85 protein-coding genes, 1 tRNA gene and 2 pseudogenes are annotated in these 92366 nt (G+C 75.6%); 49 read left to right on the forward strand and 39 right to left on the reverse strand.

Features of this window, described 5'->3' with window-relative positions; all coding sequences use genetic code 11:
• From ACIGG8_RS31625 to ACIGG8_RS31635, 3 genes are all read left to right on the forward strand, one after another.
• The coding region (locus ACIGG8_RS31625; protein ID WP_396552120.1) for a hypothetical protein at positions 1-993 on the forward strand (993 nt) is incomplete at its 5' end.
• Complete coding sequence (locus tag ACIGG8_RS31630; protein WP_396552121.1) at positions 977-1267, forward strand: hypothetical protein; 291 nt, start codon at positions 977-979, stop codon at positions 1265-1267. The genes ACIGG8_RS31625 and ACIGG8_RS31630, both read left to right, overlap by 17 nt.
• A gap of 126 nt (positions 1268-1393) precedes the next feature.
• Positions 1394-1642, forward strand: coding sequence for a hypothetical protein (locus tag ACIGG8_RS31635; protein ID WP_396552122.1), 249 nt, complete (start codon positions 1394-1396; stop codon positions 1640-1642).
• A gap of 64 nt (positions 1643-1706) precedes the next feature.
• On the opposite strand, the gene ACIGG8_RS31640 is transcribed toward ACIGG8_RS31635, so the two are convergent.
• Both ACIGG8_RS31640 and ACIGG8_RS31645 read right to left on the reverse strand, forming a co-directional pair.
• Positions 1707-2429: a hypothetical protein gene (locus ACIGG8_RS31640; protein WP_396552123.1), complete on the reverse strand. Its 723-nt coding sequence runs from the start codon at positions 2427-2429 to the stop codon at positions 1707-1709.
• Between the two features lie 131 nt (positions 2430-2560).
• On the reverse strand, positions 2561-3952 hold the full coding sequence (locus ACIGG8_RS31645) for a uracil-xanthine permease family protein (RefSeq protein WP_396552124.1): 1392 nt from the start codon (positions 3950-3952) through the stop codon (positions 2561-2563).
• A 297-nt stretch (positions 3953-4249) separates the two neighbouring features.
• Between ACIGG8_RS31645 and ACIGG8_RS31650 the strand changes: the two genes are divergently transcribed.
• The gene (locus tag ACIGG8_RS31650) at positions 4250-7195 is read left to right on the forward strand and encodes a BTAD domain-containing putative transcriptional regulator (protein WP_396552125.1); all 2946 of its coding nucleotides are present in this window, start codon (positions 4250-4252) and stop codon (positions 7193-7195) included.
• A gap of 40 nt (positions 7196-7235) precedes the next feature.
• On the opposite strand, the gene ACIGG8_RS31655 is transcribed toward ACIGG8_RS31650, so the two are convergent.
• From ACIGG8_RS31655 to ACIGG8_RS31665, 3 genes are all read right to left on the reverse strand, one after another.
• Entirely contained in the window at positions 7236-7793 is a 558-nt protein-coding gene (locus tag ACIGG8_RS31655) for a TetR/AcrR family transcriptional regulator (RefSeq protein ID WP_396552126.1), read from the reverse strand.
• A 106-nt stretch (positions 7794-7899) separates the two neighbouring features.
• Positions 7900-9294: an amidase gene (locus ACIGG8_RS31660; protein ID WP_396552127.1), complete on the reverse strand. Its 1395-nt coding sequence runs from the start codon at positions 9292-9294 to the stop codon at positions 7900-7902.
• The gene (locus tag ACIGG8_RS31665) at positions 9294-9503 is read right to left on the reverse strand and encodes a hypothetical protein (protein ID WP_350519530.1); all 210 of its coding nucleotides are present in this window, start codon (positions 9501-9503) and stop codon (positions 9294-9296) included. The genes ACIGG8_RS31660 and ACIGG8_RS31665 overlap by 1 nt, the downstream gene beginning before the upstream one ends.
• A 132-nt stretch (positions 9504-9635) precedes the next feature.
• Between ACIGG8_RS31665 and ACIGG8_RS31670 the strand changes: the two genes are divergently transcribed.
• The 7 genes from ACIGG8_RS31670 to ACIGG8_RS31700 all read left to right on the forward strand — a co-directional run bounded on the left by ACIGG8_RS31670 (position 9636) and on the right by ACIGG8_RS31700 (position 15075).
• On the forward strand, positions 9636-10559 hold the full coding sequence (locus ACIGG8_RS31670) for an MBL fold metallo-hydrolase (RefSeq protein WP_396552128.1): 924 nt from the start codon (positions 9636-9638) through the stop codon (positions 10557-10559).
• Positions 10560-10715: 156 nt separating this feature from the next.
• Positions 10716-11201, forward strand: coding sequence for a hypothetical protein (locus ACIGG8_RS31675; RefSeq protein ID WP_396552129.1), 486 nt, complete (start codon positions 10716-10718; stop codon positions 11199-11201).
• On the forward strand, positions 11198-11497 hold the full coding sequence (locus tag ACIGG8_RS31680; RefSeq protein WP_396552130.1) for a hypothetical protein: 300 nt from the start codon (positions 11198-11200) through the stop codon (positions 11495-11497). Before ACIGG8_RS31675 ends, ACIGG8_RS31680 begins: the two co-directional genes overlap by 4 nt.
• 181 nt (positions 11498-11678) lie before the next feature.
• Positions 11679-12581 carry a SigB/SigF/SigG family RNA polymerase sigma factor gene (locus ACIGG8_RS31685; RefSeq protein ID WP_396552131.1) on the forward strand — a complete coding sequence of 301 codons (903 nt, stop codon included), beginning with the start codon at positions 11679-11681 and terminating at the stop codon, positions 12579-12581.
• A 110-nt stretch (positions 12582-12691) separates the two neighbouring features.
• Positions 12692-13087 carry an STAS domain-containing protein gene (locus ACIGG8_RS31690; protein WP_396552132.1) on the forward strand — a complete coding sequence of 132 codons (396 nt, stop codon included), beginning with the start codon at positions 12692-12694 and terminating at the stop codon, positions 13085-13087.
• A 147-nt stretch (positions 13088-13234) separates the two neighbouring features.
• Entirely contained in the window at positions 13235-13699 is a 465-nt protein-coding gene (locus tag ACIGG8_RS31695) for an ATP-binding protein (RefSeq protein ID WP_396552133.1), read from the forward strand.
• Between the two features lie 248 nt (positions 13700-13947).
• Positions 13948-15075 (forward strand): mechanosensitive ion channel family protein, encoded by a 1128-nt coding sequence (locus ACIGG8_RS31700; RefSeq protein ID WP_396552134.1) that lies wholly within the window; start codon positions 13948-13950, stop codon positions 15073-15075.
• A gap of 39 nt (positions 15076-15114) precedes the next feature.
• On the opposite strand, the gene ACIGG8_RS31705 is transcribed toward ACIGG8_RS31700, so the two are convergent.
• Positions 15115-15897, reverse strand: coding sequence for a hypothetical protein (locus tag ACIGG8_RS31705; protein ID WP_396552135.1), 783 nt, complete (start codon positions 15895-15897; stop codon positions 15115-15117).
• 103 nt (positions 15898-16000) lie between these two features.
• The gene (locus ACIGG8_RS31710; protein ID WP_396552136.1) at positions 16001-16732 is read right to left on the reverse strand and encodes a TetR/AcrR family transcriptional regulator; all 732 of its coding nucleotides are present in this window, start codon (positions 16730-16732) and stop codon (positions 16001-16003) included.
• 131 nt (positions 16733-16863) lie between these two features.
• On the opposite strand from ACIGG8_RS31710, the gene ACIGG8_RS31715 reads away from it, so the two are divergent.
• Both ACIGG8_RS31715 and ACIGG8_RS31720 read left to right on the forward strand, forming a co-directional pair.
• A complete protein-coding gene (locus ACIGG8_RS31715) occupies positions 16864-19083 on the forward strand; it encodes an MMPL family transporter (protein ID WP_396552137.1) in 2220 nt (739 codons plus the stop codon).
• A gap of 110 nt (positions 19084-19193) precedes the next feature.
• Entirely contained in the window at positions 19194-20006 is an 813-nt protein-coding gene (locus ACIGG8_RS31720) for a hypothetical protein (protein WP_396552138.1), read from the forward strand.
• A 68-nt stretch (positions 20007-20074) separates the two neighbouring features.
• Here the strand turns inward: ACIGG8_RS31720 and ACIGG8_RS31725 are convergent, their stop codons facing one another.
• On the reverse strand, positions 20075-20740 hold the full coding sequence (locus ACIGG8_RS31725; RefSeq protein ID WP_396552139.1) for a hypothetical protein: 666 nt from the start codon (positions 20738-20740) through the stop codon (positions 20075-20077).
• A gap of 109 nt (positions 20741-20849) precedes the next feature.
• Here ACIGG8_RS31725 and ACIGG8_RS31730 point away from each other — a divergent pair, with 109 nt between their 5' ends.
• On the forward strand, positions 20850-22205 hold the full coding sequence (locus tag ACIGG8_RS31730) for a M14 family zinc carboxypeptidase (RefSeq protein ID WP_396552140.1): 1356 nt from the start codon (positions 20850-20852) through the stop codon (positions 22203-22205).
• Between the two features lie 25 nt (positions 22206-22230).
• On the opposite strand, the gene ACIGG8_RS31735 is transcribed toward ACIGG8_RS31730, so the two are convergent.
• The 5 genes from ACIGG8_RS31735 to ACIGG8_RS31755 all read right to left on the reverse strand — a co-directional run bounded on the left by ACIGG8_RS31735 (position 22231) and on the right by ACIGG8_RS31755 (position 29163).
• Positions 22231-24462, reverse strand: a complete 2232-nt coding sequence (locus ACIGG8_RS31735; protein WP_396552141.1) for an MMPL family transporter — start codon at positions 24460-24462, stop codon at positions 22231-22233.
• A 155-nt stretch (positions 24463-24617) separates the two neighbouring features.
• Positions 24618-26624, reverse strand: coding sequence for an NHL repeat-containing protein (locus ACIGG8_RS31740; protein ID WP_396552142.1), 2007 nt, complete (start codon positions 26622-26624; stop codon positions 24618-24620).
• A 160-nt stretch (positions 26625-26784) separates the two neighbouring features.
• Positions 26785-27207 carry a heme-binding protein gene (locus ACIGG8_RS31745; RefSeq protein WP_396552143.1) on the reverse strand — a complete coding sequence of 141 codons (423 nt, stop codon included), beginning with the start codon at positions 27205-27207 and terminating at the stop codon, positions 26785-26787.
• A 50-nt stretch (positions 27208-27257) separates the two neighbouring features.
• Positions 27258-28454, reverse strand: coding sequence for an MFS transporter (locus tag ACIGG8_RS31750; RefSeq protein ID WP_396552144.1), 1197 nt, complete (start codon positions 28452-28454; stop codon positions 27258-27260).
• Positions 28455-28695: 241 nt separating this feature from the next.
• Complete coding sequence (locus ACIGG8_RS31755; protein ID WP_396552145.1) at positions 28696-29163, reverse strand: MarR family winged helix-turn-helix transcriptional regulator; 468 nt, start codon at positions 29161-29163, stop codon at positions 28696-28698.
• A 308-nt stretch (positions 29164-29471) separates the two neighbouring features.
• Here ACIGG8_RS31755 and ACIGG8_RS31760 point away from each other — a divergent pair, with 308 nt between their 5' ends.
• The 5 genes from ACIGG8_RS31760 (at position 29472) to ACIGG8_RS31780 (ending at position 35670) form a co-directional block, all read left to right on the forward strand.
• Positions 29472-30569, forward strand: a complete 1098-nt coding sequence (locus ACIGG8_RS31760; protein WP_396552146.1) for a chemotaxis protein — start codon at positions 29472-29474, stop codon at positions 30567-30569.
• 327 nt (positions 30570-30896) lie between these two features.
• Positions 30897-32234 carry an NAD(P)/FAD-dependent oxidoreductase gene (locus ACIGG8_RS31765; RefSeq protein WP_396552147.1) on the forward strand — a complete coding sequence of 446 codons (1338 nt, stop codon included), beginning with the start codon at positions 30897-30899 and terminating at the stop codon, positions 32232-32234.
• A gap of 124 nt (positions 32235-32358) precedes the next feature.
• The gene (gene sigK, locus ACIGG8_RS31770) at positions 32359-33129 is read left to right on the forward strand and encodes an ECF RNA polymerase sigma factor SigK (protein WP_396552148.1); all 771 of its coding nucleotides are present in this window, start codon (positions 32359-32361) and stop codon (positions 33127-33129) included.
• A complete protein-coding gene (locus ACIGG8_RS31775) occupies positions 33126-34124 on the forward strand; it encodes a MerR family transcriptional regulator (protein ID WP_396552149.1) in 999 nt (332 codons plus the stop codon). Before sigK ends, ACIGG8_RS31775 begins: the two co-directional genes overlap by 4 nt.
• A gap of 52 nt (positions 34125-34176) precedes the next feature.
• Positions 34177-35670 (forward strand): SDR family oxidoreductase, encoded by a 1494-nt coding sequence (locus ACIGG8_RS31780; protein WP_396552150.1) that lies wholly within the window; start codon positions 34177-34179, stop codon positions 35668-35670.
• A 45-nt stretch (positions 35671-35715) separates the two neighbouring features.
• On the opposite strand, the gene ACIGG8_RS31785 is transcribed toward ACIGG8_RS31780, so the two are convergent.
• Positions 35716-36045, reverse strand: a complete 330-nt coding sequence (locus tag ACIGG8_RS31785; RefSeq protein ID WP_396552151.1) for a hypothetical protein — start codon at positions 36043-36045, stop codon at positions 35716-35718.
• 503 nt (positions 36046-36548) lie between these two features.
• Here ACIGG8_RS31785 and ACIGG8_RS31790 point away from each other — a divergent pair.
• The 5 genes from ACIGG8_RS31790 to ACIGG8_RS31810 all read left to right on the forward strand — a co-directional run bounded on the left by ACIGG8_RS31790 (position 36549) and on the right by ACIGG8_RS31810 (position 40691).
• Positions 36549-37379 (forward strand): GNAT family N-acetyltransferase, encoded by an 831-nt coding sequence (locus ACIGG8_RS31790; RefSeq protein WP_396552152.1) that lies wholly within the window; start codon positions 36549-36551, stop codon positions 37377-37379.
• Positions 37380-37410: 31 nt separating this feature from the next.
• Positions 37411-37635: a translation initiation factor IF-1 gene (gene infA, locus ACIGG8_RS31795; RefSeq protein ID WP_350519557.1), complete on the forward strand. Its 225-nt coding sequence runs from the start codon at positions 37411-37413 to the stop codon at positions 37633-37635.
• A gap of 207 nt (positions 37636-37842) precedes the next feature.
• Complete coding sequence (locus ACIGG8_RS31800) at positions 37843-38922, forward strand: alpha/beta fold hydrolase (protein ID WP_396552153.1); 1080 nt, start codon at positions 37843-37845, stop codon at positions 38920-38922.
• A 147-nt stretch (positions 38923-39069) separates the two neighbouring features.
• Entirely contained in the window at positions 39070-40068 is a 999-nt protein-coding gene (locus ACIGG8_RS31805; RefSeq protein WP_396552154.1) for a DUF4232 domain-containing protein, read from the forward strand.
• Between the two features lie 287 nt (positions 40069-40355).
• Positions 40356-40691, forward strand: a complete 336-nt coding sequence (locus ACIGG8_RS31810) for a hypothetical protein (protein WP_396552155.1) — start codon at positions 40356-40358, stop codon at positions 40689-40691.
• 255 nt (positions 40692-40946) lie between these two features.
• On the opposite strand, the gene ACIGG8_RS31815 is transcribed toward ACIGG8_RS31810, so the two are convergent.
• Positions 40947-41945: an AraC family transcriptional regulator gene (locus ACIGG8_RS31815; RefSeq protein WP_396552194.1), complete on the reverse strand. Its 999-nt coding sequence runs from the start codon at positions 41943-41945 to the stop codon at positions 40947-40949.
• Positions 41946-42230: 285 nt separating this feature from the next.
• On the opposite strand from ACIGG8_RS31815, the gene ACIGG8_RS31820 reads away from it, so the two are divergent.
• Positions 42231-42299: transfer RNA gene (locus ACIGG8_RS31820), tRNA-Glu, on the forward strand.
• 62 nt (positions 42300-42361) lie between these two features.
• Here the strand turns inward: ACIGG8_RS31820 and ACIGG8_RS31825 are convergent.
• The 3 genes from ACIGG8_RS31825 to ACIGG8_RS31835 all read right to left on the reverse strand — a co-directional run bounded on the left by ACIGG8_RS31825 (position 42362) and on the right by ACIGG8_RS31835 (position 45399).
• Positions 42362-43363 (reverse strand): tyrosinase family protein, encoded by a 1002-nt coding sequence (locus ACIGG8_RS31825; protein ID WP_396552156.1) that lies wholly within the window; start codon positions 43361-43363, stop codon positions 42362-42364.
• Between the two features lies 1 nt (position 43364).
• Positions 43365-43709: a hypothetical protein gene (locus ACIGG8_RS31830; protein ID WP_396552157.1), complete on the reverse strand. Its 345-nt coding sequence runs from the start codon at positions 43707-43709 to the stop codon at positions 43365-43367.
• Positions 43710-43995: 286 nt separating this feature from the next.
• On the reverse strand, positions 43996-45399 hold the full coding sequence (locus ACIGG8_RS31835) for a PLP-dependent aminotransferase family protein (RefSeq protein ID WP_396552158.1): 1404 nt from the start codon (positions 45397-45399) through the stop codon (positions 43996-43998).
• On the opposite strand from ACIGG8_RS31835, the gene ACIGG8_RS31840 reads away from it, so the two are divergent.
• Together ACIGG8_RS31840 and ACIGG8_RS31845 are read left to right on the forward strand one after the other, a co-directional pair.
• Entirely contained in the window at positions 45398-46675 is a 1278-nt protein-coding gene (locus tag ACIGG8_RS31840) for an aminotransferase class V-fold PLP-dependent enzyme (protein ID WP_396552159.1), read from the forward strand. The genes ACIGG8_RS31835 and ACIGG8_RS31840 overlap by 2 nt on opposite strands.
• Before the next feature lie 60 nt (positions 46676-46735).
• Positions 46736-48049 (forward strand): MFS transporter, encoded by a 1314-nt coding sequence (locus ACIGG8_RS31845; RefSeq protein ID WP_396552160.1) that lies wholly within the window; start codon positions 46736-46738, stop codon positions 48047-48049.
• 67 nt (positions 48050-48116) lie between these two features.
• Here the strand turns inward: ACIGG8_RS31845 and ACIGG8_RS31850 are convergent, their stop codons facing one another.
• The gene (locus tag ACIGG8_RS31850) at positions 48117-48818 is read right to left on the reverse strand and encodes a hypothetical protein (RefSeq protein ID WP_396552161.1); all 702 of its coding nucleotides are present in this window, start codon (positions 48816-48818) and stop codon (positions 48117-48119) included.
• A gap of 230 nt (positions 48819-49048) precedes the next feature.
• A complete protein-coding gene (locus ACIGG8_RS31855; RefSeq protein WP_396552162.1) occupies positions 49049-49813 on the reverse strand; it encodes a GntR family transcriptional regulator in 765 nt (254 codons plus the stop codon).
• A 193-nt stretch (positions 49814-50006) separates the two neighbouring features.
• Here ACIGG8_RS31855 and ACIGG8_RS31860 point away from each other — a divergent pair, with 193 nt between their 5' ends.
• Positions 50007-50732 carry an alkaline phosphatase family protein gene (locus ACIGG8_RS31860; protein WP_396552163.1) on the forward strand — a complete coding sequence of 242 codons (726 nt, stop codon included), beginning with the start codon at positions 50007-50009 and terminating at the stop codon, positions 50730-50732.
• A 312-nt stretch (positions 50733-51044) separates the two neighbouring features.
• Entirely contained in the window at positions 51045-51557 is a 513-nt protein-coding gene (locus ACIGG8_RS31865) for a hypothetical protein (RefSeq protein WP_396552164.1), read from the forward strand.
• 46 nt (positions 51558-51603) lie between these two features.
• Here the strand turns inward: ACIGG8_RS31865 and ACIGG8_RS31870 are convergent, their stop codons facing one another.
• The 5 genes from ACIGG8_RS31870 to ACIGG8_RS31890 all read right to left on the reverse strand — a co-directional run bounded on the left by ACIGG8_RS31870 (position 51604) and on the right by ACIGG8_RS31890 (position 57727).
• Positions 51604-52245, reverse strand: coding sequence for a DUF3592 domain-containing protein (locus ACIGG8_RS31870; protein ID WP_396552165.1), 642 nt, complete (start codon positions 52243-52245; stop codon positions 51604-51606).
• A 149-nt stretch (positions 52246-52394) separates the two neighbouring features.
• Positions 52395-54476 (reverse strand): NAD-dependent DNA ligase LigA, encoded by a 2082-nt coding sequence (gene ligA, locus ACIGG8_RS31875; RefSeq protein WP_396552195.1) that lies wholly within the window; start codon positions 54474-54476, stop codon positions 52395-52397.
• A gap of 114 nt (positions 54477-54590) precedes the next feature.
• The gene (locus ACIGG8_RS31880; protein ID WP_396552166.1) at positions 54591-54791 is read right to left on the reverse strand and encodes a hypothetical protein; all 201 of its coding nucleotides are present in this window, start codon (positions 54789-54791) and stop codon (positions 54591-54593) included.
• Positions 54792-54967: 176 nt separating this feature from the next.
• Entirely contained in the window at positions 54968-55786 is an 819-nt protein-coding gene (locus ACIGG8_RS31885) for a methyltransferase domain-containing protein (RefSeq protein ID WP_396552167.1), read from the reverse strand.
• 324 nt (positions 55787-56110) lie between these two features.
• Positions 56111-57727, reverse strand: a complete 1617-nt coding sequence (locus ACIGG8_RS31890) for an FAD-dependent monooxygenase (protein WP_396552168.1) — start codon at positions 57725-57727, stop codon at positions 56111-56113.
• Between the two features lie 384 nt (positions 57728-58111).
• On the opposite strand from ACIGG8_RS31890, the gene ACIGG8_RS31895 reads away from it, so the two are divergent.
• The 3 genes and pseudogenes from ACIGG8_RS31895 to ACIGG8_RS31905 all read left to right on the forward strand — a co-directional run bounded on the left by ACIGG8_RS31895 (position 58112) and on the right by ACIGG8_RS31905 (position 60034).
• Complete coding sequence (locus ACIGG8_RS31895; RefSeq protein WP_350519572.1) at positions 58112-59143, forward strand: glycosyltransferase family 2 protein; 1032 nt, start codon at positions 58112-58114, stop codon at positions 59141-59143.
• A gap of 253 nt (positions 59144-59396) precedes the next feature.
• Positions 59397-59660 (forward strand): annotated as a pseudogene (locus tag ACIGG8_RS31900) (LLM class flavin-dependent oxidoreductase); the annotation flags it as partial.
• Positions 59588-60034 carry a hypothetical protein gene (locus tag ACIGG8_RS31905; RefSeq protein ID WP_396552197.1) on the forward strand — a complete coding sequence of 149 codons (447 nt, stop codon included), beginning with the start codon at positions 59588-59590 and terminating at the stop codon, positions 60032-60034. The pseudogene ACIGG8_RS31900 and the gene ACIGG8_RS31905, both read left to right, overlap by 73 nt.
• Positions 60035-60136: 102 nt before the next feature.
• On the opposite strand, the gene ACIGG8_RS31910 is transcribed toward ACIGG8_RS31905, so the two are convergent.
• Positions 60137-60409 (reverse strand): hypothetical protein, encoded by a 273-nt coding sequence (locus tag ACIGG8_RS31910; protein ID WP_396552198.1) that lies wholly within the window; start codon positions 60407-60409, stop codon positions 60137-60139.
• Positions 60410-60513: 104 nt separating this feature from the next.
• Here ACIGG8_RS31910 and ACIGG8_RS31915 point away from each other — a divergent pair, with 104 nt between their 5' ends.
• Positions 60514-61248 (forward strand): hypothetical protein, encoded by a 735-nt coding sequence (locus ACIGG8_RS31915; protein WP_396552169.1) that lies wholly within the window; start codon positions 60514-60516, stop codon positions 61246-61248.
• A 245-nt stretch (positions 61249-61493) separates the two neighbouring features.
• On the forward strand, positions 61494-62201 hold the full coding sequence (locus ACIGG8_RS31920; protein WP_396552170.1) for a hypothetical protein: 708 nt from the start codon (positions 61494-61496) through the stop codon (positions 62199-62201).
• Positions 62202-62251: 50 nt separating this feature from the next.
• Here the strand turns inward: ACIGG8_RS31920 and ACIGG8_RS31925 are convergent, their stop codons facing one another.
• Complete coding sequence (locus ACIGG8_RS31925) at positions 62252-63025, reverse strand: SDR family NAD(P)-dependent oxidoreductase (protein ID WP_396552171.1); 774 nt, start codon at positions 63023-63025, stop codon at positions 62252-62254.
• A gap of 519 nt (positions 63026-63544) precedes the next feature.
• Here ACIGG8_RS31925 and ACIGG8_RS31930 point away from each other — a divergent pair.
• Positions 63545-64378, forward strand: coding sequence for a hypothetical protein (locus ACIGG8_RS31930; RefSeq protein ID WP_396552172.1), 834 nt, complete (start codon positions 63545-63547; stop codon positions 64376-64378).
• 70 nt (positions 64379-64448) lie between these two features.
• Here the strand turns inward: ACIGG8_RS31930 and ACIGG8_RS31935 are convergent, their stop codons facing one another.
• Together ACIGG8_RS31935 and ACIGG8_RS31940 are read right to left on the reverse strand one after the other, a co-directional pair.
• A complete protein-coding gene (locus tag ACIGG8_RS31935; protein ID WP_396552173.1) occupies positions 64449-65147 on the reverse strand; it encodes a response regulator in 699 nt (232 codons plus the stop codon).
• The gene (locus ACIGG8_RS31940) at positions 65144-66448 is read right to left on the reverse strand and encodes a sensor histidine kinase (protein WP_396552174.1); all 1305 of its coding nucleotides are present in this window, start codon (positions 66446-66448) and stop codon (positions 65144-65146) included. Before ACIGG8_RS31940 ends, ACIGG8_RS31935 begins: the two co-directional genes overlap by 4 nt.
• A 387-nt stretch (positions 66449-66835) precedes the next feature.
• Between ACIGG8_RS31940 and ACIGG8_RS31945 the strand changes: the two genes are divergently transcribed.
• The gene (locus tag ACIGG8_RS31945; RefSeq protein WP_396552175.1) at positions 66836-69028 is read left to right on the forward strand and encodes an MMPL family transporter; all 2193 of its coding nucleotides are present in this window, start codon (positions 66836-66838) and stop codon (positions 69026-69028) included.
• Positions 69029-69162: 134 nt separating this feature from the next.
• Here ACIGG8_RS31945 and ACIGG8_RS31950 read toward each other — a convergent pair whose 3' ends face one another.
• Together ACIGG8_RS31950 and ACIGG8_RS31955 are read right to left on the reverse strand one after the other, a co-directional pair.
• Entirely contained in the window at positions 69163-69624 is a 462-nt protein-coding gene (locus ACIGG8_RS31950; protein WP_396552196.1) for a pyridoxamine 5'-phosphate oxidase family protein, read from the reverse strand.
• Positions 69625-69639: 15 nt separating this feature from the next.
• Positions 69640-69966 (reverse strand): annotated as a pseudogene (locus ACIGG8_RS31955) (VOC family protein); the annotation flags it as partial.
• Positions 69967-70109: 143 nt separating this feature from the next.
• Here ACIGG8_RS31955 and ACIGG8_RS31960 point away from each other — a divergent pair.
• On the forward strand, positions 70110-73100 hold the full coding sequence (locus ACIGG8_RS31960) for an ATP-binding protein (protein WP_396552176.1): 2991 nt from the start codon (positions 70110-70112) through the stop codon (positions 73098-73100).
• 47 nt (positions 73101-73147) lie between these two features.
• Here ACIGG8_RS31960 and ACIGG8_RS31965 read toward each other — a convergent pair whose 3' ends face one another.
• Positions 73148-73600, reverse strand: coding sequence for an iron chaperone (locus ACIGG8_RS31965; RefSeq protein WP_396552177.1), 453 nt, complete (start codon positions 73598-73600; stop codon positions 73148-73150).
• 215 nt (positions 73601-73815) lie between these two features.
• On the opposite strand from ACIGG8_RS31965, the gene ACIGG8_RS31970 reads away from it, so the two are divergent.
• Positions 73816-74226, forward strand: a complete 411-nt coding sequence (locus ACIGG8_RS31970) for a PPOX class F420-dependent oxidoreductase (protein ID WP_396552178.1) — start codon at positions 73816-73818, stop codon at positions 74224-74226.
• 51 nt (positions 74227-74277) lie between these two features.
• Here the strand turns inward: ACIGG8_RS31970 and ACIGG8_RS31975 are convergent, their stop codons facing one another.
• Positions 74278-75294 carry an AraC family transcriptional regulator gene (locus ACIGG8_RS31975; RefSeq protein ID WP_396552179.1) on the reverse strand — a complete coding sequence of 339 codons (1017 nt, stop codon included), beginning with the start codon at positions 75292-75294 and terminating at the stop codon, positions 74278-74280.
• 205 nt (positions 75295-75499) lie between these two features.
• Between ACIGG8_RS31975 and ACIGG8_RS31980 the strand changes: the two genes are divergently transcribed.
• Entirely contained in the window at positions 75500-76426 is a 927-nt protein-coding gene (locus ACIGG8_RS31980) for an MBL fold metallo-hydrolase (protein ID WP_396552180.1), read from the forward strand.
• A gap of 138 nt (positions 76427-76564) precedes the next feature.
• On the opposite strand, the gene ACIGG8_RS31985 is transcribed toward ACIGG8_RS31980, so the two are convergent.
• Positions 76565-78118, reverse strand: coding sequence for an RICIN domain-containing protein (locus ACIGG8_RS31985; RefSeq protein WP_396552181.1), 1554 nt, complete (start codon positions 78116-78118; stop codon positions 76565-76567).
• 486 nt (positions 78119-78604) lie between these two features.
• On the opposite strand from ACIGG8_RS31985, the gene ACIGG8_RS31990 reads away from it, so the two are divergent.
• Complete coding sequence (locus ACIGG8_RS31990; RefSeq protein WP_396552182.1) at positions 78605-79204, forward strand: TetR/AcrR family transcriptional regulator; 600 nt, start codon at positions 78605-78607, stop codon at positions 79202-79204.
• 66 nt (positions 79205-79270) lie between these two features.
• Positions 79271-80005, forward strand: coding sequence for a VC0807 family protein (locus tag ACIGG8_RS31995; RefSeq protein ID WP_396552183.1), 735 nt, complete (start codon positions 79271-79273; stop codon positions 80003-80005).
• A gap of 251 nt (positions 80006-80256) precedes the next feature.
• Here ACIGG8_RS31995 and ACIGG8_RS32000 read toward each other — a convergent pair whose 3' ends face one another.
• The gene (locus ACIGG8_RS32000; protein ID WP_396552184.1) at positions 80257-80526 is read right to left on the reverse strand and encodes a hypothetical protein; all 270 of its coding nucleotides are present in this window, start codon (positions 80524-80526) and stop codon (positions 80257-80259) included.
• Positions 80527-81091: 565 nt separating this feature from the next.
• On the opposite strand from ACIGG8_RS32000, the gene ACIGG8_RS32005 reads away from it, so the two are divergent.
• Both ACIGG8_RS32005 and ACIGG8_RS32010 read left to right on the forward strand, forming a co-directional pair.
• Complete coding sequence (locus ACIGG8_RS32005) at positions 81092-81904, forward strand: ABC transporter ATP-binding protein (protein ID WP_396552185.1); 813 nt, start codon at positions 81092-81094, stop codon at positions 81902-81904.
• A complete protein-coding gene (locus ACIGG8_RS32010; protein WP_396552186.1) occupies positions 81898-84399 on the forward strand; it encodes an FtsX-like permease family protein in 2502 nt (833 codons plus the stop codon). Before ACIGG8_RS32005 ends, ACIGG8_RS32010 begins: the two co-directional genes overlap by 7 nt.
• Positions 84400-84433: 34 nt before the next feature.
• On the opposite strand, the gene ACIGG8_RS32015 is transcribed toward ACIGG8_RS32010, so the two are convergent.
• Together ACIGG8_RS32015 and ACIGG8_RS32020 are read right to left on the reverse strand one after the other, a co-directional pair.
• Positions 84434-84646 (reverse strand): cold-shock protein, encoded by a 213-nt coding sequence (locus ACIGG8_RS32015; protein WP_350519589.1) that lies wholly within the window; start codon positions 84644-84646, stop codon positions 84434-84436.
• Positions 84647-84786: 140 nt separating this feature from the next.
• Positions 84787-85440 (reverse strand): GPP34 family phosphoprotein, encoded by a 654-nt coding sequence (locus tag ACIGG8_RS32020; RefSeq protein WP_396552187.1) that lies wholly within the window; start codon positions 85438-85440, stop codon positions 84787-84789.
• A 152-nt stretch (positions 85441-85592) separates the two neighbouring features.
• Between ACIGG8_RS32020 and ACIGG8_RS32025 the strand changes: the two genes are divergently transcribed.
• Complete coding sequence (locus ACIGG8_RS32025; protein WP_396552188.1) at positions 85593-86804, forward strand: DUF4157 domain-containing protein; 1212 nt, start codon at positions 85593-85595, stop codon at positions 86802-86804.
• A 92-nt stretch (positions 86805-86896) separates the two neighbouring features.
• Here the strand turns inward: ACIGG8_RS32025 and ACIGG8_RS32030 are convergent, their stop codons facing one another.
• Positions 86897-87316: a MarR family transcriptional regulator gene (locus tag ACIGG8_RS32030; RefSeq protein ID WP_350519591.1), complete on the reverse strand. Its 420-nt coding sequence runs from the start codon at positions 87314-87316 to the stop codon at positions 86897-86899.
• A gap of 113 nt (positions 87317-87429) precedes the next feature.
• Here ACIGG8_RS32030 and ACIGG8_RS32035 point away from each other — a divergent pair, with 113 nt between their 5' ends.
• On the forward strand, positions 87430-88254 hold the full coding sequence (locus ACIGG8_RS32035) for an SDR family oxidoreductase (RefSeq protein ID WP_396552189.1): 825 nt from the start codon (positions 87430-87432) through the stop codon (positions 88252-88254).
• Between the two features lie 118 nt (positions 88255-88372).
• Here the strand turns inward: ACIGG8_RS32035 and ACIGG8_RS32040 are convergent, their stop codons facing one another.
• Positions 88373-88747 (reverse strand): hypothetical protein, encoded by a 375-nt coding sequence (locus tag ACIGG8_RS32040; protein ID WP_396552190.1) that lies wholly within the window; start codon positions 88745-88747, stop codon positions 88373-88375.
• 660 nt (positions 88748-89407) lie between these two features.
• On the opposite strand from ACIGG8_RS32040, the gene ACIGG8_RS32045 reads away from it, so the two are divergent.
• The 4 genes from ACIGG8_RS32045 (at position 89408) to ACIGG8_RS32060 (ending at position 91995) form a co-directional block, all read left to right on the forward strand.
• Positions 89408-89782, forward strand: coding sequence for a transglycosylase SLT domain-containing protein (locus ACIGG8_RS32045; RefSeq protein WP_350519594.1), 375 nt, complete (start codon positions 89408-89410; stop codon positions 89780-89782).
• Positions 89783-90154: 372 nt separating this feature from the next.
• Complete coding sequence (locus tag ACIGG8_RS32050) at positions 90155-90757, forward strand: hypothetical protein (RefSeq protein ID WP_396552191.1); 603 nt, start codon at positions 90155-90157, stop codon at positions 90755-90757.
• A gap of 608 nt (positions 90758-91365) precedes the next feature.
• Positions 91366-91701, forward strand: coding sequence for a hypothetical protein (locus ACIGG8_RS32055; protein WP_396552192.1), 336 nt, complete (start codon positions 91366-91368; stop codon positions 91699-91701).
• 21 nt (positions 91702-91722) lie between these two features.
• A complete protein-coding gene (locus ACIGG8_RS32060) occupies positions 91723-91995 on the forward strand; it encodes a hypothetical protein (RefSeq protein WP_396552193.1) in 273 nt (90 codons plus the stop codon).
• Positions 91996-92366 lie beyond the last annotated feature (371 nt).

A 92366-nucleotide genomic window follows, 5' to 3' on the forward strand; every position in this document is an offset into this window, starting at 1 on the left:
GGTGCCGTGTTCGGTGCGGTCGAGGCGATCGCCGTGGACGTCGCCGTGGCTCAGCCGATCCGGGTGGAGTTCTTCGGTGACGGCGGCTACAGCCTCACCGAGGCCGCCGACTCGGCCGAGACCGGCGGCATCATGGGTGCGGCCGGCGGCGGCCTCGGCGCCGGCGGCCGCGTCGTCGTCAACGCCGCCGAGCGCGCCGAGAGCGCGTCGGTCGTCCTCGCCGGCCTGGCCAAGGCCGCCAACGCCGCCGACACCGTCCCCGGGCGCATGATCACCGGCGCCGGCCTCAGCATCGGCTACGACGCCGAGTTCAAGACCGGGCCCGTCATGCCCCTCGACGTCGTCGTCGGCGCCGCCGGCGGCGCGGCAGGACCGCGCGGACGTCCCGGCGAGAACGTTCCACGCGGCCCGAGGCATGCCAAGCCAGTCGAGCTGCCGATGCCCGGCAAGGTGCCGCTTGAGTACATCGAGGATCACCCGAGCATCGACAAGGTGGAAACGGAGCTGGCACGCGTGCCGGGCCCTATCTTCGACAAGGTCTGGGAGCATCTGAAAGAGGTGCCGGGCGGCGGGGTCAGCATCGGCCCCAGGCCCATCACGCAGCTTCCGGGCGGCTATCATCTCGCCGGCGTGAACCCGGTCGGAGGCACGTCGCCGGCAGAATACATACCTGGTATGTACGTACCCGGCCAGCGTAGACTCCTGGTCAATTCAACTGCCGAGACACCCACTAGTGTTGCGGTCCATGAGTTCGGGCACGCGGTCGATGAGGCCTACGGCAATTTGAGTCGCCAGCCGGAGTGGCTGCATGTGCGACAGCAGGCCCTGGACCGGATCGGCAACAATCCACATTTGGATGAGTACCGTCGCCAGTCGCACGAGTACTTCGCCGAGGCGTTCAATCACTGGACTGCAGGGACGCTGGACCAATTCACTTACGGCGACCGCGTGGCGGCGCAGATTCTGGAGGGTTACTTTGAGCGAGCATTCTGAGCAATCTGAGAGCTACCACGTCACCGGGCACCCGAGGCTCGACGCCGATGGCGTCACGATCTGGCAGCAGTACGGCGGAAAGGCTCCGGAGGGTTTCTTCTACGACGGGTGGCACAAGTTCGTGCCGGGGGATCCGCGCTACGACGAGCTGCTTCCGGTGGCACGGCAGTATCCGCTGGTCGTCGCGGAGAGCAAGGCCCCGGTACACCCCGAGACCTTGGCCAAGCTGAAGGAGATGCGGCGCAAGACACGCGAGCGGGACGCCGGGCAGTAGCGGAGCCTCCGTGGGACCGGTTTGTTCGCAGGTAATGCCGCGCAAGCCGCGGGGCGGCGCAGATTCCGGAGGGTTACTTTGAGCGAGCATTCTGATTCCGAGACCTATCACGTCACCGGGAACCCGATGCTTGATGCCGATGGCGTCACGATCTGGCAGCGGTACGGCGGAAAGGCGCCGGAGGGGTTCTTCTACGACGGGTGGCACAAGTTCGTTCCGGGGGATCCTCGTTACGACGAACTGCTCCCGGCGGCACGGCAGCTGCCGCTGGTTGTCGCAGAGAGCACGGCCCCGGTCTACCCCGAGACCATGGCCATGCTGGAGGAGATGCAGCGCCGGACGCGGGAGTGGAAAGCGGAGCACGAGCAGGCCTGACATGCCGCAGGCCCGGGCCGCTCCCACATGCGGTCCGGGCCTGCGGACGTTTCCGCGCCCCCCTTTACGAGCCGGCGGTGGCGGCTTCCAGCGTGGTCGCCATCACCGGGCTGGTGAAGGTGTTCGTGGCGTCGCCCGTGGACTCGTGGTACGAGCCCCACTTGAGGTAGTTGCGGTTGCCGTCCCAGGTGGTGCCCTTGAAGGTGCCCGAGCCGGTGGTGAAGGTCTGCTTCTTGCCGTCGAACCAGAAGTCGATCGTTCCGTCGGTGCGGCCCAGGCGGATCTTCAGCGCGTAGGAATGCCACTGGCCGTTGGCCGTCGGGGCGGTCCACAGTGTGTGCGAGACGTGGTCGGTGTCCCACTCCTGCAGCCGGATGCGGCCGTTGGTCGCGTCGATCTCGATCGGGTGGTTGGCCGTGTCCGTGCTGGGGTCGCACTTCAGCTGGAAGACGTACCGGCTGTTGGCGTCCTTGATGTCCACCTTGGACGACCAGCCCAGGTAGAAGGTGTCACCCTTCTTCAGGTCGGGGCTCAGCGTCTCGCAGCGCTCCTGCCCGGCGGCCTGGTAGGCCCGCCACACCTTGCCCTTGGCGGCGTCGTTCACGACCTTGAAGTTGCCCGAGGCGCACTGCACGGCGGCGAAGGAGGACGCCCCCTTGCCGGTGTTCGGGGTCCACAGGACCTGCCCCGCCGCGCTGCTGGGGGTCACCGAGGCCCAGGAGAGTGCGAGCACGGCGGCTGCCACGCTCCCGTAGGCGAGCTTGCGGCGGTCGGTCAGGTCGGACATGCCTCTCCCGGGGGTCGGACGGTCGGCGTGGGCGTACGCAGCGATTCGACCATCCGTCGGGCCCGCGGACCAGGCGGAAACACGGGCGGAAGTAACCCCGGGGCCACTTCCGCCCGTGTCCTCGCGAGCCGTCAGCTGCCGCCCTCGGCGGCCTGCTCGTCGTACGAGGAGGTGCCCTCGTCCAGCAGCGGCTCCTGCGTCTTGAGGTGGGCGGGGGCGAGCGCCCGCAGCGCGTGGTAGCCGGTGATGACCACCAGGGTGCCGAGGGCGATGCCGCTGAGGCTGAAGGTGTCGGTGAACTTCAGCGTCACGTTGCCGATGCCGATGATGATGCCCGCCGCGGCCGGCACCAGGTTGAGCGGATTGCGCAGGTCCACCCCGGACTTGGTCCAGATCTGTGCGCCGAGCAGGCCGATCATGCCGTACAGGATGACGGTGATGCCGCCCAGTACTCCGCCGGGGATCGCGGCGACGACGGCGCCGAACTTCGGGCAGATGCCGAACAGCAGGGCGAAGCCGGCCGCCGCCCAGTACGCGGCGGTGGAGTAGACCCGGGTCGCGGCCATCACGCCGATGTTCTCCGAGTACGTGGTGTTGGGCGGGCCGCCGACGGCGGTGGAGAGCATGGAGGCCACGCCGTCCGCCGAGATCGCGGTGCCCAGCTTGTCGTCCAGGTTCGCGCCCGTCATCTCGCCGACGGCCTTGACGTGTCCGGCGTTCTCCGCGACCAGCGCGATCACCACGGGCAGCGCGACCAGGATCGCGGACCACTGGAAGGACGGGCCGTGCAGGGTGGGCAGGCCGACCCAGTCGGCGTTGCCGACGCCCGACAGGTCCAGCCGCCAGTGGTCGGTCAGGTGGCCGCTCGCGTCCACCGAGTGGATCTTCCCGAAGACCCGGTCGAACAGCCAGGAGATCCCGTACCCGAAGACCAGCCCCAGGAAGATCGCCACCCGCGACCAGAAGCCGCGCAGGCCCACCACGGCCAGCCCGGTGAAGAACATCACCAGCAGGGCCGTCCACTGGTCCTGCGGCCAGTACGTCGAGGCCGTCACCGGGGCCAGGTTGAAGCCGATCAGCATGACGACCGCGCCGGTGACGATCGGCGGCATCGCCGCGTGGATGATCCGCGCCCCGAACCGCTGGACCGCCAGGCCCACCAGGAACAGCACCGCGGCCACGACGAACACCGCGCCGGTCACCGTCGCGCTGGTGCCGCCCTGCGCCCGGATCACCGCGGCGACGCCCACGAAGGACAGCGAGCAGCCCAGGTAGCTGGGCACCCGGCCGCGGGTGGCCAGCAGGAAGATCACGGTCGCCACGCCCGACATCATGATCGCGAGGTTCGGGTCGAGCCCCATCAGGACGGGCGCCACGAAGCTGGCCCCGAACATCGCCACCACGTGCTGGGCGCCCAGTCCTGCGGTACGGGGCCAGGAGAGCCGTTCGTCGGGGCGGACCACCGCCCCCGGTGCGGGCGTGCGCCCGTCACCGTGCAGCTTCCAGCGCACGCCGAGATCCATGATGAGGTATCGCTTTCTCTGTACTTCCGGGTAATGTTCCGCACCATTCTGGTGGCCGCCGGGTGTTCCGCCGAATCGCCGCGTCCCGTCCGTGCGTTCCAGGGGCCCGGCATCATGCCTGGTCAGAGCCTGCCCGGGCGTTCCGGCGTCCCGGACCGCCCGGGACCGCTGGCGGCCGGGACGGATCACCGCGCACGCTTCGGTCATCCGGCGGGCGGCGTCCCGCCGCCCGGGCGGCTCCCGTGATCGACATGCCGTCCGTCGTCATATGCTTGTCACATGAATGAGGGGCGGGTCTTGGATTTCCGACTGCTGGGCTCGGTGGCCGCGGTGGCCCCGGACGGTCGGGAGCTGCCGACCGGGTCCGCCAAGCGCCGCAGCCTGCTGGCCATGCTGCTGCTGAACCCCGGCGCGCCGGTCACCGTCGACCGCCTCACCGAGACCCTCTGGGACGAGGAACCGCCCCGGCACTCACGCACCGTCATCCACAACCACATATCGGGCCTGCGCGCCCTGCTCGCCGCGCACGGCGCGCCCGACGGCGGCGTCGAACTGGTCACCGACGGCGGCGCCTACCAGCTGCGGGTGCCCGAACTCGCGGTGGACACCGCCCGCTTCGAACACCTCCTGCGCTCCGCCCGGTCGACCCCCGACACCGCCGACACGATCGCCGCGCTCCAGGAAGCACTGGCGCTGTGGCGCGGCCCCGCACTCGCCGGCACCGCCCCCAGCGTCCCGCTGCAGTGCGCCGCGCACGCCCTGGAGGAACTGCGCCTCGCCGCCGTCGAGGAACTGGCCCGCGCCCACGGCCGGCTCGGCGACCACGGCGCGGCGGCCGGCGTGCTGTCCACCGAGGCCACCATGAACCCGCTGCGCGAACCGCTGGTCACCGCGCTCGTCCTGGCGCTCGGCCGGGCCGGACGGCGCTCGGAGGCGCTCGACTGGTTCCACCGCACCCGCCGGGCCCTGGCCGAGGAACTGGGCATCGACCCCGGCCCCGAACTCGTCGAGGCCTACGACTCCCTGCTGCGCACCGACGCCGCCGCCCTGCGGCCCGGCCGGGTCCCGCCGCCGCGGGTGCCCACCGTCGGCGGCCCGTCCTGCGCCGACACCCCGGCGCCCGTACGGGGCACCGCCGCACCCGCCCTGGAGCCCGTACGCGGCACCGCCGCCCCCGCACCCACCCCTGCCCCGGCCACCCCGGCCACTCCCGCCCCGGCCGCCCCGGTCGCGCCGCCCGTCCCCGTCCCCGCCGCCGCCGGGCCGGCCCCCGCGCCCCGCCCGCCGCGCGCCACGCCCTGGCCCTTCCCCCGCCGCCCGCGCGGCTTCTCCGGCCGGGAGGACGAACTGGCCGCGCTCGACCGGGCCACCGCCGGCCCCGGCGCGATCGCCGTCGTCACCGGCGGCGCCGGCGTCGGCAAGACCACCCTCGCCCTGTACTGGGCCCACCGCCGCCAAGGCGACTTCCCCGACGGCCGGCTGTTCGTCGACCTGTGCGGCCACAGCCCGCTGCCCGAACGCTCCACCCCCGCCGTCCTGCGCGAACTGCTGCTCGGCCTCGGCCTGCCCGCCGAGCAGATGCCCGCGACCCCCGAAGCCCTGGCCGCCCGCTACCGCGAACTGACCGCCGAGCGCAGGATGCTCATCGTCCTGGACAACGCCCGCCGCTCCGACCAGGTCCGCCCGCTGCTGCCCGACGGCGACGGCTGCATCACCCTGGTCACCAGCCGCGACCGGCTCGGCGGCCTGGTCGCCTCCGACGCCGCCCGCCCCGTCCCGCTCGCCGAACTGTCACCGCCACAGGCCGTCACCCTGCTCGCCGCCACCCTCGGCGCCGACCTGGTCGCCGCCGAACCCGAAGCCGCCGCCCGCCTGGCCGGCCTGTGCGACGGCCTGCCGCTCGCCCTACGCCTGGCCGCCGCCCGCGTCGCCACCGGCCCGGCCCGCGACCTGGCCGGCCTCGCCGACGAACTGGCCGACGAACAGGGCCGGCTGGGCATCCTCGACGTCGAGGACACCAGCGTCGCCGCCGCCCTCGCCCTCACCGTCCAGCACCTGCCCGGCTCCGCCCGCCGGATGTTCCACCGCCTCGGCACCCACACCGGCACCACCCTCGACAGCCGCACCGCCGCCGCCCTCGCCGACTGCAGCCCCGCCGAGGCCTCCGGCGCCCTCGGCCGGCTCGCCACCGCCCACCTCCTCGTCGAGATCGGCCGCGACGCCTACGCCCTCCACGACCTCGTCCGCCTCTACGCCCGCAGCCTGCCCGGCGACGTCGACGACGAGGTGCTGCCGCGCCTGCTCGACCACCTGCTGAACACCCTGGTCGCCGCCTGCGACGCCGCCGAACCGGGCAGCGAACCCTGCTGCACCCTGCCGCCCGGCACCCGGCGCCCCGCCGACGTCCGCCCCTTCCCGGACCGTGCGAGCGCGCTCGCCTGGTACGCCGCCGAGCGCGACACCCTGCGCGGCGCGGTCGAGGCGGCGGTCGCGGCCGGACTGCACGACCGGGCCTGGCGCCTGGTCCTGCTGCAGTGGCCGCTGATCGTGTGGCAGGTCCGGGACGGCTGGGTGCCGCTGCTCGAACACGGCCTGGCCGCCGCCGAGGCCGACGACGACCCGGCCGCCCAGTCCCGCGCCCGCGCCCTGCTCGGCTGGGTCCTGCTGGAGGAGGGCCGCCACGAGCAGGCCCTCGTCCACCTGGAACGCGCCCCCGACCTCGCCGCCCGGGCCGGTGACGGCACCGCCCAGGCCGTCGCCCTGATGAACCTGGCCGTCGCCCTCGGCCGCTACGGTCCCAACGCGCGGGTCCGCGGCCTGCTGGTGCGCGCCCTCTCGCTGTCCGAGCGGGCCGGGCGCGCGGACCTGGTCGCCCTCGCCCGCCAGCACCTCGCCCAGGAGTGCCTGAGCGCCGGCGCCCCCGAGGACGCCGCCCACCACGCCTCCCGCGGCCTGGCCGTCGCCGAACCGCCCTTCCCCGCCGCCCGCCGCGTCCTGCTGCAGACCCTCTACGGCCGCGCCCTCGCCGCCACCGGCCACCCGGAGGAAGCCGCCCTCCACCTCGAAGCCGCCGTCCGCGCCGCCCGCGCCCACCAGTACGGCGAGGGCGAGGCGGGCGCCCTGGCGGCCCTGCGGGCCCTCCCGGCCACGGCGGCCCCCGGGGCAGCGGCAGCGGCCACGCCGGCGCGGGCCACGGCCACGGCGACGGCGACGGCCGGGGTGTACGGCCGGGGGCCCTGCTGACCCCGGCCGGGCGCGGTACGCGTCCCCGGCCGGCGGCGGGTCAGGCGTCGAGGAGGACGGTGACCAGCCGGCCGGCGTACGCGGCGTCGAGCCCGGCCGGGCGGAAGAGGATCCGGTACATCAACGGGGCGACGACGCGGTCCATCGCCTCCTCGACCCCGGGCGGCTGCTCCCCGCGTTCGCGGGCGCGGGCGAACAGGGTGTCGAGCTGGTCGGCGGCGTAGGCCGAGCACCGGCCGGCGTTGCCGCCGTCCGGGTCGCCGAGCAGGGCGTCGCGCACGTAGGCGCGGCCCGCGGGGGAGGCCATCTCGTCGAGGAACTGCTCGGCCCAGGCCGTCAGGTCGCGCCGCAGGTCGCCGTGGTCCGCCGGCGCGGTGTCGGGCCGCAGGCGCTCCACCGCGACGTCCGACAGCAGCTCCTGCAGGTCGCCCCAGCGGCGGTAGACCGTCGAGGGGGTGACCCCGGCCCGCTGGGCGACCATCGGCACCGTCAGCCCGTCCCGGCCCGCCTCCGCCAGCAGCTCGCGCACGGCGGTGTGCACCGCCGCCTGGACCCGGGCGCTGCGCCCGCCGGGGCGCACCATCTGCCTGCCACTCATGGGGCCATCTTAAAGCGCAGCCGTTGCGTTTAGCCCGGTCCGGCGCCACCCCCGGCCGCCCGGCTCTCCCCGCCCGGTCCGGTTCCCGCGGCCCCGCCCGGGCCCGTCAGCCGGCGGCCGGGGCGAGGGTGCGGACCGGGCGGGTGCGCTCGTGGGCCTGGGCGACCCGCAGCAGGGTGCGTTCGCCCAGGGGGCGGGCGAGCAGCTGCATGCCGATCGGCAGCCCGGCCGGGTCGTGGCCGACGGGCAGGGACAGGGCGGGTGCGCCGGTGATGTTGGCGGGGGCGGACAGCCGGACGTAAGCGTCGGGGACGCTCTCGGTGGTGCCGTCGGGCCACTCGACGCTCTCCTGGCCGGCCGGCACGGCGGTCATCGGGACGGCCGGGGCGGCGATCACGTCGACCTGCTCCCACAGCCGCGCCCACTCCTGCCGCATGAGGGTCCGGGCGCGCTGGGCGCGCAGGTGGTCCGTGGCGCTCATCAGCGCCCCGGCTTCCAGCAGGACGCGGACGTCCTCCCCGTAGCGTTCGGGCGCCGAGCGCAGGGCGGCTTCGTGGTAGGCGGTCGCCTCGGGGACCATCAGGCCCCAGTGGGTGGCCCGGATGTAGCGGGTGAGCGGGATGTCGACCGGGACGAGCGTGGCGCCGAGCTCCGCCAGGTGTCGGAGGGCCCGGCGGACGGCGCTCTCCACCGGTTCGGTGACGCGGTCGAAGTAGTAGGTGCGCGGCACGCCGACGCGAAGGCCGGTCAGGTCGTCGTCCGGGTGGGGCCGGTGGTCGGGGGCGGGGACGTCGAGCGAGGCGGGGTCGCGCGGGTCGTGGCCGGCCAGGGCGGCCAGCACGAGGGCGGCGTCCTCGGCGGTGCGGGTGAGCGGTCCGACGTGGTCCAGCGACCAGGACAGCGGGGTGACGCCGTGGCGGGGGATCAGCCCGTAGGTGGGCTTGAGGCCGACGACGCCGTTGAGCGCGGCGGGCACCCGGATCGACCCGCCGGTGTCGGTGCCCAGGGTGAAGGGTGCCGCGCCCGCGGCCACGGCGGCCGCCGAGCCGCCGCTGGAGCCGCCGGCGATCCGCTCGCGGTCCCAGGCGTTGCGGGTCCGCGGGGTGACCAGGCCGTACGCGAACTCGTGGGTGTGGGTCTTGCCGACGAGGACGGCGCCGGCCGCCGCGAGCCGGGCGGTCACGGTGGCGTCGGCGTCCGCGCGGTGGCCCTCGCGGACCAGGGAGCCGGCCCCGGTGGCCAGTCCCGCGACGTCGATCAGGTCCTTGAGGGCGACCGGGACGCCGTGCAGCGGCCCGCGCGGCCCGCTGCGGGCGATCTCCCGTTCCGCCTCGCGCGCCCCCTCGCGCGCCCGTTCGGCGGTGACCTCGGCGTAGGCGCCGAGGCCGGGCTCGACGTGCTCGATGCGGTCGAGGACCGACTCCACCAGGTCGACGGGGGACAGGCGCCGGGCGCCGATCTCCCGCGCGGCGGCGGCCAGTGACAGCTCGTACGGCTGCATCACGCCACCTCCGTGCCGTGGTCGGGCACCGCGCGGTAGGCGGCGGCCGGCGGGGTGTCCGCGAGGTCCAGCTCCCGCAGGACGGCGACCACCGAGCGGATGTGCTCGGCGGTGGCCGCGACCGCGGCGTGCCGGTCGGCGGGCAGCGGGACGCCGGCGCGGGCGGCCTGGCGGGCCGCCTCCGGCGGGGTGAGGTCGTCGGTGGGCATGGGTCCTCCCCTTCCAAAAGCTAACGGTTTGCTTTAGGTGACTGTAGGTTCTACCGTCTTCCTAACGCAAACGCGTTGCGTTTAGATCGGTCCGGCACCCGCCGACCGCCGCCCGCACCGAAGGAGCAGCCCATGTCCGCCCCCGCCGCCACCCCCGCTCCCGCATCCGCATCCGCATCCGCCCCGACCTGGACCGTCGGCGACATCACCGTCCACCGCATCGACGAGATCGCCCTGCCCCGCGAGACCGGCCCCTGGCTCCTGCCCGACGCCACCCCCGAGCTGGTGACCGGTCAGGACTGGCTGCACCCCCACTTCGCCGACCCGGACGGCACGCTGCGCCTGGCCAGCCACACCTTCGCGTTCACCGTGGGCGGCCTGCGCGTCCTCGTCGACACCGGCATCGGCAACGGCAAGCAGCGCGCCAACCCCGCCTGGCACGACCTGGACACCGACTACGAGCAGCGCCTGGCCGCCGCCGGCTTCCCCGCCGACGCCGTCGACCTGGTGATCCTCACCCACCTGCACGCCGACCACGTCGGCTGGAACACCCGCAGCGTGGACGGCCGCTGGGTCCCCACCTTCCCCGGCGCCCGCTACCTCACCTCCCGCACCGAGCGGGAGTTCTGGGCCGGATACCCGATGGAGGACGCGCGCCGGCAGATGTTCGAGGACTCCGTCCTCCCGGTCGAGCAGGCCGGCCTGCTCGACGTCCTCGACGTCCCCGCCGAGGGCCTCGCCGTCGCCCCCGGCCTGCGCCTGCTGCCCACCCCCGGCCACACCCCGGGCCACGTCGCCGTCGAACTGACCAGCGGCGGCCGCACCGCGCTGATCACCGGCGACTGCGTCCACCACCCCGTCCAGCTCGCCCACCCCGGCGTCGGCGCCTGCGTCGACATCGACCCCGAGCGCTCCCGGGCCACCCGCCACGACCTGCTCGCCTCGCTCGCCGACACCGGGACCCTCCTGCTGGGCACCCACTTCGCCCCGCCCACCGCCGGCCGCGTCCGCACCCACGGCGACGCCTACCGCCTGGAGCCCGTCCCCGCGGCCTGAGCCGTGAGCCGCACGGTCGCCGGACCGGTCCCGCGCGGCCGGTAGAACGCCCCGCCGCAAGGGAAGTGACGTCGCATCAGTGACGGCGGGGCGCCACCGTGCCCGAACGGTTCGCCCCCGCCGTCTCGCCCGCCCCGCCCGACCGAGGGAGCCGCGATGACCGTGCCGCCGCCGCCGGACCGACCGAGCGAACTGCTGGAGCTCTACAAGCTCGCCGTGGAGATGGCCGACCGCGTCTCGGCCCGCCGGGGCACCGCGAACACCTTCTTCCTGTCCGTGCAGACCGCCCTGGTCACCCTGATCGGATTCGGCATACCCCGGCTCTCCGAGTCCCCGTGGTGGGTGCCGACGGCCGTGGCGCTGGCCGGCATCACCCTCTCCGTCGCCTGGTGGATGCAGCTGCGCAGCTACCGGGACCTCAACGCCGCCAAGTTCAAGGTCATCAACGCCCTGGAGGACGAACTCGCGGCGCGGATCTACACCGACGAGTGGGACACCCTCAGGAACGCCTCCCGCCGCGGCCGTTGGCACAAGCAGTACACCGAACTCGGCACCACCGAGCGGGCCGTGCCGGTCGTCTTCGCGGCGGCCCACCTGATCCTCCTCACCGGCACCCTGGTCAGCGGCACACTGTCCCCATGAGCCACCTCGACCCGATCGCCGACCTGATCCGCGACTGCCTGCCCACGGAGGCGAGACCTCCCGCGGGCTCCGACGACCTGTTCCGCATCTACGCCGTCCTGCTCCAGGCCAAGGGCGAAGCGGTCACCGACGAGGACGTCCACAACGCCTGGACCGCCTGGACCCAGGCCACCGACGACACCCACCGGGCCCTGGTGCCCTTCGACGAACTCGACGCCTCCACCCGCGCCCTCGACACCCCGTACACGCTGGCCATCCGCACCGCCGCCCGCAAGCTCCACCACCCCACGGCCTGACGGCGTCCGGGAGCGCGGCAGGTACGTACCAGTGGGTACGGCGCCGGGGCGGGCGGTTCGCCGACCACCCGCCCGCCTCGCGGACGGGTTTCACGAAACCTCCACCCCGGGAGGCCGCATCGATCGGCGGGCACCGGGTATCCGGGGCGTTCGACCGTGCCGACACGAGGAAGGGAATCCGATGGTCACGCCCACTGGTGAACTGCCCGTTTCCGCCGATCCGTCGACGGGCGCCCCGTCGTCCCGTCCGGCCGTGCCCGACGCGGCGCCACGGGACCTGCTGCCGCCGCAACTCGCCGCGGTCGACGACCCGCGGCAGATCGCCCCGGCCGACGCGCGGGAGCTCACCCGGGTGCTGCTGCGCCGCCTCGCCGCCCTGGAGGAGGGGACGCGCGAGTACTCCTACGTCCGCGCCACCCTGGTGGAGATGAACCTGTCCCTGGTGCGGTTCGCGATCCGCCGCTTCCACACGCACCGCGAGCCCCAGGAGGACCTGCTGCAGGTCGGCGCGGTCGGTCTGATCAAGGCCATCGACCGCTTCGACCCCGGCCTGGGCGTCGAGTTCACCACCTTCGCCGTGCCGACCGTCCTCGGCGAGATCCGCCGCCACTTCCGCGACACCACCTGGGCCGTCCACGTCCCGCGCCGCCTCCAGGAACTGCGGATCACCCTGGCCCGGGCCCAGGAGGACCTGGCGCAGGAGCTGGACCGCGCACCCACCGTGGCCGAACTCGCCGACCGCCTGGGACTCTCCCCGGAGGAGGTGATCGAGGGCATGACCGCCGCCAACGCGCACACCGCGGGCTCCCTGGACACCGGCACGGACGACGACGACCGCCCCGGCCCCCTGGGCGAGCGCCTCGGCGAGGACGACCGGGACCTCGCCCTCGTCGAGGACCTGGTGGCGCTCAAACCGCTGGTCGCCGCGCTGCCCGAGCGCGAACGCCGCATCCTCTCGATGCGCTTCTGCGAGGACCTGACGCAGTCCCAGATCGGCGAACGCCTCGGGCTGTCCCAGATGCACGTCTCCCGGCTTCTGAGCCGCACCCTGCGACGCCTGCGCGAGGGCCTGGAGGACTCCTGACCGTGCGCCGCGGGGAAACCGCCCGGAGCGGGGCCGGTTCACGCCCCCCTGCTTGGCCGACGGGCGCGACCTCCCTAAGGTCGGAGGGCACGGACATGGAGGGGACGACGATGATGCCATCCGACGACGACCGGCGGGACACCGTCCTGGCGGCCGCCGCGCCCCGGACGGAGCCCGCGGTGCGGACCCGCCCCGGCGCCGGCGGCGCGCTGGTGTGCGCACTGGAGGGCGACCTCGACATCGAGACGCTCGCGCCGGCCGCCGACGCGCTCACCGCCCTGGTCGCACAACGCCCCCGGGCGCTGGTGATCGACCTCGCGCAGGTGGGCTTCTGCGACTCCTCCGGCCTGAACCTGCTGCTCAAGACCCGCCTCGCGGCGGGGGAGGAGGGGGTGGCCCTGCACCTGGCCGCGGTGTCCCCCACCGTCATGCGGGTGCTCGAACTGACCGGCGCCCAGGCGGTGTTCTCCCTGCACCCGTCGGTCGAGGCGGCCCTGACGGCCTGAGCCCGGCAGGCCCGGGTCCCCCTGCGGCCGGTCCCGCGCGGGCCGCGCCGTTCGGACCCGACCCGGGCCCGGGCCGGTGCATAATCCCGAAAGCGCCGGGAAACCGACCAAGCGACAACCGCCGTCGATCCGAAGGGGTGCCCTCACATGACGATGAGCCGGGGAACCCTGGACGGTGATCCCCACCGGACCGGGCCCGCGCTGCCCCCCGGCGGCCAGCGCCGGCGGCTGACCCTGGCCGGGCTCCCCAAACCGGTCGCCCACGCCAGGACGTTCACCCTGAGCGCCCTCGGCGACTGGTACGCGGGCCCGGACGGGGACGTCGCCGCGGACGTGGCCCTGCTGGTGGCCGAACTCGTGGCCAACGCCATGCTGCACGGCGACGGCCCGCTGGAACTGGTCCTGGACGCCGCCGCGGACCGGTTGCGGGTCGAGGTCAGCGACCGCAGCCCGGCCATGCCCGCCCCGCGCCTGCCGCACCAGCCGGCCCTGCCCGGCGGCCACGGCCTGGTCATCGTGCAGCGCATCGCCGACCGCTGGGGCGCCGAACCGCACAGTCAGGGCAAGGCGATCTGGGCCGAGTTCGACGCCGCCCGCCTGACCGGCGCCTGACCGGCGCCTGACCGGCACCTGACCGGACCCACCACCTTCGCCCGGCCGCCCCGCCGCGCCACCTCCGCCCCGCCGTCCTGCTGTCGCCCGCCGTCGCCCTGCCGCGCCCGGCCGGGCGGAACGGGAGGAATGCCCGCGTCCCGCCGGGACAGACGAGCAGGCGACACCGAGGCCGGGCGGCGCAGCCCGGCCGGTACCGGGGATGTGCCGCCCGGCGGGAGAGCCCGGGCAGGAGGGAAGAACGGACGATGTGGTGGAGTCTGGTACGCCTGGTCCTCGCGGGCGCCGCGGCGCTCCTCGTCGCGTACGGCCTGGACCGGATCGCGCAGTTCGCGGTGCGGCGGCTGGCCGCCCGCGGGAGCACCACCGGAGTGCCGCGGCTGGTGCGCCGGTGCCGGATGCCGATCCTGGCGCTGACGGCGTGCCTGCTCCTGCTCGGCGCCCTCCCGTGGGTCGCCGCGCCGCCCGCCGCCCGCGAAGGGCTGCGCCACCTGGCGGTGATCCTGGCCATCGCCGCAGGCGGCTGGCTGTGCGCCCGGGTGGTGGCGCTGCTCGCGGACGGCGCCCTCCGGCTCGCGGTGCACCGGCGCGACCCGGTGTGGGCCGGCCGCGCCCGCACCCAGGCCGACCTGCTCGGCCGGATCGGCCAGGCGATCGTCGCCCTGGTGACGCTGGGCGCGGTCCTGATGACCTTCCCGGCGGTGCGCGGCATCGGCACGAGCCTGCTCGCCTCGGCCGGCCTGGTCGGCGTGGTGGCCGGTGTGGCGGCCCAGAGCACGCTGGCCAACGTCTTCGCCGGGGTGCAGATGGCCTTCGGCGACCTGGCCCGGATCGGGGACGTGGTCGTGGTGGCGGGCGAGTGGGGGACGGTGGAGGAGATCACCCTGACGGCGGTGGTGATCGAGACCTGGGACCAGCGGCGGCTGGTGATGCCGATGTCGTACTTCGTCGGCCGCCCCTTCGAGAACTGGTCCCGCCGCTCCAGCCGGATCACCGGCACCGCGCTGCTCCACCTCGACCACCACGCCCCGGTCGCCCTGCTGCGGGAGGAGTTCGACGCGTTCCTGGCGAAGAACGAGCTGTGGGACGGCGAGGGCAGCGCCCTGCAGGTGGTCGACACCACCCCCACCACCATCGTGGTCAGGGTGCTCGCCACGGCGGCGAACGGTGCCGACGCCTTCGAGCTGCGCTGCGAGCTGCGCGAGCACCTGGTCGGCTTCCTGCGCGACCACCACCCGTACGCCCTGCCCCGTCTGCCCGTGGCGCAGGCGCCGGGCCGGTACCCGCAGGTCCCGGACCCCCGGGCCGCCGACGAGATGCCCCGCCCGCCCCAGGACCGGCCCCGCCCTCCGCAGGGCCCGCCGTCCCGGCCGTGACCGTCGGCGCCCCCGGCGGTTCCCCTCGGCGCGCCGCCCTCAGCGGCCCTGGACCGCGCGGGCGTCGCCGGTCAGCGCGTAGCGGCGGCAGGCCAGCAGCTCCTCGCAGGTGCTGCCGATCTCCTTGCCGAGCAGGTGCAGCACGCCCTCGGCGTCGCGGTCCGGGACGTAGCCCGGCGCGACCCGCAGGGCGAGCAGGCCCAGCTCCCGGAAGCCGCCCAGCAGCCGCTGCTGCGCGCCCAGGCCGCGGGCGACGACGGTGCGCCAGGCCTCGACGTCGTGGCCGTCGGGGCTCTGGACGGCCTGGAGGTCGACGGGCGGGACGTCCGGGCGGTCGCGCAGTTCGGTGACGGCGTCGGCGACGGCGGCGCCGACCAGGGCGGGCTCCGCCGGTGCGTCGCCGGCCTCGGCGCGCACCCGGGCCAGCCGCTCGGCGATCAGGTCGGAGAGCTCGGCCAGCCGGCCGCGCAGGTCGACGACCGCCTGGACGGACAGCACCGGCCAGGAGTCCCAGGTGTGCGCGAGCGAGGGCCCGGCCTCGCGCTCGACGGTCGCCTCGATCGCCTCGGCCACCGCCGCGAGGTCCAGCAGCCGGTAGGCCGTCGGCCGGGACAGGCCGAGCTCGGCCATCGCGTAGGCGCCCCAGGAGGGGAAGCCGAGCGCCGTCCAGACCCGGCCGCCGTGCGCGGCGTGCACCCGGTCGGTCAGCACCAGGGCGGCGGTGCGCGCATCCGCCACCGCCGCCCGCAGCTCCTCGGTCAGCCGCCGTGCCTCGGCCGCGCCGACCACGCGGTCCGGTCCGCTGCCTCGTCGTGTGCCCATGTGTCTTCTTGTGCCCGCTCCCGCAAGGGGTGAACCAGGGCGCAGTGGGACGAATCGCCCGCCCGGCCCCGCCGGTCGCCGCCCGCGACCGGCGGGGCCGCGGTCATCCGGCCGCGCCCGTGCTCTCGTCCGTGCTCTCGTCCGGGCCGGCCCCGGCCCCGGCCCCTGCCCCTGCCCCTGCCCCTGCCGCTGCCGCTGCCGCGGCGGCGGCAGCGGCCCCGGCGTCGGCGCCGGTGCCGGCGAGGAGGGTGTGCACGGTCGCGGCCATGGTGTGCCGTGCCTGTCCGACGTCCAGGCCGCAGCCGCGCCAGTGGTGCCAGGTGCTCCATGTGGTCACCGCGTCCAGGCCGTTGAGCAGGTCCGTGCGGGCGGGCTCGGGCAGCGGGTCGAGTTCCGCGGCGAAGACCTGGGTGAGCCGCAGGCGCGCGAAGTCCAGCATCTGCCGGACGGCCTCCTGGACCCTCGGGGAGGGGTTCTCCAGGCGCATGATGGCGAGCCTGGCCGGGGTGACGCCCTCCAGGATGCGCGCGCGCTGTTCGGTGAGCGCCGCCACGCGCACCTCGCGCGGCCCTTCGGTGGGCAACGGCCTGATCTGGGCCGCGAGTTGTTCCAGGCGCCGGTTGACGGCCACTTCGGCCAGCTCGGCCATGTCCGCGAAGTGGTGGAAGACCAGCCGGCGCGAGACGCCCGCCCGCTCGGCCACCTTGTCGGCGGGGAAGTGCGCCTGGTTCTCGTCGAGCAGCGACAGCACCGCGTCGGCGATCTTCTCGCGGGTCTGCCGTCCGCGTTCCGTGCGCCCGTCGGGGACGGGCGCGGCGGCCTCGGTCCGTTTCACGTGGGCCCCTCGACCTCTCGTTGACATTCTTGCACCGCGAGTGCAAGTGTACGCGTTGCACGCTGAGTGCAATAAGTTTGGCGGGGGCCCCCACGTGCCGCCCGCCGCACGAGAAGGGCCGTCCGCCGCCGATGTTCACCACTGTGGGGCGCTGGTGCGCCCGCAGGCCCAAGCGCGTCCTCGCGGCCTGGCTGCTGCTCGCCGCCGCCGCCCTCACCGCCCTCGCCACCTTCGGGCGCGTCACCAGCGAGGCCGTCTCCATCCCCGGCAGCGACAGCCAGGCCGCGAAGGACATCGCCGACCGCGCGTTCCCCGCCCCGGCCTCCGGCAAGCAGCCCGTCCTGCTGCACACCCCCGACGGCGCCGACCCGCTCACCGCCCCCGCCGCCACCGCCGCCGTCCGCAGCGCGTCCGCGGCCATCGCGTCCGTGCCGCACGTCGTCGCCGTCACCACGCCCTACGACCCGGCCGGCGCCGGCGCCGTCAGCGCCGACGGCCACACCGCCTACCTCTCGATCGAACTCGACGTCTCCGGACGGGACGTGACGCCCGCGACGACCGACGCCGTGCTCGCCGCGGCCGCCCCGGCCACCGCCGCCGGCATCGAGGTCACCCCGGGCGGCTACCTGGCCGCCGCCGTCGACAAGGGCAGCACCGGGCGCAGCGAGGCCATCGGCCTCGGCACCGCCCTGGTGATCCTCGCCCTCACCCTCGGCAGCCTCGTCGCCGCCGCCCTGCCGCTGCTCGCCGGCGTGGTCGGCCTCGCCATCGCCCTGCCCGTCCTCGGCCTGGCCGGCCACCTGATGGACGTGCCCGAGGCCGGCGAGACCATCGCCGCCATGATCGGCCTGGGCGTCGGCATCGACTACACCCTCTTCGGCCTCACCCGCTTCCGGGAACTGCGCGCCGCCGGGGTCGGCGTCGAGGACGCCGCCGTGCGCACCACCGCCGGCTCCGGCAAGTCCGTCGCCTTCGCCGGCAGCGCCGTCGTCGCCGCGCTCGCCGGACTGGCCCTGGGCGGCCTGCCGCTGCTGTACGCCCTGGCGCTCGCCCCCGCGATCGCCGTGCTGACGGCGCTGGGCGTGAACCTCACCCTCCTGCCCGCGACCCTCGTCCTGCTCGGCGCCCGCCTGACCCCCCGGCCCGCCGCCCCCGCCCCCGCCGGGCGCCCGCGCGGCTGGGGGAGGATCGCCGCCCTGGTCGCGGCCAGGCCCTGGCCCCTGCTGCTGGCCGGACTGGCCCTGCTGGGCACCCTCGCCGCCCCGGCCGCCGGCCTCCACCTCGGCCAGCTCGACGCGGGCAGCAAGGCCGCCGGGAGCATGAGCCGCACCGCCTACGACCGGATGGCCGCGGCCTTCGGCCCGGGCGCCAACGGCACGCTCCAGGTCGTCGACGTGCTGCCCGCCCCGGCCACCGGGGGAGCCGCCGACCCGCGCGCCGCGGCCGTGACCGCCGCGCTGCGCACGGCCGAGGGCGTCGCCGCCGTCAGTCCGCCCGCGCTCGCCGCCGACGGCCGCACCGTCCGCTGGCAGGTCACCCCGACCACCGCCCCCTCCGACCCCGCCACCGCCGCGCTCGTGCGCCGGCTGCGCGCGGACGTGCTGCCCGCCGCCACCGCCGGCAGCGGCCAGGTGGCGCACGTCGGCGGCGCGCCCGCCGCCCAGGCGGACCTCAACGCGCGGATCGCGCAGCGCATGCCGCTGGTCGTCGGCTTCGTCCTGACCGTCGCGGGCCTGCTCCTGCTGCTGGCCTTCCGCGCGCCGGTCGTCGCGGTGAAGGCCGCGGTGATGAACCTGGTCTCCGTCGCCGCCGCCTACGGCGTGCTCACCGCGGTCTTCCAGCACGGCCACGGCGCCCGGCTGATCGGCCTGGACGGCGCCGTGCCGATCCCCGGCTACGTGCCCCTGCTGATGTTCGCCGTGCTGTTCGGCCTGTCGATGGACTACGAGGTGTTCCTGCTCAGCGCCGTGCGGGAGGGCTACCTGCGGGAGCGGGACAACCGCCGCGCCGTGGTGGCCGGCCTCACCGCCACCGGACGGATCATCAGCTCGGCCGCCCTGATCATGGTCGCGGTCTTCCTCAGCTACCTGCTCTCCGACGACCCGGTCGTCAAGATGTTCGGCATCGGCCTGGCGACCGCCGTCGCCCTGGACGCCACCGTGGTGCGCGGCCTGCTGGTCCCTTCCACCATGGTCCTGCTCGGCGACGGGAACTGGTGGCTGCCCCGGTTCCTCGACCGCCTGCTGCCGCACATCGACATCGAGGGCGACGGCCACCGGGAGCACCCCGCCGCCGCGTCGGAGGCCGCCGCCGCGTCGGAGGCCCCGCCGGCTGCGGCCGACGCCCGGTGAGCGCCCCGCGGCCTTCCCGTACCCGGACCCAGACCCGTACCCGGACCCGCGTCCGTACCCGAACCCGAACCCGTACCCGTACCCGATCCACCCGCCAGGAGCAGTTCCCGATGCACCCGCACCCGCGCCGCCCGTCCGCGCGCACCGCCCTCCCGCTGACCGCCCTCTCGCTGACCGCCCTCGCCCTGGGCGCCGGAGCCGTCGTCGTCGCGGCGCCCGCCGCCCACGCCGCCCCCGACTGCGGGCGGGCGCCGGTCCAGTACTCCGTCGACGGCGGCGCCCACTGGACGGCCGGCGCGACCATGCCCGCCGAGTCCGCCACCGTCCAGGTCCGGCTGGCCGGCGTGCCGGCCGCCGGCTGCGACTACCACGTCTCCCTGGGCTCCTACGAGACCCAGGGGCCGACCTGGGCCACCTCGGGCCGGCAGGCCTTCCTCGGTTGGGCGACCGTCACGCTCACCCGCGAGCACTACCGCGACACCCTCGACGTCACCGGCCACCTGCCGCACTGCTACGGCGAGTTGGCCCTCTACACGGTCGGCGAGAAGTACGACGGCAGCGACAGCGACCACCCGCTGCCGCACTACCCGGACGAGCCGTTCTCCGGCCTGGCCGTCGCCACCTGGAACGGCGGCACGGCCTGCACACCCGAGCCCACCGCCGGCCCGGCGACCCCGACGGCCCCCGCCCCCACCACTGCCGCCCCGACCACTGCCGGGCCGACGACTGCCGCCCCGACGAGTGCGGCCCCCGCCCCCGTACCGTCCCCGACCGGGCCGGCCACGCCGTCCCGGACCCCGACGCCCGCTCCGACGCTGGCCGCCACCGGTCCGGACGACGGCCTGCTGACCGCCGCCGCGGTGGCCGCCGCGCTCCTGGTCGCGGCCGGAGGCGCGGCCGCCTACGCCGCCCGTCGCCGCTGACGCAGCCGCTGACGGCCCGGCAGCCGCGCCGCCGGGGGCCGCCGTACGGGTGGCCCCCGCCCGCCGGCTCAGCGGGCGTCGAGCGCAGCGTCGACGGGCTGCCCCGCGGCGGCCTGCTCGACCCGCCGGGCGAGCATCGTCGCCAGCGCCTGGAGCCGGGCCGTGTCCGCCGAGTCCTGCACCATGACGCCCGAGAAGGTGGTGCCCACCCGCATCAGGACGACGTTCCGCGGGCGGCCGCCGGACGCGGCGGTGTAGGCGACGCTCTCGTTGCCGACGGCCGGCACCGAGAGCTTGGTGGCGCCCTTGTCGGCCTTCTTCTCGAACTCGCCCGCGGTGGTCGCCAGGTACGCGCTCGCCTCGGTGGCCGAGCCGAAGGTGATGACCTTGAAGGCGGCCTTGGCGCTGCCGGACTCGAACTCCACGGTGCCGTCGATCTTGCAGCCCCGGCACTCCTCGTCGGTGCCGTCCTCGGTGGAGACGTCGGGCCGGTGGCCCTTCCAGCCGGGCAGCGCCGCGGAGTCCGGCAGGGCGCGCTTGACCGTGTCCTTGTCGGCGAGCACGGTCTTGAAGTCCGCCCACTTCTGCGCACCGGGGGCCAGCTGGTCCGAGAGCGGGCCGGAACCGCAGGCGGTCAGCGCACCCCCCAGCACGACCGATGCGATGCCGATGCCCAACCCCCGTGCGGTGGCGCCGATGTGCGCGGCCATGCCGAACTCCCCGTTCCCAGTCATCAAGATCATCGGATGGTATGTCAGATCACGGGGGGTGTCACAAACTCCCGCTCCGCCCCCGTCCGTCGTACTCTCCGAGCCCGGGGGAGACGACCACAGGGGGAACCGCATGCTCACCGACACGACGACCGGCGCGGGCAGGGCCGTACTGATCCACGACCGCTGCCCCACACTCGCCGAACTCACCGACACCGCGCGGCAGTTGACCGACCGCCGGCCCGACCTGTGCCGGCTGCGCACCGTCGGCGCCTCCCGCGCCGGCCGCCCGCTCACCCTGCTCTCCGTCGGCCGCGCCGAGCGCCCCGGCCGCCCCGAGCGCAACGTCCTGGTCGTCGCCGGCGCCCACGCCGACGAGTTCGCCGGCCGCGCGAGCATCGTCGAACTCGCCCACCGGGTCCTCGCCCGCCCCGCCCTGCGCACCGCCGCGACCTGGAACTTCCTGCTCTGCCTCGACCCCGACGGCGCCCACCTCGCCCGCGGCGCCCTCACCGCCCGCACCCTGCCCGAGTACTTCGCCGGCTACTACCGCCCCGCCGCCGAGGAACAGCCCGAATGGGCCCCGGCGATCGGCGCGCGCCTCCCGGAGAGCCGCACCCTGCTCGACCTGATCGACGAACTGCGCCCCACCCTCCAGTTCACCCTGCACAGCATGGACGTCGGCGGCACCTTCCTCCAGGCCACCTGCGACCCGACCGTCCTCGCCGCCCCGTTCGCCACCTCCGCCGCCGCCCTCGGCATCCCGGTCGAGACCGGCACCTACGACACCTTCTGGCTGCGCGAGTCCGGCCCCGGCGTCTACCTGATGGAACCCCACCACATCGACCGCCAGGAGAGCAGCACCGGCATGCTCGCCCCCCACCCCGCCCGCCGCCCCGACGACACCGGCGGCGTCCGGGCCTCCACCTGGTTCGCCCCGCAGCGCCACGGCGGCCAGACCGTCATCGTCGAGGTGCCCGCCTGGACCAGCGACCGCCTCGGCGACACCCGCCCGGCCGACGACGCCCCCGAACGCCTGACCGCCAGCGCCGACCGGCTGCGCACCCGCACCGCCCTGCTCGCCGACCTGCTCACCGCCGCCCTGCCCCACCTGCCCGACCAGGACACCGCCCTGCTCCGGGCCGCCCGCACCCCGCTGGCCGCCTCCCGGCAGCTGGCCGACGAATGGGACCCCCGGGCCCTGGGCCGGCGCCTGCTGCGCCCGGGGCTCATGACCCGCGCGAAACTCGCCGGCATCGACCTGTGGGCGCACCGCATCCCGGTGCGCGCCGCCGCCCTGCTGCGCCGCGCCGTCGAGCCCGCCGGAGCCCGCGCCGCCTGCGACACCGCCCGCCTCGACGCCCTCCTGCAGGACTGGTGCGCCCGCTACCAGCGGCGCTTCCGCCCGGCCTGGCTGCCGGTGGCCCGCCAGGCCGAGCACCAGGCCAACATCGTCCAGGCCGCCGTGGAGCTGCGCCACCCGGCCTGACCGGCCGGTCGTCGGGCAACGGGTGTCAGGCCTGCTCGCCCTCGCCCTCGGTGTCGATGTGCGGCAGGATCCGGTCCAGCCAGCGCGGCGTCCACCAGGCCGCCGCGCCCAGCAGGGTCATCACCGCCGGGACGAGCAGCAGCCGCACGATCGTCGCGTCCACCAGCACGCTCACCGACAGGCCCAGCCCCATCATCTTGATCACGATGTTGTCGCTGACGATGAACGCGGCGAAGACGCTGACCATGATCAGCGCGGCGCAGGTGATCACCCGGGCGGTGATCTCCAGGGCGTGGGCGACGGAGTCCTGGGCGCGCCCGGTGCGCAGCCAGGCCTCGTGCACCCGGGAGAGCAGGAAGATCTCGTAGTCCATGCTCAGCCCGAAGACGATCGCGAACATCATCATCGGCACGTAGCTCTCGATCGGGACCTTCCCCGCCACCCCGAGCGCCGGCCCGCCCCAGCCCCACTGGAAGACCGCCACCACCACGCCGTACGAGGCCGCGATCGACAGCAGGTTGAGCACCGCGGCCTTGAGGGCGACCAGCGGGCCGCGGAAGACCGCCAGGATGACCAGGAAGGCCAGGGCGACCACGACCACGATGATCAGCGCCAGCCGGCTCGCGACGATGTCCAGGAAGTCGACCTGGGCCGCGGTGTTGCCGGTGACGTAGGTCTTCGCGCCGGTGCCGGCCACCGCGTCGGGCAGCACGGTGTCCGACAGCCGGTTGACCAGGTCGGTGGTGGCCCGGTCCTGCGGCGCGGTCGCCGGGATGACGGTGTCGAACAGCACCGCGCCGTCCGGGCTGGTCTGCAGCGGGGTGCTGCTGGCGGCGCCGGGCACGCCGGTGAGGGCCTGCTGCACCGCGGACAGCACGGCCGGCCGGGCCTGGGCGGGCACGGCGCTCTGGTCGACGACCACGGTCAGCGGGCCGTTCGAGCCGGGGCCGAAGGCGGCGGACATCAGGTCGTAGGCGCGCCGGTCGGTGAAGTCGGTGGAGTCGGCGCCGTCGTCGATGTGGCCGAGCTGGATGGAGAACAGCGGGATCGACAGCACCGCCAGCACCACCACCCCGGCCGTCAGGAAGCGCCAGGGGTGCGCCTCCACCCGCCGGGCGTAGCGGTGCCAGGTCCCGCCCTCCGCGCCCTCGGCGCCGCCGGCCTCGGCGATCGGGCGGCGCACGCAGAAGCGGTCCATCCGGGGCCCGATCAGCCCCATCAGCGCCGGCAGCAGGGTGAGCGCGCCGAGCACCGCCGACACCACGGTGACGGCCGCCGCGGCGCCGAGCTTGGCGATGAAGGAGATGCCCGACACCGACAGCCCGGACAGCGCGATGATCACCGTGCAGCCGGAGACCAGCACCGCGCGTCCGCTGGTGGCCACCGCCTGCCCGGCGGAGGCCACCGGGTCCACGCCGTCCATCAGGTTCTGCCGGTGACGGGTCAGCAGGAACAGTGCGTAGTCGATGCCCACCCCGATGCCGATCATCGTCGCCAGGGTGGGCGCGACCGTCGCGAAGGTGGACAGCGCCGCGATCAGGCCCAGCACCCCCAGGCCGACCACCGCCGCGAACAGCGCCGTGACCAGCGGCAGCCCGGCCGCGATGAGGCTGCCGAACCCCACCAGCAGCACCACGATCGCCACCGCGAAGCCGATCGCCTCACTGGCGCGGTCGTCCGGCGCCGGCCGGGCCAGCTCGCCCAGCGGCCCGCCGTACTCCACCTGCACCCCGGCCTGGCGCAGCGGCGCCACCGCCGCGTCCACCCCGTCCAGGTAGTCGGTGCCCAGCAGGGCGGGCGTGGTGTCGAAGCGGACGGTGATGTAGCCGGTCTGCCCGTCGGCGGACAGCGGCCCGTTCGGCGGCGCGGGCTGGCCCGGGGGCGGCAGCGGGCTCTGCGCCGAGATGACGTGCGGCAGCTGCTGGAGCGAGGAGACGGCCTGGGAGATCTGCGGCTGGAAGCCGGTCAGCGGCGCGGCGTCGTGCAGCACCACCTGGGAGCTGGTGCCCGCGGCGGCCGGCTCGTGCGCCTGGAGGACGTCGCGGCCCTGCTGGGCCTGGGTGCCGGGCAGGGAGAAGTCGTCGGAGTAGGAGCCGCCGATGGTCTTGTTGGCGGCCTGGACGCCGGCCAGGGCGACGATCCACAGCACGATGACGATCAGTGAGTGGCGTGCGCACCACTCGCCCAGGCGGCGCAGTGCCGCGCGCTTGGTCGGGCTCGCGGCGGCCTGGGGGGCTTGGCGGGCGGACGGCGGCATGGACGGCTCCCGGGTCGGCTGCGCGCTGGTGCGCCGGATCGGCGCAGTGTTCCCGGTGGGCCGTCCGGGTCACCGGTACCGGCGGGTAGTCGCCCCGACGGCCCCGGCCGTCGGTGGGGCGGACGGCCGGGGCGGGGGTGGTCAGGGCGGTGCGGTCAGGGCCGGGCGGGTCCGCCGAGCAGGGGTGTGCGCACGGGGGCGGCGGCGCCGATCAGGACGACGAGTTCGTGGCCGCCGGGGTTGGTCCGGACGGGCACGGTGCGCCAGTTGTTGGCCAGCCAGACGTTGCCGGAGGGGTCGATCTGCAGGCCGGTGTTGCGCTCCAGGCCGTCGCTCGGGTAGCCGGTGTCGGGCGGGGAGATCGGCTGGCCGGTGCGGTGGCCGGGCGGGCAGGCGGCGAGGTTGGTGCCGCACAGCCGGGCGACGCGGTGGCCGCCGAAGTTGGCGACCCAGACGGTGTCGTCCCCGTCGACGGCGACGCCCCAGGGCAGGAACAGGCCGCCGTCGGTGAAGGGTTCGGGGGCCGGGGTGCCGTCGGGCCCGATCAGGGTGACGGAGGCGCCGGGGCGCGGGCCGGTGTCGCCGCCGGTGGCGGCGGTGGCGAGGTCGTCGGCGGTGGTGTCCGCGCAGGGCACCGGCAGGATGCCGCTGTTGCTGACCCAGGTGTAGCCCTTGCTGTCGGTGGCGACGGCGAGCGGGCGGCGCAGGCCGCCGCCGGTGACGGTCCGCTCCACGGTGCCGTCGGGGGCCAGGACCTGGACGCTGTCGTTGCCGTTGCCGCTGACCCACAGCCGTCCGGAGGGGTCGACGGCGGCGCCGAAGGGCTTGCTGAGGGCGGGGGTGGGCACCTCCCGGGCGCGGGTGGCGTCGCCGTCGGGGATCCGGGTCACGCTGTCGCCGCCGCAGTTGGCGACCCAGACGGTGCCGGCGCGGTCGGCGGCCATGCCCTGGGGCTGGGCGATGCCGCCGGCGCGCCAGCCCCGGCGGGGGGAGAGCGGGATGCCGTCGGGGGCGAACTGCGAGACGCTGCGTTCGAGTTCGGTCGGGTCGACGGTGCAGCCGTGGCCCTGGAAGCCGAAGTTGCCGATCCAGGCGCTGCCCCGGGCGTCGACGGTGATGCCGAAGCCCGCGCCGTACAGGCCGCCGCCGCGGTAGGGCGCGCCGGGGGCGTCGTGGCCGGTGGGGGTGAACTTGAGCACGGTGCGGCCGCCGCAGACCGGGACGGTGGGGTCGGCGTCGTACTCGTAGTTGTTGGTGACCCAGGCGTTGCCGTCGGCGTCGAAGGCGAGGTTGCCGGGGCCGTCGAGTTCGTGGCCGTTGCCGTCGTAGCGCAGGGCGACGGTCCAGGCGTCGGGGGCGGCGGGCAGGGCGGGCCGGTAGGTGGGGGTGGTGGCGGCGAGGGCGAAGAGGTCGGCGGCGTTGTGGCCGGGGTCGTGGGCGATGTCGACGGCGGCGCGCAGGGTGTCGTGCGGCCGGTCGTGGCCGGGGCGGCGGGCGAGGTCGAACAGCTGGTCGCAGGCGCCGCCGGTGACGCAGGCGGCGAGCAGGTCGGCCAGGGTGTTGAACTCGGCCATGGTGGAGGTGAGGGCGCCGTTGGGCGGGGTGGCGAGCGGGGCGGCGATGTCGCCGGTGGCGGTGTCGGCCAGGTTGTGGGCGACGGCGGCGGCGTTCTGCAGGCCGGGGTGGGGGCCGGAGACGCCGTCCGGGCCGGTGAAGCGGGCCAGGGCGTAGGCCACGGCGACGGTGGTGCGCTCGTTGACGACGAGTTCGGGCGGGGCGTCGGCCCCGCTGAGCACGGCGGCGAGGGTCACGGGCCCGTCCGGCGGCGTCCCGTTCGGCGCGGTGCGGTCCCGGGGGCGGCCGAGGTCGGCGAGCACGTAGAGCACGGCGCGCGGGTCGTGCGGGCGGCGGTAGTCGAGGGTGAAGCGTCCGTCCTGGGCGCTGCGGGTGCGGGCCAGCACCCGCGGTGCGGCGCCCTCGCCGTCCCCGGCCTGGTAGAGCGTCACCTCGGCGCCGCCGAGCGGGGTGTCGCCGCTGTGGACCACCCCGCACTGGTCGGCGGGCTCCCACCCGGCGGGGGCGGGGGCCGCCGCGTGGGAGGGGCCGGCGGCGAGTTGGGCCAGGAGGGCGGCGGTCAGCAGGACGCCGTGGCGTCGGCGCATGGGGGCTCCGTTCGGTCGCAGGGGCGCGGCGGCCCCCGCCCACCGGGGGCGGGGGCCGCCGTCGTCCTCCTGCCTGCCACATCCGCGGGCCGCCCGCGTGCGACCGGCCGGGGGCGCGGCGGAAATTGCCCGGTACGGGCGAGGCGCCGGAGCCGGGGCGTCAGCCGAGCCGGGCCAGGGCGGCGGCGGCGAAGGCGTGGTCCTGCTCGGGGGCGCCGCCGCCGACGCCGATGGCGCCGATCAGGCGGCCGTCGCGGCGCACGGGGATGCCGCCGGCGATGAACAGCAGGGGGCGGTCCAGCGCGGTGGACAGCGAGTGGAACGGGCCGTCGGGCTTGACCAGGTCGACCAGGTCGGCGGTCGGGGCGTCCAGCTGGAGGGCGGTGTAGGCCTTGCGGGTGCTGGTCTCGCCGGCGATCAGCACGGCGCGGTCGTCGCGGCGGAAGGCGAGCAGGTGCCCGCCCGCGTCCAGGGCGGTGATGCCGACCGCTACCCCGGCCGCGTCGGCGGCGGCGCGGGCGGCGGCGACGAGGGTCTCGGCGTCGGTGATGGTCAGCGGGGCGACGGCGGTGGTGGTGCTCATGACGGTGCGTTCTCCGGGGGGAAGCGGAAGGGGGGAGAGGGGAGGGGTGGTCAGTGGTGGACGGGAACGGGGGCCGCGGCGGTGGCGGGGGCCTGCGGCGCGGGGGCGCGGCGCTCCAGGGCGGCGGACCAGAAGGCGAGGACGAGCGCGGCGGCGGCGAGGGCGGCGCCGACCCAGTTCGGGGCGGTGTAGCCGAGTCCGGCGGAGATGACGATCCCGCCGAGCCAGGCGGCCAGCGCGTTGCCGAGGTTGAACGCCCCGATGTTGACGGCCGAGGCCAGGGTGGGCGCGCCGTGGGCCTGGTCCAGGACCCGCTTCTGCAGCGGGGGGACGGTGGCGAAGCCGAGGGCGCCGACGAGCAGGACGGTGACGGCGGCGAGGACCTTGCTGTGCGCGGTGAGGGTGAACAGCGCCAGCACGACCGCCAGGCCGCCGAGGGTGGTGTATAGCATCGGCATCAGCCTGCGGTCGGCGAACCTGCCGCCGAGCAGGTTGCCGAGGAACATGCCGACGCCGAGCAGCACCAGCAGCCAGGTGACCGCGCCCTCGGAGTAGCCGGCGACTCCGGTCATCATCGGCGCGATGTAGGTGATCGCGGCGAAGACGCCGCCGAAGCCGAGCACGGTCATCGCCATCGCGAGCAGCACCTGGGGGTTGCGGAAGGCGGTCAGCTCGCGGCGCAGGTGGGCGCCCTCGGGGCGGGGCATGGCGGGCACCAGCCTGGCGATGCCGAGCAGGCCGAGCACGCCGAGCACGGCGACGATGCCGAAGGTGGCGCGCCAGCCGACGGCCTGGCCGACGAAGGTGCCCGCCGGCACGCCGACGATGTTGGCGACGGTCAGCCCGGTGAACATGGTGGCGATGGCGCCGGCCTTCTTCTGGGGGGCGACCAGGTCGGCGGCGACGACGGAGCCGATGCCGAAGAAGGCGCCGTGGGCCAGCGAGGTGACGATGCGCCCCGCCAGCATCAGCGGGAAGGTCGGCGCGACCGCGGAGAGCAGGTTGCCGACGACGAACAGGCCCATCAGCAGCATCAGCATCGTCTTGCGGTTGATCCTGGTGCCGAGCACCGTCATCAGCGGTGCGCCGACGACGACGCCGAGGGCGTAGCCGGTGACCAGCAGGCCCGCGCCGGGGATGGAGACACCGTAGTCGTCGGCGATCAGGGGCAGCAGGCCCATGATCACGAACTCGGTGGTCCCGATCCCGAACGCGCCGATGGCGAGGGCGAGGAGAGCGAGAGGCATGGCCGTCCCTTCTGAGATTGCTTGAACGGGCGCCTAGCGTGCTTTCACAATAGTTGCAGACGCGCGATAAGTGCAAGCGAAGGTAACGGGCATGCGCCATGGAGTCGGCGGAGGCGTCAGTAGGGCGCGGGCGGGGTGCCGGGCGGGGGAACGCGAACGGCCCGACGCCTCCGTGCCGCCGTGCGGCGGGGAGGGGTCGGGCCCGGTGGGGGAGCGGGGGCGGCCGGCGGGCCGCCCGGGGTCAGCGGCGGGGCGAGGCGGCGTCCACGGCCTCGACCGCCCTGACCAGCGAGGCCAGTTCGGGGTTCCTGGCGGCCTCGTCGAGCGCCTCCCGCAGGGCGGCGTCATTGGTCGGCCGGGCCTCCTCCAGGAGCTTCAGGCCGTCCTCGCTCACGTTGGTGTAGATCCCGCGGCGGTCGGTCGGGCACAGGTAGCGCGCCAGCAGGCCGCGGTCCTCCAGCCGGGTGACCAGGCGGGTCGTGGCGCTCTGGCTGAGCACCACGGCGTCGGCGACCTGCTTCATCTGCAGGTGCCCGCCCTCGCCGTCGTGCTGACGGCTGAGCACGTCGAGCAGCGAGTACTCCCGCACGCTCAGGTCGTGCCCGGACTGCAGGGCGCGCTCGATGTGCGACTCGATCCTGCCGTGCAGGAGGGACAGGGCGCCCCAGCCGCTGGCGAGGGCGGTGAGCGCGGGGTCCGTGGCGGTCATGGGGCCCGGCCTCCTTCCCGAGGGGGTAGCGGTACCAGGATAAGCCATGGCGAAAAATATCGGCTAGAGCAGATATAGCGCTTGTGCAAGTAGCTGGGTTCCGGTCGGCGGCTCCGTCCGGCCGCTCCGCCCGGCGCCCCCGGGCCGGCCTCCGCCCGCCGGTGCGCACGCCGGTGCACCCGCCGGTGCGCGCGCCGGGAAAGTCGCAGATCGGTACATTGATGGACATTCAGGAGCAGCGCCAGGCTTCGCGCGGTCACGCGCGGAAGCACGCACAGAAGGCCGAACCGCCTTCGGAAAGGGTCTCCATGCACCCCGCCCTCAGCCCCGCCGTCCTCGCCGAGCTGCGCCGGCCCCGTCCCTACCCGGCGGTGTCGATCCTGATGCCCACCCACCGCCGGGAACCGGACAACACGCAGGACCCGGTCCGGCTGCGCAACCTGCTGGCCGAGGCGAAGGAGAAGGTCCAGGCCGACCCCGAGGTCTCCCGCGCCGAGCGGATCGACGTGCTGGAGCAGCTCGACCGGGCCATGGCCGAGGTCGACCTGGTGCACGCCGAGGACGGCCTGGCGATCCTCGCCGCACCCGGCGAGCACCAGGTCTGGTCACTCGGGCGCAGTGCCCCCGCGCGGGTGGTCCTGTCCGACACCTTCCTCACCCGCAACCTGGTCGCCGCGCACACCGCCGAGCGCCCCCACTGGGTGGTCGCGATCGCCGCCGACCGGGTGGCGCTGTGGGGCGGCACCCGGGAGCGGGTCACCGAGGAGACCGGCGACGGCTTCCCGCTGGTGCGCGTCTTCGACAACCCCGACCCGGAGCGGCAGGAGCAGATCGGCGACACGCCCAGCACCTTCCGCGACGAGGAGACCAAGACCTTCCTGCGGCAGGCCGACACCGGGATCGGCAAGGTGCTCGCCGCGGACCCGCGCCCGCTGTACGTGGTCGGCGAGGCCGCCGCGCTCGCCCTGCTGGACGCCGTCGGCCCGATCGCCCAGCAGGCCACCGCCCAGATCCCGCACGGCGGCCTCGCCCAGGCCGACGCCGAGACCGTGCGCCGGGTCGTCGACCCCGCCGTGCGCGCCCGGGCCGAGCAGGAGGTCGCCGACGCCCTCGCCCAGCTCGACAAGGCCCGCGGCGGCAAGGGGTTCGCCGCCGGCCTGGACGAGGTCTGGCAGGCCGCCGGCCAGGGCCGGGTCGAACGGCTGGTCGTGGAGGAGAACTACCGCACCACCGTCCGCGACGACGGCGACCACCTCGTCCCCGCCGAGGCCGACCAGACCGGCGCCCGCGAGGACATCGTCGACGAGGTCATCGAGCGCGCCCTCGACACCGGCGCCACGGTCAGCTTCGTCCCCGACGACACCCTCGCCGACAGCGGCCGGATCGCCGCCGCCCTGCGCTACTGACCCCACCACCCGGACCACCCGAACCGCCCCCGTCACCCGGACCACCCGACCGATCCCGACCCGCCCCGACCGCGGCCGCCCGCCGGAACCCCTCCGACGGGCGGCCGCGGCGCGTCCGCACGGCCGACGCGCCGTCACCCCTCCCACCGCGCCCGCCCGATCCGCCGCCAATCCGCGGTCCCGCCCGCTCCGAACACCGGATGCGGCCCCCACGGGCGCCGCCCGGCCGGCCGTACGCGCCGCACACGCCGCACGCACGTACGACCCGCACCGCACCGCACCGCACGAACCGCACCGCACGCCGCACCGGGCCGGGAGGGAACCCCGTTGACCACACCCACGACCGCACCACCCGCCGCCCGGCGCGCCCCGCGCGCCCCGCGCACCCCCGGAGGCCGCCGCATCGCCGTCATCGGCGCGGGCGTGGCCGGCCTCACCGCGGCCTGGGAACTACGGCGCGCCGGCGCCGACGTCGAACTCTTCGAAGCCGACACCCGCCTCGGCGGCCACGCCCGCACCCAGCGCGTCACCGCCCCCGACGGCCGCGAACTCGCCCTGGACACCGGCTTCCTGGTCCACGACGCGCCCACCTCCCCGCACCTGGCCCGACTGCTGCGCGACCTCGGCGTCCCCACCCGGGACGCCGACCCGAGCATCTCCGTGCACTGCGAGGGCTGCGGCCTCGAATACGCCGGCGCCGACGGCCCGGCCGCCCTCCTCGCCCTCCCCGACCCCCCGCTGCGCCACCGCTACCTGCGCCTGCTCGCCGACATCCCGCGCTTCCGGCGCCGCGCCCGCCGCCTGCTCGCCGACCCCGGCGCCGGGGACCCGACCCTGCGCGACTTCCTCCTGGACGAGTGCTTCTCCGGCTACTTCCTCCACCACTACCTGATCCCCCTCACCGCCGCGGCCCCGCCCGGCGCCCCCGAGCCGTCCGGCGACCACCCCGCCCGCCACCTGTTCGCCTTCCTGGACCACCACGGCCTGCTCTCGGACGACGGCCCGCCGCCCCGGCGCACCGTCACCGGCGGCTCCGCCGCCTACGTGCGGCGGATCGCCGAACGCCTCACCGCCGTCCACCGCCACACCCCCGTACGGGCCGTCCACCGCCACCTCGACGGCGTCACCCTCACCACCGGCGACGGCCGCCGCGCCGAGGCCGACGCCGTCGTCGTCGCCACCCACGCCGACCAGGCCCTGCGCCTGCTCGCCGACCCCACCCGCACCGAACGCGAGGTCCTCGCGGCCTTCCAGCACACCCGCACCCCCACCGTCCTGCACCACGACGCCTCCGTGCTGCCCCACGCCCGGTGGGCCCGCGGCTCCTGGAACTACCGCATGCCGCACTGCACCGCCCCGGCCGGCGCCGCGCGGATCAGCCACCACCTCAACCGGCTGCTGCACCTGGACGCGGGCGAGGACTACCTGCTCACCCGCAACGAGCCGCCCCACGACCCCGTCCCCGAGCACCTGGTGATCTCCCGCACCGTCCACGAGCACCCCGTCCACACCGCCGAGAGCGTCGCCGCCCAGCACCTGCTGCCCCGGCTCACCACCGGCCGCACCGCCTTCGCCGGGGCCCACCACGGCTGGGGCTCCCACGAGGACGGCTGCCGCTCCGGCCTCGCCGCCGCCCGCGCCCTGCTCGGAGCGGCCGCCCCCTGACACCCGCCCGGCCCGGGGCGCGGGCGTGCCCCGGCGCTCCCAGGGCCACCACCGCCGCCGCGCAGAAACGCTGCGAAAGCGATGCGAATACCGGCCCGGACCGCTGCTGCGGGACGGTCGGAAGGTGCAGGCGACGATCGAGCGGCCGCCCGGCGAGCCCGCCCCCGAGACGCCCGCCCCCGAAACACCCGGCGCCCGGGTGTCGACCCCCGAGGCACCCGGCGCCGGGCCACCGGACGACCGGCGGGCCGGGCTGCGCGGGCTGATGGCCCGCACCGCCCGCGGCGACGAGCGGGCGTTCGAGCACCTCCACGGCGCCACCGCCGCAGCCGTCCTCGCCCTGGTGCTGCGGGTGCTGCGCGACCCCGCCCAGGCCGAGGAGGTGGCCCAGGAGGTGTTCTGGCAGGTGTGGCGGGAGGCGCCGCGCTACCGCCCCGAGCGCGGCGAGGTCCTGCCCTGGCTGCTCACCCTGGCCCACCGGCGCGCCGTCGACCGCGTCCGCTCCGTCCGGGCCGCCGTCGCCCGCGACCGCGCCGCCGCCGTGCGCGCCTACACCCCGGACTTCGACGTGGTCGCCGACCACGTCGAGGGCAGCCTGGAGCGCGACCGCGTGCGGCGCGCGCTGGCCGAGCTGAGCGACGTCCAGCGCGAGTGCCTGCTCCTGGTCTACTTCGGCGGCTGCACCCAGGCCCAGGCCGCCGCCCGGATCGGGGTACCGCTGGGCACCGTCAAGACCCGCATCCGCGACGCCCTGCGGCACCTGCGCGGCCACCTCGGCGAAGCCCCCGGGACGCCCGAAGCCCCCGGGACCCCCGGCGCGCCCGAGGCCCCGTCCCGCCGGTACGCGCGTCCACCCGGCGCCGCGCCGCGCCCCGCCGTAGGCTCACGGCCGTGACCGCCCCCGCCGCCGAGGCCGCCGCCGCACTGACCACCGGGGCCCTCGCCCGCCGCCTCGGCGTCTCGCCCACCACCATCCGTTCCTGGGAGAGCCGCTACGGCATCGGCCCCGCCCGCCGCGCCCCCGGACGCCACCGCCGGTGGGAGCCGCAGGACGTGGCCGTGCTGGAGGAGATGTGCCGCCTCACCGCCCGCGGCACCGCCCCCGCCGAAGCCGCCCGCCTCGCCCTGGCCGCCCGCACCGCACCGGCCGCACCGGTCACCCCGGCCGCCCGCACCGCCCCCGCCCGGGCCCGGGGCCTGCCGCCCCGCCCGTCCCCGACCGTGCCCGCCCCCGGCGGAAACACCCTGCCGGTGGGTGCCGTCCGCCCCGAGTGCCGGGGCCTGGCCCGCGCCGCCGTCCGCCTCGACGCCCCCGAGATGGCCCGCATCCTGCGCCGCAGCATCGACGACCTCGGCACGGTCACCGCCTGGACCGAGGTCATGACCCCCGCCCTGCGGGCCGCCGGACGCAAGTGGGCCGTCGAGGGCGAACGCTGCGTCGACGTGGAACACCTGCTGTCCTGGCACGTCTCCGCGGCCCTGCGCCGGGCGGCCGAACGGGAGGACCAGCCGCCGGGCCCGGCCGCACTGCTCGCCGGCATGCCCACCGAACTGCACGCCCTGCCCCTGGAGGCGCTCGCCGCGGGACTGGCCGAACGCGGCCTGCCGTTCCTCATGTTCGGCGCCGCCCTGCCCCCCGAGGCACTCATGGAGGCCGTGCACCGCACCGGCCCGCCCGCCGTCCTGCTCTGGTCCCAGGTCGCCCGCACCGCCGACCGGGCACTGGCCCACCGCGTCGCCCGCACCACCTGGGGCCCCCGCGGCGCGCGCACCGGGCCCGTCGTGCTGGCCGCCGGCCCCGGCTGGGCCGGCCCCCGCCGCCCCCCGGGCACCCTGCGGCCCCGGGACCTCGCCGGCGCCCTCGACCAACTGGAACGATTGCTGCGCTGACGACGCGAAACCGTGGGGGGAGGCACAAGAGGAACGAGGAGAGGAGCGGACGGTGGACGAGCCCACCCCGACCGGGCGGCGCTGCCTGGTCACCGGAGCCACCGGCTACATCGGCGGACGCCTGGTGCCCGAACTCCTGGCCGCCGGATACCGGGTGCGCTGCCTGGCCCGCGACCCCGGGCGCCTGCGCGACCAGCCCTGGCGCGCCGAGGTGGAGGCCGCCGCCGGCGACGTCACCCGGCCCGAGACCCTCCCCGGCGCCCTCGACGGCGTCGACGTCGCCTACTACCTGGTCCACTCGCTCGGCACCGGCACCGACTTCGAGGCCACCGACCGGCACGCCGCCCGCGCCTTCGCCCGGGCCGCCGCCGCGGCCGGCGTCACCCGGATCGTCTACCTCAGCGGCCTGCTGCCCGCCGGCGTCCCCGAGGCCGCGCTCTCCCCGCACCTGCGCTCGCGCGCCGAGGTCGGCCGCCTGCTGCGCTCCGCCGGCGTCCCCACCGCCGAACTGCGGGCCGCGGTGATCATCGGCTCCGGCTCCGCCTCCTTCGAGATGCTCCGCTACCTCACCGAGCGCCTGCCCGTCATGGTCACCCCCCGCTGGGTCGACACCCGCATCCAGCCCGTCGCCGTCCGCGACGTGCTGGCCTACCTGGTCGCCGCCGCGGCCCTGCCGCCCGAGGTCGACCGGCCCTTCGACATCGGCGGACCGGACGTGCTGACGTACCGCCTGATGATGCACCGCTACGCCCGGGCGGCCGGCCTGCCCCGACGGGTGATCGTGCCCGTGCCCGTCCTGACCCCGGCGCTGTCCAGCCACTGGGTCGGCCTGGTCACCCCCGTGCCCGGCCCGCTCGCCCGCCCGCTGGTGGAGTCGCTGCGCCACGAGGTGGTCTGCCACGAGCACGACATCGCCCGCTGGATCCCCGACCCGCCCGCCGGCCTCACCGGCTTCGACCGCGCCGTCGACCTCGCCCTGCGCCGCATCCGCGACGCGCAGGTCACCACCCGCTGGTCCTCCGCCTCCCTGCCCGGCGCCCCCAGCGACCCGCTGCCCACCGACCCCGACTGGGCCGGCGGCAGCCTCTACCAGGACCTGCGCGAACGACGCGTGGCCGCCGACCCCGCCGCCGTGTGGCGGGTGGTCGAGGGCATCGGCGGCGACAACGGCTGGTACTCCCTGCCGGCGGCCTGGGCCCTGCGCGGCACCCTCGACCGCCTGGCCGGCGGCGTCGGCCTGCGCCGCGGCCGCCGCGACCGCCACCACCTGCGGGTCGGCGACGCCCTCGACTTCTGGCGGGTGGAGGAGATCGAGCCCGGCCGCCTGCTGCGCCTGCGCGCCGAGATGCGCCTGCCCGGCCTGGCCTGGCTCGAACTGCGGGTCGCCCCCGGCCGGGACGGCGGCTCGCTCTACCGCCAGCGCGCCCTGTTCCACCCGCACGGCCTGGCCGGCCACGCCTACTGGTGGGCGATGGCGCCCTTCCACGGCCTGGTCTTCGGCGCGATGGCCCGCAACATCACCGACCGCGCCAGCCGCCCCGCCTGACCCGGGCCGCCCCGCCCGGACGGGGGAGCCGGGCCGCCCCGCCGCTCACCCGCCGGCGGCGGCCATTCCGGCCGGCACCCCGGCGGCCGCCCCGGCGGGCACTCCGGCGGGCCGGGGGGAGGGGGCCTGCGGGGCCGGGCCGTCGTCGGGGGAGGACGGCTCCAGGGCGACGTCGAGCACGTCGACCATCCGGCGCAGCTTCTGCTGGACGCGCACGGCCTCGGGCCCCGGGACGCGGACGACGGCCCGCGCCGAGGCCGGCGCCACGGCGCTGAAGGCGAGGTCCAGGACCCGGTGGTTGTTGAGGGTGGAGGCGAGCCGGGCGAGCGTCCCGGTGGTGGGGCGCAGGGTGACGGTGAGCCGGGTGTGTTCCATGGCGACGGTCCTGTCTGTGGGTGGGACTGGCGGGCCGGAAAAACAGAAAGACCCCTCGCGGAGCGCGAGAGGTCTGCGTGCGGGCGGTGGGCCGGGGAGGGTCACTCCTCCCGGCGCGGTGCCGGCACGCGGCCGCTGGTAATCAGCTGCTGCTGCATGCCCCGCATGCTGGCAGAAAGCCGCCGGGACGGGACGGGGCGTCTCAGACTGCGGGACGCGGGCGGGGCGCCCGGCCCGCCCGGCCCGCCCGGTCCGTCAACCGGTCCGTCAACCGGTCCGTCAACCGGTCCGTCAACCGGTCCGTCAACCGGCCCGGCCGGTAAATCGGTTGGCCGGGCGCGCCGCCGGCTGCTACCGTCTGCGCAGCCGTGTAGAGAACGCAAGGAGGTGACACCCATGAAGGCTGTATCCGTGTGGGTGCTCCTCCTTTCCGCCACGGCGGGCGATTGACGCAGGTGTCGCCCGGGAGCGCCTCAGACCAGGCACTCCCGAGAGGCAACACCATGAACGCTTCGCATTCCCCCTGTTCCCAGCAGTCCCCGCAGCCCCCGCACGGCTCCCCGGGCACCGACGACCCCGCGGTCGTGGTCACCCGGATCTCGGACACCGCGTGGCAGGCCGTCCAGGACGACCGCGTGGTCGGCTCCGGCGACGCCTCGCGCCGCCCCGACGGACGGCTGTTCGTCAGCGCCGACGCCTGGCACGGCGCGGTCTTCGACCGCCTCGTCGCCGCGATGGCCGCCGACCTGCCGGAACCGCTGCACACCGTCACCGACGAGACCGACCACGACACCACGGCCGCCTGGCAGCGGGCCGGCTTCACGACCGTACGCCGCGAGTGGGGCTACCTCCTGCCCACCGACCCGCAGGCCACCGGCCTCGGCCCGGTACGGCCCCCGGCGGGCGTGACGATCGTGCCCGCCGGCGAGGCCGAGGAGGGCCCGCTGCGCGCCCTGGACCGCGTCATCCACGCGGAGGTCGAGGCCGGCATCGGCTGGCCGGCGATGCCGGCCCAGGTGCTGCCCTGCCCGGCGGGCACCACCGTGCTCGACCCCGCCCGCTACGCGGTGGCCCGCCGGGGCGACCACTACGTCGGGCTGCTGCGGGTGGCCCCGGTGCGCCGCCCGCGGATCGGACTGCTCGCCGTGCGCGCCGACCACCAGCGCCTCGGCATCGCCCGGGCCCTGCTGGCCCACGCACTGGAATCGATGCACCGCGGCGGCACCACCGCGGCCTGGGCCGACGTGGCGGAGTCCAACACGGCCGCCACCGCCCTGGTCGAGGGCATCGGCGCCCGCCGCGCGGGTGCCACCCTCGAACTCGTCCGCCACTGACGCCCCACCATCGAACGGAGAGGTGAGAGACATGACCAAGACAACGAACGGCATCGAAGTCGAAGGCACCGTCATCGAGTGCCTGCGCAATGCCAACTTCAAGGTGGAACTCCCCAACGGGCACGTCGTGCTCGCCCACATCAGCGGCAAGGTCCGCAAGAACCACATCAAGATCCTCCCGCACGACCGGGTCCTGGTGGAGCTCAGCCCCTACGACCTCACCCGCGGCCGGATCCGCTACCGCTACCGGTCATAGCCGTCGCACCGGCGCGCGGGGCGGCCCGCGCGCCCTCCCGCGATCCTCGGCGCGCCCCGGGGCGGTGCAGTCATCCGTCCGTCACCCGTGCGGTGACCGGGCGTCAAGTGACCGATGTGCGTGATCGCCGGTCGGGGCCACAGTGGGTGGTGCCGGCCGCCGGTCCGCGCGGCCGGCCCACGCGAGCTGCACCACGGAGGAACGAGCATGATCGACAGGCGCACCTTCACCAGGGCCGTCGGGCTCGGGGCGGGCGCGGGCGCGCTGTCCCTGGCCGCCCTTCCGGCGTCCGCGGAGGCCGCTCCCGTCGCCCCCACCGGCCCTGCTCCCGCTCCCGCCGCCCCCGCGCCGCAGGCCGGGCCGGCCGGTGCCGCCGGGCGGACCGGCTTCGCCCGGCTGGCGCAGGTCCGCGCCGGAGTGCTGGACATCGGCTACGCCGAGGACGGCCCGGCCGACGGCCCGGTGGTCATCTGCCTGCACGGCTGGCCGTACGACATCCACAGCTACGTCGACGTCGCCCCGCTGCTCGCCGCGCAGGGCTACCGCGTCATCGTCCCCTACCTGCGCGGGCACGGCCCGACGCGCTTCCTGTCCGCCCGTACACCGCGCAACGCGCAGCAGGCGGCGGTCGCGGCGGACGTCGTCGCCCTGATGGACGCGCTGGGGATCGGACGGGCGGTGCTGGCCGGCTTCGACTGGGGCTCGCGCACCGCCGACATCGTCGCCGCGCTGTGGCCCGAGCGGGTCAGGGCGCTGGTGTCGGTCAGCGGGTACCTCGTCACCGACGTCGAGATGCAGAAGGAGCCGCTGGCGGCCGCCGCCGAGCACACCTGGTGGTACCAGTTCTACTTCGCCACCGAGCGCGGGCGCCTGGCCATGGAGGACCGGGACAAGCGGCGCGCCCTGTGCCGCCTGGTGTGGGAGACCGTCTCCCCGACCTGGGCCTTCGACGACGCCGTCTTCGAGCGCACCGCCGCCGCCTTCGACAACCCCGACTACGCGGCGATCGTCATCCACAACTACCGCTGGCGCCTGGGTCTGGCCGACGGCGAGCGCCGCTACGACCGGCTGGAGCAGCGGCTCGCCGCGCGGCCGCGCATCGCCGTTCCCACCGTCACCCTCGACGCCGGGCGCGACCCCTTCACCGCCCCCGGCGACGGCTCCGGCTACCGGCAGTACTTCACCGGCCCCTACCTCCACCGCACGCTCGCCGACGTCGGCCACAACCTGCCCCAGGAGGCGCCCGCCGACTTCGCCCGGGCGGTCCTCGACGCCGAGCGGCTCTGACGCGTCCCCCGGCCCTGCCGGAGCACAACGCCGAGGCCGGCTCCCCGGAACGCCCACGGGGAGCCGGCGGCGGCCATTGCAGACCTGTTGCACGGCGAGTGGCCCGGCTCACAGCCGTGCGGGTGCGAAGCGTGATCGACTCGGCCGATGCGCCAGTCCGAGAAGCCCGCCGCCGCACTGACGGCCCGTCGGCCCGCCGCGGCCCTCACCCTCGCCGCGGTCGCCGCCCTGCTCACCGGCTGCGGCTCCCAACCGGCCGGCTCCCACCCGGCCGCAGCCGCGGCGGCCGGAGCCGGCGCACCGACGGCATCCGGCGGCGCCGCGCCGTGCGCAACACCCCGGCCGACGCCCGCCGGCGGCACCCCGGCGCCCTCCCGGCCCGCCCGGGACGGGGTGCGGATCACCGCCGTCGGCGCGGCCTGCGCGCAGTACGAGGTGACCAACCCGAACGCCGAACCGTACGACGTCACCGTGGTGTTCAGCCGCTCCCCGGGGGCCGTCGGCGGCGCGCCGGAGAACGTGACCCGGACCGTCACGGCGCTCGCCCCCGGAGCCACCGCCGCCGGGCAGCTCGACCTCCCCGGCCCCACCCCACCCCGGCCCGGCACCACACCGCAGGTGGAGATCGTCAAGGTCCGCAGCGTGCCCAGCGCCGAGGCCCCGCAGCCCGGCGGCCCCTGCCCGCCCTCCGGCCTGCGGCTGTACGCCGACGACGGAGACGCCGCGATGGGCCTGCGCGCGGTCGGCCTGCACCTGCGCAACTGCGGCACCGCCACCGTGAACCTCGACGGCTACCCCGCACTGCAGCTGCTCGACGCCGAGCACCGGCCCGTCGACGGGGTGCGGCTGCTCTCCGGCGGCGCCGGGATCGCCACCGGCACCGGCGCCGACACCCCGCCGCAGAAGATCGCGCTGCGCCCCGGCGAAGGCGCCCGCGCCACCCTGGTGTGGCGCAACACCACCGGGGACGGCGCCCCGGTGAACGCCCCCTACGCCCGGGTCCGCGCCACCGCGGACGCGGCCCCGGTGACGGTCACCCCGGAACTCGACCTGGGCACCACCGGCCGCCTGGGCATCGGCGCCTGGGCCCGCGAGGACGCCGCAGCGCAGCCCCCCGCCACCAGGCCCCCGGCCGGGGCCGGCTGACCGGCCGCCCCCACCGGGCGCGGGAGGGGCCGCGGGCGGGGGCCGTTTCCGGCCGTTCCCGGGCCCGCCGGCGTGCCCCGTCCGTCCCGGGGGCACCGCCGCGCCCCAGGACTGCGGGGGAGCGGGGGAAAGAGCGCTGCCCCCGGGCGGTGCGGTGGGTTTCCCGCCGTCATGTGCGCGCGGGGCGGGCGGATCCCTAGAGTCGCCGCAGCGCCGACGGACACGGTCGGCGGCCCGGCGCGACGGCACGTCACCCCGGCCACTTCGACCCCGAGGGCGGACCCACCGTGAGCACCCGGACCAGGAGCAGGATCGTCGGCTTCCTCGTGACGGCGGCCGCCGCCGCGGCCCTGGGCGTCGCGGCCCCGGCCGCCCGGGCGCAGAGCGCCGCGCGGACCGCCGTGCTGAGCGTCAACTGCAGCACCGGCACGTTCGGCAGCGACGGCACCCAGCAGTACTTCACCATCTCCTGCTCGGCCACCGGCACCACCAAGTGGTGGGTGAACGTGAGCTGTTCGAACAACACCACGCGGACGGCCGGCCCGTACACGACCTTCCAGAACGTGCGGGTGTACTGCCCGCCGAACACCACCGCCCTGCGGGGCTGGGTCAGTTACGTCTGACCCGGCGCCGCTCCACGGCCGGGGGCCCGGCACGCTCCCCCGTGGCGTGCCGGGCCCCACGGTCCGTCGCGGTCCCGCGCGGGGCGGCCGGCGGCGGCACGCCGCCGGTGTCCACCCGTGGAGGATGCCAGGGCGCGGCGCGGCCGCGTTGGCGCTGCGTCGACAGTTCCTTGGCACTGCGTCGACGGCACTGTGTCGACTCGCCGGCCACCCGTCCGCCCGGCGGTTTCCCGGCCCCGTGGCTTCCCGGCTTCGCTACCCGCCCGCGCGCCCGGACAGCGCGCGGTGGCGGTGCTCGCTGGGGGAGAGCCCGTACGCGGCGCGGAAGGCCCGGCTGAGGTCGGAGGGGCGGGTGATGCCGCAGCGGGCGGCGACGGCGTGCACCGGCAGGGCACGCAGCGCCGGGTCCGCGAGGTCGCGGTGGGCCTTCTCCAGCCGCCGGCCGCGGATCCACGCGGCGACCGTCTCGCCCTGCGTGTGCTGGGTGAAGACGCGGTGGAGGTAGCTGACGGAGATGTGGTGCGCGGCGGCGATCACGGACGGCGTCAGCCCGGGGTCGTGGAGGTTGCGCCGGATGAAGGCGCGCACGTGCTCGACGATGGCGCGCCGGCGGGCGTCGTCGGGCACCGCCGCCTCGGCGTCCAGCTCCCGCGCCAGCCAGGCGGACACCAGGTCGACCACGACGGTCCCCAGCCGGGGCGCCTCGGCCGGTCCCAGGAGGGTGGCCTGCCGGTCCAGGCCGACGAGGAAGTCGGCGAGCAGGGCCGGGGTTCCCTCGCGCCGGGAGAAGCCGCGCCCCATCAGTTCGCGCGCGCGGTCGGGCGGCACCGGCAGCGCGGAGACGGGGAAGTCGACGCCCAGCGCCTCGACCCGGCGGGGCCCCCGGCCGCCGGTGCGCGCACCCAGGCCCCGGACGTCGTACGGCTGCGAGCTGTCGAGCGCGTACAGCTCGCCGGGGCCGAACACGGCCGTCGGGCCGCGGTCGTCGCGGGCCAGCGACAGACCGCCGTCGAGCACCAGGGTCAGGTGGTAGACCTCCGGGTCGGACCGCCGCACCCTGGCGGCGGTGCGCCGGAACCGCGCGGGCGGGAACGAGGACCTCAGCAGGGTCACCTGGCCCAGCTCCAGGCGCCGCATCTCCGCCTGGAAGTCGGCGGCGTGCGCACTGGTCATCTCGCTGTCCCGGGTCCGCCCGATCAGCTCCCGCCAGCAGTCGAACCGCTCCTTCGCGGGCACCTCCTCGCCCCGGAACACGCCCGCCGTCCCCGTGCCCGCCGTCCCCGCGCCCACGCTCCCGCTCCCTCCTGCGCGCCCGTCCTGCGGCCCGTCCGCGAGGCCCCCGGCCCGAGGGCACCGGGCCTCGTGGCGGCTGGCCCGAGCGTAAGGGGACGGTGACGGTGCGACGAGTGCGGGGTGGGCGGGGGAGGGCGGCCGGGAGGGGGTCCGGCCGCCGGTTTTCCTTTTCCGATCATGAGCTGGTAACTTCTTCCTCGTCAGCAGGACGAGATCGCGAAAGCGGTCGGGGTCCTGCCGGGACATGCGTCGGTGGTGCAGCGGTAGCACGCCCGCTTTCAGCGGGAGGGGTTCGTTCGATTCGGGCCCGGCGCTCCGAGGAGCAGGGGCGGAAGTCGTTTTCGACTTCCGCCCCTGCTCGTTGTGCGGGGGCCTTCTCACGGCAGCGCGTCGTAGCTGTAGACCGAGGAGATGTCGAGCACGGACCCGGGCGTCGCGGAGGGGCCGAGCGGGGAGACGATCGGGTCGCCGATCCGCTCGCCCCGGTAGGTGGCCGCGGGGAAGGTCATGTCGGGCGCGTAGAACCGGCCGTAGCGGTTCATCCAGCCCTCCCAGATCCGGTCGACGTTGCAGTGGTGCAGGAAGAACACCGGGTCGTTGGGCGAGGTGCCGGGCGCCATGTCGCCGCCGATCCAGACGTGGACCTGGTTGTGCATGTGGACCGGGCGGACGGGATCGCGCGGGATCCAGCCTTCGAGCAGGTTGCGGAAGCCCCGGGAGGAGGAGTCGAAGCCGGGGGTGTCGTAGCGGTCGGTCGGGTGGGCGGCGGGCGCCGCGGGCTGGTAGGCGAGCGTGCTCTTGACCTCGTCGCCGGTCGGCAGGGTGGGCCAGTCGGTGGCGAAGGAGCGGCGCAGGCCGCGCGGCGGGTCGCTCTGGACGGGCATCCCGTCGAGGTCGCTCTCGATGCGGACGGCGAAGGCGGCCGGATCGTCCGGGCGGTGGGCGAACGCGCCGGTGGAGACCGGGTCGCCGTCGCCGCCGAGGTAGGCCGCGGTGAAGACGGTGGCGTCCTTGGGCGAGCCGAGGTCGCCGTCGGCGGACCAGTCCCAGTAGGGGAGGGCGAAGTCGGGCTTGCCCAGGATCTGCTGGATCCTGGTCTCCAGCAGGCCGAGCATCACGCGGTGCCACGGCAGGAAGACCGGTCCGCGGTGGGCGGCGTTGCGCTTGCGGGGGCTGCCGCCCGGCGGGATGGGGGTCATCATCGTCCAGCAGTGCCAGATCACGAACTGGTCGTAGGTGAACACCGGTGCGGAGGGCCCGGGGACGCCGAGTCGGTCGGTGGTGAAGGCCGTCCGCTCCTGCTTGAGCGCGAGGACGCCCGCGAGGTAGTCGTCGCGCGCGGTCGCGTCGGCGAGGATGTTCTTCCGGACGACGGGCATCTCAGCGGCCCTCCCGGAAGCGGCCCGGGAAGTGGCGGATCAGCGCCTTCACGGTGTCCACCGCGGAGTAGAACTGGTAGGCGGGCAGGCCGTGGCAGGACAGCACGCCGTCGTCGTCCACGTCGAGCCCGGCGGGCAGCGGGCGGTCGTCCACGGTGATGTCGTAGGTGGTGACGACCCTGATCCGGTGGCCCTCGTACTCCGCGGTGCGGACGGAGGAGGAACGGCCGGGGTGGTGGTCGGTGCCCATGTGGCCGGGGGCGGGGGCGATGCCCGCGAGGTAGGTGCCGAAGGTGTGCGGGTCGGCTGCGGCGGCCAGGTCGGCCGGGGTGAGGCTCGGGTCCATGTCTGCGTCCCGGGGTCGCGTCGGCGGCGCGCCGCCGGACTGCGGGCGCCGTCCGTCTCCCACCTTCCCGCCGCGGCCGGGCCCGTGCAGCTCGGCGGGCCGGCGGGCACGCAGCGCGACGGGGCGGCCGGTCAGGAGCGCCGGGGTGTACGGACGGTGACCCCGCCCCGGCCCGGCTGCCCCGGTCCGCCCGCCCCCGGTCCGCCCGCCCCCGGCCCGGACGGCGGGTCAGCCGGGTGCGGGTGGGCCGGTGCGGGCGGCCGGGTGCGGACCGGCCGGGCGCGGGTCAGTTCGCGCGGGTGGCGGCGGCCAGGCGGGCGGCGGCCTCGGCGAGTTCGGCGGGCTCGGCCGCGGCGGCGAAGCCGAGGCGCAGGTGGGCCGCGGGCGGCTCGGCCGGGAAGTGCGGCCGGCCGGGGTTGACGGACACCCCGTGGGCCGGGGCCGTGCTCGTGACGTCCGCCTCCGAGAGGTGGGCGGGCAGCCGCAGCCACAGGTGCAGGCCGCCCTCCGGGACCCGGTGGAGCGTCCAGTCGGGCAGCTCGCGGGCCAGCGCGTCGGCCAGCACGGCGCAGCGCTGCTGCAGCGCGCCCGACAGGGTGCGCAGGTGGCGCTCCCACGCGGGGGTGCTGAGCAGCTCGACGGCCGCCTCCTGCAGCGGGCGGGCGATGAAGAAGTCGTCGACGCGCCGCATCCCGAGCAGCCGCCGCATGACCGGCCCCCGGGCGATGACGGCGCCGATCCGCAGGCTGGGCGAGGCGGGCTTGGTCAGCGAGCCGAGGTGGACGACGGTGCCGTCGCCGTCGTCGGCGACCAGCGGGCGCGGCACGAGCCCGCCGTGGCCGAGCAGCCGGGCGAAGTCGTCCTCGACCAGGAAGGCCCCGGCGGCGCGCGCCACGTCCACGACCTGCCGGCGCCGCTCGGGGGCGAGGACGGTGCCGGTGGGGTTGTGGAAGGTGGGCTGGCAGTAGAGCAGGCGGGCGCCGGTCATCGCGAAGGCGTCGGCGAGCAGGTCCGGGCGCAGCCCCCGGTCGTCCATCGGCACGGGCACCGGGCGCAGCCCCGCGGAGCGCGCCGCGGCCAGCGCGCCGGGGTAGGTCGGCGACTCGACCAGCACCGGGTCGCCCGGTGCGGCGACGGCGCGGAACAGCATGGACAGCGCCCCCTGCCCGCCGCCGGTGACCAGGACGTCCTCGGGGCCGACGTCGCCGCCCACCTGCCGGGCGAAGAGCGTGCGCAGCGTCGACAGGCCCGCCGCCGGGGCGCGGTGCCAGGCGTCCGGTCGGCGGGCCGCCCGGGCCAGGGCGCCGCCGAGCAGCCGGGTGGGCTGCAGGCTCTCGTGCAGGTACCCGCCGGACAGCGCGACGGTGCCGGGCGGCAGGCGCTCCGGCTGCTCGTCGGGCGCGGCCGGCGGGACGTGACGGCCCGCCAGGGCCACCTCCTGCCAGGAGGTGTCCGGCTCGCCGCCGGCCGGGCGGGGCCGGCGCGCGGCGACGTAGGTGCCGCTGCCGGGGCGGGTGACCACCGCGCCCTCGGCGGCCAGCAGGGCGATGGCGCGGGAGACCGTGACCGGGCCGACGCCGTGACGGGCGATCAGGTCCCGGCTGCTGGGCAGGCGGTCGCCGGGGGACAGGCGGGCGACCTCGCTCCGGAGGATCGCCACCAGCGTCTCGATACTGCTACCGTCAGACATGAAGGATGACAATAGCGCTTTCGTCGGAAGTCCGGAACCGCTCCCCGGAAGTCCGGAACCGCTCCCCGGCAGTGCGGACCCCCTCCTCGACATCGCCGCCCTGCGGGCCGACACCCCCGGCTGCGAGACCGTGATCCACTTCAACAACGCCGGCTGCGGACTGACGGCCCGTCCGGTCCTGCAGGCGATGCTCGACCACCTGCACCTGGAAGCGGCCCTCGGCGGCTACGAGGCCGCCGCCGCCCGCGCCGCCGAGACCGCCGACTTCCACGCCTCGCTCGCCGAACTCCTGAACACCCGCCCCGCCAACATCGCCTTCGCCGCCAGCGCGACCCACGCCTACAGCAAGGCCCTGTCCTCGATCGACTTCCGCCCCGGCGACACCGTCCTCACCACCCGCAACGACTTCGTCTCCAACCAGATCGCCTTCCTCTCCCTGCGCAAGCGCCACGGCGTGAAGATCGTGCACGCCCCCGACCACGCCGACGGCAGCGGCGTCGACGTCGACGCCATGGCCGCGCTGATGCGCACCCACCGACCCCGCCTGGTCGCCGCCACCCACGTGCCCACCAACTCCGGACTCGTCCAGCCGGTCGCCGAGATCGGCCGCCACTGCCGCGAACTCGACCTCCTCTACCTCGTCGACGCCTGCCAGTCCGTCGGCCAACTCCCCGTCGACGTCCAGGAGATCGGCTGCGACCTGCTCACCGCCACCTGCCGCAAGTTCCTGCGCGGCCCGCGCGGCTCCGGCTTCCTCTACGTCTCCGACCGCGTCCTCACGGCCGGCCACGAACCGCTCCACATCGACATGCACGGCGCCCGCTGGGTCGCCCCCGGCCACTACCGGCCGGTCGACACCGCCGCCCGCTTCGAGGAATGGGAGTTCCCGTACGCCACCGTGCTCGGCTGCGCCGCCGCCGTCCGCTACGCCCTGCGGGTCGGGCCGCAGGCCGTCGCCCGGCGCACCCCCGCCCTGGCCGCGCGGCTGCGCGGGCACCTGGCCGCCCTGCCCGGCGTACGGACCCTCGACCGGGGGCCCGCCCCGGCCGCGCTGGTCACCTTCGCCGTCGAGGGCCGGCAGGCCGATCCGTTCAAGGCCGCCCTGGACGCCTGCGGCATCAACTCCGCCCTCAGCTACCGGGAGTTCGCCCAGTACGACTTCGCCGACAAGGAGGTGGAGTGGTGCCTGCGGCTGTCGCCGCACTACTACAACACCGAGGACGAGGTCGACGCGGTGGCCGCGGCCGTCGCCGAACTCGCCGGGAGCACCCGGTGACCGAGACCTCCGCCGCCGCGGCGGACGCCCGCGCGGACAGCGGCGAGGATGCGGTCACCGGTGAGGCCGGGGGCTCCGTCAAGGCGGCCGGCTCCGTCGCCGGCTCCGTCGCGGAAGAGCTGCCCGGACTGTGGCACAACGCCGACTTCCTGCGGTTCTGGCTGGGCGAGACCGTCTCACTGCTCGGCACCCAGGGTCACCAACCTCGCACTCCCGCTGACCGCCATCGGCGCCTTCGGCGCGAGCGACGAACAGGTCGGCCTGCTGCGCTTCCTGCAGCTCGTCCCCTACCTCGGGCTCGCCCTGCTGATCGGCGTCTGGACCGACCGGGCCCGGCGCCGGCCGGTCATGCTCGGCGCCAACCTGGTGCGGCTGCTCCTGCTCACCCTCGTCCCGCTGCTCTACTGGTGGCACGCGCTCACCCTGCCCGTGCTGATGGCGATCGCCTGCGCGGTCGGCACCGCCTCGGTGGTGTTCGACGTCAGCTGGATGTCGTACGTGCCGGTGCTGGTCAGGAGCCCCGAGCACTACGTCGAGGCGGGCGCGAAGATGAGCGCCGCCTCCTCGGCCGCCGACGTGGCCGGGCCCGGGCTGGCCGGCGTCCTGGTGTCGGCCCTCGGCGCCCCGGCGGCCCTGGTCGTCGACGCCTGCTCGTACGCGGTGTCCGTCCTGTCCCTGCTGCTGATCCGCACCCCCGAACCGCGCCCCGCAGCGGCCGCCCGACGGCACCTGTGGCGCGAACTGCGCGAGGGCCTCGACTGGGTCCTGCGGGACCGGGTGCTGCGGGCGTTGGCCCTGGTCGGCTTCTGCTGCAACTTCTCGATGGTCACGGTGTGGACGATGTTCCTGCTCTACGGCACCCACGACCTGCACCTCGGCTCGACCGCCCTCGGCACCGTCCTCGCGACGGCCTCCGTCGGCGGACTGATCGGCGCCCTGGTCTCCCGGCGGGTCATCGCGCGCTTCCCGCTCGGCCGGGTCTACCTGACCGCCCAGACCGCGCTGCTGCTCGGCCCGGGCCTGATCCCCGCCGCCGCCGGGCCCCGGCCGGTGATGCTCGCGATGTTCGTGCTGTCCTTCTTCACCACCTACCTGGGCCTCGGCGTGGCCGGGGTCGTCATCGTCAGCCTCCGCCAGGCCGTCACCCCGCAGTCGATGATGGGCCGGATGACCGCGGCCTTCCGCACCCTGCTGTACGGCGGCGGCGCTCTCGGCGGGCTGTCGGCCGGCCTGCTCACCGGCCGGCTCGGCGCCCGGGGCGCCCTGACGGTGGCCGCGGTCGGCTCCGCGGCCGTCGTCGTCGCCCTGGTGCTCTCGCCGGTCAGCCGGCTGCGCACCCTGCCGGCGGCGGCGCGGCGGCCGACGGGCACCTGAGCGCCGCGCCCGGAACGCCCGGGGCCGGCCGGTCGCGCACCGGCCGGCCCCGGCGGCTCCCGGACCGTCAGGCCGGCCAGTCCAGGCAGTACTCGTGCATCTGCCCGCCGAGGTGGTTGCGGGCGTGGGCGTGCATCCGGCGCAGGTACACCGGGTCGGCGGCGAGCGCGGAGTAGCCCCGGCCGCGGCGCACCGGCAGGCCGGCGGTGTCGGCGAGGTACACGTCCAGGCCCGGGTACATCAGCTCGATGCAGGGCAGGTCGTCGACGTCCAGCGCGAACACCGGGTACTCGCCGTGCTCGTCGGCCGCCCCGGTGGCCAGCACCCGGCGCGAGTCCGAGCCGCCGGGCAACAGGAAGCACTCGTCGAAGCGCTCCGACAGCGCCCCGAACGGCAGGCCCCAGCCCTCGCCGAACTCCGCGGCCGCGATCTCGCCGAGCGGACGCGGCGTGAACACCAGGCCGTCCCCGCTGCCCCCGCCGTTCCCGTTGCGCTCGCCCTCCCCGCTCCCACCGTCCTCGGCGAACCAGCCGAAGCGCCGCAGCAGCCCGGAGTCGAACGCCAGCCACCGCCGCAGGCTCGGCGGCAGCGGCCGCCCGCTCGGGAACACCGCCCCCGCCAGCACCCCGGGCGGCACCGGCCGCGGCTGCCCGTCCACCCACGGGCCGGCGAAGCGGTCGTGATCGAGGACGGGGCGCTGCGGATCGGCCAGGACGGCGGCGATGGCACGCTCGGTCAGGGCGACGCCGTGCTCGGCGGCGGAGGTCATCACGGTCTCCGGGGAGTGCGGTGAGTGCTGCGGCGGGCGGGGACGAGGACAACGTACGCGCCGCCTCCGACAGCCGGCGGCCCCGGCCCGGGGCCCTCAGCCGGCCGGCAGGGCGCAGACGACGTCCTCCTCGACCGCCCACAGGTGGGGCCGGCAGGTCCGGGGCGACCCTCTCGTCGACTCCATCCGTGTCCGCCCTGCCCGGACGGTCCCTCGGGCGGGTGGCCCCGTCAGGCGGGCGGGGCGCCGAGGGCGAGGGTGAAGCTGAAGCGGTCGCCGCGGTAGAGGGCGCGCACCTGCTCCAGCGGGCGGCCGGCGGCGTCGAGGCTGCGACGGTGGAGCAGGAGCATCGGCAGCGCGGGCGGGGTGCCGATGAGCAGTGCCTCGCGCGGGGTGGCGAGGACGGTCTCGATGCGCTCGTCCGCGGCGCCGAGGTGGACGCCGTGGTCGCGCAGGTAGCCGTAGAAGGAGCTCTCGGGGTCGAAGTCCCGGTCCAGGTCCGGGACCCGGGCGACGGGCACGTAGGTGGACTCCAGCCCGACGCGCTCCTCGTCGGCGCGCAGCACGCGCTCCAGGTGCCACAGCGGCTCGCCCTCGGCGACGTCCAGGCGTTCGGCCAGCGCCGGGTCGGCGGGCAGGCGGTCCAGGGCGACGAGGGTGCGGCCGGGGCGCAGGCCCTGGCGGGTGACGCCCTCGGTGTAGCTGGTGAGGGCCAGCGGCTGCTCGATCTTCGGCCCGGCGACGACCGTGCCGCGGCCCTGGCGGCGCAGCCGGCCCTCCAGCAGCAGTTCGCGCAGGGCCTGACGGACCGTGGCGCGGGCGACGCCGTGACGCTGCGCCAGATCGGCCTCGGTGGGCAGCCGGCCACCCGGGCCCAGGTCGGCGATGAGCTCTTCGAGCCGGGCCTTGACCAGGTAGTACTTGGGCACCCGGCCGTGCTCGGGCACGCCGGCGCGGGCGGGTTCGGCACCGGCCCGGGGGGTGGGGTGGTTCACCGCGCAAGCCTACCGAGCGGCCCGTGGACCGGCCGCGCCCGGGCGAAAGGTCACGGAACGATAACCGGTCTGGACTGAATTTCGGCGGTTGTTCATACAACCGTGGATTCGGAGAGGGCCCCGCCTCGCCCGGCCGCCCCATCCTCGGTGCCGGTGCAACTGCACCGACCCGCCGCCCAGTTGGGAGTCCCCGATGCGCACCTCCCGCTCCACCCGCACCGCTGCCGCCATCGCGACCGCCGCCGCCACCGTCGCCGCGCTGATCCCGCTGTCCGCCGCCGCCTCGGCCGCCACCACCTCCGCTGCCCCGGCCGCCGCGGACGGCTCGTACCAGGGCCTGCCGAACGGCACCCAGCAGGCCAAGACCCTGGTCATCGGCATCGACGGCACCCGCTACGACAAGCTGCTCACCGCCGACGCGCCCAACCTCAAGGCCCTGATGGCCGCCGGCACGACCGCCACCAGCAACCTCTACGCCAACCCGCTGGCGCCCACCCTGTCCGGCCCCGGCTGGTCGACCATCGCCACCGGCGCCTGGCCCGACAAGCACCAGGTCAAGGACAACACCTTCACCGGCGCCCGATTCGACCTCTACCCCGACTTCGCCACCCGCCTGGAGAACGCCGACCCCGCCGCCTCCACCCTGGTCATAGGCTCCTGGAACCCCATCACCGCCAACGTCTTCAACGGCCGCGCCGACCTGCGCATCCCGGAGAGCGAGAACGACCCCAAGACCGCCTCCGACGCCGCCGACTACCTCGCCCACGGCAACCCGGACACCACCTTCCTGCACTTCGACGAGGTCGACGAGGCCGGCCACGCCCACGGCGGCGCCAGCGCCGACTACCTGGCCGCCATCCACTCCGTCGACGCCCTCGTCGGCCAGGTCGTCCAGGCCGTCAAGTCCCGCCCCACGTAAGGCGACGAGGACTGGCTGATCCTCGTCACCACCGACCACGGCCACACCGACGCCGGCGGCCACGGCGGCAACAGCGCCAACGAGCGCCAGACCTTCCTGATCGCCGACGGCACCGGCCACACCCCCGGCTCGCGCCGCTACGACGTCAAGCCGGTCGACATCGCCCCCGCCGTCCTCAAGCACGAGGGCGCCGCCATCGACCCCGCCTGGCAGCTCGACGGCAAGCCCATCGACGAGATCACCCCCGACGCCTTCGACGCGCTGCGCCCCAGCCTGCAGACCCGCGTCGACGAGAGCGGCATCCCGGCCACCGTGAAGGGCTGGACCCACACCCCGCCGGCCGGCTGGAACATCGACAACTCCCGGATGCCCAGCGGTGGCGTCACCGAGTGGCGAGGCTGGGCCTTCGCCACCGACGAGTTCTGGACCGCCGCCCAGCTCGGCCAGTCCCGCGAGACCAACGTGCGCGCCCGCAACGTCTTCGCCGTCGCCGACTCCGACGAGTGGGACGACAAGGCGCACGGCGCCGGCCAGTTCGACTCCACCCTGGTCAGCCCCGCCTACCCGGTGGCCGGCCCCGGCCGCGGCACGCTCTCCTTCGCGACGGACTACAAGGTCGACGGCCCGCAGACCGGCGACGTGTACGTGGTCTTCGACAACGGCGCCCCGCAGCTGGTGAAGTCCTACCGCAGCGACCTCAACACCGTCGAGCACCTTTCCGTCACCGTCCCGGCCGGCGCCACCACCGCCCGCTTCCAGTTCCGCTACACCGGCACCAACAGCGCCTTCTGGACCGTCGACCAGGTCACCTTCACCACCTCCTGACCCGGTACGGCCCACGGGCGGGGCGCGCCCCGTCCGCCCCGGAGGTTCAGTGGAAGGACGTCGGGCCGGAGAACGTGCCGGGGCACAGGGGGTGGGCGGACCCCGCGGTGCAGACGACGTGGGTGGGATAACCGCTGGGCACCCAGCCCGGCTCCGGGGCCTGATGACCGGGGACCTGATGACCGGGGAACTGCGGGCCCGGAGAGGTCAGCGGCGCCGGAGCGTCCGCCTCACCGTGCACGGCCCGGAGACCGGCGACGGCGCAGAGCACCCCGACGGCGACGACCACCAGGCCGGCGACGGCCCCCGCGACCAGGGGAGCGGTGACCCCGGACGGGTGCCGGTCGGTGGTCACCACGCGCTGCGGCCGCTCGGGCAGGTACCGCACCGGCACCCGGTCGCCCACCACGCGCAGGGCGCCGGGGCGGTCCCGGAACCGGACGTCCCGGCCGTCCGCGGTGCGGAACCCCATGATCACGTGCCGTTCGGTGGACGTGTGCCGCTCGGAGCCCGTTCCCCACGTCTCCGTCGTCACAAAGGTCTCCAGGCACCGGGCCTGGGCCGTCAGCCCCTGCGCCAGGATCCGCGCCCGCAGCCTGACCCGGAGCACCACCGCGGCCAGGGCCGCCACTCCCGCGGCCGACCCGACGACACCGAGCACCGCCCGGACGACACCGCCGTCCGCCATGTCCACCCCCCGTGGAAACCGTTTGCCGTGGCTACGAACCACCGCCTGGGAGACGGTGATCGGCTCCCCGCGGTTCCGCCGGCGGATACGGGCGCGGATGCGGGCGCGGATGCCGCCCGCCCGTCAGCCCGTTCCGTCAGCCCGTCCCGTCAGCCCTCGGGCAGGTGGTCGGCGACGAGGACGGCGAAGTCGTCGGGGGTGACGATGCGGATGCCGAGCTCCTCGGCCTTGGCCCGCTTGGAGCCGGCCTTCTCGCCCGCGACCAGCAGGGTGGTGCGCTTGGAGACCGACGAGGACGCCTTGCCCCCGGCGCGCTCGATCAGCTCGTTCATCTCGTTGCGGGACAGCGCGGCGAGCACGCCGGTCATGCTGCCGGTCACGACGACGGCCTCGCCCGCGAGCGGCCCGGCCTGCGCCGCGCCCTCCTCAGCCGCGCCCTCCTGCGCCGGGCCCCCGCCGGCCGGGCCCGGCACGGCCGGAGCCTGCGGCGCACTGACGGCGGTGCCCACGCCCCGGGCCGCGAGGCGGTCCAGCAGCGGTGCGAGCTCGGCGAGTTCGGCGACGACGACCCGGGCCTTCTCCGGGCCGATGCCGTCCACCAGCGCCAGCGTCTCGGCGTCCGCGGCGCGGATCGCGGCCATCGAACCGAAGTGGGCGGCGATCCGGCGGGACATGGTGCGCCCGGTGCCGCGCACGCCGAGCGCGCAGAACACCCGGTTGAGCGGCTGCGTGCGGGCGGTCTCGATCGCGGCGAGCAGGTTGTCGGTGCTGGTGTCGCCCATCCGCTCCAGGCCGAGCAGCTGCTCGCGGGTGAGCGAGAACAGGTCGGCGACGTCGGCGACCAGGCCGGACTCGACGAGCTGGACGGCGCGGGTGCCGCCCAGGCCCTCGATGTCGAGCTGGTCGCGGCCGGCCGCGTAGATCACCGAGGCGACGGCCTGGCAGTTGCGCCCCCGGGCGCAGCGCCAGCGCTGCTCGCCGGTGTCGATGGCGTCCCCGCAGCGCGGACAGACCTCGGGGAAGACGATCGGCCGCTCCTCGCCGGTGCGCTCCTCGACCAGCGGCGCCTCGACGCGCGGGATGACGTCGCCGGCGCGGTAGACGAACACCCGGTCGCCGAGCATCAGCCCGCGGCGGGTGATGTCGGCCGGGTTGTGGAGGGTGGCGTAGGTGACGGTCACGCCGTCGATGACGACCGGCTCCAGGACGGCGCGCGGGGCGATGATGCCGGTGCGCCCGACGTTCCACTCGACGTCGAGCAGACGGGTGACCTTGTGCTCGGCGGCGAGCTTGCGGGCCACGGCCCAGCGCGGCGCGCGGGAGCCGGACCCCGCCTCCTGCCGGTCCGCCGCGGCGTCGGCCTTGACCACGACGCCGTCGATGCCGAACGGCAGTTCGGCGCGGAGCGCGGCGATCTCGTCGATCTGCTGCCGGGCCTCCTCCAGCGTCGCGCAGCGCGCCGGGCGGGCGGCGGTGGTGGCGGCGGTGTTGGCCCCGAGGGCGGCCAGGCGCTCCAGCAGGGCGCTGTGGGTGAGGCCCTCGTCGAGGCCGACCGCGCCGTAGCCGAAGAAGGTCAGCTCGATGCGGTACGGGCGGTCCTTGGCGCGCAGGGTGCCGGCGGCGCCGTTGCGCGGGTTGGCGAAGGGGACGGCGCCGTGGGCGGTGCGCACCTCGTTGGCGTGCTCGAACTGCTCGCGGGTGAGCAGGACCTCCCCGCGCAGCTCGACGTCGACCGGCTCGGCGAGTGCGGCGGGCAGGCCCAGCACGGCGTCGGCGGCGTGGCTGATGTCCTCGCCCGCGAGGCCGTCGCCGCGGGTGATCAGCCGCTCCAGGCGCCCGGCGCGGTAACGGGCGGCCACCGCCAGCCCGTCCAGCTTGGGCTCCACGCACCACGCGGACACCGGACGGCCCAGGCGGCGCTCCAGCCCGGCCGCCCAGTCCGCCAGCTCCTCCGCCGAGAAGACGTTGTCCAGCGACAGCATCGGCACGCTGTGCGGCACGTCGCCCCCGACCGCGCCGCCGGCGACCTTCCCGGTGGGGGAGTCGGGCAGCACCTCGTCCGGGTGTGCCTCCTCGTAGGCCGCGACGGCGCGCAGCAGGGCGTCGTACTCGTCGTCGCCGAGCGCCGTGGCGCCGTCGGTGTAGTAGGCGGCGGCCGCCCGGACGGCGGTGGCAACGGCGTCGGCGTAGTCGCCGGGGGTGAGCAGAGCGGCGTCGTTCATGGACGGCATCATCGCCGCCGGCACTGACAACCGACCCTGGAACAGGTGTCCGACCGGGCCTGCGTGCCCCGGCTCCCGCCCGGAGGGCCCGGCGGGGCGGCCGGGCCTCCGGGCGGGGTCGGATCAGGGGAGGTAGCGCTCCAGGGCGGCGGCGCCCTTGCGCTCGATCTCCTGCCGCGCCCATTCGAGCCGGCTGGGCGTGACGTCGCGGCCCGACGCCATCACGAGGTCCTCGGGGTCGAAGGGACGCTCCCCTCCGCTGTAGAGCTGCCGCTGCATCCCGGACGCCGACTCCGGCACGCCCTCGTTCATCGGTTCGCGCATGTCCATCACCTCATCGCTGGTGCCCGTACGCACGGTCCTTCGATGGTCGTTCCCGCGGCCGGACCGTGGCGGGTGGAGTACGACCAAGTTACTCCGTCCGGGTGAAACCGCCCCCCGGGCGGCCCGAGGACCGGGGCAGCCGGGTCGCCCGCGCCGACGGCCGGGGGGGGGGGCGGTCAGCCCGGCTTGTGCGCGACGGCGGCGAACATCGTCACCGACAGGTGGAAGGCGCCCTGCCCGGCGGCCTCCTCCAGACCGGCCAGGAGCCGGTCGCGCTGCGCCCCGGTGATCAGGCCCCGCCCGGCGGCCGCGTCGGCGAGCCCGAGGACGATCGGCCGGCTGACGGTGCGGGGGTCGTGCAGCAGGACGTCGGCGCCGAGCGCGTCGACGGTCAGGCCCGCCGCGGCCAGCCAGCCCGTCAGGCGGCGCCCGGCGTCCGGGGTGGCGGCGGTGGCCAGGGCGACGGCGGCCAGCGCGGGGCGGACCTCCGGGTCGGCCGGGTGCAGGACGAAGGTGGACCAGTCGGTGTCGAGCAGGGCCACCCGGCCGCCCGGGCGCAGCACCCGGGCGATCTCCGCGACGGCCCGCGCCGGGTCGTCCAGGTGCTGCAGGACGCGCTCGCACCGGACCGCGTCCACCCCGGCGTCGGGCAGCGGCAGCGCGAGCGCGTCGCCGTCCAGGAACCGGGCCGCACTGCCCGCCCCGGCGGCGCGCCGCTCGGCGACGGCGCGCAGGCCGGGGTGGGGTTCGAGTCCGGTCGCGGTGCCGTCCGGGGCGACCGCCGCCGCGAGCACCACGGTCTCGGAGCCGGTGCCGCAGCCGACGTCCAGCGCCCGCTCGCCGGGGCGCGCGGCCAGCTGCGCGTGCGCCCACTCGCGCAGCCGCCGCACCCCGGCCGAGGCGGCCTGGACGTCCAGCGCGGCGACCAGGCGGTCGGTGAGCGCGGGATCGGCGTTGGCCGTGTGGAAGGCCGAGGTGGGGCCCGGGTCGCTCATGGCGCTCACTATAGGCAGTTGCTCGGACACCGTCCGTGCCGCGCGGCGAGCCGATCGCCCGGTCCTGCGCCGTCCGGGCCGGGGGCTGCCGGGTCGGCTCCGCCGGCGTCGGCCCTGCGTGCGCCGGGCACGTCCGCACCGGCCCTGCCCGTACCGGCTCCGCGCCCGCGGGCCGCGTGGCGGCCCCCCGTTTCCGTGTCGTCCCCTCGATCATGATCCACAATCTACGTTCCCCGGGCCGCAGTTGATGCACGATCAGCCGCTTCCGCATCCGGCGGGCGGGGGCCGACGGGCGGGCGGGGGCCGGCGCGGACCGGCGGGCGCTCAGACCGGGGCGAAGGTGCGGCGCAGGTGGGCCACCAGGCGGGCCGGGTCGGCGGCGGGCAGACGGGCGGCGAGGTAGCCGTCGGGGCGGACGAGCAGGGCCTCGCCGTCGCCGGGCCGGTAGGCGGCGTGGAAGGCGGCGCCGGTGTCGCGGACGACGGGCAGGCGCAGGCCGTCCGCCACCGCCGGGGAGGCGGGGGATCCCTGGGCGAGGACGGCGTACACGTCGAGCAGGCCGTGGGCGGCGGCGTGGGCGGCGGCCGCGCAGGCGTGCAGGGTCTGCGCGTCGGTGGCGGGGCCCGCGGCGAGCAGCAGGGTGTGACGGGTGCCGCGCAGCAGTTCGTGCAGGCGCTGCGGGTAGGCGGTCAGGGGGCGGGTGAGGCCGGCGCAGTCGGGGGCGCGGTCGCCGGGGGCGGGGCGGGTGCCCGGGGCGGGCTCGGTCAGCGGGCCGTCGCGGTAGCCGACCAGGAGCTGGGCCTCGCGCAGGACCGGGGCGGCGGGGTCCTCGGGGTCGCTGTCGAAGCCCGCGCGGGCGTGGCGCACGGTGCGGGAGACGACCTCCTCGCCGACGGGGTGGCGCTCGGCCTGGTAGCTGTCGAGGAGGGTGTCGGTGGCGGCGCCGCGGACGGTCAGGGCGAGCTTCCAGGCGAGGTTCCAGGCGTCCTGGATGCCGGTGTTCATGCCCTGGGCGCCGGTGGGCGGGTGGATGTGGGCGGCGTCGCCGGCCAGCAGCAGGCGCCCGGCGCGGTAGCGGTCGGCGAGGCGGTGGCTGATCCGGAACACCGAGGACCAGCGCAGCGCGGAGGCGGTGGCGGGCCGCGGGGAGAGGCGGTCCAGGACCTGCTGGATGTGCCGCAGTTCGGGGGCGCGGCCGCCCTCCAGGCCGTGCGCGACCCCGGCGGCGGGGGCGGTGGCGAGCTCGGGCGGGACGTTCATGGACACCCGGTAGCGGCCGCGCCCGGGCAGCGGGACGCACACCAGCGCGTCGGTGCCGCCGTCGGCGGTCCGGCGGGTCGAGCGCACGACGTAGCCGGGCGGCAGGTCCCAGTCGAGCTCGACGTCGCCGAGCATGTACTGCTCGGGGAAGGCGTCGCCGCCGAAGCCGATCCCGGCGGCGTGGCGCACCGTGCTGTGGGCGCCGTCGCAGCCCACGACCCAGCGGGCGGTCAGCTCGCGCGGCCCCGCGGGCGTGGCCAGGGCGACGCGCACGACCTCGTCGTCCTGCTCCAGGCCGAGCACCTCGGTGCCCCGCTCGACGGTGCCGCCGCACCCGGCCAGGTGCTCGGCGAGCAGCCGCTCGGTGGTGTCCTGGGGCAGCGCGGCGAAGCGGTACGGCACCTCGGCGGGCAGGTCGAGGTCGAGGCGCGGGCCGGGTTCGCCGTCGACGAAGGCGAGCTGGCCCAGCAGCGGCACCGCCTCGTCCAGGACCCGGCCCACCAGCCCCATCGCGTCCCAGAGCTCCAGGGTGCGGGGCTGGATCCCCACCGCCTTGGCGTAGGGCTGCGGGGCGTCCAGCCGGTCGACGACCCGGCAGCGCACGCCGCGCCGGCACAGCTCGGCGGCCGCGGTCAGGCCGACCGGGCCGGCGCCCACGACCAGCACGTCGGTGTCGTCCATGCCCGCTCCTCGGCCGCCCGGCACCGGCGGTGCCGCCCGTACTCCCAGGCTGCCCTCCGCCCCGGCGTCCCGCCCGGCGGAGGCCGTGGGACGTCCCGGCGGCCGCGGCGTACGGGTCCGGCGTGCGGGTTCGGGGCCCGGGTCCGGCGTGTGGGCCGGGGCCCGGGGCCGGCGGGAATGTCCCCTGTACGGGTGCTACTGGTTTGCGAACGGTTGACGCCGGGCACGTCCGCTCCACAGATCCGCAGCCTCTACGACACCTACCGTTCGCCCAACGTTCTTGTACGGTCCCTACATTCGGGCCACTGCCGGTGATCGGCCGTCGGCGGTGCGTGCCCGCCCGGCCCGTCCGGCGCGCGTCCGCACCTGAGGAAAGGCCGCCCGATGGCCCCCCGCCTGTCCGTCGTCGTCCCGATCTACAACGTCGAGCGTTACCTCGCGGAATGCCTCGACTCGATCGCGGCCCAGACCTTCCAGGACTTCGAATGCGTCCTGGTCGACGACGGCTCCACCGACGGCGGCCCCGCCATCGCCGAGGAGTACGCCGGCCGCGACCCGCGCTTCCGCCTGGTCCGCCAGGAGAACCAGGGCCTCGGCGCCGCCCGCAACACCGGCTGGCGCCACCTGACCCCCGGCACCGAGTACCTGGCCTTCGTCGACAGCGACGACACCCTGCCGCCGCACGCCTACCAGCTGATGATCAGCACGCTGGACGAGACCGGATCCGACTTCGTCACCGGCAACGCGCTGCGCCTGCGCACCAGCGGCCTCACCCCCTCGCACGGCCACCGCCGCGCCTTCCGCGAGACCCGGCTGCGCACCCACGTCAGCGAGGTGCCCGCCCTGGTCACCGACCGCACCGCCTGGAACAAGGTCTACCGGCGCTCCTTCTTCGACGCTGCGGGCATCCTCTACCCCGAAGGCATCCTGTACGAGGACGCCCCGGTCAGCGTGCCCCACCACTTCCTCGCCGAGCGGGTCGACGTGCTCGCCGAGCCGATCTACCACTGGCGGGTGCGCGAGGACGGCGACCTGTCCATCACCCAGAAGAAGACCGACCCGCGCGGCGTGGTCGACCGGGTCCGCTCGATGGAACTGGTCCGGGAATGGCTGCTCGCCCGCCCCGAGCCGGAGTTCGCCGAGCACCTGCGCGCCTACGACCACAACTGCCTGGTCGAGGAGATCCCGATGTTCTTCTGGTCCGTCCCGGACGGCGACCGCGCCTACCGGGAGGCCTACCAGCAGCACGTCAGCCGACTGCTGCGGGCCATCGGCCCCGAGCGGCTGGCCGCCCTGGGCAGCCGGCTGCGGCTCAAGTACCGCCTGACGCTGGCCGACCGGATGCACCGCTTCGTCGCCGTCCAGCGCCTGCACCGCCTCGCCCGCCGCACCCGCCAGGTCGCCACCCGGAGCTGACACCGGGCCGCCACCCGGGGCCGAGGCCAGGTCGCCACCCGGGGCCGGCGCCGGGGCCCTCGGGCCGGAACGGCCACCGCCCGTCCTGCTCCTGCTCCTTACCCCTGCTCGGGGTGCGGCCCCGGCTGCGGCCCGGTGGCCGGACCCTCCTCAGCAACCCTCGCCGCCTCCACCCGCCGGCTGCGGCCCCGGCCTCCTGGTCACCAGCAACCGGTTCCGCCACCCCGCCCTGCTCGGCACGACGGCCACCACCGTGGACGTCATCTCGCACGGACGCCTCGTCATGTGCCTCGGCGTCGGCGGCACCCACCAGCCGCCCGGAGCCGGCGGCACCGCCGGGCCGAACCCCGCCGCCGCCGAATACGCCGGACACGGCCTGAGCTTCGTCCCGCCCCGCGAGGGCAGCGACCGCCTCGCCGAGACCCTCACCGTGCTGCGGGGCCCGTGGACCCGGGACGTCTTCGACCTCGACGGGCGCCACAACTCCCTCCACGGGAACCGCCACCACCCCGAACCCGTCCAGCAGCCGGGCCCGCCGATCCTCATCGGCGGCCGGGGAACACGCCTGCTGCGCCTGGTGTCCGCCTGTTCGGCCACCAGGCGGCCACCAGGACCATCCCCGGCCCGCCCCACGACACCGTCGACCACGTCCGCGAACGCAGCCGCGTCCTCGACGCCCACTGCGCCGCGATCGGCCGCGACCCGCGCACGATCACCCGCTCCGTCCGGTACACCGTCTCCTGCGACGACCCGGCCCGGGACCGGGCCGTCCTCGCCGAACCGACCGCCGCGGGCTTCACCCCCCTCGTCCTCGGCCTGCGCAGCCCCGACCCGCCGGGCGTGGCGCGGTGGCTGGTCGACGAGATCGTCGGACCGCTGCGCCACGGCTGACCCGGGGGAGCCCCGGCTGCCGTCCGGTCGTGCGCCGTCCGGCCGGGCGGTGCCCGGTTGCGTAGTGCCTGGTCGTGTGACGTCCGGTCGTGCGCCGTCCGGTCAGGCGGTGCCCGGTCGTGCGGTGCGCGGCCCGGCGGCGTCGAGCGCGGCGAGCAGCCGGGCGCGTACGTCGGCGGCGGCCTCGCGGGTGACCGGGTCCTCGCTCTCCAGCTGCGGGGCGATCAGCTCCACGGCCGCGGCCAGGAGCGGAAGGGGCACCTCGGCGGTGCGCAGGTGGAGGAGCTGCGACGCCGCGCGCTCGCCGGGCGTGGGCGGGGTGGGGGCGCCGGGGATGAGGGCGGTGATGCCCCGGGGGAGCTGACTGTCGGTCACCCGTCCATTCTCCCGCCTGCGCACCGGTGGAGATCACCGGGCGCAGCCGTGCGGCGGGGTAAAGGACGTGCCGCCGGGCGGCCGGGGGCGGGATGATGACCGCCATGAGTGCGATCATCAGCTTGGATCTGGCCGGCTTCGTCCCACGCGAGGACGGGAGCGGCACCGGGGGCGGAGACCGGGTGTGGGACGACCCGCAGGGGATGGTCCTGTCCGTCCACGACTTCGCGCTCGTGCCGGACCTGGTGGCCCCGCTCGACGCGGGCGAGCGGCTGCTGCGCGAACTGGCCCGCCACACCGCGCGGAGCGGGGCCGCGCTGATCGAGGCGCAGGTGCGCGACCTGGGCGGGGTGCCGGGCCTGTGGCAGCTCGTCAAGGTGCCCAGGGCGACCGGCCGCGGGCAGGTCTTCATCGGGGCGTGGACGGTACCGCGCGACCGGTGCAGCGTGGTGCTGAAGGTGCAGGCCGCCGAAGGCCCGGTCAGCGGCATGCGCGAGGCGGTGGTCGCCGACCGGGTCGGCTTCGACTCCTACGTCCGCCCCCACCCCTACGACCCCGACCTGCGCGGCCCGCTGCCGTACCACGTGGCCGACCTCCCGGAGTGGGACGCCCACTTCCCCACCCACCCGCTGACCCTGGTCCGCCAGACGCTGGCCCGGGTCGGCGCGAGCGCGGTGCTCGACGACCGCTTCCGGGCCCTGCCCCCGTTCCCCGGCCCCGCACCCGACGGCGGCGCATCCGACGGCGGTGCATCCGGCGACGGCGCCGACGACGTCCCGGCCGCCCCCGCCCCCGCCCCGGCGGAGGCGCCGCGCCGCCGGTGGTGGCGAGGACGCTGACGGGGCCGCCCAGCCCGCGCACGGGAAGTCGGACCGGCCGACTTCCCGTGCAGCGACACCGCTCCGCGCCGCCGACTCCCAGGATCGGTGCACCACGGGGTGCCCTGCCGATCGGCAGGGCACAACACCCGCGGAGAGCGGGACTTTTATGCCGATCGGCACATGTGCGCGAGGGGGTGCGGCGGCCACGCTTGGGGACATCGAGACGGCGGCCGCCCGGGCCGTCGGAGGGAGGGAAACCCACCGTGTTCCGCATTCGTACCCGCATCCGCAGCCGCGCCTCTGCCCGCGCATGTGCCCGCGCCCGTGTCAGTGCCCGTGCCGCCCGGGGCGTCGCCGCGGCCGGGCTGGCGCTCGTGGCGCTCACGGGCGTCGCCCCGGCCTCCGCCACCGGCGCCGCGTCCGCCACCGCTCCGTCCGCCCGGCAGGACGGCCGGGCCGCGCGCCCGGCGAGCGTCAGCGGCACGGCCCGGATCTCGTACGCCCTCTCCCCGGACGACGAGATCCGGTTCACCGTCGACGCCCTGGCGGCCCCGTACACCCACCGCTTCCCGGGCACCGGTGCGGCCGAAGGCCTGCCCACCGACGCCCGGGGCACCGTCCGCTACTCCCACCGCAAGGCCGACACCGGGAAGGTCTACAGCGCCGAGGCCCAGGTGGACTGCCTGAGCACCGGCGGCCCGGTCGCCACGCTGACCGCCGTCGTCACCAGGTCGGACGTCGGCAACACCGGCGAGCGAATAGGTCTGAGCATCTACCAGGGCAGCGGCCACGGTGACGCCCGCCTCGGGTTCTCCTGGGGCGTGGCCAACATGGACGTGGGCGCGGACGGCAAGCCCTACCAGCCGGTGGTCGGCACCTGCATGGCCCCGGCCCCGTTCGCCCCGGTCCTGCGCGGCGGCTTCACCGTCCACCACACCGAACTGGAGGCCCCGGGGACGGCCGGCCGCTGACCGCGCCCGCGCGGCGGCGATCCCGCCCCACTTCCGGCCTCGGTCCCGCCTCACTTCCCGACCACGAGGCGGCCGATCGTACGGCCGAGGAGGCGGGGTGCCAGGCGCCGGGCCGTCCACATCGCCCGGGTGCCGCGGCCGGGGAAGGCCCACAGGTGTCCGCGGGCCAGGGCACGGTCCATCGAGTCCAGGACCGCCTCCGGGTCCAGCCCCCGGACGTTGCCCACCAGTTCGGGGGAGTCGGCGCGCATCCGGTCCAGCATCGGGGTCTCCACGGCGGGCGGGCAGACGCACACCACCCGGATCCCGTCCCCGCGGTGCTCGGCCGCGACGGTCTCGGCGAGGAAGTGGACCGCGGCCTTCGCCGCGCCGTACGCCCCGCCCATCGGCACCGGCACCCAGCCGGCGATGGAGCCGAACAGCACCACCTGTCCGCCGCCCCGCGCGGCCATGGCCGGCACCACCGCCCGGACCACGTGGAGCGTGCCGCCGTACACGACGTGCATCACGCGCAGGGTGTCCGCCGGGTCCTGGTCCAGCAGCCGCCCCATGGCGGCGACGCCCGCGCAGTGCACCAGTCGGCGGGGCGGGCCCAGCGCGTGGCCGATGTCGCCGACCACGGTGGCGACGGCCAACCGGTCGGCGACGTCGCAGACGAACGGGCGCACCCCGGCGGCCTCCGCGGTCAGGGCGTCGAGGCCGGCCGCGTCCACGTCCACCGCGGCCACCGCCCACCCCGCCCGGGCCAGCCGTAGCGCCGCGGCCCGTCCGATCCCGCCGGCGGCACCGGTGACCAGGGCCACCGCACCCGGTGAAGACGACATCCGCACGCTCCTCGGACTCCTCGGACTGCTCGGACCGCTCGACGGCTCGACTGCCCGCGCACCAGGGCCTGTCCCCGGTGCGTTCCGGCACCGGAGGTCATGCCTTCCCACCCCGCCGGGATCCCACCCGCCGGGGGCCCGCCCTGTCCGTACGGAGCCCCGCCCGTACGGTGCGCGACCGCCGCCGCCGCCGTCAGGTGCGGCCCGGGCACGGGCGGGGCCGCCGTGCGACGGTGAATACAGGACCGCGGCTCCCGGGCACGCGTGGCGCACCGCGTGACGGGTCCCGGCAGGCCACGGGTCGGCGCGGCCGCCGGAGGATGCACCATGCACGCGAGGGACAGGACACCGGGAGAGCCGGAGGGCGAGCACAGGGGTGAGCACGGCGACGCCCGCCCCGACGCCCGCCCCGACACCCACGGGGAGGCACGCGGGGAGGAGCCCCAGCCCCCGCCGCCGGGGTCACCGCTGCCGAGGTCACCGGCGCCGTCGGACCCGCCGCCGGGGGTGCCCGAGCGGATGACCGCCCGGCAGGCCCGTCAGGCCCGACGGGCGGCCGAGTGGGGCAAGGCGAAGTACCTCGGCTCCTGGGCCGAGAACCTGTGGGGGCGGTTGGACGCGGTGGACTTCCTCAGCCAGGCCATGGTGCTGGCCGCCACGCTGCTGCTGTGCGCCGTCCCGTTCATGCTGGTGGTGTCAGCCCTGGCCGGGCGGTCGGCGGTGGCCGGGCTGACGTCGCGGCTGGGCCTGAGCCCGGAGGCCTCCGCCGACGTCGGCCACCTGTTCGCCTCCTCCTCGACCACGTCCTCGGCGGTCACCGGCCTGTCGTGGGTCTTCTTCATCGGGGGCGGCCTCGCCGCCGCCGTCTCGATCCAGCAGCTGTACCAGCGGGTCTTCCAGCTGCCCAAGCACGCCTGGGACAGGCTGCGCGCACTGGTCTGGCTGGCCGTGGTGGTGGGCTGGCTCGCTCTGGCCGCCCTGGTGGGCCACACGTTCCACGCGAGTCAGCCGGTGCTGTGGTGGATCATCGGCGTCGCCGTCTGCGTCCTCTTCTGGTGGTTCACGATGTGGTTCCTGCTGGGCGGGCGTGTCGCCTGGCGCCGGCTGCTGCCGTGCGCGGTCGCCACCGGCGGGTTCTGGATCGGCATGCTGCTCGTCTTCCACTTCACCTTCTCGGGCATGGTCATCGGCAACGAGCAGGAGTACGGGCCGATCGGGGTGGTGTTCACCCTGATGTCGTTCTTCATCGCGATCGGTGTGGTGATCATCCTGGGCGCGTCCACGGGCATGATGTGGCACGACCGGGGCATGTCCTTCCGGGCGGCGGTCCGCCGAATACGCCGGACGCCGTAGCCCCCGCCACCCGCTGTCTGCCCCGCTACCCGGGCCCGGCCGCCGCCCGCCCTTGCTACCCCGCCCCCCGCTACCCCGCCCCGCCGCCGCCCGCCCCGGCGGTGACCAGGCCGGACTCGTAGGCCGCGATGACCGCCTGGGCGCGGTCCCGGACGTCGAGCTTGCCGAAGATGCTGGTGATGTAGTTCTTCACCGTCGACAGGCTGATGTCCAGGGCCCGGGAGATCTCGGCGTTGTCGAGGCCGGTGGCCATCAGGCGCCACACCTCGACCTCCCGGGGCGTGAGCCCGCCGGTGTCGGCGACGGGCGGCGGGGCGCCGAGGGGGGCCCGGACGTAGGTGGAGATCAGCCGGGTGAGCAGGCGCGGGGCGACCACCGCCTCGCCGGTGTGCACGGTGCGGATCGCCGCGCCCAGCTCCTCCGGCGAGACGTCCTTGGGCAGGAACCCGTGGGCGCCGGCACGCAGCGCCGCCACCACGTACTCGTCCATGTCGAAGGTGCTGAGGGCGAGGACCCGGCAGGAGGGCAGGGCGCGGGCCAGCTCGCGGGTCGCGTCGACCCCGTCCAGCACGGGCATCCGGATGTCCATCACCACGACGTCGGGGCGCAGCAGGCGGGCGGCGGCGACGGCCTGCTCCCCGTTCTCGGCCTCGCCCACCACCTCGAAGGACGGGTCGGGGGAGAGGATCAGCGACAGGCCGCGCCGCACCAGCGGCTGGTCGTCCGCGATGAGGACCCTGATGCCCGGTCCCGGTGCCGCCGCGCTCACCGGGCCGCCGCCGTGCCGTGCTGGACGGCCGCGTCGGCCGTCTCCTCCGGGGCCAGCGGCAGCTCGGCCACCACGGCGAAGCCGCCCTCCGGCCGCGGGCCGGCCTCCAGGGTGCCGCCGTGCAGGGCGACGCGCTCGCGCATGCCGATCAGGCCGTACCCGCCCCGGCTCCCGCCCGCCGCCGTGTCCCGGCCGGGCGGCGCGGTGTCTCCGTCGAGGCCGCCGGCCCTCCCGCCGCCTCTCCCGCCGTCGTCGCGCACCTCGACGGTGACCCGGTCCGCGCCGTACGTCAGGAGCACGCTCGCGCGGGCGGGCCCCGCGTACTTGCGGGCGTTGGTGAGGCCCTCCTGGACGATCCGGAACACCGTCAGGCCGACGGTCGGCGGCAGCGGGCGCCGGGGCCCGTGGACGTCGAGGTCGGTCGGCAGCCCGGCCAGGCGGGACTCGGCGACCAGCCGGTCCAGGTCCTCCGCCCCGGGCTGGGGCGAGGGCAGGCCGGCGTCCGGCTCGTCGCCGGCCCGCAGCACGTCCAGGAGCTGGCGCATCTCGCGCAGGGCCAGCCGCCCCGAGGACTCCAGGGTGACCAGGGCCTCCCGGACCACCTCCGGGTTGGCGAGGTTGGCCCGGGCGCCGCCGGCCATCAGCTGCATGGTGGTGATGTGGTGCGCCACGATGTCGTGCAACTCCCGTGCGATGCGTCGGCGTTCGTCGGCCACCGCGCGGTCGGCCAGCAGCTCGCGGTTGGCCTCCACCTCCCGCTGCCAGCGCGCGATCGCGACGCCGGCGCCGGCCACCAGCAGGGCGGCGGCCGGCGCGCTGACGGCGGCCTGCCAGGTCGGCATGCGCAGGTTGCTCTGGCCCAGCACCGTCAGCACCGACGCCACCGCCACGGCCGCCGCCGTCCGCGCGACGGGGACGGCCGTGGCCACCGTGTACAGGGCGACCGCCAGGACGGCGCCGAAGTGGGGGCTCGGCGGTGGTGCGGACAGGTCGGCCGCGGTCCCCAGCGCCAGGACACCGGCCAGCGCCGCGACCGGACGCCTGCGTCGGGCGAGCAGCGGCAGGGCCGTCAGGGCGACCAGGAGGAAGCCCGGCAGGCTCGCCTCCCGGTCGACGCCCTCCCCGTTGAACACCAGGTAGCCGAGCAGGTCGATCGTGCAGGCGGCGGCCGCCACCAGCGCGTCGGTGTTGCTCCACGGAGCGCCGTCGGCGTCCGACGAGGGGTCCGCCGCCGCGCCGGGCCTCCGGCCGGGGTCCACCCCGTGCCCCGCGTCCGCCGCGGGGCGCTGAAGCCCGCCCATGTCCGTTCCCCTCCGTGTCGTTCCCGTGCCGTACCCGCGCCGCCACCGCCGGCGACCGACCGTCCGCCGACCTGGACGACCGCCCGCCACCGGACGACCGTCCCGGAACGGCGCTGATCAGCTGCGATGACGCCATTCTGGCATCGGTCCACCCCGCTCCCGCATGGTCCCCACGGTCGATCGCCGGCCCCGGACCAGGACCACGGTCCTGGGTCCGGCCCCGGTCGGGGACCCGGGGCCCCGGTGCGGATCGTCCCGCGCGAGGACGTCCGGGGCATGCTCCGGGTGATGGTCTGGAACCCGTCCGGGAGCCCCCGGAGCCGCCCCGGGACCCCCGGGAGCCGAGACCGACCTGCGGACGCTCGCGTCCACCGCCGGAGGATTTTCGTGATCCGCGCACTGACCGGATACGCCACCAGGAACCCGTGGAAGGTGATCACCCTCTGGGTGGTGCTGGGGATATCCCTGACCCTGCTGAGCCCGATGCTGCTCTCCCGCGTCACCCAGTCCCAGACCGGGGACTTCCTGCCCCGCAGCTACGACTCGGCCGCCGCGCTGCGGATCGCCGAGGAGAACTTCGGGGCGAGGCCCGACGCCACCACGGTCACGGTGCTGGTGGCCAGGACGGACGGCAAGCCGCTCGCCGCCGCCGACCAGCAGCGGATCGAGGCCGAGGCGGCGAAGCTCGCCCAGCGCCGGGTCGTCATGCCCCGGAAGAAGGACGATCCGGCCTTCCTCGTCCCCGACCGCTCGCAGACCCCCCGGATCGCCCCCGCGATGGTGGCCCCCGACCGCGGCTTCGAACTCCTCTCCGTCGAACTGACCGGGAACGCCGCCGACGAGGGCGTCCAGGGCGTCTACCGGACCTTCCGGGACACCGCCCGGGCGCAGTTCGCCGAGGCCGGGATGCGCACCGGGTTCACCGGGGGACTGGCCGACTCCGTCGACACCGCCGACGCCAACCGCACCGCCGCGACGGTCGGCGGCGCACTCGTCGTCGGGCTGATCGTCCTGCTCAACGTGCTGGTGTTCCGCAGCGTCCTCGCGGCCCTGCTGCCGCTGCTCGCGGTCGCCTTCATCGGCGGCGTGGCCGGGGGCGCCGTGGCCGGCGCCGCGATGCTGACCGGCCTCAAGCTCGACGCCGGCACCCCCGGACTGGTCAGCGTGGTGCTGCTCGGCATCGGCGTCGACTACCTGCTGTTCCTGCTCTTCCGCTTCCGCGAGCAGCTGCGCGCCCGGCCCGAGCAGCCCGCCCGCGAGGCGGCCGCCCAGGTCTGCGCCCGGGTGGGCACCGCGATCACCTCGGCCGCGCTGACCATCGTCGCCGCCTTCGCCACCCTCGGCGTGGCGAGCTTCGGCCAGTTCCGCTCGCTCGGCCCGGCCATCGCCGTCGCCGTCCTGGTCATGCTGCTGGGCAGCCTCACCCTGATGCCCGCCCTGCTCGCCGCCTGCGGCCGCGGGATGTTCTGGCCCTCCCGCAGCCTGCGCCGGCAGCCGCGCGAGGGATTGGCCGCCCGCTTCGGCGCGGTGGTGGCCCGGCGCCCGCTGCCGATGCTGCTCGCCGCCGTCGCCCTGCTCGGCGCCCTGACCGCCGGGACGGCCGGGATCCGGATGGACTACGGCGTGGGCGGCGCCGGGGAGAAGACCCCGGCCGCCGTCACCGCCGCCGAGATCTCCCGCACCCTGCCGGCCGGCGTCTCCGACCCGACGAGCGTCTACGTCCTCGCCACCGACGGCACCGCCCTCACTACCGGACGGCTCGACGACCTCGCCCGGGCGGTGGCCCGGGTCGACGGCGTCGGCACGGTGGGCGCCACCGTCCTCAACGCGGACCACCGTGCCGCCCGGATCGACCTCTACCTGAAGGCCGATCCGCAGAGCCAGCGCGCCCGCGACCTGGCCTCCGGCCCGGTGCGCGCCGCCGTCGCCGCCCACACGCCCGCCGGGACCACCGCCCACGTCGGCGGCACGGCGGCGATCTTCGCCGACGTCGCCACCGCCGTCGACCACGACCTGGCGGTCGTCTTCCCGGTCGCGGCCGCCCTGATCGCCCTGATCCTGCTGCTGCTCCTGCGCAGCCTGCTCGCCCCGCTGGTCCTGATGCTCTCCGTCGGGCTCGGCTTCGCCGCCACCCTCGGCGCCGCCACCCTGCTGTTCCAGCACGGACTGGGCGAACCGGGCGTCAGTTTCACCCTCCCGCTGGTGCTGTTCCTGTTCGTCGTGGCCCTGGGCACCGACTACAACATCCTCATCACCGACCGGATCCGCGAGGAGATGCGCACCCCCGGCCCGGCCCGCGCGGCCGTCGCCCGCGCCGTGCGGCACACCGCGCCCGCCGTCGCCACCGCCGGTCTGGTCCTGGCCGGCTCCTTCGCCAGCCTGGCCACCACCCCGGGCAGCGAACAGGTGGCCTTCGCGATGACGCTCGGCATCCTGCTCTCCGCCGTCGTCCTGTCCCTGGTCCTGGTGCCCGCCGTCGCCGCCCTGTTCGGCCGCGCCCTGTGGTGGCCCGTGCGCACCGCCCGCCACGAGCGCACGGCCGCCGGGGCCCCGGAGCCGGCCCGGATCCCGGTGCCCTGACAGCGGGTGTCCCCGAACCGGCGGGGGCACGGCACCGACGAGGGGGCGGGCCCTGCCCGCCCCCTCGCCCGCATTCCCCCGGCCGCCCTCTCGCCCGCATTCCCCCGGCCGCCCCCGGACGGCCCTGCCGCCCGTCAGTCCAGCCAGCGCCCGTCGCGCATCAGCTCACGGCCGGCCAGCTCGTCCGCCTCGCGCCAGGCCTGGACCAGGCGCGGGGTGACCAGGAACCAGCGGTACGCCGTACCGAGCCCGCGCGGGTCGAAACCGGTGCGCGCCGCGAACCGGTCGCCCCGCTCCCGGGGCAGGGCGTCCATCGCCAGCACCTCCACCGTGCCCTCGACCACCGTCACGTCACGGGTGTGCCCCAGGGTCAGCCGGGCGGTGCCGCCCGCGGCCAGGTTGCGGCCGGTCGGGCCGTCCGCCACCGTCGCCAGCAGCAGCGCCCCGCCGTCCCAGTCGAAGGACAGCGGCACCAGGTACGGGGCGCCGTCGGGCGAGGCGCTGGCGAGCCAGAGGTCGACGTCCTCGGCGAGCCGGCGTTCGGTGTCACGGCGGCGCTCGGCGCGGGAGCGCGGGCCGTGGGTCGGCTCCTGCAGCAGGCCGATCGGGTTGCCGTCCGGGTCGACGAGGGTGGCCACCAGCCGTCCGCCGCCCACGTCGTGCACGGGCTCCTTCACGGTGGCGCCCGCGGCGGTCACCGCGGCCACGGCGGCCCCGATGTCCGGCACGTGCCAGTGGGCCAGCGGCGCGGTCAGACCCTGCGGCCCGCCGGCCGGCAGCAGCCCGATGTGCTGGCCGGCGGCCTCGAAGCCGACGTAGTACGGCTCGTCGGTGCGAGGCGGGGTTCCGAGCAGGGCCGCGTACACGGCCCTGGCCGCGGCCAGGTCGGACACCGGGTGCAGGACGGTCCTGATCCCGAGGATGGCGGAGCCGGTCACGGGTCACTCCTCTCGTCGCGGCCGACCGCGCCCTGGTGGCCGGTCGCCGTGGTCACAGCCTCGCCCGCCCGGGGTGGCGCCGCCTCCGTGCCGACCACGGAACCCGGTACGGAACTCCGTTGGCCGGCACCGATAATGAGCCGGTGTCGACTCCACTGATCTCGCCCCGGGAAGCCGACGTGCTCGCGCTGCTCGGCGACCACCTCAGCAACGCGGAGATCGCCGCGCAGCTGTTCATCTCGGTCCGTACGGTCGAGTCCCATGTCTCCTCGCTGCTGCGCAAGTTGGAGCTGCCGGACCGCCGGGCGCTGGCCCGGAGCACGGCCGCGCCCGCCGCCGCCCGCAGCGCCTCGGCCGACTCCGCCCACCAGCCGAGCCCGGCGCCCGTCCAACCGGCGCCCGTCCAACCGGCTCCCGCCCTCCCGGCGCCGCTGACCGCGTTCGTCGGCCGGGCGCGCGAGCGCGCGGAACTGGCCGAGGCGCTGCGGGCCCACCGGCAGGTGACCGCGGTCGGCCCGGGCGGAGTCGGCAAGACGCGGCTCGCGCTGGCCGTGGCGGGCGAACTGGCCGCCGGCTTCGCCGACGGCGTGCGGTTCGTCGACCTCGTCCCCGTCACCGACCCGCAGCGGGTGGGCGCGGCGGTGGCGGCGGCCGTGGGCGCGGGCGAGCAGCCCGGCCGGGGCGTCGACGACGCGGTGGTGGCCGCGCTGGCGGACCGCGAGGCGCTGCTGGTGCTGGACAACTGCGAGCACGTGCGCGACGGCGTGGCCCCGTTCGTGGAACGGCTGCTCACCGCCTGCCCGCGGGTGCGGGTGCTCGCGACCAGCCGGGCCCGGCTGATGGTGCCCTTCGAACGGGTCCTCGCGGTCCCGCCGCTGTCGCGGGTCGGCGGCGGCGACTCGGACGCGGTCGCCCTGTTCACGGCGCGGGCGGCCGCCGTCGGCCGGGCCCCGGACCGGGAGCGGCTCGGCGAGGTCGCGGCGCTGTGCGAACGGCTCGACGGCATGGCGCTGGCGATCGAGCTGGCGGCGGCGCGCTGGCCCACGCTCGGCCTCGACGGCCTCACCGCCGGCCTCGACGACCAGCTGCGGATCCTGGCCGGCGGCCCCCGCGCCGACGGCCGGCACCGGTCGGTGCGCGCGGTGCTGGACTGGAGCCACGACCTGCTCGAACCCCGGGACCGGGCGCTGCTGCGGCGGGTGTCGGCCTTCGTCGTGCCGTTCACCGCGCAGGCGGCGGCCGAGGTGGCCGGGTTCGCGCCGCTGGATCCGGCCGAGGTCGCCGACGGGCTGGGCCGGCTCGCCGAGCAGAGCCTGCTGGCCGTGACGCACGACGCGGCGGGCACCCGCTACCAGGCGCTGGAGACCATCCGGCAGTACGGGGCGGAACGCCTCGACGGGGCCGGGGAGTCGGCCGAGGTCCGCTCCCGCCACCTGGCGTGGTGCCTGGCCGGCGCGACCGCCCTGACGGGACGCCACCACCCGGACCAGCCGGACCACCCGGATCACCGGGACCACCCCGGTCACCCCGGTCACCTTGGTCACCCCGGCCACCCCGATCGCCCGGCCGGCCCGGTCCGGCGCGCCCGGTTCGACACCCTGGCCGAAGACCTCCGGGCCGCCCTCGCCTGGGCCGCCGACCGGCCGGAGCAGCGGGTACCGGCCCGCCGGCTCGCCCTCGCCCTGGCCGCACTCGCCTTCGACGCCAACCTGCTCGGCGAATCACAGCAGCGCTTCGAACAGGCCGCCGCACTCGCCGGCCCGACCGAGGACACCTCCGACGTCACCACCATCACCGCCACCGGAGACGCCACCTGCGACGCCGCCGCCGCGCTGCGCGAGGCCGCGGGGGTGGCCGGCTGCCGCAGACGCGGCGAGGACATGTTCCGCCTGCACCGCGCCGCCGCCGAGGCCGCCCTGCAGGCCGGCGACACCACCGGCGCCGCCCGCGACCTGGCCGCCGCCGCCACCGTCGCGTACCGCTTCTCCAGCACCTTCGCCCGGATCCCCGGGACGCCGGAGGTGAACTCCCTGCTCGCGCAGGCGCGGGAGCTGGCCGGCCCGGCGGACCCGGCCGCGCGGGCGGCCGTCGCCCTCGCCGAGGCCGCGGTCGTCGCGGACGCCTACGGCGCCGTCCAGGGCGACGCCGACAACACCGCGCACGAGACGGTCGGGTACGCCGAACGCGCAGTCGAACTCGCCCGCCTCACCGGGGACCCGGTCGCCGAGTCCGCCGCCCTCGACGCGCTCTCCGGCGCCCGCAGCTGGGCCGGCGAACCGTTCGGCGCCGCAGCCGCCGCGAGTCGCCGGATCGACGTCCTGGCCGGCGCGCCCCGCACCCCGGCCGGGACGCACGAGCTGGTGGACGCCCTCGCCATGGCCGCCGGAAACGCCCTCGGCGTGGGGCAGTTGGCGCAGGCCCGCCGGTGGAGCGGACAGCTCGCCGAGCACCCGCTGCTGGCCGAGGCGGGCCACCACGCCACGTCCTGGCTCCTGGTCACCGAGGCGTTCGCCGGCCGCGCCGACGCGGTGCTCCCGGGCGGCGCCACGTTCCTCGACGCGTGGGAACGGGGCGGCCGGCCACGGTCGTTCGTGCTCGGCCCGGCCGCCGCGGCGGTCGCGATGGTCCACGGGCTGCGCGGCGACCACGACGCCCGGGCGGCCTGGCTCGCCGTCGCGGACCGGGCCGGCCCCGTCCTGGACCACCGCCACGGCCACGGCGCGGTGTTCGACGCCGTCGTCCTGCTCCACCACGGCGACGCGCAGGCGGCCCTGGACCGCCTGGCACCGGAACCGGACCAGGTGTGGAAGTGGGTCTGCTGGGTCTGGCTGCACTGGTACGTGGCCCTGCGGGCGGAGGCCTCGGTGCTCGCCGGCCACCCGGACGCCCGCGGGCGGATCGCCGCGGCCCGCGCCGTGGTCGACGGCAACCCGGTCGCCTCCGCCCAACTCGACCGGGCGCAAGCCCTGCTGGACGGCGACCCGGCCGCACTGCCCGCCGTCGCGGCGGCCTTCGACGCGGCCGGCTGCCCCTACCAGGCGGCGCGCACCCTGCTGCTCGCCGGCGACGAGCACCGCCCCGCCGGCCGGTCGGCACTCGCCGTCCTCGGCCTCGCCCCGCCGCCCGCCCGCTGACGCGTCAGCCGCCCCGCCCGCCGGATCGCCGCCCGCCCGCCGACGCGTCAGCCGACGGCGCGCTTCACCAGGGCGGCGATCCGCTCCTCGACCTCCGCCGTCACCTCGGTCAGCGCGTAGTAGGCCGGCCACATCGGCCCCTCGTCCAGCTGCGCCTGGTCGCTGAAACCCAGCATGGCGTAGCGGGACTTGAACTTCTCGGCGCTCTGGAAGAAGCAGACCACCTTGCCGTCCAGCGCGTACGCGGGCATCCCGTACCAGAGCTTGGGTGCGAGGCCGGGGGCGACCGCGGCGACGATGGCGTGCAGCCGCTCGGCCATGATCCGGTCGCTCCCCTGCATCTCGGCGATCTTGGCGAGGACGTCACGCTCCGCCTCGGCGGCCTTCTCCTCCTTGGACGCCTTGCGCGCGGCCTTCTTCAACTCCTGCGCGTGGTCCTTCATCGCCGCCCGCTCCTCGGCGGAGAAGCCCTCGTGCCTGTCGGTCGCACTGCTGGTCATGGTCAGCCCCTGTCGTCTTGTCAGCCCCGGTCGGACCCGATCGCCGTGATCACATCGTGCCCGGCCCGCTGTACGGACCGCCTCCGTGCTGACCACGGAAAGCACCACGGACGGCGAACCCACGGACGGCGGACCCCCGGACGGCGGACCGACGGACGGCGGACCCCGGCCCGCCTCCGGTGCGGACCAGGCCTGACGACGGATAACCTCGCCCGATGACCACCACGTTGAACGACTCCGTCCGCGCCCTGCTCGACGCGCCGATCCCCGCCGTCCTCGCCACCCTCAACCCGGACGGCGGCCCGCAGACCTCGGTGGTCTGGATCGGCCGCGACGGGGACGACCTGCTCGTCTCCACCGCCGCCGGGCGCCGCAAGGAACGCAACCTGCGCCGCGACCCCCGGGCCAGCCTCACCGTCTACGACCCCGCCGACCCGCTGCGCTACGTCGAGATACGCGGCCTGGCCACCGTCACCGAGGACACCGGCCGCGCCGTCGCCGTCGCCCTCGCCGAACAGTACGAGGGTCCCGGTGCCGGCCAGGAGTACCTCGACCTCCCGGCGGAGGTCCTGCGCGTCGTCGTCCGCATCACCCCCACCAAGGTGCTCGGCACCGCGACCGCCTGACCGGTCGCCGCCTGACCGGCCGCCACCACATGACCGCCGCCGCGGGCGCGGTCAGGCGACGAGGGCGGTGCGGGCCGCGCGGTAGCGGCCGGGGGTGGTGCCGAACTGGCGGACGAAGGCGTGCGAGAGCGCGTAGGGGCTGGCGTAGCCGACCCTGCGGGCGACGGCTTCCAGCGGGTCGACGGTGTTGCGCAGCAGGCCCGCGGCGCGGGTCATCCGCCACCAGGTGAGGTAGGCCATCGGGGGGCGGCCGGTGAGGGTGGTGAAGCGGCGGGTGAGGGTGGCGCGCGAGACGCCGGCGTGGGTGGCCAGGGTCTCGGTCGTCCAGGGGTGGGCCGGGTCCTCGTGGACGGCGGCGAGCGCGGTCGCCACCACGGGGTCGGTCAGTGCGGCGCCCCAGCCGTCGGCGCCGCGCCGGGTGGTCCAGGCCCGCACCAGGTAGACCAGCAGCAGGTCGATCAGGCCCGGTACGGCGAGTTCGCCGCCGGGTCGGGCGGCGGTCAGTTCGCTGCTCAACAGATCGACGGCGGCGCGTAGTTCGGGGTGCTCGCCGGTGCGGGTGGGCAGGTGGACGACCTGGGGCAGCTCGCGCATCAGCGGGTGCCCGAGCCCGTGGTCGAGGCGGTACTTGCCGCACAGCAGGTCGGCCGCACCGGGAGCGCCCGGATCGGGAGCACCGGCACCGGGAGCACCCGCACCGGTCGTTCCTGCACCGGCAGCATCAGCACCGGACGCGTCCGCACCGGCGGCGTCCGGGCCGCTGCCGGGGCGCCGTCGGGGGCCGAGCAGGGAGTCCAGCTCCGGCAGGCGCGCCGCCCGGGCGGCGGTCAACTCCCCGTCGGACAGGGCGTGTCCGCTGCCGTGCGGCAGCAGCACCGCGTCGCCGGGGCCCAGCCGCAGCGGCCCGCCGCCGTCGGCCAGCAGCCAGCAGCTGCCGGACAGCACCACGTGGAAGCCCGCACCCGCGTAGGAGGGGATGCGCGCGCCCCAACGCCCCGCCACGCGCAGCCGGTTGGAGGCGGGCCGGCCGGCCCGTACGGCGGCGATCGCGTCGCTGACCACGTCCATCCGGCCATCGTAACCGCCCCGAACACCTCCGCCGGGACGCCGGTGATGAGCCGTTCGCGTATCGGAGCGAGCCACTGGCGCATTGAGCGGCTCATCCGGCCTCCCTAGGCTCATCACCGAAGGTCGGACGCCGAAGGTCGAAGACCGAGACCGAGGCCGAAGACCGAACACCGGACCGACGGACGACAGATGGAGGGGGCGAGCCGTGGAGCGGATCGTACTGGGGGACGTGGAGATCATCCGGGTGCTGGAGTTCCAGGGGCCGTTCGCGCCGGCCGCGGAGATCGTGCCCGAGCTCGGCGAACCGGCCTGGAGCGCCGACGCCGCCGCCCTGGCGCCCGAGCACTACGACCCGGCCTCCGGCGCCTACGTCGGCGCGCTGCAGACCTGGGTGGTGCGCAGCGGCGGCCGGACGGTCCTGGTGGACACGGGGGTGGGCAACGGGCGCGAGCGGCCGGCGACGCCGCTGTTCCACCGGCTCGAAGGGCGCTTCCCGGAGCTTCTGGCCGCCGCGGGGGTGCGGCCGGAGGACGTGGACGCGGTGGTGAACACCCACCTGCACGCGGACCACGTGGGGTGGAACACGGTGGAGCGGGCCGGGGCGTGGGTCCCGACGTTCCCGAACGCCGTGTACTACCTGCCGGCGGCGGACCGGGCGTTCTTCGACCCGGCCGCCGGGAACGGCCCCCGCGGCGGTGACGCCGCGGGGGCCGAGGACACCGCGGAGGCGGTGCGGTGGGCGGAGTGGCACCAGGTGTTCGAGGACAGCGTGGCCCCCGTGCTGGCGGCCGGGCAGGCGCAGGAGTGGTCGGGTTCGCTGCGCATCGACCCGGCGCTGGTGCTGGAGGAGGCGCCGGGGCACACGCCGGGCTCGTCCGTGCTGCGGGTGCAGTCCGGCGGTGAACGGGCGGTGTTCGTGGGGGACGTGATGCACTCGCCGGTGCAGCTGGCGCACCCCAGCTGCAGCAGCTGCTTCTGCCTGGACCCGGTGCAGGCGGCGGCCAGCCGGCTGCGGGTGCTGGAACGGGCGGCGGCGGAGAAGGAGTTGGTGATTCCGGCGCACTTCGCGGGGGCGGGGGCGGCGCGGGTCGACCGCGCGGGGGCGGGGTTCTCGGCCGACTGGGCGCGCTGACGGCCGGGCCCGGTGCCCGCCGGGCCCGCCGGGCACCGGGCCTGCGGGCCCCGGGGGGGGGAGTGCCCGGCGGTGCCCCGGCGGTGCCCCGGCGTCGGGTCCCGTCGGGCACCGCCGGTCCTCCTCGCGGCCCGGCCGTCAGCTGAGGGTGGCCCAGGCCTGGCTGTTGGCGCTGCCGGCCGGGTTGACGGTCACCGCGGCGCCGGCACTGACGGAGGCGCTGTCGAGTGCGTACCCGGTGGCCGGGTTGGTGATCGTGTAGGTGCCGCTGCTGTTCTGGGCGACCTTCCACTTCTGGTGCGTGTCGGTGGAGTCGAAGGCCTTCAGGGTGACCTGGGCCCCGGCGGCGCCGGGGGCGGTCAGGGTGAGCGGGGTCGGGCAGCTGTCGTAGATCCTGACCGTGCCGTCCGCGTTCGTGTCGAACTTCCACCGCTCCGAGGCGTGGGTGGAGTCGTAGGTGTCGAGGTCGGCGCCCACACCGGTGGTGGCGGCGCACTGGCCGGCGTGCTCCAGGGCCAGGCCGCCGCCGTCGGTGAGGGCGTGGTACTGGTTGTCGCCGACGATCGTGGGCCCGTAGTCGATGGTGTGGGCGGCCAGGTAGGCGAGCGCGGAGGCGTTGGTGGCGAGGTTGCCGGCGGGCCGTCCGGCCGTGAAGTAGTCCGCGAAGGTGGACGGGGCGTGCGTGGTGAGCACCGCGATGGTGCCGTTCCAGCCCCCGTCGAGGTTCTTCCACAGGTCGAGCAGCGAGCCGTCCACGTTGCCCTGGACCTGGTCGCCGGTGTTCCAGCCGGTGGTGTACGTGAACGGGTAGCTGCTGCCGTCCGGCCACACGTAGCGGTTGTCGCCGAGCAGGTAGGCGGCGGCGGAGTCGGCGAAGCCCTCGGTCCAGGCGCAGCTGCCGGAGCTGGCCAGGGCGATGTAGTGCGGGCTGCAGTTGGTGACGACCGGGAACCTGCCGTCGTACAGGCGGTGCATCAGGAAGTGGCCGGACTCGTGCAGCACGGTGTGCTCGGAGTCCGGGTCGCCGGAGGCCAGGTGGACGGTGTTGGCCAGGTCGTAGTACGGGCCGTCCGAGGAGCCGTCGGTCCACTGGACGTTCAGCTCCGTACAGGCGTTGCTGTTCGCCTCGTGGGAGGACCAGCAGTCGCTGGTGGAGTTGTTGCGGTTCCACCAGATGAGGTTGACGGTGTCGAACGCGTGCCAGGCCCGGGCGGTGGCGGCGGCCGGCTTGAGCGTGCCGAGCGAGGTACCGGCGGAGACGTTCGTCCGGACGGGGGAGTCCAGGGTGTAGGGGGTGCCGGTGGTGTCGCTGACCTTCCACAGCTTGGTGCTCTCGGTGCGGAAGCGCACCCACATGCTGCTCATGGAGGTGGTGGTGACGGGCGTGTAGCAGAGGTTGAAGCCTCCGTCGCCGACGGCGGTGTACTGGTAGTCGGCGGTGAGCTGGCGGGCGTTGTCGGTGGACTTCTCGTTGCCCCACAGCGCGACGTTGGCGTTGCGGACCGGCTTGGTCCTGGTGGGCTTCGCGGTGCCGTCCTCGGCCGACTGGTAGTCGTACTGCAGGTTGCCGCTCAGGCAGATGGGGGAGGCCGCGGCGGCGGGGGAGGCCGTCAGCGGGACGGCGGCGGTGGCGGCGAGCAGGACGGTGCCCAGGACGGCGAGGCCGCGGGGCAGCGGGATTCCGATGGCCAAGGACGGGTTCCTTTCGGGAGCGCGGCCCCCGGGGGTGCCGCTTGCGGTTCCCTGACAGGTCGGGGCCGTCGCGCCGTTCGCCGGGGGCGCCGTCCTCACCGGGGACGGCGCCGCTCGCGCCGGGGGACGGCGCCGCGATCGCCGGGCGGCGGCAGCACCGTTCGCCGACGACCGGGCCCGCAGCCAGGATCACCGCCGGTGTCCGTCGCGGTAAGAGCGCTCGGAAGCGTGGGCGCAGGCCGGTGCTCCGCCGGAATCACTTCGGTGGCGAACCGGCCGTCGCGCGCCCTCCGCACCGGCTCGCCCCTTCCGGGGGCGCAGGGGGCGTTTGAACCCGTCGGCGGTGAGTGTCCGTCAGGGGGATTCCGGCGTCCGGGCGCTCGCACTTTTGCTCGGCCGCGCAAGTTCTTGCTCGGCTGAGCAAACTGCTCTACAGTCTTGCTCGGGCAAGCAAGAACCAGCTTGCACGAGCAAGGAGGTGCGGGGATGGGGCGGACGTTCACCGAGTCGGGGCGCCGGGCACAGATCGTGCAGGTCGCGATCGAAGTGGTCGCCGAACAGGGCTACGCGAAGGCGTCGTTCAGCCGGATCGCGAAGCAGGCCGGGCTCAGCAGCACCGGGATGATCTCGTACCACTTCGCGGGCAAGGACGACCTGATGCACGAGGTCGTCGCCGAAGTGACCAGGGTGACCGGCGCGTTCATGGCGCCCAGGGTCGGCGCCGCCGAGGGTGCGCGCGCCCGGCTGCGGGCGTTCGTCGAGGCCAACGTCGAGCTGCTCGCGGTCTGGCCCCGGCACCTCAAGGCGCTGATCGAGGTGCTGCCCAACCTCGGCGGGGACGATCCGGCCACGGTGGGCTACAACGCCTCCCTGCAGCTGCTGATGGACGGCCAGGAGCAGGCCGTCCGCCAGGCCCAGGAGGCGGGCGAGTTCCGGGAGTTCGACCCCCGGCTGATGCTCGTCGCGCTGCGCGGGGCGGTCGATGCCGTGGTGATGCGCTGGGTGGGCGATCCCGCCTTCGACGTCACCGCCGCCGGCCGCGAGCTGGCGGACATCTTCGACCGGGCCACCCGGGCCGAACCGTAATCGGGACGCCGGGGCCGACGGGGCGCACAGGACAGGGGAGAGGCAGTCATGGGAGGGGCGAGTGTGATGGGGGAGACCGTGAGCAAGCCGGCCGGACAGGAGACCGATCCGCAGGGCACCACGCCCGGGTCCGCACCGAACGGGTCCGCACCGAACGGGTCCGCACCGGACAAGGACCACAAGGCCCGGGCCGCCAAGCGGCTGCTGGCCCGGTCGCTGGTCCTCGAACTGGCGCTGCCCCTCGGCGGGTTCTACCTGCTGCACGGCCTGGGGCTCAGCCAGTGGGCCGCGCTCCTGGTCAGCGGCCTGCTGCTGGTGCCGTGGCTGGTGCTCGGCATGGTGCGCAGCCGCCGCATCGAGGCGATGCCGGCCTTCACCCTGCTGATGATCGCGCTCGGCGCGCTGATGGCGACGGTCAGCGGCAGCCCCCGGGTGCTGCTGGTGCGCGACAGCTGGGTGTTCGGCGTGCTCGGGCTCTGGGTGCTGGGCACCCTGGCGACACGGCGTCCGTTCATGCTGACCGCGGCCCGGTCGATCGTCGCCGCCAAGCTCGGCGAGGCGGGCGCCGAGGAGTGGGTGGGGCGCTGGGACCACGACGCCGTCTTCCGCCGCCACCTGCGCACGCTCACCGCCGTCTGGGGCCTCGGCTTCGCCGCGGACGCCGGGATCCGGGTGACGCTGGCCTGCACCCTGCCGGTGGACGTGGTGCCCCTGGTGAACTCGCTGCAGTGGCTGGTGGTGCTGGGCGGGCTGTTCGGCTTCCACTTCTGGTACGTCAACCGCCACGGCCTCAAGGTCTGACGGCAGACCACCCCCTCGGACAGCAGCTCCGGAGCACCCCCGGGAACACCCCGGAGCACCTCGGAAGACCCCCGGGAACACCCCGGACACGCGCCGGCGGCGCGCGGTACCCGTCCCACCGGGCACCGCGCGCCGCCTTCGCCGGTCCGGGCGCAAGCGGCGACGCCGTTCACGTCGTCCGCGTCCACCGCGCCCCGGGCCCGCCCGCCGCCCGCCCGGACCCGGTCCGGGCAGGCGGCGGCCGGGCTTCGTCAGTCGTTGCTCCACGTGGCGCCCGAGCCCGCGAACGAGCCCGAGACGCCGTTGTCGTCGGCCAGGATCCAGAAGCCCGCGTGGGAGACCCCGTCGGGGGAGACGGCGGATTCGACAGCGGCCACGCCGGCGCCGTTCTGGTTCGCCATGAACCCGCCCTTGCCGAAGTCCGCGCTCAGGCCCTCGGTGGCCGAGGCCAGACCGGTGCAGCCGATGACGAGCGGGGCGGTCAGAGCGCCGACGGCCAGAACACGCTTGAAAGCACGCATGGGAATCTCCTCCACGGAGTTCAGGATTGAAAGGGACGGCGCCGATCGGCCCGTCACGACTTCAGACAGCCATGCGCCGCGACCCCCCGCAAGCGCTGCCGCCGCCCGAGCGGACCTCACAGCTCGTCAGAAACACCGCGCCGACCTGCGGAAATGCGGATCCGACGGGCACCTTCCGGGGATCAGTCGGGCGGAGCAGGCGCATGGGCCCTTCCACGTACCCGGGCAGGAGGCGGGAATCCGCCCCCGGTGCCGGCGCCCCGGACACCACCCCTGATCTGCCCGGATACCCCGGCGGTCACCCCCGCCCCGCCCCCTGCCCGGGCCCTGCCCGCCGCCGCCACCCCGCCGCCACCCCCGTCACCGCGACCGCCCTCACCCCCGGCACCGCGACCGCCCTCACCCCCGTCACCGCCACCGCCCACCCGGGGCCCCGGGTCAGGGGCCCCTCAGGGACAAGATCGGGGACGGCCCGGAGGCGCGGCCGCCGCTCCTGGCCCTAGCGTCGGCGCGGCGGGCGGCCGAGGCGCCGCCCCACCCGATGCCCCAGGGAGAAGGCGAGCGCGTGTTCCGGAACAAGGCTCTACCGGCAGGGACTTCGCACCAGGCCGACGCCGGTGCGACGACACCGGGCGACATCGTCCGCCTGACCGGCGTGCACAAGACCTACGGCCGCGGCGACAACCGGGTACGCGCGCTCGACGGGGTGGACGCCGCCTTCGCGGCCGGCACCTTCACCGCCGTCATGGGCCCTTCGGGCTCCGGCAAGTCGACGCTGCTGCAGTGCGCGGCGGGCCTCGACCAAATCGACGCGGGCCGGGTCCTGCTCGACGGCACACCGCTGCACGAACTCTCCGAACGCGCCCTGACCGTGCTGCGCCGCGCGCACATGGGCTTCGTCTTCCAGTCCTTCAACCTGGTCCCGGCGCTGACCGCCCGACAGAACGTCGAGCTGCCGCTGCGCCTGGCCGGGCGCCCGCTCGACCCGGCCGCGATCGACCTGGCGCTGGCCCGGGTCGGCCTCGCCGAGCGCGGCGGCCACCGGCCCGCCGAGCTCTCGGGCGGCCAGCAGCAGCGGGTCGCCGTCGCCCGCGCCCTGGTGACCGGGCCCAAGGTCGTCTTCGCGGACGAGCCCACCGGCGCGCTGGACTCGCACACCGCCCGGGAGGTCCTGGCGCTGCTGCGCGACGTCGTCGAACAACAGGGCCAGACGGTGATCATGGTCACCCACGACCCGTCGGCCGCCTCGTACGCGCAACGGGTCCTCTTCCTCGCCGACGGCGCGGTGACCGGCGAACTGATCGGGCCCACGGCCGAGAGCGTGGCCCTGCGGATGGCCGCGCTGGAGCCCGGCGACAGCGGGACGCACCCGTGCTGAGGATCGCCGCCGCCACCCTGCGCCGACGCCTGACCGGCTTCCTGGGCGCCTTCGTCGCCCTCGCCCTCGGCACGACGATGGTCGGCATGATGACGCTGACCCTGGCCGCCACCTTCGGCACACCGCACCCGGGGCCGCAGCGCTTCCCGCACGCGCCGGCCGTGGTCGCGCCCCAGGGCTTCGAGGGGAACCCGATGAAGGCCCCCGCGGTCCTGCCGCCCGAGGTCGTGGCCCAGGTGACCGCGGCCGGCAACGCCACCGCCGACCGCAGCTTCCCGGTCCGCCTCACCCCCGACGCAAGCCCCGACCCCACCCCCGGCCGCGGCGCCGGTCCCGCCGCCCCCGTGGCGACGACCGGCCACCCCTGGTCCTCCGCCGCCTTCGCCGGCTACCACCTGACGGCCGGACACCCGCCCCAGGCCCCGGACGAGATCGCCGTCGGCGGCGCCGACCCCTCCCTGATCGGACGCCGGGCCGAAGCCGCCACCCCCGACGGCACCACCCGCTACCGCGTCGTCGCCGTCACCGACGCACGCTGGTTCGAGAACGCGGTCTTCTTCAGCGACACCGAGGCCCGACGCCTGTCACCCGGCGTCAACGCCCTGGTCACCGACGCCGACCCCGCCCGACTGACCACCCTCCTGCACGGCCGCGCCGTCCTCCTCGACGGCGACGGCCGCACCCGCCTCGACCCCGACCCCACCGGCGGCGCCCAGGCACTGGCCGACGCCCAGGCGATGGCCGGCAGCACGACCGGACTCGCCGTCTGCGTCTCGGTGTTCGTCGTCATCGCCACCTTCGCCTTCGCCACCGAACAGCGCCGCCGCGAACTGGCACTGCTGCGCCTGGTGGGCGCCGCCCCCCGCCAGGTACGGCGCATGGTACTCGGCGAAGCACTCCTGATCGGCCTGGCCGCCGCCACCGCCGGCTGCGCCCTGGCCCCGCTGTGCACCGTGCCGCTGCGCTCCTGGATGCTCGGCCACCACGTGGCCCCGTCCTGGTTCACCGTCCCGCTCAACCCGCTGCCGCTGCTGGTCTCCTTCGTCGTCGGGGTGGCCGCGGCGCTGGCCGGCTCGGCGGCCACCCTGGTGCGGGTCTCGCTGATCCGCCCGATCGAGGTCCTGCGCGAGGACGCGGTGGAGCGCCGCACGATGACGCCCGTGCGCCGCCTGCTGGGGGCCGCCCTGCTGGCCGGCGCGGTCGCCACCGGGGCCGTCATCGCCGCCACGCAGCCCTACCTGGCGGCCAGCGCCCGCAAGTACCAGGCCGTGCCGGTGCTGTACGTCGGCGCGGTGGCCCTGCTGGCCCCGGTCCTGCTGCGGCCGGTCACCGCCCTGCTGACCGGCCCGCTGCGCCGCTCGGCCAAGGCCGGCCCGATGCTGGTGCGCGCGAACGTGCTGACCTCCCGGCGGCGTACGGCCGCCACGGTGGCGCCGGTCGTGGTGGCCGTCGGCCTGGTCGCCACGCTGCTGACGACACAGGGCTCCGGGGACGCCGCGGCGCTCGCCCGTCAGTGCCAGGAGGTCCACGCGGCGGGCGTGGTGGTGCCCGCGGGCCCGGGGATCGACGCCCGGACGCTGGAGGGGCTGGCGGCCGTGTCCGGGGTCCGGGTCACCCCGGTCACCGCGATGAACGTCCGGATCGGCACCGCCGGGGGCGAGCAGATCGACTCGCTGAGCACGGTCGCGGTGCCGGCGTCCGCGCTGGGCACCACCGTCACCCCGCCGGTGCGCTCCGGCTCGCTCGCCGCGCCGCCCGGGGACTTCCTGGTCGTCGACGAGCACGCGGCCGAGTCCGACGGCCTGGCGGTCGGGGACCGGGTGGTCGCGCTGCTGCCGACCGGCGCGCGGGTGCCGGTGGTCGTCGCGGCGGTCGTCGCCCGCGGCCTGCGCGGCGACGACGCCTACCTGTCCTCGGCGCTGACCGGCGCGGTGCCGCCGAGCCGGGTCTACCTGGACTCCGCGGCGGGCCCGGGCCGGCCGCTGGACGAGCGGCAGACCGCCGAGGTGAACCGGGTGCTGGCCGGCTCCGGCGCGCACCTGGTGCCCTACGGCGCCTACCTGGAGGCCCAGCGCGCGCACGCCGCCGAGCAGGCGGACAACGCCGCGGTGGTCATCCTGGGGACTGCGCTGGCCTACGCGCTGATCGCGGTCGCCAACACGCTGGTCATGGCGGTGGCCGGGCGGCGGCGGGAGTTCGCCCTGCTCGGGCTGGCCGGCGCGGTGCGCGGACAGGTCGTCAAGGTGGCCGCGGCCGAGTCGGCCGTCGCGGTGGTCGTCGGCACCGTCCTGGCCGCCGTGGCGACCGTCCTGGCCGCGGTGACCCAGCACGCCTCGCTGGCCCGGCTGGTGGACGGCGCGACGACGGTCGTCCCGTGGGAGCGGATCGCGGGGGCCGTCGCCCTGTGCGCCCTCGTCGCGGTGGGCACCGCGGTGGTGGCGACCGTGCGGGCGACCCGGCGGCGGCCGGTCGAGGCCGTGGGCGCCCGTGAGTAGGACCCGGCCGCGACCGCCCGCCCGGAGCCGGCGGCTACTGCTCGATGCGCACCTTGTCGGCCTGCATCCCCTTCTGGCCCTGCACGGCCTCGAAGCTGACCTTCTGTCCTTCCACCAGGGACTTGAAGCCGCTTCCCTCGACCGCACGGAAGTGAACGAACAGGTCGGGCCCGGACTCAGGGGTGATGAACCCGTACCCCTTCTCGTCGTTGAACCACTTGACCGTGCCGTTCTGACGCTCCGCCATGTCTTCCCCTAGCCGATGTGAACCATTGCCGACCACGATCCTTTCACGTTCCGTGAGGGAACGGGTGCCAAACGTCACGCGCGTCCGGTGCCGATCACCCGCCGGCGGGGCGCGGCCCCGCGCCCTGCCGCTGCGGCCGGTCAGCCGCCTCCCATGCCGCCCTGTGCGGCGATCATGGTCAGGTTCAGTCCGGCCACCGCCCGGGCCAGGCCCGGAGCCGGATCCGCGAGCCGGTCGGTGAGCGCGGCGATCCGGTCGGCGTGGGCGTGGCGGTCGTGCCGGGAGAGCACCAGCCGCAGGTGTCCGTGGGCGGCCAGCGCGGCGAGGGCGGCGTCGGTGAACGGCACCCGGGCGACCGGGGCGTCGCCGCGGACCAGGGCGGCCACCCGCGCCTGGAGGTCCAGGGCCTCGCGCGGCTCCTCCATCGTCACCGGCCGGTGCGGCACGACCGGGCCGTAGGGGTCGCGGTCGGCGACGGTCACCGCGCCGAGCACCGCGAGCCGCTCCTCGACGGCCTCCAGGGTGTCCTCGCGTCCGCGCCGGATCCACGACTTCCAGCTGCGCGGCCGCTCGGCCACCTCGGCGAGCAGCGCGTCCAGGACGGGGTCCCCGGTGGCGGCGGAGGAGAGGATCCGCACCCGGCCCGCCGCGTCCTCGGCGGCGGCGCCGCGGTGGGCGAGCTCGGCCAGGGCGGCGGCGCGCACCAGGAAGCCGGCGCGGGTGCGGTCCTGCAGGGACTGGGCCCGGGTGTCGAAGGCCAGCAGGTAGGCGTCCAGATGCAGTCCTCGGCTCATGGCACCGACGATACGGCGCGCCCCGCCGCCGGGGGCCGCCCGCCGACCGGGGCAGGGCCTGCGGCCCCGGGCCTGCCCTCGCGGCCCTGTCCCGGCGGCGGCCGCCCCCGGTAGGAAGGCAGCGTTGGCTTCGCGTAGGGACGGAGACGCCCATGCACGCACACCGCAGGCCGGAGCGGACATCCTCGGCGGGACCGCGACGCGCCGCCGGGCCGGAGGCCGGCGCGGCCGGGCGGGTGCCCGCGCGTCCGCCGTCCGCCGCCGTGCTGCACGGCCTGCAGCGCAGCGTCGGCAACGCGGCGGTGGCCAGGATGCTGGCCGGCGGCGGACTCCCGGCGGCCGCCGTGCAGCGCTCCGCCGTGCACGAGGTGCTGCGCGGGGCGGGGCGCCCGCTGGACGAGCGGACGCGGGCCGACATGGAGGGCCGGCTGGGCGCGGACTTCTCCGACGTCCGGGTGCACACCGGCCCCGCCGCGAAGGCGTCCGCCGCCGGGATCGGGGCCCGCGCCTACACCTCGGGCAACCACGTGGTGATCGGCGAGGGCGGCGCGGACCGCCGTACGCTCGCTCACGAGCTGACCCATGTGATCCAGCAGCGCTCGGGGCCGGTGGCCGGCACCGACGACGGATCCGGTCTGAGGATCAGCGATCCCGCGGACCGTTTCGAACGCGAGGCCGAGGCCAACGCGGTCCGGGCCCTAGCCGCGCCGGCGGGGCGGGCGGCGGGGGAGGAGCGGGAGGCGTCCGGGCACGGCGGCGTGCGGGCCGGGGCGCTCCAGCGGGCCGCCGTCGAGGTCGCCGGCGAGGACCGGCGGACGCAGGTGGAACAGGCCGTGCAGGAAGCGCAGGCCGTCATCGAGGAAGCGATCAGCCTGCTCTACGAGCTGCGGGAGCTGGACGATCCGCTCGGCGCGCGGGTCTTCGTGCGGTACTTCGGGGAGCACGACGACGTGGGTGTTCTCGACCGCATCGAGCGCGTGTACGAAGGCGCCTCCGACATCCTCGACACGATCGTGATCGACGACCACCAGCCGAACATGATGGTCGGCAACGAGGAGGGCGTGCACGCCTACACCGTCCAGGGCGGCCCGATCAGTGTGGCCGGCAGGTTCTGGTCCGGCAGCCAGCGCCAGCGGGCGCTGACCCTGGTGCACGAGGCGACGCACGCCGTCCACGACACGCACGACGACAGCGGCTTCGGCCGCGCGGCCGCCGAGGCCTTCGCCCGGAGCTCACCGGACGAGGCCGTCGACTGCGCCTACAACTACGAGTACTTCGCCGACGACGCGGGCACGGCCTCGCTGGGCCCGGGCAGCGACTCCGAGAGCGCGTCGGACAGCGACTCCGACAGCGACTCCGACTGATCCCCCCGGCCGCCTCCTGCCCGGCCGCCCACCCCCGGCCACCTCCTGCCCGGCCGTCCACCACCGTCAGGTCTCCGCCCAGGTCTCCGCCGTCAGGTCTCCAGGATCAGCCGCAGCAGGTCGCGCAGGGCCTCGCGCTGCGGTGCCGCGAGCCGGGCCAGCGGGTCGCCGGCGAAGGGCATCCGGGCGCGCAGGTCGGCGGCGACGGCGCGCCCGGCCGCGGTGGCGGTGACGCGCTTGACCCGGCGGTCGGTCTCGTCGGGGCCGCGTTCGACCAGGCCGCGCGATTCGAGCCGGTCGATGATCACGGTCACGTTGGACGGCTCGGCGTGCAGGCGCTCGGCGATGCGGCGGGTGGGGAGCGGGGTCTCGGCGGCGAGCAGGGCCTTGGCCTGCAGCGGGGTCAGGTCGTGGACCGCGGCGGCGGCCTCGGACTCCTGGGCGTAGCGGCGGTTGACGGCCGCGAAGAGGCCGACGACCTCCCTGGCGAGCTCATCCGATGGATCGGGCATGGGGTCCAGCGTAGCCAGGTGCTTGACAGGGTGGAATATCGGCCCACATAGTTATGGTTCATATTGGTTATGAACCATAAGCATGCGTTCCCGAACCCCCGGAGGCTCCCCCGATGAGCACCAAGACCGTCCTGATCACCGGCACGTCCTCCGGCATCGGCCTGGCCACCGCCGTCGCCGCCGCCCGCGCCGGCTGGCACGTGATCGCCACGATGCGCGACACCACCAAGGCCGACGCCCTGCTGGCAGCCGCGAAGGACGCCGGCGCCACCGTCGAGGTCCGGGCGCTGGACGTGACCGACCCCGCCTCCGTCCAGGCCTGCCTGGCCGGCCTGGAACGGCTGGACGCGCTGGTCAACAACGCCGGCGCCGGCCACGTCGGCACCCTGGAGCAGGAGAGCGTCGAGGACGTGCGCGCCGTCATGGAGGTCAACTTCTTCGGCGTCCTGCACGTCACCAAGGCCGCCCTGCCGCTGCTGCGCGCGAGCGGGGGCCGCGTGCTCACCGTGACCAGCGTCGGCGGCGTGATCGGCCAGCCCTTCAACGAGGCCTACTGCGCGGCGAAGTTCGCGGTCGAGGGCTTCATGGAGTCCCTGGCCCCGGTCGCGGCCACCGCCGGGGTGTCCGTCAGCGTGGTCGAGCCGGGCGCGGTGGCCAGCGAGTTCGTCGCCAACGTGGGCCTCGCGGACGACGCCCTCGACCAGGCCGGACCGTACGCCCCGGCCCTCGCCGCCTACCTGGAGCGCACCCGCGGCGCCTTCGCCGCCGCCCAGACCTCGCAGGACGTGGCGGCGAGGATCGTGGACCAGCTCGCGGCCGAGCGCCCCGCCTTCCGGCTGCTCACCTCCGACGCCGCGAGCGCCTTCGTCGCCGCCAAGCTCAAGGACCTCGACGGTTCGGCCGTCCAGGCCCTGACCGCCGCCTGGGTCGCCGGGTGAACCGTCCCCGGGCACGCGGCTGAGCGCCGCGGACCGCCGCCGCGGACCGCAGCCCAGGCCCCGCACATGACGCAGCCCCGTACCGCGCCGGTACGGGGCTGCACGCGCGGGCGGCGTGTCACAGCAGGGTGAGGACGTCCTGGTGGGCCCCGTCGAGGACGAGGCCGTTGTCCAGCCGCACCCGGACCGTCACCCGCTTGCCCCGCTCCCGGTGGGTGGCCCACTGCGGCTCCAGCGCGGCGAGCTGCGCCTCCAGCCGTTCACGGCTCGCCGTCGGCATGGTGTGCCCGTAGTCCTCGAACAGCGCCTTGAGCCGCCGGTACTCGCGGACCTCGTCGCTCTCGGGCAGTTCCCCGTCCACCCGTTCGACGGTGCCCTCGGCCCCCGCCCCCACCGAGAGGAACCCGACGGCGACGCCGGACGCCGCGGTGACCGCCTCACCGATCCCCACGTCCTCGGCCAGCCTGACGCGCCGGCCCTCCTCCAAGGTCATCCGTCCTCCGCCTCCTCGTCGAACCACCGCACCCACCGGTGCCCGGCCTGCGGTCATTATCCGCGCCCCCCTGCCCCCACCCGCCGCCCGGGCGCGCCCCCTCGTTTCCCCGCCCCTCGTCCCCTGCCTCCCCCGCCCCCTCGTCCGTCCCCCGGTTCCCCGTCCATCCCCCTCCCCTCCCCGTCACCGGGTGTGGTGCGCGTCTCGGATCGCGGGCGCAGCGGTGACCGGGCGTGGCGGGGGAGGGCCGGTGGGTGGCGGTGCGGGGGCCGCGGGTGGTGAGGGTGCTCACACGGGTACGGCATGAACGACGGCGGGTAGTGCTGTCCGTTTCGCACCGTTCCATGCGGGCCGGCGAGAGGTGTTCGCGCAGGTCGGGGCAGGCCGGCGGGTGCGAGGCGGACGCTCTTCCCGGGCCGTACCGAGGCCCCCTCGCTACGACGGCGGGTCGTAGCGAGGGGGCCTTGGAGCGGGCTGCCGCGGTCTGGCACCTTGGCATTCGTCGTCAGCCACACCGGCTCCTGTCCCGCCGGTTGCGGCTAAGCGCCGTGTCACACCCCGTGACCGTTTCGGCCCCTGTCCGGCCGCGGTCGAGACGGGGTGCGACACCGGCCCAACCCGATTGAGGTCCTGCTCTACATGCCCGCTTTCAAGCTCCGTATGCGTACCTCTGCCGCCGTTCTCGTCGGCGCCGCCGGTCTGACCGCCCTGGGCGCCGGTGTCCTGCCCGCCACCGCGAACGCCGCCACCGCCTCCCCGCAGGCGATCGCCGCCCAGATCGTCCCGGCGAACCAGCTGGCCTCGTTCAGCCAGATCATCTCCCACGAGTCGGGCTGGAACGTGACGGCGACGAACCCGAGCTCGGGCTCCTACGGCCTGGGCCAGGCGCTGCCGGCCTCCAAGATGGCCTCGGCCGGTGCGGACTGGAAGACCAACCCCAAGACCCAGATCAAGTGGGCCTACGACTACATGAACTCCCGCTACGGCAGCCCGAACGCCGCCTGGGCCTTCTGGCAGACCCACCACTGGTACTAAGCCGACACCGTCGCATCTTCCTCCCCCCCACCCCGGGGGGCGGACAGGTGTCACCGGGGTGACCCGTGAGGGCCCGGCCCCGCGCAACCGCGCGGAGCCGGGCCCTCACGCCGTTCCCGGCCCGGCCACCGCCTGACGGCCCGCCAGCCCGCCAGACCGACAGGCCGCGCCGGACACCCTGCGCAACCGCCCCCGACGTCCGGGCCGAATCCCTCCGCCGATCCCTCTGTTGAATCTTCTGCAATTGCCACTCAATAGTGCAGTCGCTAGCGTTGTTTCTATACGAAGCCTCTTCTTGACGGAGAGTGAGGGAATCCCCGCGCGAAGCCGGGCATTCCCCGCGATCCCACACGCACAATCGGAGGACTTCCGATGAAGATTCCTCGCCCTTGGCGCTCCCTCGCGGTGCCAGCGGCCGCCGCCGTGGCCCTGGTGGGCCTCCAGACCACGGGTGCGACCGTCGCACAGAGCGTCACACCCGCAGCCGTACCGAGCGTGGTCTCCCAGACTCCCGAGGAAGCCTGCGCCGTGGCCAACGCCGGCAGCTGGACGGTCATCGTGAACTGCTTCCACGGGGAAGTGGCTGTCGCCCGCGCGTGGCTCGCCCAGATCTGCCCCAAACTCCCCGCCACGGTCCCCGGCGTCGCTGGCCTCTGCCGGATCCAGATCACCGGCACCCGGATCCACACCGAAGGCCCCCTGGTGTTCCTCACCGTCGAGTTCCGCGACCTGCCCGACCTGGCCAGGGGATTCTCGTTCGTCGGAATCAAGGGCTCCCACTGGGCCTACGAGAAGCACTCGTTCGACAGCCCGTCCTACGGCCGCGTGCACCTGACCAACACCGGCGGGTCGATCGACTACCCGTTCAACCAGAGCTGCGGCACGGCCCATCCCACCGAATCCGACGTGCGGTTCTGGATCAACGACTTCCAGGGCATCAACCAGGCGACCACCAGCGCCCACCTGAAGTGCTGACCCACCACCCGGCCCCGCCCAACGCAGACGAGGCCCGGCACCCGTACGGGCACCGGACCTCGTCCGACCAATGGAGCGCCAGGCCCGGATCGCACGGACTCTCCCTACTGAAAGTAGGACGTGCTCTGGTAGCACCGCTGACGCCTGACGAGAGATCATCTCCCTCGCAACAAGCAGAACACTAGCAGCTCACCCCCCACTCCCCGACACCCCCGTCGCCCGGCCAACCGCCGGCAGAACGCCGCGGACCCACCCTCCGTTCGTCGTTCAACCGTCGATACGGCCGTGGGCTGCTTCCTCGTGGGCAATGAGCAGCACCGGACGTACGCGCCCGTCAGCGCGACTGCCTGCCACCCCGCTTCGACCCCGTCCATGCTCGCCGGATTCGTCGTCATCGAGCCATCACCCACGCCACGCGTTCGGCGTCACGAGGTGGGAGCCGCGCCTGCGCGTCGCCGAGGCCGTGCACACCGCACGGCAGCAGCGGGCCCGGCGCCAGGCCCAGCCGGCCGACTGCCCAGGGCCGCGATCCCCTCCATCACCGGCCCCCGGCATCAGGGTTGGTGGGCCGCCGGCGATGCGCACCCGAGTGTGCGCGATCATTCGGAATGAAAGCATCCTCCAAGGGGATTCGGGAAATCGGATCAGCAAAATCCGGATCCCAAAGGCATGGGAAGTTCGAAGGGTTCGTGCCAATCTTTCGACCGGCGTGTACGTTCAAAGCACATCAGCCGCACTTGAGGCAGGGGCCTCAGATTCTTCGCGACGCGCCCTGGGCCAAGGACGCCACCGGCAAGTCCCTGAACACCCGCTACCGGCTGGAGGGCAACACCCTGGTCCAGTCCGTCGACACCGACAAGAGCACGGCCTTCCTCGCCCAGTGCGTGGAAATCAAGATTTTGGCGTTCCAGGCCTACGAGTACAGCGGCGGGTGCCGCAACTAGCAGTCCAGAAAGGCGAAGGCCATGGGGATATCCGCGCATGTGATCGCACCGCCGCTCCTTGCGGTGGCGGTGGTTCTGCTCGTCGTGAAGTGGGCCCGGCGGCGGAGGGACGGCAAGCCCGTGCCGCTGCTGCCGCGATCGCCGCAGGCCTGGGCGGTCGGGTCGGCCGTGCTCGTCCTGGTGACGGTCTCGGGAGCGATGGCCGGTCAGCTCTGGAGCGCGGTCGTACCCGCTGTCGCGCTCGGCGGACTGGCGGGTGCCTTGACGGATCTCCGCTACGGTTCCCCTCGCTGACGTTCACTCAGAAGTGCGGCCCGGACGGTTCGACCGTCCCTCCGTCGTTGCGCCCCGCTGTCCGGGATGCCGAGCAGGCGCCGCGGGAGCTGATGTCCGGGCCGGGCCGGTGCTGGGACGCCGAGCCGCGCTGGAAGTGGGTGGAGATCCGTCTGGGCGGGCGGTGGCCCCCGGGCTGGGTGGGGCGGTGGCGTCTGCATCAGGGCTCGACGGTGTGGGTGGCGATGGTGTGCTGGGGGCCGGGTCCGTTCGCCTGGGGCTGGTACCTGTCCCACGCCGACACGGTCCGCCGTGCCTCGGCACCCGTCGGCCCCTGCGAGGGCCTGGCGGCTTGGTGGCCACCGGGCCCTGACGTGGGCTGCCCTGCTGTA

This window comes from Kitasatospora sp. NPDC085464, assembly GCF_044541955.1.
Classification (GTDB): domain Bacteria; phylum Actinomycetota; class Actinomycetes; order Streptomycetales; family Streptomycetaceae; genus Kitasatospora.

What these genes read in the sequence shown, in the direction of transcription:
- ACIGG8_RS31805 (WP_396552154.1), top strand. Translation starts at nt 39,070, where the DNA reads ATGCGCCAGTCCGAGAAGCCCGCCGCCGCACTGACGGCCCGTCGGCCC.
- ACIGG8_RS31965 (WP_396552177.1), bottom strand. Translation starts at nt 73,600, where the DNA reads ATGACCAGCAGTGCGACCGACAGGCACGAGGGCTTCTCCGCCGAGGAG.
- ACIGG8_RS31760 (WP_396552146.1), top strand. Translation starts at nt 29,472, where the DNA reads ATGCACCCCGCCCTCAGCCCCGCCGTCCTCGCCGAGCTGCGCCGGCCC.
- ACIGG8_RS32040 (WP_396552190.1), bottom strand. Translation starts at nt 88,747, where the DNA reads ATGACCTTGGAGGAGGGCCGGCGCGTCAGGCTGGCCGAGGACGTGGGG.
- ACIGG8_RS31690 (WP_396552132.1), top strand. Translation starts at nt 12,692, where the DNA reads ATGATGCCATCCGACGACGACCGGCGGGACACCGTCCTGGCGGCCGCC.
- ACIGG8_RS31655 (WP_396552126.1), bottom strand. Translation starts at nt 7,793, where the DNA reads ATGAGTGGCAGGCAGATGGTGCGCCCCGGCGGGCGCAGCGCCCGGGTC.
- ACIGG8_RS32020 (WP_396552187.1), bottom strand. Translation starts at nt 85,440, where the DNA reads ATGAGCCGAGGACTGCATCTGGACGCCTACCTGCTGGCCTTCGACACC.
- ACIGG8_RS31670 (WP_396552128.1), top strand. Translation starts at nt 9,636, where the DNA reads ATGTCCGCCCCCGCCGCCACCCCCGCTCCCGCATCCGCATCCGCATCC.
- ACIGG8_RS32055 (WP_396552192.1), top strand. Translation starts at nt 91,366, where the DNA reads ATGAAAGCATCCTCCAAGGGGATTCGGGAAATCGGATCAGCAAAATCC.
- ACIGG8_RS31680 (WP_396552130.1), top strand. Translation starts at nt 11,198, where the DNA reads ATGAGCCACCTCGACCCGATCGCCGACCTGATCCGCGACTGCCTGCCC.
- ACIGG8_RS31870 (WP_396552165.1), bottom strand. Translation starts at nt 52,245, where the DNA reads ATGGCGGACGGCGGTGTCGTCCGGGCGGTGCTCGGTGTCGTCGGGTCG.
- ACIGG8_RS32050 (WP_396552191.1), top strand. Translation starts at nt 90,155, where the DNA reads ATGAAGATTCCTCGCCCTTGGCGCTCCCTCGCGGTGCCAGCGGCCGCC.
- ACIGG8_RS32025 (WP_396552188.1), top strand. Translation starts at nt 85,593, where the DNA reads ATGCACGCACACCGCAGGCCGGAGCGGACATCCTCGGCGGGACCGCGA.
- ACIGG8_RS31695 (WP_396552133.1), top strand. Translation starts at nt 13,235, where the DNA reads ATGACGATGAGCCGGGGAACCCTGGACGGTGATCCCCACCGGACCGGG.
- ACIGG8_RS31720 (WP_396552138.1), top strand. Translation starts at nt 19,194, where the DNA reads ATGCACCCGCACCCGCGCCGCCCGTCCGCGCGCACCGCCCTCCCGCTG.
- ACIGG8_RS31970 (WP_396552178.1), top strand. Translation starts at nt 73,816, where the DNA reads ATGACCACCACGTTGAACGACTCCGTCCGCGCCCTGCTCGACGCGCCG.
- ligA (WP_396552195.1), bottom strand. Translation starts at nt 54,476, where the DNA reads ATGCCGTCCATGAACGACGCCGCTCTGCTCACCCCCGGCGACTACGCC.
- ACIGG8_RS31930 (WP_396552172.1), top strand. Translation starts at nt 63,545, where the DNA reads ATGACCGCCCGGCAGGCCCGTCAGGCCCGACGGGCGGCCGAGTGGGGC.
- ACIGG8_RS32060 (WP_396552193.1), top strand. Translation starts at nt 91,723, where the DNA reads ATGGGGATATCCGCGCATGTGATCGCACCGCCGCTCCTTGCGGTGGCG.
- ACIGG8_RS31975 (WP_396552179.1), bottom strand. Translation starts at nt 75,294, where the DNA reads ATGGACGTGGTCAGCGACGCGATCGCCGCCGTACGGGCCGGCCGGCCC.
- ACIGG8_RS31895 (WP_350519572.1), top strand. Translation starts at nt 58,112, where the DNA reads ATGGCCCCCCGCCTGTCCGTCGTCGTCCCGATCTACAACGTCGAGCGT.
- ACIGG8_RS31880 (WP_396552166.1), bottom strand. Translation starts at nt 54,791, where the DNA reads ATGCGCGAACCGATGAACGAGGGCGTGCCGGAGTCGGCGTCCGGGATG.
- ACIGG8_RS31740 (WP_396552142.1), bottom strand. Translation starts at nt 26,624, where the DNA reads ATGCGCCGACGCCACGGCGTCCTGCTGACCGCCGCCCTCCTGGCCCAA.
- ACIGG8_RS31835 (WP_396552158.1), bottom strand. Translation starts at nt 45,399, where the DNA reads ATGTCTGACGGTAGCAGTATCGAGACGCTGGTGGCGATCCTCCGGAGC.
- ACIGG8_RS31995 (WP_396552183.1), top strand. Translation starts at nt 79,271, where the DNA reads ATGGGGGAGACCGTGAGCAAGCCGGCCGGACAGGAGACCGATCCGCAG.
- ACIGG8_RS31750 (WP_396552144.1), bottom strand. Translation starts at nt 28,454, where the DNA reads ATGCCTCTCGCTCTCCTCGCCCTCGCCATCGGCGCGTTCGGGATCGGG.
- ACIGG8_RS31940 (WP_396552174.1), bottom strand. Translation starts at nt 66,448, where the DNA reads ATGGGCGGGCTTCAGCGCCCCGCGGCGGACGCGGGGCACGGGGTGGAC.
- ACIGG8_RS31785 (WP_396552151.1), bottom strand. Translation starts at nt 36,045, where the DNA reads ATGGAACACACCCGGCTCACCGTCACCCTGCGCCCCACCACCGGGACG.
- ACIGG8_RS31635 (WP_396552122.1), top strand. Translation starts at nt 1,394, where the DNA reads ATGCTTGATGCCGATGGCGTCACGATCTGGCAGCGGTACGGCGGAAAG.
- ACIGG8_RS31715 (WP_396552137.1), top strand. Translation starts at nt 16,864, where the DNA reads ATGTTCACCACTGTGGGGCGCTGGTGCGCCCGCAGGCCCAAGCGCGTC.
- ACIGG8_RS31725 (WP_396552139.1), bottom strand. Translation starts at nt 20,740, where the DNA reads ATGACTGGGAACGGGGAGTTCGGCATGGCCGCGCACATCGGCGCCACC.
- infA (WP_350519557.1), top strand. Translation starts at nt 37,411, where the DNA reads ATGACCAAGACAACGAACGGCATCGAAGTCGAAGGCACCGTCATCGAG.
- ACIGG8_RS32035 (WP_396552189.1), top strand. Translation starts at nt 87,430, where the DNA reads ATGAGCACCAAGACCGTCCTGATCACCGGCACGTCCTCCGGCATCGGC.
- ACIGG8_RS31860 (WP_396552163.1), top strand. Translation starts at nt 50,007, where the DNA reads ATGCGCACCTCCCGCTCCACCCGCACCGCTGCCGCCATCGCGACCGCC.
- ACIGG8_RS32030 (WP_350519591.1), bottom strand. Translation starts at nt 87,316, where the DNA reads ATGCCCGATCCATCGGATGAGCTCGCCAGGGAGGTCGTCGGCCTCTTC.
- ACIGG8_RS31915 (WP_396552169.1), top strand. Translation starts at nt 60,514, where the DNA reads ATGAGTGCGATCATCAGCTTGGATCTGGCCGGCTTCGTCCCACGCGAG.
- ACIGG8_RS31675 (WP_396552129.1), top strand. Translation starts at nt 10,716, where the DNA reads ATGACCGTGCCGCCGCCGCCGGACCGACCGAGCGAACTGCTGGAGCTC.
- ACIGG8_RS31660 (WP_396552127.1), bottom strand. Translation starts at nt 9,294, where the DNA reads ATGCAGCCGTACGAGCTGTCACTGGCCGCCGCCGCGCGGGAGATCGGC.
- ACIGG8_RS31890 (WP_396552168.1), bottom strand. Translation starts at nt 57,727, where the DNA reads ATGGACGACACCGACGTGCTGGTCGTGGGCGCCGGCCCGGTCGGCCTG.
- ACIGG8_RS31840 (WP_396552159.1), top strand. Translation starts at nt 45,398, where the DNA reads ATGAAGGATGACAATAGCGCTTTCGTCGGAAGTCCGGAACCGCTCCCC.
- ACIGG8_RS31645 (WP_396552124.1), bottom strand. Translation starts at nt 3,952, where the DNA reads ATGGATCTCGGCGTGCGCTGGAAGCTGCACGGTGACGGGCGCACGCCC.
- ACIGG8_RS31735 (WP_396552141.1), bottom strand. Translation starts at nt 24,462, where the DNA reads ATGCCGCCGTCCGCCCGCCAAGCCCCCCAGGCCGCCGCGAGCCCGACC.
- ACIGG8_RS31885 (WP_396552167.1), bottom strand. Translation starts at nt 55,786, where the DNA reads ATGAGCGACCCGGGCCCCACCTCGGCCTTCCACACGGCCAACGCCGAT.
- ACIGG8_RS31850 (WP_396552161.1), bottom strand. Translation starts at nt 48,818, where the DNA reads ATGACCTCCGCCGCCGAGCACGGCGTCGCCCTGACCGAGCGTGCCATC.
- ACIGG8_RS31800 (WP_396552153.1), top strand. Translation starts at nt 37,843, where the DNA reads ATGATCGACAGGCGCACCTTCACCAGGGCCGTCGGGCTCGGGGCGGGC.
- ACIGG8_RS31755 (WP_396552145.1), bottom strand. Translation starts at nt 29,163, where the DNA reads ATGACCGCCACGGACCCCGCGCTCACCGCCCTCGCCAGCGGCTGGGGC.
- ACIGG8_RS31925 (WP_396552171.1), bottom strand. Translation starts at nt 63,025, where the DNA reads ATGTCGTCTTCACCGGGTGCGGTGGCCCTGGTCACCGGTGCCGCCGGC.
- ACIGG8_RS31830 (WP_396552157.1), bottom strand. Translation starts at nt 43,709, where the DNA reads ATGGACCCGAGCCTCACCCCGGCCGACCTGGCCGCCGCAGCCGACCCG.
- ACIGG8_RS32000 (WP_396552184.1), bottom strand. Translation starts at nt 80,526, where the DNA reads ATGCGTGCTTTCAAGCGTGTTCTGGCCGTCGGCGCTCTGACCGCCCCG.
- ACIGG8_RS31730 (WP_396552140.1), top strand. Translation starts at nt 20,850, where the DNA reads ATGCTCACCGACACGACGACCGGCGCGGGCAGGGCCGTACTGATCCAC.
- ACIGG8_RS31665 (WP_350519530.1), bottom strand. Translation starts at nt 9,503, where the DNA reads ATGCCCACCGACGACCTCACCCCGCCGGAGGCGGCCCGCCAGGCCGCC.
- ACIGG8_RS32015 (WP_350519589.1), bottom strand. Translation starts at nt 84,646, where the DNA reads ATGGCGGAGCGTCAGAACGGCACGGTCAAGTGGTTCAACGACGAGAAG.
- ACIGG8_RS31825 (WP_396552156.1), bottom strand. Translation starts at nt 43,363, where the DNA reads ATGCCCGTCGTCCGGAAGAACATCCTCGCCGACGCGACCGCGCGCGAC.
- ACIGG8_RS31685 (WP_396552131.1), top strand. Translation starts at nt 11,679, where the DNA reads ATGGTCACGCCCACTGGTGAACTGCCCGTTTCCGCCGATCCGTCGACG.
- ACIGG8_RS31700 (WP_396552134.1), top strand. Translation starts at nt 13,948, where the DNA reads ATGTGGTGGAGTCTGGTACGCCTGGTCCTCGCGGGCGCCGCGGCGCTC.
- ACIGG8_RS31990 (WP_396552182.1), top strand. Translation starts at nt 78,605, where the DNA reads ATGGGGCGGACGTTCACCGAGTCGGGGCGCCGGGCACAGATCGTGCAG.
- ACIGG8_RS31745 (WP_396552143.1), bottom strand. Translation starts at nt 27,207, where the DNA reads ATGAGCACCACCACCGCCGTCGCCCCGCTGACCATCACCGACGCCGAG.
- ACIGG8_RS31790 (WP_396552152.1), top strand. Translation starts at nt 36,549, where the DNA reads ATGAACGCTTCGCATTCCCCCTGTTCCCAGCAGTCCCCGCAGCCCCCG.
- ACIGG8_RS32045 (WP_350519594.1), top strand. Translation starts at nt 89,408, where the DNA reads ATGCGTACCTCTGCCGCCGTTCTCGTCGGCGCCGCCGGTCTGACCGCC.
- ACIGG8_RS31705 (WP_396552135.1), bottom strand. Translation starts at nt 15,897, where the DNA reads ATGGGCACACGACGAGGCAGCGGACCGGACCGCGTGGTCGGCGCGGCC.
- ACIGG8_RS31640 (WP_396552123.1), bottom strand. Translation starts at nt 2,429, where the DNA reads ATGTCCGACCTGACCGACCGCCGCAAGCTCGCCTACGGGAGCGTGGCA.